This window comes from Phenylobacterium composti DSM 19425, assembly GCF_059568645.1.
In genome coordinates this window covers 552,541-661,356 of record NZ_JCANTT010000011.1, presented here as the reverse complement: position 1 = coordinate 661,356, position 108,816 = coordinate 552,541, and the positions used below count along the sequence as shown (strand labels likewise).

At 70.1% G+C, this 108,816-nt stretch carries 119 protein-coding genes and 1 riboswitch (2 of these 120 cut by a window edge); of the genes, 51 read left to right on the top strand and 68 right to left on the bottom strand.

Going from position 1 to position 108,816, the window contains the following annotated elements; genetic code table 11:
• The 3 genes in view from BO64_RS06250 to hppD are tightly spaced (each overlapping or abutting the next) and all read right to left on the bottom strand, a layout consistent with a single transcriptional unit that may run on beyond the window.
• Positions 1-468, bottom strand: the beginning of a protein-coding gene (locus BO64_RS06250) for a homogentisate 1,2-dioxygenase (protein ID WP_496402415.1). The gene continues 669 nt to the left of window position 1, outside the view; the window shows 468 of its 1,137 coding nt (coding positions 1-468); its start codon is at positions 466-468; the stop codon falls past the left edge of the window.
• Positions 468-1,562, bottom strand: a complete 1,095-nt coding sequence (locus BO64_RS06245; RefSeq protein ID WP_496402414.1) for an isoaspartyl peptidase/L-asparaginase family protein — start codon at positions 1,560-1,562, stop codon at positions 468-470. The genes BO64_RS06250 and BO64_RS06245 overlap by 1 nt, the downstream gene beginning before the upstream one ends.
• Complete coding sequence (gene hppD / locus BO64_RS06240; RefSeq protein WP_496402413.1) at positions 1,562-2,671, bottom strand: 4-hydroxyphenylpyruvate dioxygenase; 1,110 nt, start codon at positions 2,669-2,671, stop codon at positions 1,562-1,564. The genes BO64_RS06245 and hppD overlap by 1 nt, the downstream gene beginning before the upstream one ends.
• Positions 2,672-2,824: 153 nt before the next feature.
• On the opposite strand from hppD, the gene BO64_RS06235 reads away from it, so the two are divergent.
• The 5 genes from BO64_RS06235 (at position 2,825) to BO64_RS06215 (ending at position 5,600) form a co-directional block, all read left to right on the top strand.
• The gene (locus BO64_RS06235; RefSeq protein ID WP_496402412.1) at positions 2,825-3,403 is read left to right on the top strand and encodes a YqaA family protein; all 579 of its coding nucleotides are present in this window, start codon (positions 2,825-2,827) and stop codon (positions 3,401-3,403) included.
• A 28-nt stretch (positions 3,404-3,431) separates the two neighbouring features.
• Positions 3,432-3,944, top strand: a complete 513-nt coding sequence (locus BO64_RS06230; protein WP_496402411.1) for a disulfide bond formation protein B — start codon at positions 3,432-3,434, stop codon at positions 3,942-3,944.
• On the top strand, positions 3,941-4,504 hold the full coding sequence (locus BO64_RS06225; protein WP_496402410.1) for a demethoxyubiquinone hydroxylase family protein: 564 nt from the start codon (positions 3,941-3,943) through the stop codon (positions 4,502-4,504). Before BO64_RS06230 ends, BO64_RS06225 begins: the two co-directional genes overlap by 4 nt.
• Positions 4,505-4,664: 160 nt before the next feature.
• Complete coding sequence (locus BO64_RS06220) at positions 4,665-4,952, top strand: hypothetical protein (protein ID WP_496402409.1); 288 nt, start codon at positions 4,665-4,667, stop codon at positions 4,950-4,952.
• Positions 4,953-4,955: 3 nt separating this feature from the next.
• Entirely contained in the window at positions 4,956-5,600 is a 645-nt protein-coding gene (locus tag BO64_RS06215; protein WP_496402408.1) for an HAD hydrolase-like protein, read from the top strand.
• On the opposite strand, the gene BO64_RS06210 is transcribed toward BO64_RS06215, so the two are convergent.
• Positions 5,587-7,197, bottom strand: coding sequence for an ATP-binding protein (locus BO64_RS06210; protein WP_496402407.1), 1,611 nt, complete (start codon positions 7,195-7,197; stop codon positions 5,587-5,589). The two genes, BO64_RS06215 and BO64_RS06210, sit on opposite strands and share 14 nt — an antisense overlap.
• 196 nt (positions 7,198-7,393) lie before the next feature.
• Positions 7,394-7,954, bottom strand: coding sequence for an HNH endonuclease (locus tag BO64_RS06205; RefSeq protein WP_496402406.1), 561 nt, complete (start codon positions 7,952-7,954; stop codon positions 7,394-7,396).
• A 784-nt stretch (positions 7,955-8,738) separates the two neighbouring features.
• Here BO64_RS06205 and BO64_RS06200 point away from each other — a divergent pair.
• Together BO64_RS06200 and gluQRS are read left to right on the top strand one after the other, a co-directional pair.
• Positions 8,739-9,380 carry a TetR/AcrR family transcriptional regulator gene (locus BO64_RS06200; protein WP_496402405.1) on the top strand — a complete coding sequence of 214 codons (642 nt, stop codon included), beginning with the start codon at positions 8,739-8,741 and terminating at the stop codon, positions 9,378-9,380.
• 13 nt (positions 9,381-9,393) lie between these two features.
• Positions 9,394-10,230 (top strand): tRNA glutamyl-Q(34) synthetase GluQRS, encoded by an 837-nt coding sequence (gene gluQRS / locus BO64_RS06195; protein WP_496402404.1) that lies wholly within the window; start codon positions 9,394-9,396, stop codon positions 10,228-10,230.
• A 12-nt stretch (positions 10,231-10,242) separates the two neighbouring features.
• On the opposite strand, the gene BO64_RS06190 is transcribed toward gluQRS, so the two are convergent.
• The 3 genes from BO64_RS06190 to BO64_RS06180 all read right to left on the bottom strand — a co-directional run bounded on the left by BO64_RS06190 (position 10,243) and on the right by BO64_RS06180 (position 13,729).
• On the bottom strand, positions 10,243-11,649 hold the full coding sequence (locus tag BO64_RS06190; protein WP_496402403.1) for a protein adenylyltransferase SelO: 1,407 nt from the start codon (positions 11,647-11,649) through the stop codon (positions 10,243-10,245).
• A gap of 205 nt (positions 11,650-11,854) precedes the next feature.
• Positions 11,855-13,087, bottom strand: coding sequence for a Na+/H+ antiporter NhaA (gene nhaA / locus BO64_RS06185; protein WP_496402402.1), 1,233 nt, complete (start codon positions 13,085-13,087; stop codon positions 11,855-11,857).
• A gap of 72 nt (positions 13,088-13,159) precedes the next feature.
• Positions 13,160-13,729 carry a carboxymuconolactone decarboxylase family protein gene (locus tag BO64_RS06180; protein WP_496402401.1) on the bottom strand — a complete coding sequence of 190 codons (570 nt, stop codon included), beginning with the start codon at positions 13,727-13,729 and terminating at the stop codon, positions 13,160-13,162.
• 98 nt (positions 13,730-13,827) lie between these two features.
• On the opposite strand from BO64_RS06180, the gene nhaA (BO64_RS06175) reads away from it, so the two are divergent.
• Complete coding sequence (nhaA, locus tag BO64_RS06175) at positions 13,828-15,006, top strand: Na+/H+ antiporter NhaA (protein WP_496402400.1); 1,179 nt, start codon at positions 13,828-13,830, stop codon at positions 15,004-15,006.
• Positions 15,007-15,058: 52 nt separating this feature from the next.
• On the opposite strand, the gene BO64_RS06170 is transcribed toward nhaA (BO64_RS06175), so the two are convergent.
• Together BO64_RS06170 and BO64_RS06165 are read right to left on the bottom strand one after the other, a co-directional pair.
• Positions 15,059-16,492 carry an aldehyde dehydrogenase family protein gene (locus tag BO64_RS06170; RefSeq protein ID WP_496402399.1) on the bottom strand — a complete coding sequence of 478 codons (1,434 nt, stop codon included), beginning with the start codon at positions 16,490-16,492 and terminating at the stop codon, positions 15,059-15,061.
• 102 nt (positions 16,493-16,594) lie between these two features.
• The gene (locus tag BO64_RS06165; protein ID WP_496402398.1) at positions 16,595-17,530 is read right to left on the bottom strand and encodes an SMP-30/gluconolactonase/LRE family protein; all 936 of its coding nucleotides are present in this window, start codon (positions 17,528-17,530) and stop codon (positions 16,595-16,597) included.
• A 29-nt stretch (positions 17,531-17,559) separates the two neighbouring features.
• Between BO64_RS06165 and BO64_RS06160 the strand changes: the two genes are divergently transcribed.
• The 7 genes from BO64_RS06160 to BO64_RS06130 all read left to right on the top strand — a co-directional run bounded on the left by BO64_RS06160 (position 17,560) and on the right by BO64_RS06130 (position 21,991).
• The gene (locus BO64_RS06160; protein ID WP_496402397.1) at positions 17,560-17,733 is read left to right on the top strand and encodes a hypothetical protein; all 174 of its coding nucleotides are present in this window, start codon (positions 17,560-17,562) and stop codon (positions 17,731-17,733) included.
• 21 nt (positions 17,734-17,754) lie between these two features.
• On the top strand, positions 17,755-18,483 hold the full coding sequence (locus BO64_RS06155) for an SDR family oxidoreductase (protein WP_496402396.1): 729 nt from the start codon (positions 17,755-17,757) through the stop codon (positions 18,481-18,483).
• Positions 18,480-18,848 (top strand): dihydroneopterin aldolase, encoded by a 369-nt coding sequence (gene folB / locus BO64_RS06150; RefSeq protein WP_496402395.1) that lies wholly within the window; start codon positions 18,480-18,482, stop codon positions 18,846-18,848. Before BO64_RS06155 ends, folB begins: the two co-directional genes overlap by 4 nt.
• 76 nt (positions 18,849-18,924) lie before the next feature.
• Positions 18,925-19,320: a DUF4870 family protein gene (locus BO64_RS06145; RefSeq protein WP_496402394.1), complete on the top strand. Its 396-nt coding sequence runs from the start codon at positions 18,925-18,927 to the stop codon at positions 19,318-19,320.
• 55 nt (positions 19,321-19,375) lie between these two features.
• Entirely contained in the window at positions 19,376-19,867 is a 492-nt protein-coding gene (locus tag BO64_RS06140; RefSeq protein ID WP_496402393.1) for a MarR family winged helix-turn-helix transcriptional regulator, read from the top strand.
• Positions 19,864-20,571, top strand: a complete 708-nt coding sequence (locus BO64_RS06135; protein ID WP_496402392.1) for a response regulator — start codon at positions 19,864-19,866, stop codon at positions 20,569-20,571. The genes BO64_RS06140 and BO64_RS06135 overlap by 4 nt, the downstream gene beginning before the upstream one ends.
• Positions 20,572-20,620: 49 nt before the next feature.
• Entirely contained in the window at positions 20,621-21,991 is a 1,371-nt protein-coding gene (locus BO64_RS06130; protein WP_496402391.1) for an ATP-binding protein, read from the top strand.
• Between the two features lie 8 nt (positions 21,992-21,999).
• Here BO64_RS06130 and proC read toward each other — a convergent pair whose 3' ends face one another.
• The 3 genes from proC to BO64_RS06115 form a co-directional block, all read right to left on the bottom strand.
• Complete coding sequence (gene proC, locus BO64_RS06125; protein WP_496402390.1) at positions 22,000-22,800, bottom strand: pyrroline-5-carboxylate reductase; 801 nt, start codon at positions 22,798-22,800, stop codon at positions 22,000-22,002.
• A gap of 125 nt (positions 22,801-22,925) precedes the next feature.
• Positions 22,926-23,429 (bottom strand): type III secretion system chaperone family protein, encoded by a 504-nt coding sequence (locus BO64_RS06120; RefSeq protein WP_496402389.1) that lies wholly within the window; start codon positions 23,427-23,429, stop codon positions 22,926-22,928.
• Positions 23,430-23,573: 144 nt separating this feature from the next.
• Complete coding sequence (locus BO64_RS06115) at positions 23,574-23,840, bottom strand: accessory factor UbiK family protein (protein WP_496402388.1); 267 nt, start codon at positions 23,838-23,840, stop codon at positions 23,574-23,576.
• A gap of 120 nt (positions 23,841-23,960) precedes the next feature.
• Between BO64_RS06115 and lgt the strand changes: the two genes are divergently transcribed.
• The 10 genes from lgt (at position 23,961) to BO64_RS06065 (ending at position 32,885) form a co-directional block, all read left to right on the top strand.
• Entirely contained in the window at positions 23,961-24,827 is an 867-nt protein-coding gene (lgt, locus tag BO64_RS06110) for a prolipoprotein diacylglyceryl transferase (protein ID WP_496402387.1), read from the top strand.
• Positions 24,824-25,882 carry a class I SAM-dependent methyltransferase gene (locus BO64_RS06105; protein WP_496402386.1) on the top strand — a complete coding sequence of 353 codons (1,059 nt, stop codon included), beginning with the start codon at positions 24,824-24,826 and terminating at the stop codon, positions 25,880-25,882. Before lgt ends, BO64_RS06105 begins: the two co-directional genes overlap by 4 nt.
• Positions 25,883-25,886: 4 nt before the next feature.
• On the top strand, positions 25,887-26,651 hold the full coding sequence (gene pgeF / locus BO64_RS06100; protein WP_496402385.1) for a peptidoglycan editing factor PgeF: 765 nt from the start codon (positions 25,887-25,889) through the stop codon (positions 26,649-26,651).
• Between the two features lie 98 nt (positions 26,652-26,749).
• A complete protein-coding gene (locus BO64_RS06095; protein ID WP_496402384.1) occupies positions 26,750-27,685 on the top strand; it encodes a ribose-phosphate pyrophosphokinase in 936 nt (311 codons plus the stop codon).
• 111 nt (positions 27,686-27,796) lie between these two features.
• Entirely contained in the window at positions 27,797-28,837 is a 1,041-nt protein-coding gene (locus BO64_RS06090) for a hypothetical protein (RefSeq protein WP_496402383.1), read from the top strand.
• 148 nt (positions 28,838-28,985) lie between these two features.
• Entirely contained in the window at positions 28,986-29,600 is a 615-nt protein-coding gene (locus tag BO64_RS06085; protein ID WP_496402382.1) for a 50S ribosomal protein L25/general stress protein Ctc, read from the top strand.
• Between the two features lie 17 nt (positions 29,601-29,617).
• The gene (gene pth, locus BO64_RS06080; protein WP_496402381.1) at positions 29,618-30,235 is read left to right on the top strand and encodes an aminoacyl-tRNA hydrolase; all 618 of its coding nucleotides are present in this window, start codon (positions 29,618-29,620) and stop codon (positions 30,233-30,235) included.
• Between the two features lie 85 nt (positions 30,236-30,320).
• Entirely contained in the window at positions 30,321-31,418 is a 1,098-nt protein-coding gene (gene ychF, locus BO64_RS06075) for a redox-regulated ATPase YchF (protein ID WP_496402380.1), read from the top strand.
• Between the two features lie 94 nt (positions 31,419-31,512).
• Entirely contained in the window at positions 31,513-32,184 is a 672-nt protein-coding gene (locus BO64_RS06070) for a dienelactone hydrolase family protein (RefSeq protein ID WP_496402379.1), read from the top strand.
• A 14-nt stretch (positions 32,185-32,198) separates the two neighbouring features.
• Entirely contained in the window at positions 32,199-32,885 is a 687-nt protein-coding gene (locus BO64_RS06065; protein ID WP_496402378.1) for a dienelactone hydrolase family protein, read from the top strand.
• 6 nt (positions 32,886-32,891) lie between these two features.
• Here the strand turns inward: BO64_RS06065 and BO64_RS06060 are convergent, their stop codons facing one another.
• Complete coding sequence (locus BO64_RS06060; RefSeq protein WP_496402377.1) at positions 32,892-33,386, bottom strand: hypothetical protein; 495 nt, start codon at positions 33,384-33,386, stop codon at positions 32,892-32,894.
• 70 nt (positions 33,387-33,456) lie between these two features.
• On the opposite strand from BO64_RS06060, the gene BO64_RS06055 reads away from it, so the two are divergent.
• Positions 33,457-34,260 carry a pepsin/retropepsin-like aspartic protease family protein gene (locus BO64_RS06055; RefSeq protein ID WP_496402376.1) on the top strand — a complete coding sequence of 268 codons (804 nt, stop codon included), beginning with the start codon at positions 33,457-33,459 and terminating at the stop codon, positions 34,258-34,260.
• Between the two features lie 74 nt (positions 34,261-34,334).
• Here BO64_RS06055 and BO64_RS06050 read toward each other — a convergent pair whose 3' ends face one another.
• The 3 genes from BO64_RS06050 to petA are packed head-to-tail and all read right to left on the bottom strand — an operon-like array spanning position 34,335 to position 37,032.
• Positions 34,335-35,180, bottom strand: coding sequence for a cytochrome c1 (locus BO64_RS06050; RefSeq protein ID WP_496402375.1), 846 nt, complete (start codon positions 35,178-35,180; stop codon positions 34,335-34,337).
• A gap of 8 nt (positions 35,181-35,188) precedes the next feature.
• Positions 35,189-36,472 (bottom strand): cytochrome b, encoded by a 1,284-nt coding sequence (locus BO64_RS06045; protein WP_496402374.1) that lies wholly within the window; start codon positions 36,470-36,472, stop codon positions 35,189-35,191.
• A gap of 5 nt (positions 36,473-36,477) precedes the next feature.
• Positions 36,478-37,032: a ubiquinol-cytochrome c reductase iron-sulfur subunit gene (gene petA / locus BO64_RS06040; protein ID WP_496402373.1), complete on the bottom strand. Its 555-nt coding sequence runs from the start codon at positions 37,030-37,032 to the stop codon at positions 36,478-36,480.
• A gap of 194 nt (positions 37,033-37,226) precedes the next feature.
• Between petA and BO64_RS06035 the strand changes: the two genes are divergently transcribed.
• Both BO64_RS06035 and hemF read left to right on the top strand, forming a co-directional pair.
• The gene (locus tag BO64_RS06035; protein ID WP_496402372.1) at positions 37,227-37,691 is read left to right on the top strand and encodes a tRNA (cytidine(34)-2'-O)-methyltransferase; all 465 of its coding nucleotides are present in this window, start codon (positions 37,227-37,229) and stop codon (positions 37,689-37,691) included.
• Positions 37,692-37,696: 5 nt separating this feature from the next.
• On the top strand, positions 37,697-38,572 hold the full coding sequence (hemF, locus tag BO64_RS06030; RefSeq protein WP_496402371.1) for an oxygen-dependent coproporphyrinogen oxidase: 876 nt from the start codon (positions 37,697-37,699) through the stop codon (positions 38,570-38,572).
• Position 38,573: 1 nt separating this feature from the next.
• Here the strand turns inward: hemF and BO64_RS06025 are convergent, their stop codons facing one another.
• From BO64_RS06025 to BO64_RS06000, 6 genes are read right to left on the bottom strand one after another with little or no spacing between them, the layout of a single operon-like run.
• Positions 38,574-39,272 carry a glutamine amidotransferase-related protein gene (locus BO64_RS06025; RefSeq protein WP_496402370.1) on the bottom strand — a complete coding sequence of 233 codons (699 nt, stop codon included), beginning with the start codon at positions 39,270-39,272 and terminating at the stop codon, positions 38,574-38,576.
• Positions 39,269-40,528: a CCA tRNA nucleotidyltransferase gene (locus BO64_RS06020; protein ID WP_496402369.1), complete on the bottom strand. Its 1,260-nt coding sequence runs from the start codon at positions 40,526-40,528 to the stop codon at positions 39,269-39,271. Before BO64_RS06020 ends, BO64_RS06025 begins: the two co-directional genes overlap by 4 nt.
• Positions 40,525-40,788, bottom strand: a complete 264-nt coding sequence (locus tag BO64_RS06015) for a hypothetical protein (RefSeq protein ID WP_496402368.1) — start codon at positions 40,786-40,788, stop codon at positions 40,525-40,527. Before BO64_RS06015 ends, BO64_RS06020 begins: the two co-directional genes overlap by 4 nt.
• Positions 40,781-41,440 carry a CoA pyrophosphatase gene (locus BO64_RS06010; protein ID WP_496402367.1) on the bottom strand — a complete coding sequence of 220 codons (660 nt, stop codon included), beginning with the start codon at positions 41,438-41,440 and terminating at the stop codon, positions 40,781-40,783. Before BO64_RS06010 ends, BO64_RS06015 begins: the two co-directional genes overlap by 8 nt.
• Positions 41,437-42,018 carry a DUF1285 domain-containing protein gene (locus BO64_RS06005; protein ID WP_496402366.1) on the bottom strand — a complete coding sequence of 194 codons (582 nt, stop codon included), beginning with the start codon at positions 42,016-42,018 and terminating at the stop codon, positions 41,437-41,439. Before BO64_RS06005 ends, BO64_RS06010 begins: the two co-directional genes overlap by 4 nt.
• Positions 42,019-42,040: 22 nt before the next feature.
• Positions 42,041-42,541 (bottom strand): GNAT family N-acetyltransferase, encoded by a 501-nt coding sequence (locus tag BO64_RS06000; RefSeq protein WP_496402365.1) that lies wholly within the window; start codon positions 42,539-42,541, stop codon positions 42,041-42,043.
• A 216-nt stretch (positions 42,542-42,757) separates the two neighbouring features.
• Between BO64_RS06000 and BO64_RS05995 the strand changes: the two genes are divergently transcribed.
• Complete coding sequence (locus tag BO64_RS05995) at positions 42,758-44,017, top strand: MFS transporter (protein WP_496402364.1); 1,260 nt, start codon at positions 42,758-42,760, stop codon at positions 44,015-44,017.
• A gap of 193 nt (positions 44,018-44,210) precedes the next feature.
• Here BO64_RS05995 and BO64_RS05990 read toward each other — a convergent pair whose 3' ends face one another.
• The 4 genes from BO64_RS05990 to BO64_RS05975 form a co-directional block, all read right to left on the bottom strand.
• Positions 44,211-44,693, bottom strand: a complete 483-nt coding sequence (locus BO64_RS05990) for a GNAT family N-acetyltransferase (protein WP_496402363.1) — start codon at positions 44,691-44,693, stop codon at positions 44,211-44,213.
• The gene (locus BO64_RS05985) at positions 44,690-45,487 is read right to left on the bottom strand and encodes an enoyl-CoA hydratase-related protein (protein ID WP_496402362.1); all 798 of its coding nucleotides are present in this window, start codon (positions 45,485-45,487) and stop codon (positions 44,690-44,692) included. The genes BO64_RS05990 and BO64_RS05985 overlap by 4 nt, the downstream gene beginning before the upstream one ends.
• A 31-nt stretch (positions 45,488-45,518) precedes the next feature.
• Positions 45,519-46,586 (bottom strand): MBL fold metallo-hydrolase, encoded by a 1,068-nt coding sequence (locus tag BO64_RS05980; RefSeq protein WP_496402361.1) that lies wholly within the window; start codon positions 46,584-46,586, stop codon positions 45,519-45,521.
• Positions 46,587-46,665: 79 nt separating this feature from the next.
• Positions 46,666-47,112: a MarR family winged helix-turn-helix transcriptional regulator gene (locus BO64_RS05975; protein ID WP_496402360.1), complete on the bottom strand. Its 447-nt coding sequence runs from the start codon at positions 47,110-47,112 to the stop codon at positions 46,666-46,668.
• A 169-nt stretch (positions 47,113-47,281) separates the two neighbouring features.
• On the opposite strand from BO64_RS05975, the gene BO64_RS05970 reads away from it, so the two are divergent.
• Genes BO64_RS05970 through BO64_RS05955 form a run of 4 tightly spaced genes read left to right on the top strand, consistent with a single transcriptional unit; the run spans position 47,282 to position 51,138 of the window.
• On the top strand, positions 47,282-48,454 hold the full coding sequence (locus BO64_RS05970) for a glycosyltransferase (protein WP_496402359.1): 1,173 nt from the start codon (positions 47,282-47,284) through the stop codon (positions 48,452-48,454).
• A gap of 47 nt (positions 48,455-48,501) precedes the next feature.
• Entirely contained in the window at positions 48,502-49,053 is a 552-nt protein-coding gene (locus BO64_RS05965; RefSeq protein ID WP_496402358.1) for a PepSY domain-containing protein, read from the top strand.
• A 19-nt stretch (positions 49,054-49,072) separates the two neighbouring features.
• Positions 49,073-49,744, top strand: coding sequence for a winged helix-turn-helix domain-containing protein (locus BO64_RS05960; RefSeq protein WP_496402357.1), 672 nt, complete (start codon positions 49,073-49,075; stop codon positions 49,742-49,744).
• On the top strand, positions 49,741-51,138 hold the full coding sequence (locus tag BO64_RS05955; protein WP_496402356.1) for a sensor histidine kinase: 1,398 nt from the start codon (positions 49,741-49,743) through the stop codon (positions 51,136-51,138). The genes BO64_RS05960 and BO64_RS05955 overlap by 4 nt, the downstream gene beginning before the upstream one ends.
• Before the next feature lie 71 nt (positions 51,139-51,209).
• Here the strand turns inward: BO64_RS05955 and BO64_RS05950 are convergent, their stop codons facing one another.
• The 5 genes from BO64_RS05950 to BO64_RS05930 all read right to left on the bottom strand — a co-directional run bounded on the left by BO64_RS05950 (position 51,210) and on the right by BO64_RS05930 (position 55,700).
• The gene (locus tag BO64_RS05950) at positions 51,210-53,027 is read right to left on the bottom strand and encodes a DUF885 domain-containing protein (protein WP_496402355.1); all 1,818 of its coding nucleotides are present in this window, start codon (positions 53,025-53,027) and stop codon (positions 51,210-51,212) included.
• A gap of 18 nt (positions 53,028-53,045) precedes the next feature.
• The gene (rnhA, locus tag BO64_RS05945; protein WP_496402354.1) at positions 53,046-53,501 is read right to left on the bottom strand and encodes a ribonuclease HI; all 456 of its coding nucleotides are present in this window, start codon (positions 53,499-53,501) and stop codon (positions 53,046-53,048) included.
• On the bottom strand, positions 53,498-54,463 hold the full coding sequence (gene thrB / locus BO64_RS05940; protein ID WP_496402353.1) for a homoserine kinase: 966 nt from the start codon (positions 54,461-54,463) through the stop codon (positions 53,498-53,500). Before thrB ends, rnhA begins: the two co-directional genes overlap by 4 nt.
• Before the next feature lie 76 nt (positions 54,464-54,539).
• The gene (gene ispH, locus BO64_RS05935; protein ID WP_496402352.1) at positions 54,540-55,487 is read right to left on the bottom strand and encodes a 4-hydroxy-3-methylbut-2-enyl diphosphate reductase; all 948 of its coding nucleotides are present in this window, start codon (positions 55,485-55,487) and stop codon (positions 54,540-54,542) included.
• A 51-nt stretch (positions 55,488-55,538) separates the two neighbouring features.
• On the bottom strand, positions 55,539-55,700 hold the full coding sequence (locus BO64_RS05930) for a hypothetical protein (RefSeq protein ID WP_496402351.1): 162 nt from the start codon (positions 55,698-55,700) through the stop codon (positions 55,539-55,541).
• Positions 55,701-55,883: 183 nt separating this feature from the next.
• Here BO64_RS05930 and BO64_RS05925 point away from each other — a divergent pair, with 183 nt between their 5' ends.
• Both BO64_RS05925 and argS read left to right on the top strand, forming a co-directional pair.
• Positions 55,884-56,573: a Tat pathway signal sequence domain protein gene (locus BO64_RS05925; protein ID WP_496402350.1), complete on the top strand. Its 690-nt coding sequence runs from the start codon at positions 55,884-55,886 to the stop codon at positions 56,571-56,573.
• Complete coding sequence (argS, locus tag BO64_RS05920) at positions 56,570-58,345, top strand: arginine--tRNA ligase (RefSeq protein WP_496402349.1); 1,776 nt, start codon at positions 56,570-56,572, stop codon at positions 58,343-58,345. The genes BO64_RS05925 and argS overlap by 4 nt, the downstream gene beginning before the upstream one ends.
• Before the next feature lie 18 nt (positions 58,346-58,363).
• Here argS and BO64_RS05915 read toward each other — a convergent pair whose 3' ends face one another.
• Both BO64_RS05915 and BO64_RS05910 read right to left on the bottom strand, forming a co-directional pair.
• The gene (locus BO64_RS05915; protein WP_496402348.1) at positions 58,364-58,507 is read right to left on the bottom strand and encodes a hypothetical protein; all 144 of its coding nucleotides are present in this window, start codon (positions 58,505-58,507) and stop codon (positions 58,364-58,366) included.
• A gap of 84 nt (positions 58,508-58,591) precedes the next feature.
• Positions 58,592-59,080, bottom strand: a complete 489-nt coding sequence (locus BO64_RS05910; protein ID WP_496402347.1) for a GNAT family N-acetyltransferase — start codon at positions 59,078-59,080, stop codon at positions 58,592-58,594.
• Between the two features lie 176 nt (positions 59,081-59,256).
• A riboswitch (glycine riboswitch) is annotated at positions 59,257-59,345 on the top strand.
• A gap of 167 nt (positions 59,346-59,512) precedes the next feature.
• Here BO64_RS05910 and gcvT point away from each other — a divergent pair.
• The 5 genes from gcvT to BO64_RS05885 all read left to right on the top strand — a co-directional run bounded on the left by gcvT (position 59,513) and on the right by BO64_RS05885 (position 64,585).
• Positions 59,513-60,640 carry a glycine cleavage system aminomethyltransferase GcvT gene (gene gcvT / locus BO64_RS05905; RefSeq protein WP_496402346.1) on the top strand — a complete coding sequence of 376 codons (1,128 nt, stop codon included), beginning with the start codon at positions 59,513-59,515 and terminating at the stop codon, positions 60,638-60,640.
• A 77-nt stretch (positions 60,641-60,717) separates the two neighbouring features.
• Complete coding sequence (gene gcvH, locus BO64_RS05900; protein WP_496402345.1) at positions 60,718-61,083, top strand: glycine cleavage system protein GcvH; 366 nt, start codon at positions 60,718-60,720, stop codon at positions 61,081-61,083.
• A gap of 92 nt (positions 61,084-61,175) precedes the next feature.
• The gene (gcvPA, locus tag BO64_RS05895; RefSeq protein WP_496402344.1) at positions 61,176-62,507 is read left to right on the top strand and encodes an aminomethyl-transferring glycine dehydrogenase subunit GcvPA; all 1,332 of its coding nucleotides are present in this window, start codon (positions 61,176-61,178) and stop codon (positions 62,505-62,507) included.
• Complete coding sequence (gcvPB, locus tag BO64_RS05890; RefSeq protein ID WP_496402343.1) at positions 62,504-64,057, top strand: aminomethyl-transferring glycine dehydrogenase subunit GcvPB; 1,554 nt, start codon at positions 62,504-62,506, stop codon at positions 64,055-64,057. The genes gcvPA and gcvPB overlap by 4 nt, the downstream gene beginning before the upstream one ends.
• A 129-nt stretch (positions 64,058-64,186) precedes the next feature.
• Positions 64,187-64,585: a PGPGW domain-containing protein gene (locus BO64_RS05885; RefSeq protein ID WP_496402342.1), complete on the top strand. Its 399-nt coding sequence runs from the start codon at positions 64,187-64,189 to the stop codon at positions 64,583-64,585.
• 6 nt (positions 64,586-64,591) lie between these two features.
• Here BO64_RS05885 and BO64_RS05880 read toward each other — a convergent pair whose 3' ends face one another.
• The 9 genes from BO64_RS05880 to BO64_RS05840 all read right to left on the bottom strand — a co-directional run bounded on the left by BO64_RS05880 (position 64,592) and on the right by BO64_RS05840 (position 72,757).
• Positions 64,592-65,095: a F0F1 ATP synthase subunit B gene (locus BO64_RS05880; RefSeq protein ID WP_496402341.1), complete on the bottom strand. Its 504-nt coding sequence runs from the start codon at positions 65,093-65,095 to the stop codon at positions 64,592-64,594.
• A 12-nt stretch (positions 65,096-65,107) separates the two neighbouring features.
• Positions 65,108-65,728 carry a F0F1 ATP synthase subunit B family protein gene (locus BO64_RS05875; RefSeq protein WP_496402340.1) on the bottom strand — a complete coding sequence of 207 codons (621 nt, stop codon included), beginning with the start codon at positions 65,726-65,728 and terminating at the stop codon, positions 65,108-65,110.
• A 71-nt stretch (positions 65,729-65,799) separates the two neighbouring features.
• Positions 65,800-66,024, bottom strand: coding sequence for a F0F1 ATP synthase subunit C (locus tag BO64_RS05870; RefSeq protein WP_496402339.1), 225 nt, complete (start codon positions 66,022-66,024; stop codon positions 65,800-65,802).
• A 51-nt stretch (positions 66,025-66,075) separates the two neighbouring features.
• The gene (locus BO64_RS05865) at positions 66,076-66,861 is read right to left on the bottom strand and encodes a F0F1 ATP synthase subunit A (RefSeq protein ID WP_496402338.1); all 786 of its coding nucleotides are present in this window, start codon (positions 66,859-66,861) and stop codon (positions 66,076-66,078) included.
• Positions 66,862-66,876: 15 nt separating this feature from the next.
• Complete coding sequence (locus BO64_RS05860; RefSeq protein ID WP_496402337.1) at positions 66,877-67,248, bottom strand: AtpZ/AtpI family protein; 372 nt, start codon at positions 67,246-67,248, stop codon at positions 66,877-66,879.
• A 161-nt stretch (positions 67,249-67,409) separates the two neighbouring features.
• On the bottom strand, positions 67,410-70,853 hold the full coding sequence (locus BO64_RS05855) for an AAA family ATPase (protein ID WP_496402336.1): 3,444 nt from the start codon (positions 70,851-70,853) through the stop codon (positions 67,410-67,412).
• A gap of 6 nt (positions 70,854-70,859) precedes the next feature.
• The gene (locus BO64_RS05850; protein WP_496402335.1) at positions 70,860-71,480 is read right to left on the bottom strand and encodes a DsbA family protein; all 621 of its coding nucleotides are present in this window, start codon (positions 71,478-71,480) and stop codon (positions 70,860-70,862) included.
• Between the two features lies 1 nt (position 71,481).
• Positions 71,482-72,102 carry a DsbA family protein gene (locus BO64_RS05845; protein WP_496402334.1) on the bottom strand — a complete coding sequence of 207 codons (621 nt, stop codon included), beginning with the start codon at positions 72,100-72,102 and terminating at the stop codon, positions 71,482-71,484.
• 115 nt (positions 72,103-72,217) lie between these two features.
• Positions 72,218-72,757 (bottom strand): DUF721 domain-containing protein, encoded by a 540-nt coding sequence (locus BO64_RS05840; RefSeq protein WP_496402333.1) that lies wholly within the window; start codon positions 72,755-72,757, stop codon positions 72,218-72,220.
• Between the two features lie 94 nt (positions 72,758-72,851).
• Here BO64_RS05840 and mutY point away from each other — a divergent pair, with 94 nt between their 5' ends.
• Positions 72,852-73,889, top strand: a complete 1,038-nt coding sequence (mutY, locus tag BO64_RS05835; protein WP_496402332.1) for an A/G-specific adenine glycosylase — start codon at positions 72,852-72,854, stop codon at positions 73,887-73,889.
• On the opposite strand, the gene BO64_RS05830 is transcribed toward mutY, so the two are convergent.
• From BO64_RS05830 to ygfZ, 4 genes are all read right to left on the bottom strand, one after another.
• The gene (locus BO64_RS05830) at positions 73,886-74,965 is read right to left on the bottom strand and encodes a site-specific DNA-methyltransferase (RefSeq protein WP_496402331.1); all 1,080 of its coding nucleotides are present in this window, start codon (positions 74,963-74,965) and stop codon (positions 73,886-73,888) included. The two genes, mutY and BO64_RS05830, sit on opposite strands and share 4 nt — an antisense overlap.
• A gap of 92 nt (positions 74,966-75,057) precedes the next feature.
• Complete coding sequence (rnhB, locus tag BO64_RS05825) at positions 75,058-75,762, bottom strand: ribonuclease HII (RefSeq protein ID WP_496402330.1); 705 nt, start codon at positions 75,760-75,762, stop codon at positions 75,058-75,060.
• Complete coding sequence (locus tag BO64_RS05820) at positions 75,762-76,346, bottom strand: DNA-3-methyladenine glycosylase I (protein ID WP_496402329.1); 585 nt, start codon at positions 76,344-76,346, stop codon at positions 75,762-75,764. The genes rnhB and BO64_RS05820 overlap by 1 nt, the downstream gene beginning before the upstream one ends.
• A 62-nt stretch (positions 76,347-76,408) precedes the next feature.
• Entirely contained in the window at positions 76,409-77,218 is an 810-nt protein-coding gene (gene ygfZ / locus BO64_RS05815) for a CAF17-like 4Fe-4S cluster assembly/insertion protein YgfZ (RefSeq protein ID WP_496402328.1), read from the bottom strand.
• Between the two features lie 63 nt (positions 77,219-77,281).
• Here ygfZ and BO64_RS05810 point away from each other — a divergent pair, with 63 nt between their 5' ends.
• Positions 77,282-78,244, top strand: coding sequence for a glycosyltransferase family 9 protein (locus BO64_RS05810; protein ID WP_496402327.1), 963 nt, complete (start codon positions 77,282-77,284; stop codon positions 78,242-78,244).
• A 4-nt stretch (positions 78,245-78,248) separates the two neighbouring features.
• Positions 78,249-79,583, top strand: a complete 1,335-nt coding sequence (locus BO64_RS05805; protein ID WP_496402326.1) for a dihydroorotase — start codon at positions 78,249-78,251, stop codon at positions 79,581-79,583.
• Between the two features lie 21 nt (positions 79,584-79,604).
• On the opposite strand, the gene BO64_RS05800 is transcribed toward BO64_RS05805, so the two are convergent.
• Positions 79,605-80,990: a serine hydrolase domain-containing protein gene (locus BO64_RS05800; protein WP_496402325.1), complete on the bottom strand. Its 1,386-nt coding sequence runs from the start codon at positions 80,988-80,990 to the stop codon at positions 79,605-79,607.
• A gap of 143 nt (positions 80,991-81,133) precedes the next feature.
• Between BO64_RS05800 and BO64_RS05795 the strand changes: the two genes are divergently transcribed.
• The 3 genes from BO64_RS05795 (at position 81,134) to BO64_RS05785 (ending at position 84,899) form a co-directional block, all read left to right on the top strand.
• Positions 81,134-81,487, top strand: a complete 354-nt coding sequence (locus BO64_RS05795) for a YciI family protein (protein WP_496402324.1) — start codon at positions 81,134-81,136, stop codon at positions 81,485-81,487.
• Between the two features lie 94 nt (positions 81,488-81,581).
• Positions 81,582-83,354, top strand: a complete 1,773-nt coding sequence (locus tag BO64_RS05790) for a feruloyl-CoA synthase (protein WP_496402323.1) — start codon at positions 81,582-81,584, stop codon at positions 83,352-83,354.
• 3 nt (positions 83,355-83,357) lie between these two features.
• The gene (locus BO64_RS05785; protein ID WP_496402322.1) at positions 83,358-84,899 is read left to right on the top strand and encodes an acetolactate synthase large subunit; all 1,542 of its coding nucleotides are present in this window, start codon (positions 83,358-83,360) and stop codon (positions 84,897-84,899) included.
• 111 nt (positions 84,900-85,010) lie between these two features.
• Here the strand turns inward: BO64_RS05785 and BO64_RS05780 are convergent, their stop codons facing one another.
• The 3 genes from BO64_RS05780 to BO64_RS05770 form a co-directional block, all read right to left on the bottom strand.
• Positions 85,011-86,324 (bottom strand): hypothetical protein, encoded by a 1,314-nt coding sequence (locus BO64_RS05780; RefSeq protein WP_496402321.1) that lies wholly within the window; start codon positions 86,322-86,324, stop codon positions 85,011-85,013.
• A 178-nt stretch (positions 86,325-86,502) separates the two neighbouring features.
• A complete protein-coding gene (locus BO64_RS05775; RefSeq protein ID WP_496402320.1) occupies positions 86,503-86,961 on the bottom strand; it encodes an NfeD family protein in 459 nt (152 codons plus the stop codon).
• Positions 86,962-86,964: 3 nt separating this feature from the next.
• Complete coding sequence (locus tag BO64_RS05770) at positions 86,965-87,933, bottom strand: SPFH domain-containing protein (protein ID WP_496402319.1); 969 nt, start codon at positions 87,931-87,933, stop codon at positions 86,965-86,967.
• A gap of 112 nt (positions 87,934-88,045) precedes the next feature.
• Between BO64_RS05770 and BO64_RS05765 the strand changes: the two genes are divergently transcribed.
• The gene (locus BO64_RS05765; protein ID WP_496402318.1) at positions 88,046-88,618 is read left to right on the top strand and encodes a type III secretion system chaperone family protein; all 573 of its coding nucleotides are present in this window, start codon (positions 88,046-88,048) and stop codon (positions 88,616-88,618) included.
• A 5-nt stretch (positions 88,619-88,623) separates the two neighbouring features.
• On the opposite strand, the gene BO64_RS05760 is transcribed toward BO64_RS05765, so the two are convergent.
• From BO64_RS05760 to BO64_RS05740, 5 genes are all read right to left on the bottom strand, one after another.
• Positions 88,624-89,607, bottom strand: a complete 984-nt coding sequence (locus tag BO64_RS05760) for an NAD(P)H-dependent flavin oxidoreductase (RefSeq protein WP_496402317.1) — start codon at positions 89,605-89,607, stop codon at positions 88,624-88,626.
• 187 nt (positions 89,608-89,794) lie between these two features.
• Entirely contained in the window at positions 89,795-90,592 is a 798-nt protein-coding gene (locus BO64_RS05755) for a 3-hydroxybutyrate dehydrogenase (RefSeq protein ID WP_496402316.1), read from the bottom strand.
• Position 90,593: 1 nt separating this feature from the next.
• Positions 90,594-91,394: a peroxide stress protein YaaA gene (gene yaaA / locus BO64_RS05750; RefSeq protein WP_496402315.1), complete on the bottom strand. Its 801-nt coding sequence runs from the start codon at positions 91,392-91,394 to the stop codon at positions 90,594-90,596.
• A gap of 44 nt (positions 91,395-91,438) precedes the next feature.
• Positions 91,439-92,848, bottom strand: coding sequence for an FAD-binding oxidoreductase (locus BO64_RS05745; protein ID WP_496402314.1), 1,410 nt, complete (start codon positions 92,846-92,848; stop codon positions 91,439-91,441).
• A 13-nt stretch (positions 92,849-92,861) separates the two neighbouring features.
• The gene (locus BO64_RS05740) at positions 92,862-93,782 is read right to left on the bottom strand and encodes an L-threonylcarbamoyladenylate synthase (protein WP_496402313.1); all 921 of its coding nucleotides are present in this window, start codon (positions 93,780-93,782) and stop codon (positions 92,862-92,864) included.
• A gap of 73 nt (positions 93,783-93,855) precedes the next feature.
• Here BO64_RS05740 and BO64_RS05735 point away from each other — a divergent pair, with 73 nt between their 5' ends.
• The 3 genes from BO64_RS05735 (at position 93,856) to BO64_RS05725 (ending at position 98,192) form a co-directional block, all read left to right on the top strand.
• Entirely contained in the window at positions 93,856-95,604 is a 1,749-nt protein-coding gene (locus BO64_RS05735) for an acyl-CoA dehydrogenase family protein (protein ID WP_496402312.1), read from the top strand.
• Between the two features lie 92 nt (positions 95,605-95,696).
• A complete protein-coding gene (locus BO64_RS05730) occupies positions 95,697-97,568 on the top strand; it encodes an ATP-binding protein (RefSeq protein WP_496402311.1) in 1,872 nt (623 codons plus the stop codon).
• A 54-nt stretch (positions 97,569-97,622) separates the two neighbouring features.
• On the top strand, positions 97,623-98,192 hold the full coding sequence (locus BO64_RS05725; protein WP_496402310.1) for a DNA-3-methyladenine glycosylase: 570 nt from the start codon (positions 97,623-97,625) through the stop codon (positions 98,190-98,192).
• Between the two features lie 10 nt (positions 98,193-98,202).
• On the opposite strand, the gene BO64_RS05720 is transcribed toward BO64_RS05725, so the two are convergent.
• A complete protein-coding gene (locus BO64_RS05720; protein WP_496402309.1) occupies positions 98,203-98,685 on the bottom strand; it encodes a peroxiredoxin in 483 nt (160 codons plus the stop codon).
• A gap of 82 nt (positions 98,686-98,767) precedes the next feature.
• On the opposite strand from BO64_RS05720, the gene BO64_RS05715 reads away from it, so the two are divergent.
• Complete coding sequence (locus tag BO64_RS05715) at positions 98,768-99,331, top strand: YqgE/AlgH family protein (protein WP_496402308.1); 564 nt, start codon at positions 98,768-98,770, stop codon at positions 99,329-99,331.
• A 21-nt stretch (positions 99,332-99,352) separates the two neighbouring features.
• On the opposite strand, the gene BO64_RS05710 is transcribed toward BO64_RS05715, so the two are convergent.
• From BO64_RS05710 to ctaD, 11 genes are all read right to left on the bottom strand, one after another.
• On the bottom strand, positions 99,353-101,011 hold the full coding sequence (locus BO64_RS05710) for a putative bifunctional diguanylate cyclase/phosphodiesterase (RefSeq protein WP_496402307.1): 1,659 nt from the start codon (positions 101,009-101,011) through the stop codon (positions 99,353-99,355).
• A gap of 33 nt (positions 101,012-101,044) precedes the next feature.
• Entirely contained in the window at positions 101,045-101,656 is a 612-nt protein-coding gene (locus BO64_RS05705; protein ID WP_496402306.1) for a GNAT family N-acetyltransferase, read from the bottom strand.
• A 67-nt stretch (positions 101,657-101,723) separates the two neighbouring features.
• The gene (locus BO64_RS05700; RefSeq protein WP_496402305.1) at positions 101,724-103,010 is read right to left on the bottom strand and encodes a M16 family metallopeptidase; all 1,287 of its coding nucleotides are present in this window, start codon (positions 103,008-103,010) and stop codon (positions 101,724-101,726) included.
• Positions 102,985-104,373 carry a threonine synthase gene (gene thrC, locus BO64_RS05695; RefSeq protein WP_496402304.1) on the bottom strand — a complete coding sequence of 463 codons (1,389 nt, stop codon included), beginning with the start codon at positions 104,371-104,373 and terminating at the stop codon, positions 102,985-102,987. Before thrC ends, BO64_RS05700 begins: the two co-directional genes overlap by 26 nt.
• The gene (locus tag BO64_RS05690) at positions 104,373-105,101 is read right to left on the bottom strand and encodes an SURF1 family protein (protein ID WP_496402303.1); all 729 of its coding nucleotides are present in this window, start codon (positions 105,099-105,101) and stop codon (positions 104,373-104,375) included. The genes thrC and BO64_RS05690 overlap by 1 nt, the downstream gene beginning before the upstream one ends.
• Complete coding sequence (locus BO64_RS05685; RefSeq protein ID WP_496402302.1) at positions 105,094-105,450, bottom strand: DUF983 domain-containing protein; 357 nt, start codon at positions 105,448-105,450, stop codon at positions 105,094-105,096. The genes BO64_RS05690 and BO64_RS05685 overlap by 8 nt, the downstream gene beginning before the upstream one ends.
• A gap of 7 nt (positions 105,451-105,457) precedes the next feature.
• Positions 105,458-106,327, bottom strand: a complete 870-nt coding sequence (locus BO64_RS05680) for a cytochrome c oxidase subunit 3 (RefSeq protein ID WP_496402301.1) — start codon at positions 106,325-106,327, stop codon at positions 105,458-105,460.
• A 202-nt stretch (positions 106,328-106,529) separates the two neighbouring features.
• Positions 106,530-107,135, bottom strand: coding sequence for a cytochrome c oxidase assembly protein (locus BO64_RS05675; RefSeq protein ID WP_496402300.1), 606 nt, complete (start codon positions 107,133-107,135; stop codon positions 106,530-106,532).
• Entirely contained in the window at positions 107,113-107,265 is a 153-nt protein-coding gene (locus tag BO64_RS05670) for a cytochrome c oxidase system small membrane protein (RefSeq protein ID WP_496402299.1), read from the bottom strand. Before BO64_RS05670 ends, BO64_RS05675 begins: the two co-directional genes overlap by 23 nt.
• Positions 107,266-108,234, bottom strand: coding sequence for a heme o synthase (gene cyoE, locus BO64_RS05665; RefSeq protein ID WP_496402298.1), 969 nt, complete (start codon positions 108,232-108,234; stop codon positions 107,266-107,268). It lies immediately after the preceding gene.
• Between the two features lie 79 nt (positions 108,235-108,313).
• Positions 108,314-108,816: the 3' portion of a cytochrome c oxidase subunit I gene (gene ctaD, locus BO64_RS05660; RefSeq protein ID WP_496402297.1), read on the bottom strand. It continues 1,150 nt past the right edge of the window; only the last 503 of its 1,653 coding nucleotides appear in the window; the start codon falls outside the window, past its right edge; the stop codon is at positions 108,314-108,316.

Genomic DNA, 108,816 nt, shown 5'->3' with positions numbered 1-108,816 from the left:
GGCCGCCGGCCCGGCCGCGGGCCTGAGCCGCCACATGGTGCCCCGCGGCAGATAGAGGTAATCCCCCGACCGGAAGCGCAGGCGGCCGTAGTCGCAGAAGAGCTCGCCCTCTCCATCATGGACGAAGAGCAGCTGGTCGCCGTCGGCGTTCCGGGCGAGGGCCGGCATGGGGCCGTCCAGCTTCCAGAAGCGGACCTCGACGGCGGCGTTGTGCAGCACCACCCGGGCGTCCCAAGGCGAGGCCTCGGCGGCGTTCAGGCGGTTGAGATCGAAGGCCCGCGGGCGGAGCGGGCCCTCGAAACTGGTCCAGCCGGTGGGCGGACGGCGATGGTGCAGGAAGGCGGCCGGACCGAAGAAGCCTTCCTTCGAGATCTCCCGCTCGTAGGTGCCCTCCGGAAGGTCGGCGTGGGCCTGGCGGGAGTGAATTCCCTGCGCGGCCCGGACCGGGATCCAGTCGCCCTTCGCCATTACGGATCGTCCTTGTAGATGCCCACCGTCAGCGGCGCCCCGTCGGCGACGCGCGCCCGGTACATGCCCGAGGTGTTGAAGCTCCAGGCCATCTGGCCGTCCGGGGCCACGGCGATGACGCCGCCGTCCCCGCCCATGGCGGTGAGCTGCTTCTGGATCACCTCGTCGGCGGCGGCCTGCAGGCCGAGGCCCTTGTACTGCACGAGGGCGCAGATCTCCCGCGCCACGGTCAGGCGGATGAAGTACTCGCCCGTGCCGGTGGCCGAGACCGCGCACGAGGCGTTCGAGGCGTAGGTGCCGGCCCCGATGATCGGGGAATCGCCCACCCGGCCCCAGCGCTTGGCGGTGGTACCGCCGGTGGAGGTGCCGGCCGCCAGATTGCCGGCGCTGTCCAGGGCCACCACGCCGACGGTGCCGTACTTCTTGTCCAGCTGGGCCAGGCGGTCGCGGCCCTCGTCATGTTGCAGCTCGGCCCGTTGCTCCAGGGCCGCTGACGGCGCCTGCGGGGCGCCCTTGGGGCGGGCGGGAACCGGCAGGTTCAGCGTCTTCAGTTCTCGCTCCAGGGCCTGCCAGCGGCGCTCGGTGAAGAAGTAGCTGTTGTCCACCTCTTCAAGGCCCTGGGCGCGGGCGAAGCGCTCGGCGCCCTCGCCGATCAGCATGACGTGGGGCGACTTCTCCATCACCGCGCGGGCTAGGCTGATGGGATGGCGCGTACGGGTGACGCCCGCCACCGATCCGGCGGCCAGGGTCTTGCCGTCCATCATCGAACTGTCCAGTTCGTTGCGGCCCTCGGCGGTGAAGACCGCGCCCCGGCCGGCGTTGAACAGCGGGTCGTCCTCGAGGATCCTGATGGCGGTCTCGATGGCGTCCAGCGCCGAGCCGCCGGCCTTCAGCACCTCAGCGCCGACGGTGGCGACCCGGCCCATGGCCTCGCGATAGGCCTTGTCCTGCTCGGGCGTCAGGTCCTTGCGGTCGATCACCCCGGCGCCGCCATGCACCACGATCGCCCACCTGGGCCTTGAGGCTTCCTGGGCCTGCGCGCCCCCCGCCATCGTCATCACCAGAACCGCCGCAAGAGCCGTAATCGAACGCATCAGTCTTCCTTTGCCGGGAGCACCCCTCGCCTGATCTGATCGAGTTCGATGCTCTCGAACAAGGCCTTGAAGTTGCCTTCGCCGAACCCCTCGTTGCCCTTGCGCTGGATCAGCTCGAAGAAGATCGGACCGATCATGTTCTCGGTGAAGATCTGCAGCAGCAGGCCCTGGCCCTCGGTGGGCGCGCCGTCGATGAGAATCTTGTTGCGGCGCAGGCGCGCCACGTCCTCGCCGTGGCCCGGCACCCGGGCGTCGATGCCCTCGAAATAGGTGTCGATGGTGTCCTGGAACTGCACGCCGCGGGCGCGCATGGTCTCGACGGCGTAGTAGATGTCGTCGGTCCCCAGGGCGACGTGCTGGATGCCCTCGCCCTTGTAGTCCTTCAGGAATTCCTCGATCTGCGAGTGGTCGTCTTGGCTCTCGTTCAGCGGGATGCGGATCTTGCCGCACGGGCTGGTCATGGCCTTGGACAGCAGGGCGGTCTGCTTGCCCTCGATGTCGAAGTAGCGGATCTCGCGGAAATTGAAGATCCGCTCATAGAAGTCCGCCCAGGTCTTCATGTTGCCCCGGTGGACGTTGTGGGTCAGGTGGTCGAGGTAGGTGAGGCCTACGGCATTGCGGGACAGGGCCTCTTCGGCGCCCGGGATGGGCGTGAAGTCGACGTCGTAGATCTCCTGCGCCCCGTAGCGGTCCACGAGGTAGAGGTTCGAGCCGCCGATCCCCTCGATCGCCGGGATGTTCAGCTCCATCGGCCCGACCGGGCCATGGACCGGCTTGGCGCCGCGCGCGATGGCCAGTTCGAAGGCCTTGGCGGCGTCGCGCACGCGGAAGGCCATGGCGTTGGCCGACGGCCCGTGGGCGGCGCGAAACTCGGCGGCCTGGCCCGTGGGCTCCATGTTCAGGATGAAGTTGATGTCGCCCTGGCGGAAGCGCAGCACATTCTTCGAACGATGCTTCGAGACCGCCGTGAAGCCCATCAGTTCGAACAGGGTCTTCAGCTTCTCGGGTTCGGGCGAGGTGAATTCGACGAACTCGAACCCGTCGGTGCCGAGGGGGTTGTCGAAGAGGTCGCCGGTCTCGGCGCGTTTGGCGAGCGTCTGGGTGTTCATGGCCTGGGCCTCCCTATGGCCCACAGATAGTATCATATGAAACCAATTTACAAGCACGACGGCGTTCGCCCAAAGGCAGGCCGCGACAAGCCGGCGAACCCCTGCTAGCCAGAACGCTCGAACCTCCGCCCCGGCGCCTCATCGGACCCCTGAATGTTCCGCAAGCTCTACGACTGGGTCATGGGCCTGGCCCGCTCCCGCCACGCGCCCCGGTCGCTGGCCATCGTCTCCTTCGCCGAGAGCTCGTTCTTCCCGATCCCGCCGGACGTGATGCTGGCGCCCATGGTGCTGGCCAATCGCGACAAGGCGTTCGTCTATGCGGCGATCTGCACCGTCGCCTCGGTGCTGGGCGGCCTCCTGGGCTACGCCATCGGGGTCTTCCTGGAGCCGGTGGGGATGTTCATCCTCAAGCTGTTCGGCCACCCCGAGGGGCGGCAGGAGTTCCAGCGCTGGTTCGACCAGTGGGGCCTGGGCGTGATCCTCATCAAGGGACTGACGCCGATCCCCTACAAGCTGGTGACCATCACCGCCGGCTTCGCCCGCTTCGACCTCTTCACCTTTGTATGGGCTTCGATCCTGACGCGGGGGGCTCGCTTCTTCATCGTGGCGGCCATACTCAAGTACCTGGGCCCGGCCATGCTCCACGAGTTCGAGCGGCGGCTGAACCTCTATTCCGTGCTGCTGCTGGCCCTGTTGATCGGCGGGTTCGTGGCGGTGAAGGTCTTCCTGTGAGGCCGACCTTGGGGTCTTATCCGCGCCGATGACCTGGCTTCGCCCCTTCCTCGACCGCTGGCGGCTGTGCGCCTTGCTCGCCGCCGCCGCCATGCTGGCCATCGCCCACGCCTTCCAGACCTTCGGCGGCTACGCCCCCTGCACGCTGTGCCTGCGCCAGCGGGAGGTCTACTGGGCGGCCCTGGCCATCGCCTTCGCCTTCATGATCGTGGTCCGCCTGCCCGGCGGGCCCCGCTGGCGGGAGCTGACCTGCTGGGTGCTCGGCCTGGTGTTCGCCGTGGGCGCGGGGATCGCCATCTATCACGCGGGGGCCGAGTGGAAATTCTGGGCCGGTCCGTCGGCCTGCGCCTCGGCCGGGACCGGCGTCAACGCCGCCGCCCTTGAGGACTTCCTGGCCGGCGCCGCCGTCAGGCCGCCCGCCTGCGACGAGGCCCCTTGGGTGTTCGCGGGCCTGTCCATGGCCGGCTGGAACGCCCTGATCTCGCTCGGCCTTGTGGGGTTGAGCGCGATGGCCGCGCTGCGCGAGAAGGCCAAACGATGAGCGAGAAGCCGATTCCTCCCCGCCCGGGCCGCGGCGCCATGGCCGCCCGCCTCGCCGAGATCCTCCGCGTGGACCACGCGGGCGAACTGGGCGCCGTCCATATCTACCGCGGCCAGCGGGCCGTGCTGGCCCAGGCGCCCGGCCGCGACCGCATCGCCGGCCAGCTCGCCGAGATGGAAGGCCATGAGGCCGAACACCTCGCGCGCTTCGACCGCCTGCTCACCGAACACAATGTGCGACCGACGGCCATGGCCCCGATCTGGCGGCTGGCGGCCTTCACCCTGGGCGCCGGCACCGCCTTGCTGGGCGAAAAGGCCGCCCACGCCTGCACCGAGGCCGTGGAGTCGGTGATCGAGCAGCACTATGCGGGCCAGATCGCCGAACTGGCGGACACCGATCCTGAACTCGCCGCCGAACTCACCAAGTTCCGCGACGAAGAGCTCGCCCACCGGGACCTGGCCGTCGAGGAAGGCGCCCGCGAGGCGCCGGGCTACGGCCTGCTGGCGGCGGTGATCCGCACCGGCTGCCGCGCCGCCATCAAGATCAGCGAAAAGGTGTGAGCAGCCGTGGCCCGGCCGTTGAGCCGAGGCCGGAATCGCCCGCCTGATCGGCCTCTCGCGCATGCCACGCGCGGTTGAGAGGGCCACGATCACAGCCATGGCGGAGTCGACGGAAGTCAGAAGTTCTGCTTTTGTTCGCATCCATTCCGAGGAGGCGGACATGGCTGACGGGATGTTCCACCAGGCGCCCGACCGGGCCTTCGGCGCCGAGGCGCGTCTGTCCCGGGCCGTCGCACCGCGGTCCAGCCTCTGGGCGCGCTGCGGCTGCGGCCGCGAGGCGGCGCTCGATCCGCGCCCTTGGCTGGCCCAGGGCCTCGGCCGCCAGCATGTGGACGAGCTGGAAGGCCGGCTTCGCTGCCTCTGCGGCGCCCGCCAGGCGCGCCTGGAGATCCGGGGCCTGGCTGAGGCGCCCTCTGGCGTCACCGGCGGAATCTGGATTTTCCGCTAGGCCGTGACCGTTTCGCCTGATCGCCGCTTCGACCTCGTCATCCTCGATTTCGACGGGGTGCTCGCCGACAGCGGCCCCTGGATGCTGCGCAACCTGACCGGCTTTCTCCAGGCGCGCGGCCTGCCCGCGCCAGGGCCGGACGAGCTGGACGCCATGCGCGGCCTCTCCAATCGCGAGATCGTCAGGCGGATGCGCATTCCGGCCTGGCGCCTGCCCGGGATCGCCCGGGACATGCGCGCCCTGATGCAGGCCCACGCCCACGAGATCGGCCTGTTTCCCGGGGCGGCGGACTTCCTCGGCCGGCTTCAGGCCGCCGGCGTGCGGACGGCCATCGTCAGCTCCAACAGCGAGACAGTCGTGCGCCAGGTGCTGGGCGGCTCGGCGGCGCAGGTGGGCCGCTATGCCTGCGGGGCGGCCCTGTTCGGCAAGGCGCCGGTGTTCCGCAAGGTGATCCGCGCCGAGGGCGTCCGCCCCGGGCGCGTCCTGGCGGTGGGTGACGAGACCCGGGACATCGAAGCGGCCCGGCGGGCGCGGGTCGCCTGCGCCGCCGTCGCCTGGGGCTACGCCACGCCCGAGGCCTTGGCGCGCTTCGCCCCCGACCATCTGGCCGACGATTTCGCCGGCCTCCTGGCCGTCATCGGCGCCTAGGCCCCGCGCGCCTCAGGCCGGAACGGCCAGGGCCCGCCGGCTGGCGCGCGCGGCTGGCCAGCACCTCATTGATCCCGCCGACCAGCGTATCCAGCGTCAGGGGCTTGGCGATGAAGCCGTCGGCGCCGTGCTCGTCGGCGGCCTTGCGATGCGCCCCCGAGGTGTTGGCCGTGAGCATGGCGATGGGAACCCGGGGCAGGCCCAGCCGCTGTTCCCGCTCGCGGATGGCCGCCACCGCCGCCAGGCCATCCATCACCGGCATCTGCATGTCCATCAGGATCACGTCGTAGGCGTCCCGCTCGGCCCGATCGACGGCCTGGGCGCCATTGGCCGCCACCTCCACCGTCGCCCCCAGGGGCTCCAGCAGGGCCCGCACAACCAGCTGGTTGGTGGGATGGTCCTCGGCCAGCAGCACCCGGGGCGGGACATCGTCCACCCACAGCGCCCAGCCCGCGGCCTCCGCCGGCGGCGCAGGCCGGGCGACAGTCTCCACCGGGAGCACGAGCCGGAACACGCTGCCCAGCCCGGGCTCCGACCTGGCCTCGAGCGTGCCGCCCATGAGCTCGGCGAGGGTCCGGGAGATGGCCAGGCCAAGGCCCGCCCCGCCGTGGCGCCGGGCGCTGGACCCGTCGGCCTGGACGAAGCGGTCGAACAGCTTCTCGGCCTGGGCCTCGTCGAAGCCGATGCCGGTGTCGATCACGTCGATCGTCAGGCGCCAGCCCTCGCCCGCCTCGCGCACGGCCACCTGCACCCGCACCTCGCCCACGTCGGTGAACTTGATGGCGTTGGAGATCAGGTTGGAAAGGATCTGCCGCAGGCGCGCGGGGTCGGCCATGACCCAGCCGTCGGCGCCCTCCCCGAAGGCCACCTCGAACCGCAGCCCCTTCTCCTCGGCCCGGATGCGCATCAGTTCGGCGGCGGCCTGGAGTTCCTCGCGCAGGTCGATGGCGCGCCGCTCGATGGCCAGGGCGCCGGCGTCGGCCTTGGCGATGTCAAGGACGTCGTCGAGGATCCGCCGCAGGGACTCGCCCGAGCGCAGGATCAGCTCGATCATCTCCCGCTGCTTGGGGTCGAGGTCGCTCGCGCCCAGGGCCGCCGCCAGGCCGATGATCCCGTTCAGCGGCGTGCGCACCTCGTGGCTCATGTTGGCCAGGAACTGATCCTTGGCGCTGGCCGCCCGCATCGCCTCCTCGGTGGCGGCTTCCAGGGCCGTGACAGCCGCCACGTGGCTGGTCACCTCGAAGCGCAGGGAGATGTAGGCGTTGATCTGCCCCTCCGCGTCGCGGTTCGGATAGATGGTGGTGTCCACCCAGTAGAGCTCGCCCGTCTTGCGGCGGTTGCAGATGGTGCCCTTCCAGACCCGCCCCTGGGAGATCTCGGCGTACATCTGGCGGAAAAAGTCGCGGTCGTGGTGGCCGGAATTGACGATCCGGTGGGTCCGCCCGATCAGCTCCTCCCGGCTGTAGCCGCTGATCAGGCAGAAGCGCTCATTGCACTCGATGATGCGCCCGGCCCGGTCGGTGACGGCGACGATAGCGGCCTCGTCGAGGGCGGCGCGGAAGGTTTCCGCGGACGGGATGGCGAGCGTAGGCGACACGGGCGACTTTCTTCTGAGCACAGAGACCGGGACGGCGTGGCCAGATGCGCCCGCCGACGCGAGCGACGCGGTTCGCTCGCGAAGACGGAGCTTGAGCAGGCGCGGCGGCGGGATCGGACCACGCCGGCAAACTCCCCAGCCGCGGCCGGGCGTCCATGACAATGATCAAGCTGGGCTGTACGCCGCAGCGGGCCGCTCAGGCCTCCAGCTCGATGTCCCAGTAGAGGTAGTCGAGCCAGCTCTCGTGCAGGTGGTGCGGCGGGAAGCGGCGCCCCCGTTCCTGCAGCTCGAAAGCGGTGGGCCGGCGCGGCTTCTGGCGCGGGTGCATGTGCGCCTCGGCCGGGGTGCGCCCCCCCTTGGACAGATTGCAGGGAGCGCAGGCGGTGACGATGTTTTCCCAGGTGGTCCGCCCGCCGCGGGAGCGCGGGACCACATGGTCGAACGTCAGCTCCTCGGTGGAGGCGCAGTACTGGCAGGTGAAGCTGTCGCGGAGGAAGAGATTGAAGCGGGTGAAGGCCGGGGGCCGGTCCTGGGCCACGTAGTGCTTCAGCGACACCACGCTCGGCAGCTTCATTTCGAAGGAGGGGGAGTGGATGACCTGGTCGTAGGTGGAGACCACATCCACCCGGTCGAGGAAGACCGCCTTGACGACTTCCTGCCAGGGCCAGAGCGACAGGGGGTAGTAGCTGAGCGGCCGGTAGTCGGCGTTCAGCACCAGACACGGCCAGCCGGACGGCGGATGCCTAAGCACCTGCATGGCCGGCTCTCCCGGGGCCGCGTACGGCGGCTATGGCAGGCGACTTGGGGCTGAAGACACGGCCCTCGTCTTAAGTGGCTGCACGGCGAAAACTATAGGCTCGATTCGAACACATCTCCACGACATCGAACAGCGGTCGCCGGGCGTCGATATCGAAGTTGGTATTCGAGGGGCTCCGGGCCCCGCCCGCTACGCAGCGGACGAGGCCGGCCCCTGGCGCATGGCTTAGACGCCGAGGGCGGCGGTGGCGCCCGCGAGCGTGAAGGCCAGGCTCACGATCGCAAACGAGACCGCCACGTCGAGCATCCGGTTCATTCGGAACGACATCGCTTTTCTCCCTGAGGGTTCATTGGCGAGGACCGCGCCCTGGAGCGCCGCCTCATCTGGACAACGTTTAGATAGCACCATCCAAACATTGCTCAGATAGCTATTTGCGCTGCACTGTTATGCGATTTTGCACACCCCGTTCATGCTGGGGCGCGCGCAGAGAAAGAAGGGCCCCCGCAACGGGGGCCCTTCGCTTTTCGTCGGCTAGGGCGGGGAGGCCCTCAGACGCCGATCGCCGCCGTGGCGCCGGCCGCGGTGAGACCGAGGAACAGCAGGTAGACGGGGGCGAGACGGTCGAAATGCCGTTCGAACCTGGCGAGGAACATGAGACACACACCTTTCAGTCTTTCCGCCGAACCCAGGGGCCGGCGGGGCGTTTTCTTGATTTGAACGCCGCTAAGATAACGCCGATCTGAGCGCCGTCAAGATGATCTTTACGGCGTCCAGATGCAGGCCTATGGTGCAGGTGATGAAAGAGGCTCAGAGCGCGGAATCCCGGCCCTACCACCACGGCGACCTTCGCCGCGCCCTGGTCGATGCGGCCCGGCGGCTGCTGGAGGCGGAGGGGCCCAGCGCGCTCTCGCTGCGGGCGGTGGCCCGCGAGGCCGGGGTCAGCCCCGCCGCGCCCTATCATCACTTCAAGGACAAGGCCGAACTGCTGGACGCGGTGGCCCATGAGGGCTGGGAGATCCTCAACGCTAGGATGCGCGAGGCCAAAGCCACCGAACAGGGCCGCCAGCAACTCACCGCCCTGGGCCTCGCCTATGTCTGCTTCGCCCGCGAGCATCCCGCGCTCTACCGGGTGATGTATGACGCGGCCCGGGACAAGGAAGCCCTGCCCATGGACACCCGGGGCTCGGAGGACGACAGCGCCTACTGCATGGTCCGCGCGACCATGGTGGAGCACGGCGCCGACCCGAGCGCCGAGACCGATCTGGAGCTGGCCACCATCGCCTCCTGGTGCGCGGCCCACGGCCTGGCCGAGATGGTCGGCTTCAAGCAGTTCGAACACATGCGCGAGGCTCTCGGCGGGGAGCGGCCGTTCATCGCCGCCGTGCTGCAGCACATGGGCTTGTTCCCGCACGTCCGGCAGGACTGATAAAGGGCCTGGGGTGTTCGCCACCCGTTTCGCCCCCTCGCCCACCGGCTATCTGCACCGCGGCCACGCCTTTTCGGCCCTGACCGCCTACGCCGCCGCCCGCGCGGCGGACGGCCGGTTCGTGCTGCGCATCGAGGACATCGACGTCACCCGCTGTCGCCCCGAGTACGAGGCGGCGATCTACGAGGACCTGGCGTGGCTGGGACTATCCTGGGAGACGCCCGTGCGCCGGCAGTCGGAACATCTGGCCGACTATCAGGCCGCCCTCGGCAGGCTGGAGGCGGACGGCCTGCTCTACCGCTGCTTCCGCACCCGCAAGGAGGTGGCCGAGGAGATCGCCCGGGCCCCGCACGGCGCCATGGAGGCCTTCCGGGGCGCGCCCCTGCCGCCCGAGGAGGAGGCTCGGCGGCTGGCCGCCGGCGAGCCCTTCGCCTGGCGCCTGTCTCTGGCGGCGGCGGAAGCGCGGCTGGGCGGCTTTTCAGGCCTGACCTTCGTGGAGGAGGGTTCGGGCGAGGCCCGCCTCGTCCAGGCGCGGCCTGAACTGGGCGGCGACGTGGTCCTGGCCCGCAAGGACGTGGGCGTGGCCTATCATCTGGCCGTGGTGCTGGACGACGCCCTGCAGGGGATCACCCACGTCGTTCGCGGCGAGGATCTGGCCGAGGCCACCCATGTGCAGCGGCTTCTGCAGGCCCTGCTCGGCCTGTCGACGCCCACCTATCACCACCACCGCCTGCTGACCGGGCCGGACGGGCGCCGGTTCGCCAAGCGCGACCGGTCCGAGACCCTGCGCGAACTGCGAGCCCGGGGCGTTAGCCCTGAAACCCTGCGCCGCCAACTCGGGTTCGACTAGGACCCCGCCCGGCTAAGCAAGGCCCCAGGCGACGCGCGCGGCCTCGATCCGGGCGAGCTTGTCGTGGAAGCGGCTCCAGTCGCCGGCCTCGGCGATGGGGGCCCAGATGGCCTCGATCTCGTCGTAGAGCAGCTCCTCCGGCGCTTCGCCCTGGAAATACGGATGCGCCAGGCGCTCGGGGCGCTCGGGCTCATAAGGGGCGATCCGCGCGCGGAAGTCGGCGAACTCGTCGGCGGCGTAGAGGTCCGCCCGCGGCCCGGCGGGATCGCGGCCGCAGAACCAGTCAAAGAAGAACGGCTCCCAGCGCAAGCGCTCCCCGCCGAAGGCGAGCCCCTTGAACGCCGCCTGCACCAGGAGTTCGTCGGCCTCCGGTCCCCGCGGCTTGAGCCCCAGGCGCCGGACCATCGCCGACGCCAGTTCGCGCCGGTACGCCTGGCCAAAGGTGTTTAGCGCCGCCACCAGCGGATCGCTGCCGGTGACGAACGTGAGGCATCCGGCCAGCTGTTGCAGGTTCCAGAATACAGCCTCGGGCTGGCGGCCGAAGGCGTAGAGCCCGGAATGGTCGAAATAGGCCGCCGTGAAGTTGGGATCCGACCTCGGCAGGAAGCGGTACGGGCCATAGTCGAAGCTCTCGCCCGTGATGTTCATGTTGTCGGTGTTGAGGACCCCGTGGACGAAGCCCGCGGCCATCCAGCGCGCCGTCAGGGTCGCGCAGCGCTCGCCCACGGCGGCCAGCAGGGCGGCGGGACGATCCTCCACCTCGGCGAGGTCGGGATAGTAGTTGGCGATCACATGGTCCACGAGCAGGCCGATGCGGTCGGCCTTTTCGAAGAAGGCATGGCGCTGGAAGGTGCCGAAGCGGATGTGGCTGTGGGACAGCCGGACCAGCACGGACGAGCGCGTGGGACTGGGCTCGTCCCCGCGCACCAGCTGCTCACCCGTCTCGATCAGCGAGAACGAGCGGGAGGTGGGCACGCCCAGCGCCTCCAGCATGGCGGTGGCCAGCACCTCGCGCACCCCGCCCTTCAGGGTCAGGCGCCCGTCGCCCGAGCGTGACCAGGGCGTGGGGCCCGATCCCTTGGTCCCAAGGTCCAGCAGGCGGTCCGTCCCGGCTTCACGCAGCTGGGCGAACAGGAAGCCGCGGCCGTCGCCGAGCTCGGGGTTGTAAACCCGGAACTGATGGCCGTGGTACCGCTGGGCCAGGGGCGGGTCGATGTTGTCCGGCAGGGGCTCGAACCGACCGAAGTGGGCGATCCACTCGGCGTCGGTCAGGCCATCAAGCCCCACCGAGGCGGCAGCCCGGTCGTTGCGATAGCGCAGCAGGGTCTTGGGGAAGCGCGCCGCCGCCACGGGATCGGCGAACTCGGCCCCCAGCGCCGGGAACCTCGGATCGGGGCGATAGGCGGACGTGACCGGCATCCCTGGCAGGTAGCCCCTTTTTTCAGCCGGAGGGCAGCACCCGTGCTGCCTGCCGGTCAGCGAATGCCGAGGAAACCCAGGATGATCAGGACAACCACGACCAGGCCGACGAGATAGATAATGCTGTTCAAGGTGCGAACTCCTCAGGTGGCCCCGACCGGGCGCAAACGCGGCGCACGGCCAAGCCGTTCCGCACCCGAGGAGATCAGGCCTCCCGGCGAGCCGCCGGCACGTCGGGACGGAAAGTCTTGAGGAGGGTCAGGCCCACCAGCGCCGAGATCAGCGAACCGGCGAAGACGCCGGCCTTGGTCTCGGTGAGCAGATCGGGCGTCGTGAACGCCAGGTTGCCCACGAACAGGCTCATGGTGAAGCCGATGCCGCAGACCACCGCCACGCCGTAGAGTTGCCCCACGCTGGCGTGCTTGGGCATGTCGGCCCAGCCCAGGCGGATCACCAGCAGGGCGGTGAGGAACACGCCCAGCTGCTTGCCGAGGAAGAGGCCGAGGGCGATCCCCAGCATGACCGTGTCGGTGAGCATGGCGGGGGTGATCCCAGCCAGGGAAAGGCCGGCGTTGGCGAAGCCGAAGACCGGCACGATCAAAAAGGCCACCGGTTTGTGCAGCCAGTGCTCCAGCCGGTGCAGCGGCGAGGTCCTGTGGCTGTGGGCGTCGGGCTGGGCCGGGGTGCGGTCAAGCGGGATGGTCATGGCCAGCGCGACGCCGGCCAGGGTGGCGTGGACGCCGGACTCGAAGACGAACCACCACAGGACGAGGCCCGCCAGCAGATAGGGCCACAGCTGCCGCACCCGCAGGCGGTTCATCAAAACGAGAAGGGCCAGGACCACCGCCGCCCCGCCCAGGGCCGCCAGCTGCAGGTCGGCGGTGTAGAAGATGGCGATGATCAGAATCGCCGCCAGGTCATCCAGCACGGCCAGGGCGGTCAGGAAGATCTTCAACGACGCCGGGATGCGGTCGCCCGCTAGGCTGAGCACCCCGAGGGCGAAGGCGATGTCCGTGGCGGCGGGGATCGCCCACCCGCGCGAGACTTCGGGATTGGCCCAGTTGAAACCCGCATAGATCAGCGCCGGGACCGCCACGCCGCCCAGGGCCGCAAGCCCGGGCAGCACCACGCGGGACGGCCGGGAGAGCTGGCCGTCCAGCACCTCCCGTTTGATCTCGAGCCCCACCAGCAGGAAGAACAGGGCCATCAGCCCGTCGTTGATCCAGTGCAGGATGCTTTCGTTCAGGTGGACGGGCCCGAGGGCGAAGCCGAGCTTGGTCTCCAGCAGGCCGAAGTACGGGCCCGCCAGCGGTGAATTGGCCACCACCAGGGCCACGGCCGCGGCGGCCATGAGCACATAGCCCCCCGACGCTTCCTGGTCGAAGAACTTCCGAAAGGCCGAGGCTCGGCGCTGGGCGCGTCGGGTCGCAGGCGTCATCAGGCCTACATACGGGCGCCGGCCGTCCCATCCAACCGCAATCGGACTCGAGGCGCCAGAAGCCGCAGGGCGTCAGAAGCCGCGCAGGTCCGGGTCAAGCGTCTCGCCCTCCTCGAGCTGCACTCCGAAGGTGTTCAGGATCATCGAGACCTGGGTGTACTGGGCCGCGGTGAACACTAGGTCCATGCGCTGCTTGTCGCTGAAGTGGCGGCCAAGCTCGGCCCAGGTGGGCTCTGTGATGAACTGGTCGGCATGGAGTTCGTCACAGGCCCGGATCAGCGCCGCATCGGCGGGGCTCCAGTCGGCGTCGGCGCCGCGCTTGATGCGAGCGATCTCGTCCGGCGTCAGGCCGCAGTCGAGGCCGATGCGGGTGTGTTGGGTGAACTCGTAGCCCGAGCGGCAGAGGTAGCCGATCCGCAGAACGACGATCTCCCGCTCGCGGGCCGGCAGGTCGTTGCGGCGGGAGAGCACATAGCCGCCCCAATCGTTGAAGCGGGCGAGGGCCTTGGGCGCATGGGCCAGGGTGCGGAAGATGTTGAGCACGCCGAGGCGGCCTTCCCTCACCGGCTGCAGGGCCGCCGCCTGCTCGGGCGTCAGTTCATCGTCGGCCAGCGGGCGGATGCGAGGGGCGGCCAGTCTCATGGTTTCCTCCGGGTCGTGGCTTTTCGCCCACCCTAGCCCGGCGAGGCGGCGCGGCTCCACGCTCGATTCCGTCGCCGCCCCCTGTTACGCAAAAGGCGATGGGCAGGCGCTCGACGCTCGAATTCCTGCGGACGGAGACCGGCTCGGGGCTGTTGCTGGCCCTGGCGGCGGCGCTTGCGATCCTGTGGGCCAACTCGCCGTGGGCGACGGGCTATGCGGCCGTCGTCGGCCATCCGGTCCCGGTGCGGATCGGCCCCTTCGCCGAAACCCTGACCATCGCCGGCTGGGTGAAGGCCGCCCTGATGCCGGTCTTCTTTCTGGTCCTGGGCCTGAAGATCAAACAGGAGATCGTCCGGGGCGAACTGTCCAACCCGCGCCGGCTGGCCCTGCCGCTGCTGGCGGCGGCGGGGGGCGTGATCGTCCCGGCGCTGATCTTCCTGGCGGTGAACGCCGGCGAGGACGGGGTGGCCCAGGCCTGGCCCGCGGTCGCCCCCACCGACGCCGCCCTGGCCCTGGCCCTCGTGGCCGTGGCCGCGCCCAGGCTGCCGCCGCCGCTGCGGGTCTTCCTGCTGACGGTGGCCATCATCCAGGACCTTGTCAGCGTCGTACTGATCGCCCTGGCCTTCACCGAGGCCCTGCGACCGGCGATGCTGGGCGGCGCCTTGGCCACCTTCCTGGTGCTGGGGGCGATGTCCCGCTGGGCGGCGGCGCCCTACGCCTTCTGGACGGCGGGCTTCCTGCTGCTGTGGGGCTTTGTCGTGAAGTCCGGCCTCGATCCCTCCCTGGCCGGACTGCTGGCCGCCTCGGTGACGCCGCTGCGCCCCAAGCGGCCGGGCGCGCCGGGCGTGCTGGACCAGGTGGTCGCCGCCCTGCACCCCTATGTGGCCTTCCTGATCCTGCCGCTGTTCCTGTTCACGGCCGCGGGCTTTCCCCTGCGCCATCTGCCGCCCGACACGCCCACGGCGCCGGTGGCCCTGGGCCTTGGCCTCGCCCTGGTGCTGGGCAAGCAGCTTGGCGTGTTCGGCGCCGTGGCCCTGGCCATCGGCCTGAAGTGGGCGCGTCGGCCCATGGGGGCCAGGTGGCTCGACCTCTACGGCGTCTCGGTCCTGTGCGGGGTGGGCTTCACCCTCAGCCTCTACATCGGGGGCCTGGCCTTCCCGGCCGATGCGGCCATCCAGGCCAAGGTGCGGATCGGCGTCGTCGCCGGCTCGCTGGTCTCGGCGCTCCTCGGCATGGCCGTGCTGGCCTGGTCGGACACCCGCCGCACCGCCCCATGAAAAAGCCCTCCCCGCGAACGGGGAGGGCCAATCCGACGACCTGCGCCGGAGCTTATTCGGCGGCCTTGGGCGCGTAGCCCATGATCGCCTTGGTCTCGAGGAATTCGTGGAAGGCATAGTCGCCCCACTCGCGGCCGTTGCCCGACTGCTTGTAGCCGCCGAACGGAGCGGTCATGTCCGAGGCGCCGTTGATCGACACCTGGCCCGCCCGCAGCTTCGAGGCCACTTCCCGAGCCTTGGCCAGGTCCGCGCCGTTCACGTAGCCGGCCAGGCCGTACACCGTGTCGTTGCCGATGCGGACGGCTTCCTCGACGCTCTCGTAGCCCAGGATCGACAGCACCGGCCCGAAGATCTCTTCCCGGGCGATGGTCATGTCGTTGGTGACGTTGGCGAACACGGTGGGCTTCACATAGTGGCCCTTCTCCAGGCCCTCCGGACGGCCGAGGCCGCCGGTGACCAGGGTCGCGCCCTCGTCGATGCCCTTCTGGATCAGGCCCTGGATCTTCTCCCACTGGGCCTTGGAGACCACCGGCCCCATGTTGAAGTTGCCATTCGGGTCGCCGACGGTGACCTGCTCGGCCGTGGCCTTGGCCACCGCCATGGCCTCTTCCATACGCTTGGAAGGGACGAGCATCCGGGTCGGGGCGTTGCAGCTCTGACCCGAGTTGTTCATCACATGCATCACGCCGCGGGCGACGCTCTTCGAGAAGGCGTCGTCGTCCAGGACGATGTTCGGGCTCTTGCCGCCCAGCTCCTGGTGCACCCGCTTGACGGTCGGGGCGGCGTTCTTGGCCACCTCGATGCCGGCCCGGGTCGAGCCGGTGAACGAGACCATGTCCACCTCGGGATGGGTCGAGAGCGGCACGCCCACGCCCAGGCCGTCGCCGTGGACCAGGTTGAACACGCCCTTCGGCACGCCGGCGGCATGCATGATCTCGGCGAAGATCTGGCCCGAGAACGGCGCCACTTCCGACGGCTTCAGCACCATGGTGCAGCCCGTGGCGATGGCCGGCGCCACCTTGCAGGCGATCTGGTTCAGCGGCCAGTTCCAGGGGGTGATGAACGAGCAGACGCCGATCGGCTCCTTGACGATCAGGGTCTCGCCGCGGTCCTCGGAGAACTTGAAGTCCTTCAGGATGTTCGCCGCCGTCGCCAGGTGGCCCATGCCGGCCGGGACCTGGGCCCGCTGGGCGAGGCTCGCCGGGGCCCCCATCTCTTCGGTCACCGCCGCGGCCAGGTCGCCGAAGCGCTTCTGATACTCGGCGAGGATGCGCTGCAGCACCTCCAGGCGCTCCTCACGGCTGGTCTGCGACCAGCTCTCGAAGGCGCGGCGGGCGGCCTTCACCGCCTTGTCCACGTCGGCCGCGGACCCGAGCGCGATCTTGCCGACCACCTCCTCCGTGGCCGGGTTCTCCACATCGAGGGTCTTCAGCTCGACCGGGTCGACCCATTCGCCGTCGATGTAGAATTTCAGGTACTCGCGCATGCGGTCCTCCTGGACTTTCTTTTTCCTCGGGACGGGCCGCCCCGATCGTTCAAACAAGCATTTTAATGATCAGCATTCAGTGCGGAAGCCCCTCACGTCACGTCACAGCTGGTGAATCTGCGGCTGGCCCGCAACGGGTGAGCGGGCCTTGAGCACATAGTCGGCCCGGATCGAGCCGATGTAGAGGTCCTTCAGGTCGGGTCCGCCCCAGGCGACGTTGGTCGGGTGGTTGACGATCTTGCCGCTGGGATCGTGGATCACCGTCTCCACCGCCTCGTCCGGCGTGATGGCCACCACCTTGTTGGCCGCCGGCAGGCAGACCCAGAGGTTGCCCTCGGCGTCGAAGCCGATGCCGTCGGTGTAGCCGAGGTCGCCCCCGTGATTGTCCGCGCTCTCGCCGGGCCGCATCAGCCGGCCGAGCACCGGGCCGTAGCGTTCGCCGGTCCCGAGCCGGGTGCCGCCAAGGATCGGGAAGCGCAGCACGTCGGCGCCGCTGGTCTGGGCGCAGAACAGGAAAGCCTCGTCCGCCGAGAGCGCCAGGCCGTTGGGGAACTTCAGCCCGTCCGCCACGACGTCGGCCGTGCCGTCGGGCCGCAGGACGAAGATGAAGCCGTCCTCCCGCCCGTCCAGCGCCTGGGGCCAGGTCTCGGCGTGTGTAGAGTTGGCGCACCAGATGTTCCCGGCCCGGTCGATCACCGGATAGTTGGCCGAGGTCAGAAGTCGCCCTTCCACCTCGGCGAGCAGGGTCTCGTGCTCGCCGCTCACCGGATCGAACCGCTGCAGCGGCCCGGCCTCCCGGTCGTAGATGCCGAAATTGGCGATCACGATGCGGCCCTGGGCGTCCATATTGATGCCGTTCGGCGCCCCGCCCTTGGGTCCCAGCCGCCGGAACGCGCCCCCCGGCAGCAGCTCGGCCACGGCGCACCGGTGGTCCGACGCATAGACGCGCCCGTCGCGCCCCACGACGATATCTTCGGGCCGGTCGATGCCGAGGGCGATCTTCTCGAACGCCTCGGTGGGGATCGGCGACAACGGCATCAGGACCTCCTCTCGATGTTCGATGAACCTTGACCGCCCCGATGTCCGTTCGACAAGTCGGCTTGCGGGCGGCGACGCCGCTCGCTAAAGCGCGCACACCCTTTCCAGCCGGAGCCAGCGACGTGATCGGCATCTACAGCATCGCCATCTTCCTCATCGTGATCGCCGCGCTGAACTTCTACGAGTTCGGCCGCCTCGACTAAGCCCCAGGGGACACGCTTCCAGTGGCCAGCCGCGGCGTCGCGCTGGTGACGGGCGCCGCCCGGCGCATCGGCCGGGTGCTGACTCAGGTCGCCGCCGACGCCGGCTATGATGTGGCGCTGCACGTCCGCACCGTGGACGACGCCGCCGAGGCCGCCGCCGCCGATGTGCGCGCCCGCGGGCGCAAGGCCGCCCTGTTCGCCTGCGACCTGCGGAGGGAAGCCGCCACCGTGGCCCTGGTGGGCGAGGCCGAGGCCGAGCTCGGTCCGGTGACCCTGCTGGTCAATTCGGCCAGCGTCTTCGAGCAGGACTCCTTCGCCGACTTCAACCGCGCCTCCTGGGACCTGCACCTGGAGACCAACCTGCGCGCGCCCCTGGTCCTGGCCCAGGCCTTCGCCCGTCGCCTGCCGGCCGAGTGCGAGGGCCTGATCGTCAACATCCTCGACCAGCGGGTGCTGGGGACCACCCCCGAGTTCTTCTCCTATTCGCTGAGCAAGGCCGCCCTGTGGGCCGCGACCCGCATGCTGGCGGTGGACCTCGCCCCGCGCATCCGGGTCAACGGCATCGGCCCCGGCCCGACCCTGCCGTCGATCCACCAGGACCAGGCCGCCTTCGAGGCCGAGGCCGCCTCCACCCTGCTGCAACGGCCGGTGCCCCCGGCGGAGATCGGCCTGGCCCTGCGCTACCTGATCGACGCCGGCTCGGTGACCGGCCAGATGATCGCCGCCGACTCCGGACAGCACCTGTCATGACCACCCTCCGGCTGGCCACGAGCCGCGTTTTCGTCACTGGCCTGAAGGTGCAGGCGGAGATCGGCGTCTATCGCCACGAGATCGGCCGGGTTCAGCCCCTGATCGTCGACGTGGAGCTGGACGTGCCCACCGACGACAGCGACCGGCTGGCCGACACCGTCAACTACGAGTCCATCCTGACGGCGGCCCAGGACATCGCCGCCGGCGGCCATATCGACCTGGTGGAGACCTTCGCCCACCGGCTGGCCCGTCGCTGCCTCGAGGACGCCCGGGTCGCCCGCGCCCGGGTGCGGATCGAAAAGCCCCTGGCCCTCGCCCCCGACGCCGTGGGCGCCGGGGTGGAGATCGTGCTGGAGCGCTCCTGACCGGCGCCGCACGCAGCCTCTTTCCACACGCCACGGTTCAGGCATCATCACCGAAACGGGAAGAGAGGCTCAGCACATGACGGACCGCCTGGACGACGGGGTCGCCGAAGACCGCACCATGCCGGCGGTGACCTACGCGCTCTACTTCCTGACCTACGCCACGGGCATCACGGTCATCATCGGCCTGATCCTGGCCTATGTGCAGCGCGACCGGGCTGGCGCCCGCATGCGCACCCACTACACCTTCCTGATCCGCACCTTCTGGATCGGCATCGCCTGGGGCCTGCTGGCGGCGCTGCTTTTCGCCGTGGGAATCCCCCTGTCGGTGGTGCTCATCGGCCTGCCCCTGGTGTTCGTGGCCTGGGCCATCTGGTCGCTGATCGCCGTCTGGTTCGCCGTGCGTCTGGTTGTCGGGGTGATCTACCTGGCTCGCGACGAGGCCTATCCGCGACCCGACACCTGGCTGGCCTGAGCCCGCACCCCCGCCCCGCTAGCGCGCCGGGGGCGGCGCGGCTTATGGTGACGGCGTGAACGCGCCTGCCGATCCGCGCCTGATCCTCCGCGAAGACGAACTCGACGCCGGGCTCGAGTTGCTCATGCTGTCCGAAGCCGCCCTGTGGTCCGCCGTGGACCAGGGCCTGGCCGACCAGAACCTGGGCCTGGGCCGCTCCCACTGGCGCGCCGCCTTCCTGCTGCGCCGCCGGCCGGGCATCGGCGTCCAGGAGCTGGCCCACCTCACCAGCCTGTCGAAACAGGCGGCCAGCCGCATCCTCGTGGACCTGGCCGCCAAGGGTCTTGTGGAAAAGGCGGCGGGCGACCTCGACGGACGCCGACGCACCGCCGTCCTCACCGAAGCCGGCCGGGCCTTCGAGGGCGCCGTGTCCGAACGGCTGCGGACCCAGATCTCCCGGGCCTACCGGGTGGGCGGACTCGACGGCGTGGCCGGCGCCCGTCGCATCCTCGCCGCCCTGGCGGGCGGACGGGCGCGCAATCCCCATGCCGGCGGAGGGCGCGGATGACCCCGGGCTCGCCCGACGCCCGCGGCCGCCACCTGCTGGTGGTGGATGACGACGACCGGATCCGCGACCTGCTCAAGGCCTATCTCACCCGGGCCGGCTTCCGGGTGACCGCCGCCTCAGGCGGGGCTGCGGCCCGGCGGCTGCTCTCCACCCTCGATTTCGACCTCGCCGTCTTCGATGTGATGATGCCCGGCGAGGACGGCTTCTCCCTGACCCGCTGGCTGCGCGAGCAGCGGGGCCCCGGAGGCCGCACGCCGGTGCTGATGCTCACCGCCCGGGGAGAGCCCGGCGACCGCATCGAGGGCCTGCGCACCGGCGCCGACGACTATCTGGGCAAGCCCTTCGAGCCCGAGGAGTTGCTGCTGCGCATCGAGGCCATCCTGCGCCGGGCCCAGGACCGGCCAGCGCCGGGCGGCGTTCTTTCCCTCGGGCGCTGCCGCTTCGATCCCGAGCGCGGGGAACTCACCTCCAACGGCGAGGCGGTGCGCCTGACCGAGGCCGAGATCGCCCTGCTGCGCCAGCTCGCTCGCACCCCGCACGAACCGGTGGACCGGCTGGAGCTGGCCCGGGACAGCGTCGATCCGTCTGGCCGGGCGGTGGACGTGCAGGTCACCCGCCTGCGCCGCAAGATCGAGGAAGACCCCAAGGCGCCGCGCTACCTACAGACCGTCCGCGGGGTCGGCTACCGCCTCGTTCCCGACTGATGACGGCCGCGGCGCGACAGGCGCCGGCCCCGTTCACCGGGGACGGCCGATGAGCGGGTCGCTCCCGCGCAGGCTGGGGCGCTGGCTGCGGGGCCGCCTGCCCACGACCCTGTTCGGCCGCTCGCTGCTGATCATCGTCCTGCCGGTCGCGCTGATGCAGGTGGCCGTGACCTACGTCTTCTTCGACGCCCACTGGCAGACCGTCACCGCCCGCCTCTCCGAGGGCCTGGCCGGCGACATCGCCTGGGCCGTGGAGAGCTACAAGGACGATCCTCGCCCCGAGAGCTTCGCCCGCCTGTCCCGCCGGGCCGAGGAGTCCATGGGCCTGTCCATCGCCCTGCAGCCCGACCGGGCGCTGCCAGCGCGAAGGCGCAGCCCCCCGGTGCTCTGGGAGCCCTTCTTCGCTCCCATCGACCGCTCGCTGGAGCGGGCCCTGTCCGAGCGGTTGGACGATCCGTTCTGGTTCGACACCACCCGCTATCCGGCCTTTGTCGACATCCGCGTGAGCGTGCCCGGGGGCGTCATGCGGGTGCTGGCGCCGCGCGACCGCGCCTTCGCCACCCAGGGCCACATCTTCGTCCTGTGGATGACGGTGGCCACCGTCCTGCTGACCGCCGTCGCCATCCTCTTCATCCGCAACCAGGTCCGGGCCATCGAACGCCTCGCCAACGCCGCCGAGGCCTTCGGCCGCGGGGTCGACCAGCCCAGCTTCAAGCCCCAGGGCGCCAAGGAGGTCCGCCGGGCGGCCAGGGCCTTCCTCGACATGCGCGCCCGCATCCAGCGCCACATCGACCAGCGCACGGCCCTGCTGGCCTCGGTGAGTCACGACCTGCGCACCCCGCTCACCCGGCTCAAGCTGGCCCTGGCCCTGGAAGAGACCTCAGGCGCGGCAGCCATGAAGCGCGACCTCGCCGAGATGGAGCACATGATCGACGAGTACCTAGCGTTCGCCCGCGGCGAGGGCGGCGAGGCCCTGGAGCTCACGCCCCTGCGGCGGCTGCTGGACGAGGTGAGCGAAGGCGCCATCCGCGCCGGGGCCCAGGTGAGCGTCGCCGCGGACGCCGAACTGACGGCCATGGCGCGGCCGAACCTGCTGAAACGGGCCCTCTCCAACCTGATCATGAACGCCGCAGCCCACGGCCGGCGGGTGGAGGTGGCCGCGCGCCGCCGCGCCCAGGGCGGGGTGGAGATCACAGTGGACGACGACGGCCCCGGCATCCCGCCCGAGCGCTACGAGGACGCCTTCAAGGCCTTCTCGCGCCTGGATGAGTCCCGCAACCAGAACACCAAGGGCGTGGGCCTGGGCCTGGCCATCGCCCGGGACGTGGCCCGCGGCCACGGCGGCGACATCACCCTGGACCGTTCGCCCCTGGGCGGCCTGCGGGCCATCGTCCGCCTGCCGGGCAGCCTGCCCGGCTAAGGCCGCCCCTAGCCGCCCAGCTCCTTCGAGCGGCGCACCGCCGCGCCGACCGCCTCGCGCAGCAGGTCGGGCAGGCCGCCGCGGGCCTGCAGCAGGACATTGAGCGCCGCCTCGGTGGTGCCGCCCGGCGAGGTCACCTGGCGGCGCAGCTCGACCGGATCCTCGCCGGTTCGGGCCAGCAGCGCCGCGGCCCCGGTCAGGGTCGAGCGGGCCAGGCCTCGCGCGTCGGCGGGCGAGAGGCCGGCGGCGACCCCCGCGCCCTCCAGGGCCTCGATGAAGGCGTAGAGGTAGGCCGGCGCCGACCCCGACACCGCGGTCGCCGCGTGCATCAGGTTCTCGTCGACGAGTTCCACCACTGTCCCCAGGGGCTCGAACAGCGTCCGGGCCCGGGCGAGAGCCGCCCGATCCTCCGAGAAGACGCTGGCCGTCCCCTGGCCGATGGCGGCGGCGGTGGTCGGCATGACCCGGGCCACGGGCCGCCCGCCGAACGCCTGAGCGATGTCCTTGGACTTAACGCCGGCGGCTATGGAGACGATCATCGCATCCTCCGCCAGCAGCGGGGCGGCCTCGGCGGCGGCCGCGCGCCAGATCTGCGGCTTCACCGCCAGCACCACCGTCCGCGCCCGGGCGAGATCGCCCTCGGGCGGATTAAGCACCGCGCCCGCCTCGGCGGCGGCCGTGGCGGCGGGGCCCGGATTGGGGTCGCGGATCAGGACATCGGCGGCGGCGAAGGCGCCGGCGGCGCGCCAGCCGTCGAGCATGGCGCCGCCCATCCGGCCAGCGCCCAGCATCAGGATCGGTGTGGTCATCGGCGGATGACTAGCAGGTGCGCCCCGCCAGGGGGAGGCCGCATGACGCCAGACGAGGCCGTCCGCGCCCGGAGCCCCTGGGCGCCGGGCGAAGCGCCGCCTTCGCCCCCCTTGTTTCAGGAGGGTCAGGCCTCGCCGACGGTCTCGAACATACAGGCGGCGATGGCCTCCTGCGGGCTCTTGGCCCCGCGGAGCATGAAGTCGAAGGCCGGGTAGAAGCGGTCGCCCGCCTCCACGGCCACGTCGATCATAGCCGCGGCCTGGGCCAGGCTCGGCTGTTCGCCGGTCATCAGGGCCATGCCGTGGCGGAAGATGATCTCGCCGTCTTCCCAGAGCTCGAAGTGGCCGAGCCAGACCCGGGGATTGATCGCCGCGATCAGTTCCTGGGCCGCTTGGCGCTTTTCCTTCGGCGCCCGCTGATCCATGGAGAGGCAGAGTTGCAGCGTGTCGCCCTCGGGACGCCAGGCGAACCAGAGTTCATAGTCCTTCCAGTCGCCGGCCAGGCTGAAGGCCAGGTCGCCCTCTTCCGTGCGGTCGAAGGGCAGGTTCTCGGCGGTGAGCACATGCTCGACCACGTCGAGCGGGTCGTTGGAGAGCAGGACGCTGTCGTCCGTCAGGGAGGTGTCCATTCTAAGACCCCTTTCGCAGCGGGCGGGGAGCGGTGATCCGCCTCCGAATCGCCAGCGACACTGAAGGTAAGCTGCTTCGTGGCGGGGCCGTCACCTTCATATTGTGGCGTTCGGCCCCCACGGGCGTGTTGTGCACAGAAAGGGTCAGGCGGCTTCGCCCTTCGGGCCTTTGGTCGCTCGCTTCGGCGCGGTCTGGGCAGCGCGGAGAGCCTCCACCTCCAGGCGGAGAGCGGCCAGTTCGGCCTTGAGCGCGTCGAAATCCTCGCGGCGGACGAGGTCGAGCTCGGCGGCGATGCGATCGGCCTGGCTGCGGAAGGCGGCCTTGGCCTCTTCGCCGGCGGCCTGGGCCATGCCCATGGCGGCGGTCGTCAGCTTGGCGAGCTCGTCGAGGATCGGGTTCTGAGTCTGCATTTTCTTCGTTCTGGGCCGGCGGAGGCCGCCCCCTTCAACGCTCTATATGGGCCTTCGGGGGTCGAAAGCGAAGGGCTTCTCGTCTAACACCCGGAATAGCAACGCCGGAGCCGCAAGACCGTGCCGTTTCCCGAATTCGATCCCGTCCTCGTTCAGCTGGGCCCGATCGCCATCCGCTGGTACGCCCTGGCCTATGTGGCCGGCATCCTGCTGGGCTGGCGGTACGCGGTGGCGATCGTCCGGAACGAGCGCCTGTGGGCCCACCGGCCGCCGCCGGCCACGGCCGAACAGGTGGACGACTTCATCCTCTGGGTCACCCTGGCGATCATTATCGGCGGGCGGCTCGGCCACGTGCTGTTCTACACGCCGCAGCTGATCTGGACCGACCCGCTGGAGATTTTCCAGGTCTGGAACGGCGGGATGAGCTTCCACGGCGGCGCCATCGGCGTGCTCATCGCCGTCATCCTGTTCGCCCGGCGCAACGGCGTCGACCTGTGGCGGCTGGGCGACGTGGTGGCCGCGGTGGTGCCCATCGGCCTGTTCTTCGGGCGCATCGCCAACTTCATCAACGGCGAGCTGTGGGGCCGCCCCACCGACGCGCCCTGGGGCGTGGTGTTCTGCAATCAGCGCATCCTGGAGACCCTGGGCTGGTGCCCTGCGGGGAATGTGGCCCGCCACCCCAGCCAGCTCTACGAGGCGGCGCTCGAGGGGATCGTCCTCTTCCTGATCCTGCGCTGGGCCACCCACGGGGCAAAGCTGCTTAACCGCCGGGGCGTGGTCATGGGCCTGTTCGCCGCCTGCTACGCCCTGTTCCGCATCAGCCTGGAGAACGTGCGCCAGCCCGACGCGGGCCTTGAGAACCTGCCCCTCGGCCTGACCATGGGCATCTATCTGTCGATCCCGATGCTGGCCTTCGGCCTGTGGCTGATCTGGCGCGGGATGCGCGAGCCCCTCCCCGCCGCCCGCGAGGCCGGCGAAACGGCGTGAGCAGGCTGCGCGAGAAGCTGGCGGCGCAGATCGAGGCGGGCGGCCCCATGACGGTCGCCCAGTTCATGACCGCCTGCCTGCACGATCCGGAGTTCGGCTACTACGCCACCCGCCCGGCCCTCGGCGAAGGCGGCGACTTCATCACCGCCCCGCTGCTCAGCCAGATGTTCGGCGAGCTGATCGGAGTCTGGGCCGCCCTGTCCTGGACGTTGATGGGCGAGCCGCCCGAGGTGCGGCTCGTGGAGATGGGGCCGGGCGACGGAACCCTTATGAGCGACGTCCTCCGGGCCGCCCGCATCGCGCCCGGGTTCCTGGAGGCGGCCGACGTCTGGCTGGTGGAGACCTCGGGGCCGCTGCAGGACCTGCAGGCCGCCCGCCTGGGCCAGTCCGTCCGCTGGGCGCGGACCCTGGACGAGGTCCCCGGCGGCGTTCCCCTGATCCTGGTGGCCAACGAACTCCTGGACTGCCTGCCGGTCCGCCAGTTCGTCCGCACCGCCATCGGCTGGGCCGAGCAGCTGGTGGGCCTGGGCCCGGACGGACGGCTCGCCTTCGCCCTGAACCCGACGCCCGCCGCCGGCCTGCTGCCCGACGCCCGCGAGGGCGTGGTGTTCGAACAGTCCGCCGCCCAGGAGGCCCTCGGCGCCCAGCTCGGCGCCCGCCTGGTGCGGGACGGCGGCGTGGCCCTGCTGATCGACTACGGCCGCGACCAGCCGGGTTTCGGCGACACCCTCCAGGCCCTGCGCCGCCACGAAAAGGTCGATCCCCTGGACTGCCCGGGCGAGGCGGACCTGACGGTCCATGCCGACTTTCCGGCGGTCATGGCCGCCGCCCGGCGCGAAGGCGCCGGGGCCGCGATCCTGCCCCAGGGCGCGTTCCTGGCCAGGCTCGGGATCGGCGAGCGAGCCGAGGCCCTGGTCCGCGCACGCCCCGACAAGGCCGCCGTCATCGGCCGCCAGCTCAACCGCCTCGTGGCCGCCGGTCAGATGGGCGAGCTGTTCAAGGCCTGCTGCCTCCATTCCCCCGGCTGGACGCCGCCCGCGTTCGAGGAAGAGTGACCCCATGAGCGCCCTCCCCGCCCTGACCTCGCCCCTGCTGGACCTCCCGGGGATCCGCCACGCCTTCTTCACCCGGCAGGGGGGCGTCTCGGAGGGCATCTATGCAAGCCTCAATGTGGGCGCCGGCTCCAAGGACGATCCGGAGGCCGTGCGCGAGAACCGCCGCCGCTGCGCGGAACACCTGAATGGCGAACTGGTCACCGCCTACCAGGTCCACTCCGCCACCGCCCTGACGGCGGACGGCCCCTGGCCGGACGGCCCGCCCCAGGCCGACGCCGTGGTCAGCGCCACCCCCGGCGTGATCTGCGGGGCCCTGTCCGCGGACTGCGCCCCGATCCTGTTGGCCGATCCCGAGGCGAAGGTGGTGGGCGCCGCCCACGCCGGCTGGAAGGGCGCACTCTCGGGGGTGGCCGAGGCGGCCATCGCCCGCATGGAGGCCCTGGGCGCCCGGCGCGAGCAGATCGTCGCCGTCGTCGGCCCCTGTATCGCGCCCGAGTCCTACGAGGTGGGGCTGGAGTTCGCCGACCGCTTCCTGGCCGCCCATCCGGACAACGCCCGCTTCTTCCATCCCGGGGCCGGCGGCGAGAAGCGCCAGTTCGACCTGCCGGGCTTCGTGACAGCGCGACTCAAGGCCGCAGGCGTCGGGCGCTGCGAGTGGATTGGCCGCGACACCTGCACTGACGAAGCGCTGTTCTTCTCCAACCGCCGCGCGTTCAAGCGCGGAGAGCCCGACTACGGGCGGCTGCTCTCGGCGATCGTCCTCGTCTGACGCCCGGTCTGGCGGTTGCGGCGCCGAACAGGCATGCTGCGCCTAGACTCTCCCGCCGCCCCTGCTACAAGCGCGCGCATCAAGCACATGGGGGTCCGATGAAGCTGCTGGCCGGCAACTCCAACCGCACCTTGGCGCAGGCCGTCGCTTCGCATCTCGACCTGCCGCTCACGCGGGCGCAGGTGAAGCGTTTCCCTGACAACGAGGTCTGGGTGACCATCGACGAAAACGTCCGCGGCGAGGACGTCTTCGTGCTGCAGTCCACCAGCTTCCCCGCCAACGACAACCTCATGGAGCTGCTGATCTGCATCGACGCGCTGAAGCGCGCGTCGGCCCGGCGGATCACGGCCGTGATGCCCTACTTCGGTTACGCCCGTCAGGACCGGAAGACCGGCGGCCGCACGCCGATCTCGGCCAAGCTGGTGGCCAATCTGATCACTCGCGCCGGCGTCGACCGGGTGCTGACCATGGACCTGCATTCGGGCCAGATTCAGGGCTTCTTCGACATCCCCACCGACAACCTGATGTCCGCGCCGCTGATGGCCGCCGACATCAAGTCCAACTACGCCAATCCCAACGAACTGCTGATCGTCTCGCCGGACGTCGGCGGCGTGGTGCGGGCCCTGGCGGTGGCCAGCCGGCTGAACGCCGACCTCGCCATCGTCGACAAGCGCCGCTCGGGCCCGGCCAAGTCGGAAGTGGCCAACATCATCGGCGACGTCGCCGGCCGCCGTCTGATCCTGTTCGACGACATCGTCGATTCGGCCGGCACCCTCTGCTCGGCCGCCCAGTCGCTGATGGACGCCGGAGCCACCGAGGTCTCGGCCTATGTGACCCACGGGGTGCTGTCGGGCGCCGCCGCCGAGCGGGTGAAGAACTCGGTCCTCAAGGAACTGGTGATCACCGACTCCATCGAGAAATCGCCCGAGGTGGCGGCCGTGGACAAGATCCGCACGGTGACCTGCTCGGCCCTCCTGGGCGAAGCGATCCGCCGCATCGCCAACGAAGAGAGCGTCTCGAAACTCTTCGATTGAACGGATCGTGACGGGCGACGCTTGCTTAGCAAGCGTTTACCTCTTGAACGGCACCGTCGACGGGGGGCAAGTGATGCGATTCGACCACCCGTTTAGAGGGGGACTCCCCTGATGCCGACAGATCGTCCGTCCGCCGTTCGTACTCCGGCGATCCGCCGCGCGCTGACCGCCGCCGCCATCGCCGTGGCCGCCGTCCTGGCAAGCTGCGCCGAGCCGCCGCCGGTGGTGACCCCGCCGCCGCCGCCGCCCGTGGTCAGCCTGTCGCCGAAGGTGATCGAACAGGCCGCCGCCTACCGCCGCTACGTCGTCGCCGCCACCGCCATCTCGCCCACCTTCGCCGACGGCGAACAGGTGGCTCAGGGCCTGCGCGTCGGCGCCGGCTACGAGCCGGGCCAGCTGCTCCGGGGCGCCATCGCCTATGGCGCGGTGGTGGCCCTGCAGGACCCGGGCTTCGTGGCCGGGGTCCAGAGCTACGGCGTTGATCCCGAACAGCGCCGCACGGTCGCCTACGAGATCATGAAGGACCCGGCCTACGTCATCGGCATGCAGGGCTCGGCCGGCGCCGCCGGCCTGGTGATGGCCGCCCTCGGCGAGGACGGCCGCAAGCTGCTGGAGCAGGGCAAGGCCATCCGTCAGGCCGCCTATGACGTCCAGCGCGCCGCTTGGTCCAAGAAGGAGGTCGCCAGCCGCGCGGCTCGCCTGACCCTCGCCAAGGAGCTCTCGACCACCCCGCTGCTGGGCGACGAGGCCGAGACCGCCCGCCTGCACCAGGCGGTGACCCAGCGAGGTCTCCTGTCGATCACGGGCCAGACCGCCTCGCCGCCCTATACGCCCGTAGTGGTCCGCTCCATGGCCGTGGCGGCCCTGGCGGCCCTGGGGTACGCCACCGACGCCAGCCTGGAGCAGGTGATGCCGATCCTCGCCGACCCCGGCGCGGCGTCCTGCCTCAACATGTCCAAGCTCAACCTCTACCAGTGCCTGGCCGTCTCCAAGCCGCACTATGAGGACGTCTTCTGCCTGGGCGTGCACACCCTGATGGACACCGGCCGCTGCGTGATGCGCAGCGCCGGGGTGCCCGAACCGCCCGAGCCGGCCAAGCTCACCGCCGCGGTCGCGCCCGCGCCCGGCAAGGCCAAGACGGCCACCCGCTGACCATCGGCGTTTTTGGAAGCCCCGGCCGTTGCACAGGCCGGGGCTTTTGTGTATCTACGCGCACCTTTCGACCCTATGGGCGACCTGGGGGCATCCGGAATTCCGTCGCCGCGCGGTTCGCGCGGCGGCTTCGTTTTGAGGCAAGGCCATGGCCGACATCGTTTTGAACGTTGAAGTGCGTCAAGGGACCGGCACCGGTCAGGCGCGCGCTACCCGTCGCGCGGGTCTGGTGCCCGGCATCCTGTACGGCGGCGACAAGGATCCCGTGGCCATCGCCGTGAAGGCGAACGAGTTCCGCAAGGCGCTCTACACGGGCAAGCTGCTGGGCCACCTGGTGACCCTGAAGTACGGCGACGAGACCCAGCCGGTCATCGCCAAGGCCGTGGACATGCACCCGGTCACCGACGAGCCGCAGCACTTCGACCTTTACCGGGTCGACGAGCATCAGCAGATCAAGATCGAGGTGCCCGTGCACTTCACCAACCAGGACGACGCCCCGGGCCTGAAGCGCGGCGGCACCCTGAACGTGGCCCTGCACGCCGTGAGCGTGTCGTGCCCGGCTGATTCGATCCCGGAAGAGATCGTGTTCGACCTGACCGGCCTGGACATCGGCGCCACCATCCGCGTCGCCGATCTGAAGCTGCCGGCGAAGGTCACCTCGGCCATCGACGGCGAGACCGTGGTGGCCAGCATCGCCGGCTCCATGGCCGACGGCGAGGCCGCCGAGGGTGAAGGCGAAGCGGCTGAGGGCGGCGAGGGCTAATCACCCTCGCTTCGGCGATGCTGCTGATCGCAGGCTTGGGCAATCCCGGCCCGACCTACGCGAAGAACCGCCACAACATCGGCTTCATGGCCGTGGACGAGATCGCGCGCCGCTGGGGATTCTCAGCGGCGCGTTCGCGTTTCCAGAGCCTGGCCTCCGAGGGCTCCATCGACACCCCGGACGGCCCCGTCCGCACCCTGCTGCTGAAGCCCCAGACCTACTACAACGAGAGCGGCCGCGCCGTCGGCGAGGCCATGAAGTTCTTCAAGCTCAAGCCGGCCGACGTCGTGGTATTCTACGACGAGATCGACCTGGCCCCCGGCCGCTTCCGGATGAAGACTGGCGGCGGGGCCGCGGGCAACAACGGCATCCGCTCGGTGACCTCCCAGATCGGCCCCGACTTCCGCCGCGCCCGCCTGGGCACCGGCCATCCGGGGCAGAAGGAGCTGGTGCACGGCCACGTGCTCTCCGACTTCCACAAGGCCGAGATGAAGTGGGTGGAGCCGCTGCTGCAGGCCTGCGCCGACGCCCTGCCGCTGCTGGCCGCCGGGGAGGACGAGAAGTATCAGGCCGAGGTCATGCGCCTCGCCCCCGCCGAGAAACTCGATCCCCGCAAGCTGGCCCGCGGCGCATAGCCCGCCCCGCGCCCGGCGCGCCCGGGATGACGGTGCAGGGTTGGCGTGCTAGGTCCGCCGCCACTCTAGAAACTGCGAAAGTCCCATGGCCCTGAAAGTCGCCATCGTCGGCCTGCCGAACGTGGGCAAGTCGACGCTGTTCAACGCCCTCACCCAGACCGCCGCCGCCCAGGCCGCGAACTATCCGTTCTGCACCATCGAGCCCAATGTGGGCGACGTGGCCGTGCCCGAGCTGCGCCTGGAAAAGCTGGCGGAGATCGCCGGCTCGAAGGAGATCATCCCGGCCCGCATCAACTTCGTGGACGTGGCTGGCCTCGTGCGGGGCGCCTCCAAGGGCGAGGGCCTGGGCAACCAGTTCCTGGCCAACATCCGCGACTGTGACGCCATCGCCTTCGTCGCCCGCTGCTTCATCGACGACGACATCACCCACGTGGAGGGCCGGGTCGACCCGCTGGCCGACCTGGACACCATCGAGACCGAGCTGATGCTGGCCGACATGGAAAGCCTGGAAAAGCGGGTGGTGAACCTCGAGAAGCGGGCCAAGGTCGGCGACAAGGAAGCCGCCACCACCCTGCGCCTCGTGAAACTGGCCCTGGCCGAGCTGCACGAAGGCCGCCCTGCCCGGGTGGCCAAGATCTCCGCCGAGGACGAGAAGCCCTGGCGCATGCTGCAGCTCCTCACCTCCAAGCCCGCGCTCTATGTGGCCAATGTGGACGAGGGCTCGGCCGGCGAGGGCAATGAACTCTCCAGGGCCGTGCAGGAGCGGGCCGCCCGCGACGGCGCCGACAGCGTGGTCATCTCGGCCAAGATCGAGAGCGAGATCGCCCTCCTGGCCCCTGAGGAGCGCGCTGAGTTCCTGGAAACCCTGGGTCTGGAGGAGCCGGGCCTGAACCGCCTGATCCGCGAGGCCTACCACCTGCTCGGCCTGCAGACCTACTTCACCGTCGGCCCCAAGGAGGCCCGGGCCTGGACCATCCACAAGGGCGACACCGCCCCGGTGGCCGCGGGCGTCATCCACACCGACTTCGAGAAGGGCTTCATCCGCGCCGAAACCATCGCCTATGAGGACTATGTCCGCCTGGGCGGCGAGGCCGGGGCCCGCGAGGCCGGCAAGCTGCGCTCCGAAGGCAAGGAGTACGTCGTCCAGGACGGCGACGTGATGAACTTCCGCTTCAACGTCTAGGAGCCGGGCCGCCGCTCAGGCTACCATCGCTCGACCGGCGGCGCGCAACGACCGCCGGCGACGATGAAGGACCAGGGCGGGAGGCCTGCGCGACATGGCGGAGACGATCACCATCCCGGGGGCGGACGGGTTCGAGTTCGCCGCCTACCACGAGCCGGCCTTCACGCCCCGCAAGGGCGGGGTGATCGTCCTGCAGGAGATCTTCGGCATCGACCGCCATGTGCGGGCCGACGTCGGGCGCTGGGCCAAGATGGGCTACGAGGCCATAGCGCCCGCGCTCTTCGACCGGCGCCAGCGCAGTTTCACCGCCGATCATGACGAAGCCGGCATCCAGGCCGGCCTCGCCCACGCCATGGCCACGCCCCTGCCCCAGGCCCTGGCCGACATCGCCGCCTGCCGCGATTTCCTCCGGCAGCGGGGCCAGAAGGTCTGCGTGGTGGGCTACTGCTACGGCGGCTCCCTCGCCTGGCTCTCAGCGACGCGCCTGGAGGGCCTCTCGGCCGCCTCCAGCTACTACGGCAGCCTGGTGAAGCAGTTCGCCGCCGAGACGCCAAAATGCCCGGTGATCGTGCATCTCGGCCGGACGGATCCCGGCATCGACGCCGACGAGGTGGAGGCCGCCATCCACGGGCATCACCCGGACGTGCCGGTCCACATCTACGAAGGCGCCGGTCACGGCTTCAACAACGAGAGCCCCGAGCGCTACAACGCCGAGGCGGCGGACCTGGCCCGCCACCGCACCCTGGAACTGTTCGACGCGGCCTGAGGAGAACACGGCCCATGGGCGAGATGATCCGCCTGACCAGCCCCCTGGACGGCTTCGCGTTCGACGCCTACCGGGCGGTCCCCGACGACGCCCGGCGGGGCGGCCTCCTGCTGATCCAGGAGATCTTCGGGGTCACCGACCACATCCGCGAGCTGGCCGACGGCTTCGCCGCCGACGGCTATGAGGTGATCGCCCCTTCGTTCTACGACCGGCTCGAACGCGGCTTCCAGGCCGACTACAGCCAGCCGTCGATCCAGAAGGGCGTACAGTACTCCACGGCCACGCCCTGGGATCAGGTGGCCGCCGACGCCCAGGCGGCCCTGGACGCCCTCGAGGGACCGCGTTTCGTGGTCGGCTACTGCTGGGGCGGGGCGGCCACCTGGCTGGCCGCCTGCCGGTGCGAGGGCGTCACCGCGGCGGCCGCCTTCTATGGCCGGCGGATCAGCGAACTGGTGGACGAGACGCCGCGCTGCCCGACCATCCTGCACTTCGGCAAGACGGACGCCTCGATCCCCATGGAGAAGGTCGAGGAGATCCGGGCGAAGCATCCCGACCTGCCGATCTACCTCTATGAAGCCGGCCACGGCTTCGTCTCGGACCGGCGGGCCGACTACCACGAGGACTCCGCGCGGCTCGCCCGCCTGCGCACCCTGCAGCTCTTCGCTCGCAACGGCGGCGGCAGCGGCCGAGGAGAGGCTTAGGGCGGCCTAGGGGGCCTCCCGCTCTTCGATTTCCGGGCGCGCCTCCGGGTGCTTCTCCAGCACCCGCACGAGCAGCGCCTGGGCTGCGAGGATGCCGATGCCGGCCGCGTAGCCCGAGAACACCCCGGCCGGATAGCGCCCGCCGTTCGCGGCCGCCCCGATCTGCCAGTACATGAAGAGCGCGGCCCCCAGGAGCAGGGCCACGCCCGTGACCACTGACCCGGCGGTCTGGCCGAAGCCAGCCTTGAAGCTCATCCACACATAGCGCAGCAGCGGTCGCCGCACCGGCCCCAGCACCAGCGGCAGGCCCAGCGACAGCAGGAAGAAGAGCCCCGGCCAGACCAGGGTGCGCTGGGCGATCAGTTCGGCCCCGCCCGGCAGCCGGCCAAAGGCGTTCACCACGGCCCCTGCATAGATCAGCAGCGCGGCGCCGACGGTCATGTCCTGCATGCGCTTGAAGTTGCGCCACGCGGGTCTGTAGGCGGTCTTGGGGGAGGCCATCGGGGTGATCCTAGCCGCTCGTCGGCGGCGGGGGTAAGGCGCCATCGCCAGGGACGCGATATGGTGGTGCGTGGCCTTCGCAAGACTCACCCTGGCCCTCCTGGCCGCTACGGCTGCGCCCGCCCTGGCGCGGGCGGGCGAGAGCCCCTGCTGGTTCGAAGGCGGCGTGCTGGTGGCGCCGGCCGAGGCGGCCGGGATGGCCGGGGACTTCGTCCTCGACACCGGCCAGCCGATCACCCAGCTGCATGAGACCAGGGCCCAGGCCGAGGGCATCGCTACCGAAGACGTCGAAGCCCCGACTGCCTACGGCTCGATCCGGCTGGCGGGCCTGACCCTGCCGGCGCGCAGGATTCCGGTGGCCGACCTCGACGTCCGCGGCTGGAACCTCCCGACGCCGATCGTGGGCGTCATCGGCGCTGATGTGCTGAAGGACCTGGTGCTGGACGTCACCTTCGCGCCCTGCCGCGTCCGGCTGTCCCGGCCGGGCGAGGCTCCGCCCTTCCGCGGCGGGCGCACCCTGCCCCTGGCCTGGGACGCCGGCCGCCCGGTAGTGACGGCCGAGGTGCGGGATGGGGAGCGCGCGCTGCGCGGCCTGTTCACGCCCGCCACCGGCCAGCCCGCGGGCGTACGCCTGGCCGAGGACGTCGCGAGGGTGGCCGGGATCGGCCAGGTGCAGGAACTCGGGCCTGAAGGGATCTGGCTGGCGCGGCTGGCCGAGCTGCGCCTGGCCGGCCGGCGCCTCACGGACCTGGCGGCGGGGCTGGAGCCCGTCCAGGGCGGAGCCGCCGGCCAGATCGGCGCCCCGGCCCTTGCCCGCTGGCGCCTGCGCTTCGACTTCCCGGCCGGGCGCCTGCACCTCGCCCCCGCCCGCTGAGGCCCGGTCAGATACGGAAAGGGCCCGCCGGATCGCTCCGGCGGGCCCTCTGATCGTTCGGCGTCAGGCCGCCCTTAGTGGGCGACGTTGCGCCAGATGCGGCGGTAGCTGAACCACAGCAGCACCGAGAACAGCACCAGATAGATCATGGCGCCGAACCCGAAGGTCTTGCGCTCGATCATCTTCGGCTCGGAGGCCCAGGTCAGGAACGCGGTGACGTCCCGGGCCTGTTGTTCCGCCGTCGACGGGGTGCCGTCGTCGAAAGTCACCTTGCCGTCCGCCAGCTGCGGCGGCATGGCCAGGAAGCCGCCCGGAGGCACGTGCTTGGGGTCGCCGCTCCACGAGGCCGTCAGGTCGCCCGGGAAGTACTTGTTGTAGTAGCTCCCCGGCGTGACCGTGAGGCCGGCGGGCGGATTCACATAGCCGGTCAGCAGCGAGTAGATGTAGCGCGGGCCGCCCGAACGGGCCTTGGCGATCACCGACAGGTCCGGCGGCATGGCCCCACCGTTCGAGGCGCGCGCGGCGGCCTCATTGGGGAACGGGTTGGGGAACGCGTCGGCGGTGGTCGCCGGCCGCTGGATGGGATCGCCCGTCTCGGAGTCGATGTCCGGAACCTGCGCTTCGGCGGCCAGCGCCTTGGCGTAGGGGTTGTCGTTCGGATTGGGGTACTTCGGGTCGTAGAACGGCCCGCCCTTCTCCGCGAGCGTCCGGAAGTAGACCAGGTCCATCGAGTGGCAGGCCGAGCAGACCTCCCGGTAGACCTTGTAGCCCCGCTGGAGCTGGGCTTGGTCGAACTTGCCGAACGGCCCCTCGAAGCCCCAGGTGTGCTCCCGCAGGGGAGCCGAACCACCGGAGGCGAGGGCCGGGCCAGCGATGAAGGCCAGCCCCAGCGCCGCGAGCGCGATACGTTTGCGCAGCATCTTCAGGCTCAATCCTTCTTGGCGTTGTCCAGGACCGGGGCCGAGATCGATTCCGGCACCGGCAGCGGCTTCTCGACCAGGCCGAGGATCGGCAGGACGATGAGGAAGTAGGCGAAGTAGTAGGCGGTGGCGATCCGGCTCAGCCACACGAACGAGTTCAGGTCCGCGTCGAAGAGCTGGAAGGTCGAACCGATCGGGATCACGTGATCGTCGGGCAGCTTGGCGCCGCAGAGGCCGAGCACCAGGCAGGCCAGCACGAAGATCAGGAAGTAGAGCTTCGCGGTCGGCCGGTAGCGCATGGAGCGCACCTTCGAGGTGTCGAGCCAGGGCAGCACGAACAGCACGCCGATCGCGCCGAACATGGCCAGCACGCCGCCCAGCTTGTCCGGGATGGCCCGCAGGATCGCGTAGAACGGCAGGAAGTACCATTCGGGCACGATGTGGGCCGGGGTCACCAGCGGGTTGGCCGGGATGTAGTTGTCGGCGTGGCCCAGGATGTTCGGGTTGTAGAACACGAAGCTGGCGAACAGGATCAGGAACACGCTGATCGCGAAGCCGTCCTTCACCGTGTAGTACGGGTGGAACGGAACGGTGTCCTCAGCCGACTTCACGTTCACGCCGGTCGGGTTGTTGTTGCCCGGCACGTGCAGCGCCCAGATGTGCAGGCCGACGACGCCGGCGATCACGAAGGGCAGCAGGTAGTGCAGCGAGAAGAAGCGGTTGAGAGTCGGGTTGTCGACCGCGAAGCCGCCCCACAGCCAGGTGGTGATGCTCTCGCCGACGATCGGCAGGGCGCCCAGCAGGTTGGTGATCACGACCGCGCCGTGGAAGGACATCTGGCCCCAGGGCAGCACGTAGCCCATGAAGGCCGTGGCCATCATCAGCAGGTAGATCACGCAGCCCAGGATCCAGAGCACCTCGCGGGGCGCCTTGTACGACCCGTAGTAGAGGTTGCGCAGGATGTGGATGTACACCGCGATGAAGAACATCGAGGCGCCGTTGGCGTGCATGTAGCGGATCAGCCAACCGTAGTTGACGTCGCGCATGATGCGCTCGACCGACGCGAAGGCGTGGTCGACGTGGGGCACGTAGTGCATCACCAGCACGATGCCGGTGACGATCTGGATGCCCAGCATCAGCGCCAGGATGCCGCCGAAGGTCCACCAGTAGTTCAGGTTCTTCGGGGTCGGGAAAGCGACCACGCTGTCGTAGGCCAGCCGGATCACCGGCAGGCGCGTGTCCATCCAGCGCTCAAAGCCGGTCTTCGGCTCGTAAGTGGAGTGTCCGCTCATCGATATCAGCCGATCTTGACCTTGGTGTCGGAGACGAAGGCGTACTCCGGAACGACGAGGTTCTTCGGCGCGGGACCCTTACGGATCCGGCCCGAGGTGTCGTAGTGCGAGCCGTGGCACGGGCAGAACCAGCCGCCGTAGTCACCGCCGCCGAACGTCGGCACGCAGCCCAGGTGCGTGCAGGTGCCCACCAGGACGAGCCACTCCGGCTTGCCCGGCTTGTGCCGCGCCTCGTCGGGCTCCGGATCGGGCATGGGAGCATTGTCGTCCTTGATGGCCGCGGCGATCTGGGCCGCCGTGCGGTTACGCACGAACAGCGGCTTGCCGCGCCACTTCACCACCACCTGCTGGCCCTCGGCGACCTTGGTCAGGTCGAACTCGATCGAGGCCAGGGCGAGGGTGTCGCCCGAGGGGTTCATCTGGTCCACCAGCGGCCAAGCGACGGCAGCGGCCGCGCCGACCGCCGCGGCTCCGGCCGCGATGTGGATGAAGTCGCGACGGTTCGGGTCTGCGCCCGAAGCGTGCGGATCGGGATTTGCGCCCACGACGGTGTCGGCCACCTTAAAGCTACCCTTCAGTGACGGCCCGCCCTGCAGCGACGGACCAGAAGCATGCGAGGCCTGGTCAGGAGGCCCTCTCGAAACAGAGGTCAGGGAATGAGACTGGGTATCCTTGGGCTTCGTGTCCTGCGAACGTCCGCCCGTGATTCCCCTGTCCTCGCGCCCCGGCCTAGTCCCGTGGCGGGTGCCTTAGAATGCGTTTGGGCCTTTTTCAACCGGACATTCCGCAAAACCTGGGCGCGGCCATCCGGCTGGCGGCCTGCCTGGGCGTCCCGCTGGACGTGATCGAGCCCTGCGGCTTCCCCCTGGACGACCGGTCGCTGCGCCGGGCGGCCATGGATTACGCCGGCCGCGCCGAGGTGGTCCGACATGCCTCCTGGGGCCATTTTCTCTCGGCGAAGGCCGGACGGATCGTGCTGTTCACCACCCGCGGCGCCGCCCCGCTCCACGACTTCGCCTTCCGCCCCGACGATGTGCTGCTGTTCGGCCGGGAAAGCGCCGGCGCGCCGGAAGAGGTGCATCAGGCGGCCGACGCCCGGGTGATCATTCCTCTGGCGGCCGGAGCCCGCTCGCTGAACATCGTTACCGCCGCCGCTCTGGCGCTCGGCGAAGGCTTGAGGCAGATCAACGCCTTTCCCACCCTTCCGGCCCAGGATTGAGCCGCATGCCCGTTTCCGCCGAGATCGAAGAGCGCCGCCTGCGCACCAAGGAATGGTTCGAGAGCCTGCAAAGGCGGATCTGCGCCGAGCTTGAACGGCTCGAGGGCGAGGCGCCGGCCGACCTCTACCCGGCCGAGCCGGGTCGCTTCGACTTCCGCCCCTGGTCGCGGGAGACCGGCGTCGGCGGGGGAATCGGCGGCCACTTCCGCGGCCGGCTGTTCGAGAAGGCGGGCGTCCACACCTCGTCCGCGGTGGCGACCTTCTCCCCCGAGATGGCCGCCCAGATGCCTGGCGCCGACAAGGACCCGTCCTACGTCTCGGCCTCGATCAGCCTGATCATCCACCCGGTCAGCCCCCGCGTGCCCACCGTCCACATGAACACCCGCTTCCTGTCGACGGCGGAAAGCTGGTTCGGCGGCGGCGCCGACCTGACCCCCATGCTGGATGTGCAACGCACGCCGGAAGCCGAGGACGCCAAGCTCTTCCACGCGGCCATGAAGGACGCCTGCGACGCCTTCGACCCCGAGTACCATCCGCGCTTCAAGGCCTGGTGCGACGAGTACTTCTTCCTGCCCCACCGGAACGAGCCCCGGGGCATCGGCGGCATCTTCTACGACCGGCTGAACACCGGCGACTTCGAGAAGGACTTCGCCTTCACCCGCGCCGTGGGCGAGGCGTTCCTCGACGTCTATCCGAAGATCGTCCGTCGCCGCATGGCCGAGGCCTGGACCGAAGCGGAACGCGCTGAACAGCTGGTCCGCCGGGGCCGCTACGTGGAGTTCAACCTGCTCTACGACCGGGGGACCATGTTCGGCCTCAAGGCCGGCGGCAACGTCGAGACCATCCTGTCGTCCATGCCGCCGCTGGTGGCCTGGAGCTAGGTCAGCTTTCCAGGAACCGGCGAATCCAGCCGCCCACCAGCGCCCGGTCGTCCGGACGGCCGTAGGTGGCGATGGCGGCGTCGGCCATCTGGTCGGAATAGACCCCGCCCCGGCGGGCCTCGATCAGGGCCTTGGCGTAGTCGGGCTCGAACTCGGGGTGCAGCTGGAGCGAGATCGCGGGCTGGTCGCGCCAGACCAGGGCCCCGAATGGCGTGAAGTCCGAGGCCGCGAACACCTCAGCGCCGGGAGGCAAGCTCACCACCTGGTCCTGATGGGACGCCGGCAGGCGGATGGTCTCTGCCTGCGGGACCATCCAGGCCTCGCTGGTCAGCACCCGGTACTCGTGCTCCCCGACGCCCCAGCCCTTGTCGGACTTCACCACCTGGCCTCCGAAAGCCTGGGCCATGGCCTGGTGGCCAAAACAGACCCCGACGAGCTTCGTCCGCCCCTTGGCGCTACGCAGGAAGTCCATCAGCGCCGCGATCCAGGGCGTGGCGTCATAAACCCCGCAGGCCGAGCCGGTGACGATGTAGGCGTCGTTGTCCTCGGGCGCCGCCGGCCACTCGCCCTCGTCCACCGCATAGGTCCGCCAAGCGTAGGTCTCCTGGCCCAGCAGCGCCATGAACATCTCGGGATAGGTCCCGAACCGCGGGATGGCCGAGGCCGGCGGCTGGCCGGTCTTGAGGACGCCGATCCTCAATAGACCATCCCCTGCACCACCGCCTTCAGCTTCTCGATCGCGCTGAGCTTGTCTTCGATGAAGTCGTGGTCGATCCACCACGCCTCCACCTCGCGCAGAACCTGCCCCACCAGCGGCCCCTTGGGCGCGCCGGCCTTGATGACGTCCTCGCCGGTCAGCGGAAACGGCGGCGCAGTCCAGCCGTCGGCGAGGGCGATCATCCCCCGCCACTGCATGGCGCTGGCCGAGCTCTCGGCGGCCGCCCAGGCCAGCTTGGCCCGGTCGCGGAACGCCTGGTTGCCCTCGCGATAGACGGCGCGGCGGATTTCCCGGGGGCTCATCCAGCTCTTCAGCACGGGCGTCGGTGCGAGCGCCGCCACGATCCGGTCTCGGTCGGCGTTGGAGAGCCGGAGCCGCTCCGCCAGGCGCAGGGCGCCCGGCTGGTCGGCGGGCAGGAGCGCCGCCAGCCGAAGGACCGCGTCGGCCTCGAACAGCTGGCTGGTCTCGATCTCCACCAGGCCGTCAAGACGCCGAAGGTCGGCCGGCCGGCCGAGGATCACCTCCAGCACTCCGGTCTCGGCCATCAGCCGCAGGGCGTCGCGCGGATCGTCGGCCGCCAGCAGCTTCAGCAGTTCCTTGGAGATGCGCTCCGCCGCCAGGCTGCGGACATTGTCCTTGAGCGCCGCGCAGGCCGCGACCGCCGCAGCGTCGGGCGCGCCCTTGCCGTACCAGGCATGGAAGCGGAAGAACCTGAGGCTCCGCAGATGATCCTCCCGCAGGCGCTGCTCCGGCTCGCCCACGAAGATGATCCTCCCCGCCTTGGCGTCGGCGACGCCGTGGCCGGTGGGATCGAAGATCGAACCGTCCCGCCGGGCGTAGAGCGAATTCAGGGTGAAATCCCGGCGTCCTGCGTCCTCGGCCCAGTCGGTGGTGAAGGCTACGGTGGCTCGGCGCCCGTCCGTGGTGACGTCCCGTCGCAGGGTGGTGATCTCGTATGGCGTGTGGTCGGCCACCGCCGTCACCGTGCCATGCTCGACGCCGGTGGGCACGGCCCGGATGCCCGCCGCCTCCAGAGCCGCCGTCACCTTGTCGGGCGTCAGGACCGTGGCGATGTCCACGTCGTCCACCTTCGCTCCGATCAGGGCGTTGCGCACGCAGCCGCCGACGAAACGGGCGCAGTCCGGCCCGCCGGCCGCCTCCAGCGCATCCATCACGCGGACCGCCGAGGGGGCGGTCATCCAGGCGGGTTGTCCCAGGTTGGCTTGCGGCTCGCTCATCGGTCCTCGTAGCGTCCCGGGGTGACGCGGCCGTCGGGTCCCACCTCGCCCGGCACGTAGGTCTTTCCACGGGTGTCCGTATGGAACAACGCCGTGGCCATCAAGGACAGGCCGAGCAGCAGGCCCGCGATCGCGAACAGCCAGGGCCAGGGCGTCGGTCGCGGCTCCCGGCCATTGCGCGTGGCCCAGGCGCGCCAGACGAACCACAGCAGGAAGGGCGTCGCCATCAGCGCCGCCCGCAGGAGCAGCAGCCTAAGCAAGGGCCGCCCCGTACAGCCGGTCATAGAGCGCCCTCAGAATGCCGGCGGTCGCCCCCCAGATCAGCCGCTCCTGATGGGTCATGGCGTAGAACCGCCGCGTCTGGCCGTCAGGCAGAGTGCGCTCCTGCTCCTGGTAGTTGGACGGGTCCATGAAGAAGCCGAACGGGGTTTCGAAGATGTCGGCCACCTCGGCGGGGTTGGGCTGCAGGGTGAAGCCCGGCCGCACAAAGCCCACCACCGGGATCACGAGAAAGCCGGTGCCGGTGCGGTAGGGGGTCGACAGGCCCGCCAGGGAGACGAAGCGGTGCTCAAGGCCGATCTCCTCGTGGGCCTCGCGCAGGGCGGTCTCCCAGGCGGTTTCGCCGGGGTCCTGCCGGCCGCCCGGAAAGGCCACCTGTCCGGTGTGTCGTCGCAGGGTGTCGGACCGACGGGTGAGCAGGACGTTGTAGCCCGCCTCGCGCTCCACAAGCCCGATCAGCACGGCAGCCGGGGTCAGCACCTGATCGGCCGGCGGCCCCCAGCCCTGAGCTGCGGGCGTCAGGTCATAGTCCGACCGAGTGCGCGCTCCAGTCACCGCCCCGCCGTCGTGCAGCGGATCCAGGTGTTCGGCGATCCACGCCTTGAGGTCGCGGGGCTGGGCGAGTTCGCTCACGCGCCGCCCTCCGCCGGAGCCAGGGGGAACCAGACGCCATTGGAGACCAGGCCCAGTTGGCCGTCACGCTCCTCGGCCCAGTCCGCCAGCTCATAGAAGACCGGGCGGGCGATCAGCGCCTCTAGCCCGCCGCGGACGTGCACATAGGGCCTGGGCTCGCCGCCTTCGCCCTCCGCCACGCGGATGGGATGGTCAGGACCCGCCTCGACCTCGTCGCCCACATTGGTGGTGAAGCGCAGCCGATCGCCCACCCGGTCGACGCGGACGGCTACGAAGGGCGCATCCTCCACGGTGATCTTCAGCTTCTCCACCGGAGTCACCAGCCGGATCCCGTCGGCATCCTTGCGCAGGATGGTGGAGAACAGGCGAACCAGCGCCTCCCGCTGGATGACGCCGCCCTCGTGCACCCACGACCCGTCCTTGCGGATGACGATGTCGATCTCGCCCGAGCGCTCGGGATTCCAGAGATGCACGGGCGGAAGGCCGCGCCTGGGCTGGGCGGCTTCGGCCAGATCGTCGAGGGTGGGCTTGGCGGTCACGCCTGCAAGGTAGGGGCGGCGGGGAGTCGCCTCAACCATCCGGCGCTGATGGCTCCGCCGCCTAGCGCGGCCGGACGTCCCCGCTCAGCGTCACATCGCGGAACGGCAGCATCAGCACCCGGCGCTGGTCCACCGGCCCCGGCATGATCGCGGCGGGGGCGTTCACGAAGCCGAAACGCTGGAAATAGGGCGGGTCACCGACCAGCAGCACCGCCGCCTCGCCCGCCGCTTCGGCCGCGGCGCAGGCTTGCCCCACCAGCTTGCCCCCGACGCCAGTGCTCTGGAGGCCCGGCTCCACCGCCAGGGGCCCCAGGAACACCACCGGCGTCTCGCCGACGTTCACGCGCCACATCCGCACCACGCCGGCCAGCTTGCCGTCCATCCAGGCGCAGAAGGACATCTCCGGGGCGAAGTTGGCGAACTCTCGCACCCGCTCCGACGACTTGGCGAAGCGGCCCGGCCCGAAGGCGCGGTCCAGCAGCGCCTCGATCAGGGCGGCGTCCTCGGCGGTTTCATGGACGAGGGAGAGCGTCTCAGGGGACGCGCGGCATTCGACGGACATGGGCGACTTCAAGATGCGGACGAAAGGGACGTCGGACGACAGCCGGACCTCGAAACTGAAGCCTGCCATCGGGGTCGGGGCGCTCAGGCGCGCGGACGTCGTCGCATCTTGGGGCCCTCCTGGGCCGTCATCAGGAAGCGCGCACATAGGCCGGGCGCTCTGGCCCGTCAACGCCGTTGCACCCCTCCGCGACGCAGGGCACGTTGCCGCGTCCAGATGTCCGACGCTGAAGACGACGACCACGAAGTCCCCTCCGCGCGCGCGCTCCTGAAGGAGCGCGACTATCTGTCGTTCTGGGGCTCCCGCTGGACGGGCAGCTTCGCCAGCCAAATCCAGTCGGTGGCCATGGGCTGGCACATGTACATCCTGGCCCGGGAGACGCGCTCGGTAGAGGAGAGCGCCTTTCTCGTGGGGATGATTGGCCTCGCCGCCTTCATTCCAGTCTTCCTGCTCACCCTGCCCGCCGGCGAAGCCGCCGACCGCTACGACCGCAAGAAGGTCCTGCTGCTCTGCCTCACCGGCGAGATCACGAGCGTCCTCACCCTGGCCATCGCCACCGTGAACGGGTGGGCGAGCCCGGGCCTGCTGCTGGGGATCGCCTGCCTGTTCGGCGCCAGCCGCGCCTTCTTCGCCCCCGCCAACACCGCCCTCGGCCCCATGTTGGTGCCGCGCAAACTGCTGCCCCGGGCCATCGCCTGGAATTCCCTCGCCTGGCAGACCGCGGCCATCGCCGGTCCTGCGGTGGGCGGCCTGTTGCTGACGCGCTCGCCGCAGACGGCCTACTTCACCACCTTCGCCCTCTATGTTCTGGCTGGGATCTTCGTCTTCTCGATCCGCAAGAACGCCAAGCCCGAAGTGAATCCCGGTTCGCGCTGGCAGCTGATGAAGGAAGGGCTGGCCTACGTCTGGCGGCAGAAGATCGTCTTCGGCGCCATTAGCCTCGACCTGTTCGCCGTGCTGCTGGGCGGGGCCACCGCGCTCCTGCCGGTGTTCGCCCGGGACGTGCTGCACGTGGGTTCGGAGGGCTTCGGCATCCTGCGCGCCGGTCCGGCCATCGGCGCGACGCTGGTGGCCCTGTACCTCGCCGCCAACCCGATCCGCCGCAAGGCCGGCCTGTTCATGTTCGCCGGCGTCGCCGTCTTCGGCCTCTCGACCCTCGTCTTCGGCCTCTCCAAGTCGCTGTGGCTCTCCGTGGCCGCCCTGGCGGTCCTGGGCGGAGCCGACATGCTGAGCGTCTATGTCCGCCAGACCCTGGTGCAGCTCGTCACCCCCGACGCCATGCGCGGCCGGGTGGCGGCGGTCTCCTCCGTCTTCATTGGGGCGTCCAATGAACTGGGCGAGTTCGAGAGCGGCATCGTCGCCCGCCTGCTGGGCCCTGTGGGCGCGGCGGTGTTCGGCGGTACGGGCGCGCTCGTGGTCACTGGCCTGTGGGCCAAGCTATTCCCTGACCTGCGCCGCGCCGATCGGCTGGAATAACAGCATCCACATACCAAAGGATGCTGTGAGGCCGCCCTCACGAAGCCTACATCAGGCTTGTCGCCAAGGCCCCGGCTCCTGTGTTCCCCTGCCCCAGTGGAGCCGGCGGCATGAGGCCCGGCGCGTTCTCCCCCCGATGCTCGCCGGGTTGGCCGACCCGGGAAGCTCCCCGCTTCCCGGGTCCTGGCGCACCCTACGAAGCCGCCAGGGCGTGCAAGGCTTGGCCGTCCAGGCGGCGGACCGTCCATTCGGTCATCGCCGCCGCACCCAGGCTGTCATAGAAGGCGATGGACGGGGCGTTCCAGTTCAGCACCGACCACTCAAGCCGTCCCAGGTCCGCCTCGACGCAACGCTGGGCCAGCCGCCGCAGCAGCGCCTTGCCGGCGCCGAGCCCTCGAGCTTCCGGCAGGACGAAGAGATCCTCCACATAAATCCCCGCCCGGCCCCGGAAGGTCGAATAGTTGTAGAACCACAGGCAGAAGCCCACGGGCCGACCGTCCAGTTCGGCGATCTCGGCGAAGGCGCGCGGATTTTCCCCGAACAGGTCCCGCCGGATGTCGGCCTCGGTGGCCTCCACCTCGTGCGCCAGCCGCTCGTACTCGGCCAGTTCCCGGATGAAGTGCAGGATCAGCGGCGCGTCGGCGACGGTGGCGACGCGGATGATCAGCTGGCTCATGCCGGCGTCTTTCCGCGGGTCCTGGAGAAGTCCGGCGGCCGCTTCTCGGCAAAGGCGGCGAAGGCTTCAGCCGCGTCGGCGCTCTTGAGCTGGGCGGCGAACAGCCGGCCCTCTTCCTTGTAGCGGTCGCGCACGGGCTCGGCCGGGCGCCGCATCAGCGCCTTGGTCGCCTCCACTGAACTCGCCGCCCGGGCCGCCACGGCCTCGGCCGCCTGCCGGGCGCGGGCGCGGAGTTCGCCCGGCGCCACCACCGCATTGGCCAGGCCCCAGGACTCGGCCTTGCGCGCGTCCACCGCCTCGCCCAAGACGAACATCGCGAACGCCCGGGCGTGCCCGATCCGGGCCGGCAGCAGCATCGAGGACGCGGCCTCCGGCACCAGGGCGAGGTTCACGAACGGAGTGGTGAGCAGTGCGTCCTCGGCCAGATAGACCAGGTCGCAGTGCAGCAGCATGGTCACGCCCACGCCCACGGCGCGGCCGTTCACCGCCGCCACGATAGGGGTCTTGGCGCGCTCCAGGGTGTTCAGCAGCGGGTTGCCCTTCTCCCGGGCCGCGTCCGCCGCCGGGTCGCCGCGGTTCACCGCGGCGAAGTCGGCCAAGTCGTTGCCGGCGGTGAACATGTCGCCGTTGGCCTGGATCACGACACAGCGGATGTCCGGGTCGGCGTCGGCGGCGTCGATGCCGTCTGCCAGGGCCTGGTACATCGCCCGCGTGAGGGCGTTCTTCTTTTCCGGCCTGTTCAGGGTCAGCGTCAGGACGCCGCCCGAGATCTCGGACAGGACATGGGAGGTCATGCAGGCTCCGGTTTTCTGCGAGAGGGCAAGCTTAGGCGGTGGCGCGGTACCAGTCGATCCCGTCCGCGTCCGTCTCGCGCACGGCGAGGCCACGCTTCCGAAGGCAGTTCAGGTGCGCCAGGCTCTCGCCGGTGGCCAGGCCCAGCAGTTCCGGCCCGATGTGGCGGCGGAACAGCACATGGAAAACGTCCACCACCCGCCGGGGCTGGGCCAGTTCGCGGGCGAGCCGGCCCAGGCTCCGCTCATGACCGGCCACCAGATGATCCAGCCGGGCATGGAGCCCGTAGAAGGGCTCGTTGTGCGCCGGCAGCACCAGCACCTCGTCGGGAACCCGTGCGCGGATGCCCTCAAGGGAGGTCAGCCAGTCGGTGAGCGGATCGGCCTCGGGCTCGGTGGGGAAGACCGAAACATTGGACGAGATCTTGGGCAGCACCTGGTCGCCCGAAATCATCAGCTTCAGGTCCGGACACCACAGCGAGGCGTGTTCGGGGCTGTGGCCTGATCCCACCACCACCTCCCAGTCGTGGTCCCCGATACGGAGGCGCTCGCCATCGGACAGGCGCCGGAAGCTGTCGGGCAGCACATGCAGGCCCCGCCCGAAGCCCCCGAACCTGGCCTTGTACCGGTCGATGGCCTCCTCGTCCCAGCCGCAGGCCCGGTAGAAGCGCACAGCCACCTCCGGCGCCTCGCGCCCGGTATCCAGGGCCAGCGAACGGCAGGTCACGAACTCAAGCCGCGTGATCCAGAGCTGGCAGCCGAACTTGCGGGTCAGCCAGCCCGCCATGCCGATGTGGTCGGGGTGCATGTGCGTGACGAACACGCGCGTCACCGGCAGCCCCTCCAGTGGACCTTCGAACGCCGCGCGCCAGGCGTCGCGGGTGGGAAGGCCGGCGATGCCGGTGTCCACGATCGCCCAGCCCTGGCCCTCGCGGATCGCCCAGACATTGATCGCCCCCAGCGGCCCGGCCAGCGGCATGCGCAGCCACTTCACCCCCGGCGCCACGTCCACCGCCTCGCCAGACGCCGGCGACGCCTCAAACGGATAGGTCAGCTTCGGCCGGGCCAGCTCCGTTGCCGTCTGTTCGATCCCGTCGCGCACACCCGAACTCCTGCCTCGCCGCCAGCCTCCGGCGCCTTCCCCATGGGACGGCAACGTCCCTACCCCTCACGCCGCGCCCTTAAGCCTGCTCTGTCATCCAGATGCGGAGGGCGCGCAGGAACGGAAGGGCCTCGCGGAACTCCTTCTGGGTGAAGGCCTCGCGTAGCTTCGCCATCCGCGGTCGGATGGCGGCCATGGACCGGGCGTAGGCCTCCCGCCCTGCAGCGGTCAACCGCACATGCTTCTTGCGCCGGTCCGCCTCGCACGGCTCCACCGTCACCATACCGGTGGCTTCCAGGCGCTGGAGGGTGTTGGTGATCGCGCCCGGGGTCATCTGCAGGGCGGCGGCGATCTGCACGGGCGTGAGCTGTCCGCCCCGCCGCATGATCAGGTTCAGCACCTCGAACTGGGGGTAGCTCAGCCCTACCGGCAGGCAGCGGCCGATGACCCTCCGCACCCCGTGCTCGATCATGCTGATCTCGTCGAACACCTGGACTTCGGGATGTTCCTCGCTCGCCGCCGCCATGGCCTGCCTCCCCCTCAAGGACAGGAACGAACCTCTACCATTCGACGCCGAACAATGTGTTTCGAGATTGAAGCGCCGCGTTCGCTGAAACGGCGGCGGCGACGAAACATGGCGAAAAGCAAATGTTGATCACAATGGGCCGCCATGCGTTCGGGCCATCGATGGATGGATGTCCAACGTGCGCCCCGTCGTACTCTTCTGCGCCGCCCTGACCCGCGACGGCGTGGCCCGCAACACGGTCAACCTGGCCAACGCCCTGGCGGGCGGCGGCACGCCCGTGGAGGTGGTCTGCCTGACTGACGGCCCCCTGGCCGAACAGCTCGATGGGCCGGTCCTGATCCACCTGGGCCGCACGAAAGGGCCCCGAGCCCTCGCCCTGGCCCTGGCGGTCCCCCGCCTCGCCCGGCATCTCGCCCACACGCAGCCACGCGCGGTGGTCTCCATGGGCAATCACGCTCACCTCGCGGTCTGGGCGGCCCTGCGCGGCCTTCCTGAGCTGCCCCGGCTCTATCGGATCAGCAACGACCCGCATCATCCCGGCGAGATGGTCCTTCAGCGAGCGCTGCGGGATGCAGGGCTGCGCCTGATCGCCGCCGACGCCACCCGCCTGGTCTCGGTCTCCGCGGCCGCGGCGCAGCGGCCGGTGTTCGCCGCCGCCCGCGCCGCCGGCCGGATCGAAGTGATCTCCAACGGCGTCGACGCCGACGCCGTGCGCGCCCGCGCCGCCGCGCCCTGCGATCATCCCTGGATCGCGGACGGCCGGCCGTTCCTCGTGGCCGTGGGGCGGCTGCACCGGCAGAAGAACTGCGAAGCCCTGATCGAAGCCTTGGCGGTCCTGCGCGGCCATGACCGCCGCGACCTGCGGCTGCTGATCCTGGGGGCGGGCAGGCCGGCCATGCGCCGGCGGCTCGAGGCCCTGGCGCGCCGTCTCGGCCTCGCCCACGCCGTGCGGCTGGAGGGCGAAGTGGCCAACCCGTTTCCGCTGATGGCCGCCGCCAGCGCCTATGTCCTGCCCTCGCGCTGGGAAGGGTCGTCCAACAGCCTGCTGGAGGCCCTGGCCTGTGGCGCCCCCGTGGTGGCCGCGGTCACCGCGGGCAGCGCGCCCGAGGTCCTGGGACATGGTCGCTATGGCCGTCTTGCGCAGCCCGAACCGCGCGCCCTGGCCTGCGCCATCGCCGCCCAGCTCGACCCGGCCACGCGCATCACCCCCGGGGATCGGGTCGCGGCCTACGACCTGTCCGCCGCCCTCGAGCGCATGCGTCGGCTCGTGCTGACCACCCCGCCGGCGCATGACGAAATCCAAATCCAGACCGAACACGCCCGCCATCCCGCGCCGGTATGACCAAGCCTCATCAGCGGGGCGGGGCGCATCCCATACGGAGTCATCGAGTGAAAACCACCAGAACCCTGCTTCTTGCTGCGGCGACCGCCGCCATCGCGCTGCCCGGCTTCGCCCAAGCGCCTCAGGGCGGACCGCAGGGCGCTCCTCCGCGTCCTCCCGCCTCCTCCGCCGCCCGGCCGCATGTGAGCCTCGCCCAGGCCGTGGCCACCGCCGAACAGGCCGTGGGCGGCCGCGCCTTCGACGCCGAGCTCGACCGTGAGAAGGGCGTCCTCGTCTATGAGATCGATCTCGTGAAGGACGGTCGTGCGGTGGAGGTCCAGGTCGACGCGACCACCGGCAAGATCATCAGCCGGCGTCAACCGGCCGGCGTGCGCCTCCCGTTCACCAGTGAACACCTGAAGGTCGCCCAGTCCGCGCCCCGCACCCTGAGCCAGACGATCACCCTGGTGGAGAACGCCACCAAGGGCCGGGTCTCGGAGATCTCTCTGGAGCGCAAGGGCGGCCGGTACTACTACGAGGCTGAGCTCGCCGGGGCCCAGGACCGCGAGGTGCGCGTCGATGTGCGCACCGGCGCGATCACCCCGGTGATCGACGACTAGGGGCCGCGCGGAGTTCCGCATGCATGTGCTGGTCGTGGAGGACGACGCCCGCGTCGCCGACCACGTGGTCAAGGGCCTGAGGGCCGAAGGCTGGCTGGTCGACCACGTGGCGGACGGGCGGGAAGCCCTCTTTCGCGTGGCGGCCGAAACCTATGACGTCATCGTCCTCGACCGCATGCTGCCGAACGTCGACGGGCTGAAGATCCTTCAGACCATGCGCGCGTCGGGGGATTCCACGCCGGTGCTGATCCTGTCGGCCCTGGGCGACGTGGACAATCGCGTGAAGGGCCTGAGGGCGGGCGGCGACGACTATCTCACCAAGCCGTTCGCCTTCTCCGAGCTGCTGGCCCGGGTGGAGGCGCTCAGCCGCCGGAAGGCGCCGGTGCAGGAAACCACCTCCCTGTCCCTGGCCGATCTGGAGATGAACCTCATCACCCGGACGGTCACCCGGGCCGGCCGGCCCATCGATCTGACGGTCCGCGAGTTCGGCCTCCTGGAATATCTGCTGCGCAATGCGGGGCGGGTGGTCAGCCGCAGCATGCTGCTGGAGGCCGTCTGGGACTACAACTTCGATCCCCAGACCAACATCATCGACCAGCATGTCAGCCGCCTGCGCCAGAAGATCGACAAGGACTTCGAGGTCCCACTGATCCACACGGTCCGCGGCATGGGCTACAGCCTGCACACATGACGCGGCTCCGCCCCCGCGTCGCCCGGGTTTCCCTGCGCAGCTTCACCCTGCGCCTGACCCTGGTCTACATGGCCCTGTTCTATGGCTCGATCGGTCTGATGCTGGGCGTCAGCTATGTGGGCGGGGTGGCGCGGCCGCTGCAGGCCGTGGAACAGCAGATCCGGACCGACAGCGACCGTCTCGCCGGCATCTATCGCACGCAGGGGCGCGACGCCCTCATCCGCGCCCTCGATCAGCGCAGCCGCGTCTTCACCGGTCGGCTTCCCTACCATGTGCTCATCGCCCCGGACGGCGCCGTGGTGTCGGCCAATCTTCTGGACTGGCCGCGCGTAAAGGGGCCCGAGTGGGTGCGCTATGAATTCGGCACCTACGCCACGGGCGCCGAGGAGGAGCACGAGGCGGTCGTCCGCGACCTCGTCCTGCCGGACGGCTATCGCCTGCTGGTGGGGCTCGACACTGAGGACCTCGACGAGCGCGAGGACCTGATCATGGAAGCCCTCTCCTGGGGCGCCGGGATGACCCTGGCGCTCGGGGTGATAGGCGGCTTGGTCATGACCTTTGCGGTGGCCCAGCGGCTGGAAGCCATCAACCGCGCCGCCCGGGCGGTGATCGCCGGCGACCTGTCGGGGCGCGTGGCGCTGCGCGGATCGGGCGACGACTTCGACCAGCTGGCCGCCACCCTCAACGAGATGCTGGCCCGCATCGAACGGCTGGTGGCCTCCATCAGCCGCGTCTCCGACAGCATCGCCCACGAGCTGCGCACACCGCTTACGCGCCTGCGCGCCGAGCTGGAGGAGCTGGCCACAGGCGCGGGCGAGGAGCCCCCGGAACAGATCCAGGCCCGGGCCGCCGCCGCCCTGGACGAGGCCGCCCGGCTGCAGTCGATGTTCGAGGCCCTGTTGCGCATCGCCCGGCTGCAGAGCGGCCAACAGACCCGCCGGGCCCCGGTAGACCTCTCCACCCTTCTGGCGGACGCCGCCGAGCTGCACCGGCCCGCGGCCGAGGACCGCCACCAGATTCTGGAGGAGGAATCGCCGCCCGACCTGTCGGTCATGGGCGACCGCGACCTGATCTTCCAGATGGTCTCAAACCTGCTCGACAACGCCATCAAGTTCGCGCCGGAGGGCGGTCGCGTGGCGGTCGCCGGCCGCACAGCCCCAGGCGCTGTGGAGATCGTGGTGACGGACAATGGCCCCGGCGTGCCGCCCGAGGCGCGCGAGCGCGTCTTCGAACGCTTCTGGCGGGGCGACGCGCCCGACGACAGCCGCGCGGCCCCCCCCGGCTTCGGCCTCGGCCTCAGCCTCGTGGCTGCGGCCGCCGAGGCCCACGGCGCCGCCATCACCCTGGATGACGCCGCCCCCGGCCTCAAGGTCACGGTCCGGTTCCCGGTTTAGCAGCCAAGCCTGCCAGCATCCGCCCGTGCGCACTGGCAGCTCTCCGCGGCCTATCTGGCCGAGAGGCCGACCTAGGCGGCCTTGGCGCTGGCGATCCAGCGGCCCACCCGCGCCTCAAGCACGTTCAGCGGCAGGGAGCCGGCGCCGAGCACGGTCTCGTGGAAGGCCTTCAGATCAAACCGCGGGCCAAGCTCCCGCTTGGCCATCTCACGCAGCTCAAGAATCCTGACCATGCCGACCTTGTACGAGGTCGCCTGGCCCGGATTAACGAAGTAGCGGCGGATTTCGGAGCGGATCTTGCCCATCGGCTGGGGCGAGTTCGCGCTGTAGAACTCCAGCGCCTGCTCCTCGCTCCAGCCCTTGGCGTGAATGCCGGTGTCCACCACCAGCCGGATCGCTCGCCAGATCTCCCGGCCCAGGCGGCCGAAGTCGCTATACGGGTCGGTGTAGAACCCGGCTTCCTTGGCCAGCTGTTCCACATAGAGGCCCCAGCCCTCGATATAGGCGCCATAGCCGTACTGGCCGCGGAACTTCGGCGTCCCGGTCATCTCCTGAGCCAGCATGATCTGCATGTGATGGCCCGGCCAGCCCTCGTGGTAGCAGGTGCCCTCGATCTCGTAGATCGGCGTCGCCCGCACGTCGGCGAGGTGGACATAGAAGATCCCCGGACGCGAACCGTCCGGAGCGCCCGAGTAGTAGTGGGCCGCGCCGCCCGGCTCCTCGCGGAAGCTCTCCACCCGCTTGACCACCAGCGGCGTCTTCGGAATGCGCGCGAAGTAGCGCGGCAGGGCGGCATACATCCCGGCCAGATAGTCGTCGGCGATCTTCAGGTAGCGTGCGCGGCCGGCGTCGTCGTCCGAGACGTAGAACCGGTCGTCGGTCCGCATGAAGACGAAGAATTCTTCCAGCGCGCCCGTAAAGCCGATCCGGGCCTTCAGCGCCTCCATCTCGCCGCGGATGCGCTTCACCTCGGCCAGACCCAGCTCGTGGATCTGTTCGGCCGTCATGCTGGTGGTGGTCTGAAGGCGCAGCATGGCCTCGTAGAAGGCCGCGCCGTCGGGGAGCGCGCCCGCGCCCCGGGCGTCCGGGGTGGTGTTGGCGACGTCCGCGGCGAGCCAGGCCGCCAGCCGCTCGTAGGCGGGCTTCATCCCGCTCGTCATGGCCTCGGCGAGCGCCCGGGTCAGGCGCTCGCTCTCGGCCTGCGACAGCTTCAGGCCGGCGATCTTGGCCTTGCCGTCGGCGAACAGGGCCGAGTCCGGGCCGGCGTCGAACGGCGCGCCGGCCGTGAGACGCGTTACCTCCTGGGCGGACTGCTCGTACGAGAACCGCGGCATCCGCACGCCCGTCGCGGCCGCGGCCTTGGCGCGCTCCAACTGGACATCCAGGGCCGGGCCGATCTGCGAGACCCGGCGGATGTAGGCCTCCATGTCGGCCGGCGTGTCCACGCGGTGCTGGTTGATCATGAAGTTCGGCAGGCGCGTGTGATAGCCGCCACGGGCGAAGGTGTAGCCGTGACCGCGCCAGCGGTAGGCCTCCTCCGCCCGCTCCAGCTCCAGGGCCCACATGTCGAACGAGACCCGGGCGTCGTCCGACAGCCTGGCGGGATCGAACCGGCGCTTCATCTCGGCGACGCTGCGCCGGCGCCATTCCAGACGCTTCAGCTCGGCCGCCTCGCTGCCGTCGGTGAGCTGATCATACTGATCCTTGCGCCCCTGGGCGGTGAGCTCCATGGGGTCCATGGCCAGCTCGGCCTCGTACTGGGCGTCGAGGTAGGCGGTGAGTTCGCGGTCGAGACCGGTTTGGGCCGCCGCCGGAACCGGCCGCAGCATTGTGGAGCCCAGCAGCGCCCCGCCCACGGAAAGTCCGAAATCACGCCGGGAAAGCTGCATGCTCATCTCCTGTATCGCTCAGACTCTGTCGGCGCCCGCCAAGGTCTCCGCCAGGCCCTGCCGCGCCAGTTCATCAGCCCGCTCGTTCAGCTCGTGACCGGCGTGGCCCTTCACCCAGCGCCAGTCCACATGATGCCGGGACCGGGCCGCGTCCAACCGTTTCCAGAGGTCGTCGTTCTTCACGGGTTTCTTGTCGGCCGTCAGCCAGCCGCGCTTCTTCCAGCCATGAATCCATTCGTGGATGCCCTGCTGGACGTATTTGCTGTCCGTGTGCAGCTCGACCCGGCAGGGCTTCTTCAGCGCCTCCAGGGCCTGGATCGCCGCCATCAGCTCCATGCGGTTGTTGGTGGTGGCGAGTTCGCCGCCCCAGATCTCCTTGCGGTGATCCCCCGACAGAAGGATGGCGCCCCACCCGCCCGGGCCCGGGTTTCCTGAGCAGGCGCCGTCCGTGTAGATCACCACCTGAGGGGTCATGCCGCGCGGCCGAACAGCACCAGGTCGGGCGATGCGCGATGCACCGCCAGCTTGCGCTCGTACTCCAGGGGATCCTTCGGCTTCACCAGCGCCCCGGCCGGCGTCGCCCCCCAGTCGTGCAGCCGGGTCAGGAAGAAGCGCATGGCCGCCCCGTGGGCCAGGATCGGCAGGGCGTCACGCTCGGCGGCGCTTAAGGGACGCTTCTGCTCGTAACCGGCCACGAAGGCCCGAGCGGCGGTGATGTTGAAGCTGCCGTCCGGCTCGAAGCACCAGGCGTTCAGGGCGATGGCGATGTCGTAGGCGAGCGCCCCGTCGCAGGCGAAGTAGAAGTCGATGGCGCCGGCGAACTCCGAACCGCGGAAGAAGACGTTGTCGGGGAAATAGTCCGCGTGGATCACGCCCTCGGGCAGGTCCTCGGGCCAATGGTCGGCGAGGTGGGCGAGATCGGCCTCGATCATCGTCGCCAGCCCGGGCTTCAGCCCCTCGGCCGCGCCCTTCAGACCCTCGAACATGCCGGCCCAGGCAGCCTGGCCCAGGTCGTTCGCCCGGCTCATCGGAAAGCCCTGGGCGGCGAGGTGGAGTTCGGCCAGGCCCCGCCCAGCCTCACGGCAGTGCGCCACCGTCGGCCGCCGCACGGACAGGCCCGTCAGGAACGAGACAATGGCGCAGGGCTTGCCCCGCACCCGCTTGAGCAGCTGGCCGTCCCGGGCGGCGATCGGCGTGGCGCTGGGAAAGCCATGCTCGGCCAGCCAGCGCATCAGGCCCAGGAAGAATGGCAGTTCCTCCGGCCGCACCCGCTTCTCGTAGATGGTCAGGAAGTAGCGGCCGCTCTCTGTCTCGAGCAGGAAGTTGGAATTCTCCACCCCCTCGGCCACGCCCTTGAACGACAGCGCCTCCCCCAGATCGTACTGGGCGAGCAGCTCGGCGAGTTCAGCGTCGGTGATGTCGGTGTAGACCGCCATGGCGCCCGCATGAGGCACGTCGCGAGGCGGGTCAAGCGCGACTCGCGCCGCCCGCCGATGAAGGACCGGCTTGGCGCTAGCCGGCCGCCAGGGCGCGGGGGAGCTTGAAGGTGACGGTTTCCCGGGCGACCTCGGCCTCCTCGAGGGTCACCTCGAAGCGCTCGGACAGCCGGGCCAGCAATCCCTGCACCAGCACCTCGGGCGCCGAGGCGCCGGCGGTGACGCCCACGACCTTCGCCCCGTCGAGCCAGGCGAAGTCGAGGCCGCCGGCGTCGTCGATGAGATAGGCTGCCGCCCCCGCCCGGCGCCCGACCTCGGCCAGCCGGACCGAATTCGAGGAATTGGCGCTCCCCAGCACGAGCAGAACCTCGGCGCGGGTCGCGATGGCCTTCACCGCCTCCTGGCGGTTGGTGGTGGCGTAGCAGATGTCTTCCTTGTGGGGCGCGGCGATGGCCGGGAAGCGGGCCCGCAGGGCCTCCACGATCTCGGCGGTATCGTCCACCGACAGGGTGGTCTGGGTGACGAAAGCCACATTGGCCGGGTCCTTTGGCGTGAAGGCGGCCACGTCCTCGACGGTCTCGATCAGCTGCACCGCCCCTTCCGGCAGTTGGCCCATGGTGCCCACCACCTCAGGGTGTCCAGCGTGACCGATGAGTACGATCTCGCGACCGGCGTCATAGTGCCGCTGGGCCTCCACATGCACCTTGGAAACCAGCGGGCAGGTGGCGTCGAGGTATAGCATGTTCCGCGCCTTGGCCGCGGCCGGGACCGCCTTGGGCACCCCGTGCGCCGAGAACACCACCGGCCGATCCTCGGGGCACTGGTCCAGCTCCTCAACGAACACCGCGCCCAGCGCCTTGAGCCGGTCGACCACATGGCGATTGTGGACGATCTCGTGGCGCACATAGACCGGCGCGCCATAGGTCTCGATGGCCCGCTCGACAATTTGGATCGCCCGGTCGACGCCGGCGCAGAAGCCGCGGGGGCTGGCCAGAAGGACGGTAAGCGGGGGGCGCGTCGACATGGCCGGGAACTTAGGGCCAAGGATGCGTCGGCGCCACCCGACCTTGCGTCGCTAGAAAAGACCGGCTCGCTGGGCGATCACGACCGCGGCGATGATCAGGATCAGCGCCTGGATGATCATGCCGAACGGCGAGGGCAGCGGCAGCTTCTGCACCGCCCAGGCGATCAGGGCGGCGACAATCAGGACGATAAGCGCGAAGACGAGGATCGACATGCGGGGCTCTCCTTGGGGACCGGCGCGGCCGGCGCCGCTTGCACAGCGCATGGTGGAGCTTTGCGTTCCACGGCCGCCGGAGCGGGCTGCGCCCGAGCCGCGTTGCCGCCGCAATCGTGAGGCTGTAACTAGGCCCGGACTGCGCGGACGTCTCCGCGCCCCTCTGACTTCCGAGACGCTCCCATGCGCCGCAATCTGTTCGCCGTCGCCCTTCTCGCGGCCGCCATCGCCGTCCCGCAGGCCGCCGACGCCCAGTCGCGTCGTCAGGACCAGCAACAGCAGGAGGACGACGCGGCCAAGCGCCGGAAGCGCGAGGCCGAGTGGGGCAACCGTCAGGCGCCCCTGCCGGCGCTGCGCAACGCCGGGCCCTGCCCCTTCGTGAAGACGCTGTACGACGCCGCCCGCTACGTCGAGTTCAAGGACGGCCGCGAGGCTTCGGCCAATGTCGGCTTCACCGGCGAGATTCAGGGCATTTCCGCGGGCTGCCAGTACAAGGACGACGATCCCATCGAAGTGGCGATGGAAATCCTCTTCGAACTGGGCCGCGGGCCTCAGGCCGAGGGCCGTTCCAAGACCTACCGCTACTGGGTGGCGGTCACCGACCGCAACCGCTCGGTCCTCGAAAAGCAGACCTTCGACCTGCCGGTGACCTTCAAGGAAGGCGAAGACCGCACCTATGTGCGGCAGAACCTCAACCGCATCGTCATCCCTCGCGCCGAGATGACCACCTCGGGCTCCAACTTCGAAATCCTGGTGGGTTTCGAGGTGACGCCGCAGATGGCCGCCTTCAATCGTGAGGGCAAGCGCTTCCGCCTGAACGCCGGCGCCCAGACCGCCGCTTCCGACACCGCCGGTAACACCCAGCCTCAATGAGCGATCTCAAATCCGCCCTGGGCGAAGCGGTCGAGGCCGCCTTCGCCGCTGAAGGCGTTCCTGCTGAACTGGCCCGCGTCACCGCCTCCGACCGGCCCGACCTCGCCGACTTCCAGTCGAATGGGGCTCTGGTCGCCGCCAAGCGCGTGGGCCGCAATCCACGCGAGATCGCCACGGCGGTCGCCGAGCGCCTGAAGGGTGATCCGCGGCTGGCCTCGGTGGACATCGCTGGCCCCGGCTTCCTGAACCTCAAGGTCGCCGACGCGGCCCTCGCCGCCCGCGCGGACGAGATCGCCGCCGACGAACGCGCAGGCGCCGAGCGCCTCGCTAACCCGCGCCGGGTGATCGTGGACTACGGCGGCCCCAACGTGGCCAAGCCCATGCACGTGGGCCACCTGCGCGCCTCGATCATCGGCGAGAGCATCAAGCGCCTCTACCGCTTCCGCGGCGACGAGGTGATCGGCGACGCCCACTTCGGCGACTGGGGCTACCAGATGGGCCTGCTGATCGGCGCCGTCTGCGACGAGAACTCGGACATCGCCGCCCTGGTCGAGAGCCTTACCGACAAGGACGCGCCGATCCCCGAGGCCTTCCAGCGGATCACCCTGGCCGACCTCGACCGGCTCTATCCGCAGGCCGCGGCCCGCGGGAAGGAGGACCCGGCCTATCGCGACCGGGCCCGCAAGCTCACCGCCGACCTCCAGGCCATGAAGCCCGGCGCCTACGTCCTGTGGCGCCAGTTCCGGGCCGTGACCCAGGTGGCCCTGGAGCGCGACTTCCACGCCCTCGGCGTCGACTTCGACTGGTGGAAGGGCGAGAGCGACGCCGACCCGCTGATTCCCGAGATGGTCGCCGACCTGGAGGCCAAGGGCCTGCTGGTGGACGACCAGGGCGCCCGCATCGTCCGGGTCGCCCGCGAGGACGACAAGCGCGAGCTGCCGCCGCTGCTGGTGGTCTCGTCCGAAGGCTCGGCGATGTACGGCACTACCGACCTCGCTACCATCGTGGACCGTCGCCGCGAGTTCGATCCCGAGCTGATCATCTACTGCGTGGACCAGCGCCAGGCCGACCATTTCGAAATCGTCTTCCGGGCCGCCTATTTGGCCGGCTACGCCCAGCCGGGGCAGCTGGAGCACATCGGCTTCGGCACCATGAACGGCGCCGACGGCAAGCCCTTCAAAACCCGCGAGGGCGGCGTCCTGAAGCTGAACGACCTCATCGAGATGACCCGGACCAAGGCCCGGGAGCGCCTGCAGGAGGCCGGCCTCGGCGAGAACCTCCCGCCCGAGGAGTTCGAGGATATCGCCGGCAAGGTGGCGGTGGCGGCCCTCAAGTTCGCCGACCTGTCCAATTTCCGCGGCACCTCCTACGTCTTCGACCTCGACCGCTTCACCAGCTTCGAAGGCAAGACCGGCCCCTACCTGCTGTACCAGGCGGTGCGGGTGAAGAGCCTGCTGCGCAAGGCCGAGAGCGAAGGCGTGACCGCCGGCGGCAAGGTGATGGTCTCCGAGCCAGCCGAGCGTGACCTCGTGCTGACCCTCGACGCCTTCGAGACCGCCCTGCAGGAGGCCTACGACAAGAAGGCCCCCAACGCCGTGGCCGAGCACGCCTACCGGCTCAGCCAGGTCTTCTCGAAGTTCTACGCCGCCTGCCCGATCCTCGTGGCCGAGCCGCCGGTGAAGGCCTCGCGCCTCACCCTGGCCGCGGCCACGCTCAAGCAGCTTGAACTGGCGCTGATGGTGCTCGGGATCGAGACGCCCGACCGCATGTGATCCCTGCCGGGCGGCGGCTCAGCGCCCTTCGCGCCGGTCCTCCGCCCGCCGCTCCTGATCGGCCCGCCGCGTAAGCCGCAGCCACAGGAGGACGGCGAACACCGCCACCGCCCCTGCGACCACGGCCAGCAGCCACCAGAACGTGTCCAGCGAGGCGGTCATGGGTCACGTTCCTCCCGTTGCGAGGGCAGGAAACGCGGCAATCGCGACCAGAGTTCGGCGCCCGGGAAGCTTACGCTCCGACGGCTAGTCGCGCTCGCGGGTCATCTCCACCATGGTCGGACGGAAGCCCGCCGAGGCGAACATCCGCTGGGCGCCCTGGTTGGGATAGGCCGCCGACAGCACGAACTGGGGGGCGCCCATCTCGCCCAGCTCCGCCACCATCGCCTCAAGCAGGCGCCGGCCGACGCCCTGACTGCGGCGGCCGGGGTCCACCAGGATGTCGTAGATCACGCCGGCCGGCCCGCGCAGGGCCAGCCAGTCCATGCCGTCCAGGGCGCCATAGACATAGCCCAGCACCTGCCCGCCCTGATCGGCCACCAGCACCACCTTGTCCGGCTTGGCCAGTTCTCCCACCAGGAAGCGGCCGTATTCCGCCTCGATGTTCGCGGACGGCGGAATGAATCGCCGCGCATCGAACTCGTGATGCCGCACGACCAGAAGGCCGCCCAGCCGCCCCAGCGCCGCCTCGTCGTCCGGCCGCGCCGGACGGATGGTGATCTCAGGTTCGCTCATAGGCTCCGCCATAGGCCCGCATCTTTGAGCCCGCCACCTCTTATGCAGCCGGCGGCTATGCGACCCGCCGCCTCACTGACGGCGCCCGCGTCGCGCCAGCAGCCAAGTGAAGCGGCATTGACGCTCGCGGCGCATGTGCCCCGTTGACTCCCGTTCCGCCTTCCAACAGGTTCGCGCGGACTCTCGCGGGAGAGGCCGGATTCTCTCCGGCGCCGAAGGCGCAACCGCCCCGGAAACGCTCAGGCAAAAGGACCGCGCGGGCTGATGAACGCTGGAAAGTCCCCTCGTCCTGTTGGGTGAGCGGGCGCCGAAGGAGCAACGGGACGCCAACCACCGGCGCCCCCGAAATCTCTCAGGCCAAGGGACAGCGGGGGCGCGAGACGACGGGGCCAATCCCCGGCGCTCGCCGCATCGTCAGCCGGAGTCCGCGCCATGTCTGATCAGGCCGATACGTCCCTCAAGACCACCCCGCTCACCGCGACCCATGTCGCCCTGGGCGCGCGGATGGTCCCGTTCGCCGGCTATTCCATGCCGGTGCAGTACGCCGACGGAGTGCTGAAGGAGCATCTCTGGACGCGGGAGAACGCCGGCCTGTTCGACGTCTCCCATATGGGCCAGGCGCGCCTGCGCGGCGTCGCGCCCCTCGCCGCCTTCGAGGAACTGGTCCCCGGCGATTTCATCGGCCTGAAGCCCGGCAAGCAGAAGTATTCCATGCTGCTGAACCGCCAGGGCGGGGTCATCGACGACCTGATGGCCGGCCGGCCGGACGACGACGGGCTGTTCATCATCGTCAACGGCGCGTGCAAGGACAACGACTTCCGGGTCATCGACGACGAGCTCGCGCCCCAGGTGCAGATCGAGCGCCTGGAAGACCGGGCCCTGATCGCCCTGCAGGGGCCGAAGGCGGTGGAGGCCCTGGCCGCCCACGTCCCCGCCGTCGCCGACATGGCCTTCATGGACATCCGCACCATGCCTGCCTTCGGCGTCGACGCGATCATCTCGCGCTCAGGCTACACCGGCGAAGACGGCTTCGAGATCTCGATCCCCGCTGACGCGGCGGTCCGCGTCTGGACGCTGCTCCTGGAGGACGAGCGGGTGAAGCCCATCGGCCTCGGCGCCCGCGATTCCCTGCGCCTGGAAGCCGGCCTGCCGCTCTACGGGCACGACCTCGACGAGAGCGTCTCGCCGGTAGAGGCGGGTCTGACCTTCGCCATCAACAAGAACCGCCGTGAGCAGCGGGACTTCCCCGGCGCGGCCCGCATCACGCGCGAGCTCGCAGAAGGGCCAGCCCGGGTCCGCGTCGGCCTCAAGGTGCTGGAGGGCGCCCCGGCGCGGGAAGGCGCCGAGGTCGCCGACGAGGCCGGCCAGGTGGTCGGCGTGGTCACCTCGGGCGGTTATTCGCCCAGCCTGAAACAGGGCATCGCCCTGGCCTTCGTCCCGCCCGCCCTGGCGACGCCAGGCGAGAAGCTCAAGGTCATCGTCCGCGGCAAGCCGCAGGCCGCCGAGGTCGTGAAGACCCCGTTCGTGCCGCATCGCTACGTGCGCAAGGCGGCCCGATGATCGTTCAGTTCCCAGTCGTCATCGCCCCCGCCGGGACGACGCATCCCCTTCCGCATCGGCTCTAAGGACCCAAGCACATGCGCTTTACCAAGGATCACGAGTGGGTGTCGCTGGACGGCGACGTGGCCACCGTCGGCATCACCGCCCACGCCGCCGAGCAGCTGGGCGATGTGGTGTTCGTGGAAACCCCGGAAGTCGGCAAGGCCGTGAAGGCCGGCGACGCCTTCGCCGTCGTGGAGAGCGTCAAGGCCGCCTCCGACGTCTACGCCCCCGTCAGCGGCGAGGTGGTCGAGGCCAATGAGGCCCTGGCCGGCTCGCCCGAGACGGTCAACGCCGAGCCGGAGGCCGGCGGCTGGTTCGCCAAGATCCGCGTCTCGGACCCGGCCGAGCTCGACGCCCTCATGGACAAGGCCGCCTACGACGCCTTCGTGGCCAGCCTCTAACCCGGACGCGTCCCCGCCCAGGCGGGGACGCAGGCTCTACCGCCGCAGAATCGCCCGCCTCGCGCGGGACGCGCGGAACGGATGATGTGACGATGAGATACCTCCCGCTGACCCCCGCCGACCGCGCCGAAATGCTCGGCGTCATCGGCGCGCCTGATGTGGACGCCCTGTTCGCCGACGTGCCTGCGGCCGCCCGCAAGACGGACCTGTTCGACCTGCCGCTGCATGCGGGCGAGCTGGAGGTGGAGCGGGAACTCTCGGCCCTGGCGGCCCTGAACCGGCCGGCCGGCGCCGGCCCGTTCTTCTGCGGGGCGGGCGCCTATCGCCATCACGTCCCGGCCAGCGTCGACCACATCATTCAGCGGTCGGAGTTCCTGACCAGCTACACGCCCTACCAGCCTGAGATCGCGCAGGGCACGCTGCAGGTCCTGTTCGAGTTTCAGACCCAGGTGGCGGCGCTCACCGGCCTCGATGTGGCCAACGCCTCCATGTACGACGGCTCCACCGCCACCGCCGAGGCGGTGATGATGGCCCAGCGCGTCACCCGCCGGGAGAAGGCGATCCTCTCGGGCGGCGTGCATCCGCACTACGCCGCCGTCACCCAGACCATCGCCCATGCCGAGGGCATGGAGATCGTCCGCCTGCCAGCCGCCATCGACGCCGAGGCCGAGGTCATCGACGCCATCGACGATGAGACCGCCTGCGTGGTGGTCCAGACGCCCAACGTCTTCGGAGTGGTCACCGACGTCGCCCGCATCGCCGAGGCGGCCCATGCCAGGGGGGCCCTGCTGATCGTGGTGACGACCGAGGCGGTGTCGTTCGGCCTCCTGAAATCGCCAGGCGCCATGGGTGCGGACATCGCGGTCGCCGAGGGCCAGTCGATCGGCAGCGCCCTGAACTACGGCGGCCCCTACGTCGGGCTCTTCGCCTGCCGGGAGAAGTTCGTCCGCCAGATGCCGGGCCGGCTCTGCGGCGAGACGGTCGACGCCGAAGGCCGGCGCGGCTACGTGCTGACCCTGTCCACCCGCGAGCAGCACATCCGCCGCGAGAAGGCGACCTCCAACATCTGCACCAATTCGGGGCTCTGCGCCCTGGCCTTCACCATCCACCTGTCGCTGCTGGGCGGTCAGGGGCTGAAGCAGCTGGCGGCGGTGAACCATTCCCGGGCGCGGGAACTGAAGGCCGCCGTCGAGGCCGCCGGTCTTGAGGTGCTGACGCCGCGGTTCTTCAATGAGATCGCCGTTCGGACCAAAGGGGCCGCCGCCGAACTGGTGGAGCGCCTGCTGGGCGATGGAATCATCGCCGGCGTGCCGTTCTCGCGGCTCGATCCCAAGGCCGGCCTGGACGATGTCCTGCTCCTGGCCGCCACCGAAACCACCACGTCCGCCGACATCGCCGCGCTGAAGGACGCGCTTGCCCGATGACCATGATGAACGTGGGCCGCCCGACCCGGCCCGAAGACGCCATCGCCGGCGAAGGCTTCCGCTCTCTCTCCGGCGGCCGCGGCCTGCTGCAGGACGAGGCCCTGCTGTTCGAACTGGACGGCTGGGACAAATGTGGGGTCGACCTGCCCGCCGCCGAGCTGGACGCCTCGGACCTCGAGGGCCTGACCCGCGACGACCTGCGCCTGCCCGGCCTGTCCGAGCCCGAAGCCGTGCGCCACTACGTGCGCCTGTCACAGAAGAACCACGCCATCGACTTGGCGCTCTATCCGCTGGGCTCGTGCACCATGAAGCACAACCCGCGGCTCAACGAGAAGATGGCGCGCCTGCCCGGCTTCGCCGACCTGCACCCGCTGCAGCCCGTCTCGACGACCCAGGGCGCCCTGCAGCTGATGGATCGCCTGGCCCATTGGCTGAAGACCCTCACCGGCATGCCCGCCGTCGCCCTGTCGCCCAAGGCCGGCGCCCATGGCGAGCTCTGCGGCCTGCTCAGCATCAAGGCCGCCCATGAGGCCGCCGGCCAGGGCGACCGCCGCACCGTGCTGGTCCCGACCTCGGCCCATGGCACCAACCCGGCCACCGCCGCCTTTGTGGGCTATTCGGTCCGGGAGATCGCCCAGACCGCCGATGGTCGCGTGGATCTCGCCGATCTCGCCGCCAAGCTGGGGCCGGATGTGGCCGCGATCATGGTCACCAACCCCAACACCTGCGGCCTCTTCGAGCGCGACATCATCGAGATCAGCCGTCTCACCCACGAGGCGGGAGCCTACTTCTACTGCGACGGCGCCAACTTCAACGCCATCGTCGGCAAGGTTCGCCCCGGCGACCTCGGCGTCGACGCCATGCATATCAACCTGCACAAGACCTTTTCCACGCCGCACGGCGGGGGCGGCCCGGGCGCCGGCCCGGTGGTGCTGTCGGCGGCCCTTGCGCCCTTCGCGCCCGCGCCCTGGATCGTGGCCGGGCCGAACGGCTTGGAGCTGCGCGAGGGGGATGCGGGCTTCGGGCGCCTCACTGCCTTCCACGGGCAGATGGGGATGTTCGTCCGGGCCCTGGCCTACATGTTGAGCCATGGGGCCGACGGCCTGCGGCAGGTGGCCGAGGACACGGTTCTCAACGCCAACTACGTCAAGGCGCGGCTGTCCGATGTGATGTCGCCCGCCTTCCCGGACGGCCCCTGCATGCACGAGGCCCTGTTCGACGACGCCTGGCTCGAAGGGACCGGCGTGACCACCCTCGACTTCGCCAAGGCGATGATCGACGAGGGCTTCCACCCGATGACCATGTACTTTCCGCTGGTGGTGCATGGGGCGATGCTGATCGAGCCGACCGAAACCGAGTCCAAGCAGGAGCTGGATCGGTTTTGCGACGCCCTACGGGCCCTGGCCAGCGCGGCCAAGGCCGGCGAGGTCGAGCGCTTCAAGGGCGCGCCGCATCTGGCCCCCATGCGACGGCTGGACGAGACCCAGGCCGCCCGTAAACCCAAGCTGGTGTGGCGCGAAGACCCCGGGAGTGTGGCGCCGACGCCATGAGCGGAGGAATAGGTTCGCGTTAGGAAAATTTAACGCGACCGCCGCTTTACGACTCCGGTGCGGATTCACATATCTGGTTCCGTGACGGTGGGAACCTCCCGTCCCACCGCGCGCTCCCAGGTTGATCACGTGTCTTTCGCCATGCCCCCTTTGCGCGTCTATCGCGCCGCGGACGAACTTGCGCGCGAGTTCGTGAGCCGGTTCCTTCGGACCGGCCTCATGCTGCTGGGCGTCGCGATCATCATCCTGGGGATCATCATCGCCCCCCTGCCGGGTCCCGGCGGGATACCAGTCATCGTGGTGGGGCTGATGATCGTGCTTCGCAACTCATTCAAGGCGAAGCGGCAGTTCGTGAAATTCCAGCGGCGGCACCCGAGAACGGCCTATCCGATCCGCCGGCTGCTGCGGCGAGAACCCGAGGTCTTTCCGGTGTTCTGGCAGCAATATCTGCGGGTCGAGCGGGTGGTCCTGCCGAGCCGCTATCGTTTTGCAGTGAAAATGCGGCGGCGCTTCCGGCGCCGCCGCTGATTTCAGCTATTGCAGCTTGGCGGCGAGCTGGCCGATCGCCTTGTCGACGAGCGGGTCGCTCTTGGTCCCCGCCAGACGCTGCGCGAGGATCTGCTCGGCCATCTGCGCCGCGAGGTCCGCGGCGGCGGCCTTGACCTCGGCCGCGGCCTGAGCCTCGGCGGTCGCGATTTTCTGCTCGGTGAGCTTGCGACGCCGCTCCAGGTTCTCCTGAAGCTTGGCCTGGGCCTCGGCCTCGAACTGGCGAACCTGAGCCTCGGCCTGCGCCAGCATTTCCTTGGCCTGGCGTTCAGCGTCGGCGCGTTCGGCCTGCAGCTCCTTCAGCAGGCGCTGGGCTTCGTCACGAATCCGCGCCGCCTCGTCGAGGTTCGACTGGATCGTGGACGCCTTGGCGTCCAGGGCCGCCGCAGCGGCCTTGTGGGCCTTGGCCGCGAAGAAGACGATGGCGAGGAAGATGAGCAGGCCTACGCCGACCCAGAACTCAGCCTCGGCCGGATTGAGGAATGCGGGCATCGCTAGTCTCTTTTACGAACGCGCGGCGCGCAGGGCGCCCGCTTCAGCGGCATTGACGGCCGAGCCGGTCAGCTTCTGCACGATGGCTTCAGCGGTGTCGGCGGCGATCGCCTCCACATTGGCCATGGCGCTGTCGCGCGTGGCGCGGATGCGCTGTTCGGCCTTCTCCAGCTCGGCGCTCAGCCGTGCGTCTTCCGCGGCCTGGCTCTGGGCGATCTCGGCGGCGGCCTTGGCGTTGGCGTCGGCGACCATCCGGCGCGCGTTGGCCCGGGCCTGATCGATCTCGGCCTTGACCGCAGCCGCCTGGGCGTCCGCGTCGGCCTGCACACGGCGGGCCTCCTCAAGCGCGCCGTCGATCGTCGCCCGCCGGGCTTCCACGACCTTCCGGTACCGCGGCGTAAAAACGCGGGCGAACAGGAAGTACAGGATCGCGAAGAGGATCAGCAGCCAGATGATCTGGCCACCCCAGTATTCCATCCTGAACTGAGGCAGGCCACCGCCTTCGCCGCCGTGACCGGCGACTTCGGTGGTCCCGGCCGGAACCTCATGACCGTGGACAGCCTCGGCGCCTTCGGCGGCCGGATTGCCGTCGTATGCGCCGGGAGCCGGCGCGTTGGGGGACTCAATGGCCATCTGGCTCGAACGTCCTTATGCGCAAAGAGCCGGCATCGCTTTCGCGCCGCCGGCTCTGCGGATCGTTTTCTTTAGCCGAAGAGGATCAGCAGGCCGAGCACGAAGGCCAGAATGCCCAGGGCTTCGGTCAGAGCCGCGCCCAGGATGAGGTTCGTGAACTGACCGCCGGCGGCCGACGGGTTGCGGAGGGCGCCTTGGAGGAACCCGCTGAACAGATTGCCCACGCCGATGGCGGCGCCAACCATGCCGAGGGTCGCGAGACCGGCGCCGATGAACTTAGCGGCTTCCGCTTCCATGATGTCCTAGATCCTACCGAAAGTTGAGAGTGAGGGGTTTAAAGCCGGCAATCAGTGGTGATGGCCGAGATTGACCACGTCGTTCAAGTAGACGCAGGTCAGAACTGCGAAGACGAAGGCCTGAAGGAAGGCCACGAGGAACTCCAGAGCCGTCAGGGCCACAACGCCGCCCAGCGACAGCACCGCACCCGGGATGCCCAGGAGCCCCAGGCCGCCGCCGGCCGCCAGAGCGCCCAGCGAAACCACGAAGCCGGCGAACACCTTCAGGGCGACGTGGCCGCCCAGCATGTTGCCGAACAGACGAAGCGCGAGGGTCACCGGCCGCAGCAGGAACGAGATCAGCTCGATCGGCGTCACCAGGAGCAGCATGTACCAGGGCACGCCCGCCGGGACGAACAGCTTGTACATGTTGGCGCCGTTTCGAACGATGCCGACAATCAGCACGAGCAGGATCGTGATGACCGCAAGGGTCGCCGTCACGGCGAGCTGCGACGTCGCCGTGAAGAACAGGAACATGCCCAGGATGTTCATCGCCAGGATGAACAGGAACAGCGTGAAGATGAACGGGAAGAACCGCTTGCCTTCCGCGCCGATGATGCTGGTGGTCAGGTCGTCGATGTAGCCGAACGCCACCTCGCCCATGGTCTGGAGACGACCGGGCACGATTTCGCTGCGCGCCGTGGCGATACCGAAGAACGCAGCGATCGCCGCCGCCGCAACGGTCATGGCGAGCGTCGAGTTGGTGAACGCCATGTCGATGACGCCCACGCCGGGGATGGTCACATCCGGGAGGTCCACAATTTTCTGGACCTCAAACTGGTGCATCGGGTCGGCCATGCCGCCTCGAACTCCTCAATCTTCCTCGTCGTCGTCAAAGGGGAGATCCTTGGCCGGACCCCACTCCTTCTCGACGCCGGCCGACATCCGCCTTGCAGAGCGGACCGCCATCCAGACCGAAACCACGAAGCCCACAAGGACTCCGACGATCATTCCCCAGGGCGCGACGCCAGCCAAAGCGTCGACGCTCGCGCCGAAACCCAGACCAACAAACAGGCCGCCCAGCAGAATGCCGAGCAGCCGGTAGCCGTACCCCGCCGCCTTGGCCCCGTAGTCCACAGGCTCCTTCGGCGCGGATCGCGCCTGTAGGGCCTTGGCCCGTGCATCCAGGCGCTTCAGCGCCTCGGCGCGCGTTTCGTCCGCTTGCGGCATGGTCGGGAAGTTCAAGGTCCGCGACGTCGCCGCCACGGCGGGGGCTTAAAGTCGCGCGGAAACTATAGACGCGTGTGCAGTGCGTCAAGGCTGGCCCGGAAGTAACTAGCCAATTGATTTTACTTGAGAATCCGAAGGTGTGGCAGAACGTCCGCCACCTTCCGCTGGGGCGCCGGCTATTCCGCCGCCATCGCCTCGGCCTGGCGCAGGTCGACCGAGACCAGTTGCGAGACCCCTCGCTCGGCCATGGTGACCCCGAACAGGCGATCCGCCCGGGCCATGGTCACCGGGTTGTGGGTGATGACGATGAATCGCGTCGCCGTGCGCCGGCACATCTCGTCGATCATGTTGCAGAAGCGGTCGACGTTGGCGTCGTCGAGCGGGGCGTCCACCTCGTCGAGCACGCAGATCGGCGCCGGCTGGGCGAGGAACACGGCGAAGATCAGGGCCGCCGCGGTCAGCGCCTGCTCCCCCCCGCTCATCAGGCTCATCGAGGCCAAGCGCTTGCCTGGCGGGCAGGCATAGATTTCCAGGCCCGCCTCCAGCGGATCGTCCGATTCCACCAGCCGAAGCTCGGCCTGGCCGCCCTGGAAGAGGGTCTGGAAGAGCGTCTTGAAGTGCTCGTTGATGACGTCGAAGGCTGCGACCAGCCGCTCGCGCCCCTCGCCGTTCAGCTCGTCGATTCCCTGCCGCAGGCGGGCGATGGCCCCGGTCAGGTCCGCCCGTTCGGTCTGCATGGTCTCCAGCCGGGCGGCGTATTCGGCGGCTTCCTCCTCGGCCCTGAGGTTCACCGCGCCGATCGACTCGCGCTGGCGCTCCAGGTTGAAGAGGTGCGCCTCCATCCCCTCCGCGTCGCTGGGAATCGCCACGGCCTCGTCGGTCAGTTTCCGCCCCAGGGCCTCGGGCTCCATCTGGGCGGTGTCGCGGATCATCCCCGTGACCTCGGCCAGGCGCTGGGCCGCAGCCTCGGCGTGGGCGGAAAGGCTGGCCCGCACCTCCCGGGCTTCCCCCGCCTGGGCTTCGGCGGCGCGCAGGGCGCGGTCGGCCTCCGCGCGCTCGTGCTCCGCCGCGGCCAGGGCGTCCGAGGTCTTGGCTCGCCGGGCCTCGGCCATGGCCAGTTCGTCGAGCAGCTTCTCGCGCCGGGCCTCCAGGTTGGATGGCGCGGCCCTGGCGGCCTCCAGCGCTGCAGCCGCCTTGTCGCGAGCCTCGGCCAGCTGGTCCAGGCGCCTGGCTGCGGCGGTCGCGCGCCGGGTCCAGTCGTCACGGTCGCGGGTGAGGCTCTCAAGGCGGCGGGCGCGGCCGTCGCGCTCCCGAATCTCCAGCTCGTAGGCCGAACGCGCGGCGGCCGCGGCTTCCCGGGCGGCCGCCGAGGCCGCGCGGGAAGCCGCCAGACGCTCGGCCAGATCGCCGTCCTGGGCGTCGCCCTGCGCCTCCTGGGTGACGGCGGCCAGCTGCGCCTCCTGCTCGGCGAGTTCGGCCTCGAACCGGCGGATCAGGTCGTCGAGGGAAGCTGCCCGGGCCTCGTTGCGAGCGGCCTCCTGGTCGAATCGCTGCAGGGCGTTCCGGGCCTGGGCGGCCTTCTGCTCCAGCGCCGGCGGTTCGCGGCGAGCGGCCCGCAACGCCTCCTCCGCCTTGCGCAGGCGTTCCGCCGCCGCGGCCTGGGCGTCCCGCGCCGCCTTGGTCTGGGGCTCCAGCTTCTCGATCTCGGCCTCGACCTCGGCCAGCCGAGTCTTCTGCTCCAGCCGCACCGCGGCAGGTTTCGGCGCCTCGGCGCGGGCGGTGAAGCCGTCCCACCGCCAGAGGTCGCCCTCGCGAGAGACAAGCCGCCCGCCCGGGGGCAGCAGGCCCTGCAGCCGGTCGCCGTCCGCGCGATCCACCAGCGCCACATAAGCCAGGCGCGCCGCCAGCGCCGCCGGGGCTTTCACCAGCGGAGCGAGCGGCGTTGCGCCCTCAGGCCAGGTGGGCGCCGGAGCGTCCCGTCCGCCCCAGAAGGCCGGGGCGGCGGGATCCAGGGCCGCATCGAGGTCATCACCGAGGGCCGCCGCCAGGGCCGCCTCGTAGCCTCGGTCGGGCGCCACGGAATCGAGAGCCGGGGCGAAGCCGCCGCGCTTGGCCTGGGCCACCAGGCCGGCGAGAGCGCGGGCCTCGGCGGTGAGCCGGCCGAGCTGTTCGTCCTGCTTGCGCGCCGCCTCCCGCGCCGCGGCCTCGGCGGCCACAGCGGCGCTGCGCTCTTCCTCGGCTGCATCAAGGGCCGCCCGGGCCGCCGCCAAGGCGGCTTCGGCGGCCTCGAGATCGGCCTTGGCCTGGGCGGCCTGGGGATTGACGGTGGTGGCGACGGCCTGCCGCTCCTGGCGCGCCTGATCCAGCGCCCGGCGGGTGCGGGCGACTCGACCCTGCGCTTCCTCGACCCGGGCGCGGGCGGCGCGGGCCTGGGCCTCGCGGGCGGCGAGTTCACTGGCCAGGCGCTCCACCTCGGCGTCGGCGGCGGCGCGGGCGACCTCGGCGGCCTTGGCCGCGGCCTCAAGCTCCGGCGCCCGTTCGGGCGCGGCGGCGATAGCGGCTTCCACCGCGGCGAGGTCCTCAGCCAGGCGCTTCAGCGCCACCTCGGCGTCCTCGACGATGTGCCGCTCGCGGGCGGCGTCGGCGTCGATCCGCTCCACGTCGCCGGTCAGGCGGGCGAGTTCGGCCGCATGGGCCTCCTCCTCGCGCTCCAGCCGGTCCTTGTCGATGGCCAACTTATGCAGCACCGCCGCAGCGATGGTCTCGGCCTCGCGCAGGGGCTTCAGCGCCTCCTCGGCCTGGGCGGCGCGGGTGGTCGCGGCCGCGGCGGTCCGGGCGGTTTCCTCCACGGCCCGGGCGGCGGCGGCGGCCTCCCCGGCCAGGCGCTCGGCGGCCGCCTTGGCCTCGGTGTATTTGGCGTACAGCACCGCGCCCTGCAGCGCCCGGATCTCGGCCGAGAGGCGCTTGTATCGCTCGGCCTGCCGGGCTTCGCGCTTCAGGCGGCCCAGGGCGCTCTCCAGCTCTCGGGCCACATCGTCCAGGCGGGCGAGATTGGCCTCGGCGGCCCGCAGGCGCAGCTCGGCCTCGTGACGGCGTGAGTGCAGGCCGCTGACGCCCGCCGCTTCCTCAAGGATCATCCGCCGGTTCTGCGGCTTGGCGGCGATCAGTTCGGAGATCTGCCCCTGGCGCACGAGGGCCGGGGAGCTCGCCCCGGTGGACGCGTCGGCGAAGAGCAGCTGGACGTCCCGGGCCCGGACCTCACGGCCGTTGATCCGGTAGGTGGAGCCGGCCCCGCGGTCGATGCGACGGACGACCTCGATCACCGGATGGTCGTTGAAGGCCGCCGGCGCCCGGTGGTCGGAATTGTCGATGGTAAGCGCCACCTCGGCGTGGTTGCGGCCCGGCCGGTTGCCGCTCCCGGCGAAGATGACGTCGTCCATCCCGCCGGCCCGCATGGCCTTGGCGGACGTGGCGCCCATCACCCAGCGCAGGGCCTCCAGCAGGTTGGACTTGCCGCAGCCGTTCGGGCCGACGATGCCCGTGACCCCCGGCTCGATCCGAAACTCGGTCGGATCGACGAAGGACTTGAAGCCGGACAGTCGCAGCCGCTGGAAGTGCACCTTAGGTCAGCGCCTCCCGCCTTTCGCGGCCGCGATGTGCGCCTCCATCTCCGCCAGGGTAGGCACGCTGGAATTGTCCAACTGCTTGCCGTTGATGAAGAAGGTGGGCGTGCCACGCACGTGGTCGACCTCCACGGCGTAGCGGATGCGCGCCTCCAGGGCCTCCAGCGCCTTCTCGTCGCGCAGGCAGGCTTCGAACTGAGCCTCGGTGAGGCCGTTCTTCTGGGCGATCTCCACGAAGATCGGCTTGATGTTCCCGGACTGCCAGCGGCTCTGACTCCGCAGCACCTGATCGACGACGTCGAAATACTTTCCCGGTCCGGCGCAGCGGGCGAGCAGGAAGCCCGCCGCCGCCACCTGCTGCGGCGCCGTCAGCAGTTCGCGGAAAGTCCACCGCACCTGGCCGGTGTCGATGTACTTGGCCTTCAACGCCGGAAAGACCTCGGCGTTGAAGTGGGCGCAGTGCGAGCAGCTCACCGACAGGTATTCGATGACATGGACCGGCGCCTTGGCCGATCCCAGGGTCATCTCCGGCGACGGATAAGCGGTCTGGGCGAGCGCCGGCCGGCCCGCGAGGACAAGCCCCGCGCCGGCGAGCAGCACGTGGCGGCGGGCCGGCTGCGTCATCCTACTTCGAGGCCTCGGCGATGGCCGCGTCCAGCTCGGCCATGGTGATGTCGCCTTCCTTCACCTTCTTGCCGTTGATGATGAAGGTGGGCGTGGCGGTGATGCCGTCCTGGCGGATGGCTTTCTCGACGCGGGCGTTGAGGGCGGTGAGCGCCTTCTCGTCCTGGACGCAGGCGTTGAACTGCTCCTCGGTCATGCCGGCAGACTGGGCCACACGCAGCAGGCCGCCCCGCAGGTCGCCGCTCTGGAACATCTCCTGCTGGCTGCGGAACAGGGCGTCGATCACCGTGAAGTACTTGTCCTTGCCAGCGCAGCGGGCGACCAGGAAGCCGGCCGCGGCCACCTGCTCGGGCGGGGTCAGGAACTCCTTCAGGGTGTACTGCACCTTGCCGGTGTCGATGTACTTCGCCTTGAACTCCTCGAAGGTGTTCTGGTTGAACGTCGCGCAGTGGCTGCAGGTGACCGAGGCGTACTCCACCACCTTCACCTTGGCGTTCGGATCGCCGAGGCTCATGTCCTCGGCGGACACGGCGCCCGCGCTGCCGCCCTTGGTGCATCCGGCAAGCGCAAGGCTGGCTCCGGCGGCGGCGACGAGAAGAAGGCGGCGGCTGAGGATCGACATCGAATGACCTTCCGGCAGTTCTGAACGAAAGATTAAAGCGCGATTCCCGTTATGGGGCGCAAATGCCGCATCGGCGCTTCCCTAAGCGGCGGCGCGGCGGCGGTTTCAAGGCAAACTAGCGCTGCCGTCGCAGGACGCCACGGCCGAGCGCCAGCAGCGTCTCCTTCAGCGGCCCGTCAGGGGCGTCGGCAAGGCTTTGGGCCAGTTCCGCCTCGGCGGCGGCGTCCAGCGGGGGCGCATGGCGGCGGGCAGACGCCGGCGCAGGCTCAGGGCGCCGCAGCGGTCCCTGGACGATGCGCAGCTTCTGCACGGCCTCCGCCCCCAGGAAGAGGTTCACCCGCGCCAGGATTTCATGCGCCTGGTGCTGGACGATGGCCGCCGACGGTCCGGCCACCCGGATCTCCAGCGACGAGGGCCCGCCATTGCGGCCCTTCACCAGCTTCACCGGCTCGGTGCGACGGGCGATGTCCGGCCCGACCACTTCCCGCCAGCGTGCGGACAATGCGCTCGCCCCCTGGCCAAAGCGGGCGTCCAGTTCCTTCACGTAGTTCCTCAGCGCCCGGCCGGCCGGCGGCGGGGGGCGAGGCGCAGGGCGGGTGCGCTTCTGGGCAAGGATGTCCAGCGCCTCGGAGATGCTGGGCAGGCGGCGTCGCATGGCTCCATCCTAGCGGCCATCCGGCCCGCAGCGAAGGGCTGCCGGGATGCAGCGCCGCGGATGCGCCGGCGGGCCGGCCGCGCTAAGACGGGGCGTGCCCCTCAGAGCCCGCCTGCTGTCCTGGTACGACGCCAACGCCCGCGCCCTCGCCTGGCGGGTGGGGCCGGCCGAACGCGCGGCGGGTGTCCGCCCCGATCCCTATCGGGTCTGGCTGTCCGAGGTGATGCTGCAGCAGACCACCGTGCCGCACGCCACGCCCTACTTCCTGAAATTCACCGCCCGCTGGTCGACGGTGAACGACCTCGCCGCCGCTCCGGACGAGGAGGTCATGGCCGCCTGGGCGGGGCTCGGCTACTACGCCCGCGCCCGAAACCTGCTGGCCTGCGCCCGGGCGGTGGCGTCCGAACACGGCGGGGTGTTCCCTGACACCGAGGCCGGGCTGCGGGCCCTGCCCGGCCTTGGCCCCTACACGGCGGCGGCGGTGGCGGCGATCGCCTTCGACCGGCCGGCGAATGTGGTGGACGGCAATGTGGAGCGGGTCATGGCCCGGCTGTTCGCTGTGGAGCCGCCCCTGCCCGAGGCCAAGCCCGAGCTGAAACGCCTGGCCGAAGCCCTGGTTACCGACGAGCGGCCCGGCGACTGGGCCCAGGCGCTGATGGACCTCGGCGCCACCGTCTGCCGGCCAAAGGCGCCGCTCTGCGACCGTTGCCCTCTGTCGGCCGACTGCGCGGCCCTGGCGACAGGCGCGCCCGAGACGTATCCGCGCAAGAGCGCCAAGGCCAAGCGGCCCCGGCGGCATGGGGTGGCCTATGTGCTGACTCGTGGCGATGAGGTGGCCCTGGTCCGCCGCCCGCCCAGGGGCCTCCTGGGCGGGATGCTGGCCCTGCCCACCAGCGACTGGCGGGCCGAGCGTTGGAGCGACGCCGAGGCGGTGGCCGCCGCCCCTGCCGAGGCGGCCTGGCGCAGCGTGGGCGAGGTGGAGCACCTCTTCACCCACTTCGCCCTGACCCTGCGGCTGCTGCGGGCCGAAGGCGATGCGGACGGGGTGATCTGGAGCCGACGGCGCGACCTCGACGCCCTGCCCAGCGTGTTCCTGAAGGCCGCCCGGGCGGGGCTTTCCAACCTGCTCTAGGCCGAGAGCTGCGAGCGGACCTTGGCGCGAAGCACGTCGATGGGGGCGAGGCCCTTGTCCGACTTGAAGTGCCAGTAGGTCCAGCCGTTGCAGGCCGGCGCCGACTGCACCATGGCGCCCACCTTGTGGATAGAGCCCGAGAGCTCGCCCACCACCAGGCTGCCGTCCGCCCGCACCCGGGCGGCGTTGCGGCCCTTCGGGCAGTAGAGGATGTCGCCGGGCCGCAGCAGGCCGGCCTCGACGATGGTGCCGAACGGGATGCGCGGCTCGGCCCGCTTGGAGCCGGTGACCACCATCTCCTCGGCCGTGGCGGGGACCACCTTGGCGATCCGCTGCTTGGCGAGCTTGGCGTATTCCGCCTCGCGCTCGATGCCCACGAACTTGCGGCCCAGGCGCTTGGCCACGGCGCCGGTGGTGCCGGTGCCGAAGAACGGATCGAGGATCACGTCGCCCGGCTTGGTCGAGGCGAGGATCACCCGGTGCAGCAGCGATTCAGGCTTCTGGGTCGGGTGCGCCTTGGAGCCGGAGGCGTCCTTCAGCCGCTCGTCGCCGGTGCAGAGCGGCAGGGTCCAGTCGGACCGCATCTGCAGCTCGTCATTGGCCATCTTCATGGCGTCGTAATTGAAGGTGTAGCGCCGCCCGCCCCGCGACTTGGCCGCCCAGATCAGGGTCTCGTGGGCGTTGGTGAACCGCGTGCCCTTGAAGTTCGGCATGGGGTTCGACTTGCGCCAGATGATGTCGTTCAGGATCCAGAAGCCCAGGTCCTGCACGGCCACGCCCACCCGGAAGATGTTGTGGTAGCTGCCGATCACCCAGATGGCGCCGTCGTCCTTCAGGATGCGCCGGCACTCCTTCAGCCAGGCGCGAGTGAAGGCGTCATAGGCCTCGAAGCTCTCGAACTGGTCCCAGTGGTCGTCGACGGCGTCGACCTTGGAATTGTCCGGGCGCAGCAGGTCTCCGCCGAGCTGAAGATTGTAGGGCGGATCGGCGAAGACGAGGTCGACCGAGCGATCGGGAAGCTTCTTCAGCTCCTCGAGGCAGTCGCCCTGAATGATCGTGTCGATCGGCAAGCCCATGTCAGCACCCTAACAGAACAGGAATCTGCATGGTGCGGCTTTATGGTGAAGGCGAGGTTGACGCGGATGGTCAACGGGAGGTTAAGCCGGCCTCAGGCCTCTTCGCGGAATGGCAGTTCGTCCTGCAGGGCGTCGTCGAAAGCCTGCAGCGGATCCTTGCCCAGGAGGGCGAGCTTCACGGGCCCCCAACTGCGGCGATGAATCTCGCAGGGGCCCAGCGTCCGCAGGGCCTCGGCGTGGATGGGGGCCCGATAGCCCTTGTGACTGGCGAAGCCGTAACCCGGATAGAGCTGGTCCATCTCCACCATCAGCCGGTCCCGCGCCACCTTGGCGAGAATGGAGGCCGCGGCGATGGACTTCGACTTGCCGTCGCCGCCGACCACCGGGGTCACCTCGCAGGGCAGGTTGAAGCGGTAGTTGCCGTCCACCAGGGCGAACATCGGCTTCACCGCCAGGGCCTCCACCGCCCGGCGCATGGCGAGGCCCGTGGCATGTAGGATGTTGAGCTGGTGAATTTCCTCGACGCTGGCGAAGCCCACGCCCCAGGCTACGGCCTGGGCCTTGATCTCCACCTCCAGGGCCTCGCGGGCCTTGGCCGACAGCTTCTTGGAATCGTCCAGCCCCTTGGGGATGCGGCGCGGATTGGACAGGTCAAGGATCACCGCCGCCGCCGACACCGGCCCCGCCCAGGGGCCGCGGCCCGCCTCGTCGACCCCGCACACCGGCCCGCCGACAAAAGCCTTCTCCAGCATCAGGGTCGGCCCCTTGGCCGCACTTTTCGTGGTCCTGGGCGCCATCAGCGGACAAGCCCCTTCACCTCGGCGTGGCGGAAACAGCAGGTCAGGTGGTCATTGACCATGCCCACCGCCTGCATCCAGGCATAGACGATCACCGGCCCCACGAACTTGAAGCCCTTCGCCTTCAGCGCCTTGGAGACCTCGACGGCGAGCGGCGTCTGGGCCGGCACCTGGCCCGGCGCCCAGGCGTTCTGCACCGGCTTGCCGTCCACGAAGCCCCAGCAGAACTGGGCGAAGTCCTCGCCGCGGTCGCGCATGTCGAGATAGATGCGCGCGCCCGAGATGGCCGCGTCGATCTTGGCGTTGGAGCGGACGATCCCGGGGTTGGCCATCAGCCGGGCGCGGTCGGCCTCGCCATAGCGGGCCACCTTCTCGGGATCGAAACCGTCGAAGGCCTCACGGAACGCCTCGCGCTTGCGCAGGATGGTGATCCAGGCGAGGCCCGCCTGAAATCCGTCCAGCACCAGCTTCTCCCACAGCGCCCGGGAATCGTACTCGGGCACGCCCCACTCGGTGTCGTGGTAGCGCTCGTATAGGGGATTGCCGTTCATCCCCGGCCAGGTGCACCGCGTGGGCGTCGTCATCGGCCGCAACCGAACCCGACCGGACGACGAACCTCAAGCTCCGTTTCGCCGCATCCGGACGCTCAAGTCGCGTTATCCCCAGGTTGATCGGCCTCCGCCCGCGGGAACCAGGCGGGAACCTCGACCCGCGCAGGCCGGCCCTCCATGACGAGGTCGCTTCCCAGGGCGCGGTCCAGACGGACCAGGGCCATGGCGCGGCCTTCGACGCCGGACAGCACCTCCCCGGCGCGCAGCTCCCCTGCCAGCAGCTCCGTGCCCGACGCCGGCGGCGGGCCGTCGAAAACGACAGGCAGCATGCGGTTCTTCACCTGCCCCCGGCGCTTCATGCGCGAGGTCGTCTCCTGGCCGACGAAACAGCCCTTCTTGAAGTCGATGCCGCCGAGGAGATCGAAGTTCGCCTCGATGGGATAGGTCCGCTCCACGCCCCAGTCGGCCGGGCCCGGCACGCCGAGGGCCAGGCGGTGCGCCTCATAGGCCCCCTCGTCGGCATCGGCGTCGGCTGGACCATAGATGCGCCGCCCAAGCTCCGGATGGCGGGGGTCGACCACGCCGTCGGCGCCGGCCGGAAACGCGGCGAACACCGGCAGGTCGCTGGCGGCCAGTTCGACCTTGGCCCGGAGCCGATAGAGCGTCAGGCGCTGCAGCAGGGCCTCGCGATGCTCGGCGGCCACGTCGAGCAGGACGCCGTCCTCCGCCCCTACGACGAAGAGGTCGTAGAGCAGCCGGCCTTGCGGCGTCAGCAGGGCGCCGAACCGGGCCTCGCCGCGTTTCAGGCTCTCCACGTCCTGGGTCAGCAGCCCTTGAAGGAAGCTCCGCCAATCGGGTCCGGAGACGGAAATCACGGCGCGGCTGTTCAGCTTGGCGACAGTCATGAGCGGCAATTTGGGATGCGCCGCGGTGGAGCGCCAGCGGCCCGTTCGGCTATGGGAGAAGGCATGTCCTCCGGCGCGTTCCCGATTCTGTTCATCACCGCCACCCGGATTGGCGACGCCGTGCTGTCGTCAGGCCTGATCCGGCGGCTGCAGGACGAAATCCCCAACGCCCGCTTCACCATCGTCGCCGGCCCGGCGGCGGCCCCGCTGTTCGCCGAGGTCCCGAGCCTGGACAGCCTGATCGTGATGGAGAAATCCAAGGGCGGCGGCCACTGGTTCGAGTTGTGGCGGCAGGTGCGCCACCGCCGCTGGGGCCTCGTGGTCGACCTGCGCGGCTCAGGCATCACCCGGTTCCTGCGGACCCGGCGACGGGCCGTCCACCGGCGCAGCGCCGAGCCCGTGCATAAGGTGATCGAGGCGGCCCGGGTCCTGAGGATCGAGGACGAGCCCGCCGCGCCTTTCCTCTTCACCTCGCCAGAAATCGAAGCCTATGCGGCCGAACTTGTCGCCGGCGAAGGGCCGATCCTGGCCATCGCCCCGGCCGCCAACTGGGTGGGCAAGACCTGGCCGGTGGAGCGTTTCGCCCAGGTGGCCATGCGGCTGATCCGCGAGCCCGGCGCGCTGCGCGGCGGCCGGATCATGGTTGTGGGCGGCCCGGGCGATCAGAAGCTGGTCAAACCGCTGCGCGACGTGGCCCCCAGCCGCCTCATCGACCTCACCGGCAGGGACCTGCTCACGGCCTACGCCGCCCTGAGGCGCGCCCGCCTGTTTATCGGCAACGACAGCGGCGCCATGCATCTGTCCGCCGCCGCCGGGGCGCCGACCATCGGCCTGTTCGGACCCTCGGACGAGCGACTGTATGCGCCCTGGGGCGCGGCCACGCGGGTCGTGCGTGGGCCGCGCACCTTCGAGCAGATCCGCAACGGCGACCCGCGCCTCAATCAGGCCGTCTGCCACATGATGGACCTGTCGGTGGAGAAGGTGGTACGCGCCGCCCACGAGCTCCTGGCCGCCACGGAAGGCTGATCCCATGTCCGAGACCTTCGACCTGATCGTCCGTGGCGGCGAGGTGGTGAACCACGCGGGCCGCGGCTTGGCCGACGTGGGCGTGCGCGGCGGCAAGATCGCCGCCATCGGCGACCTCTCCCAGGCCAGCGCCGGCGAAACCTTAGACGCCGCGGGCCTGACGGTGATGCCCGGCGTCATCGACACCCAGGTCCACTTCCGCGAGCCTGGCCTGGAGTGGAAGGAAGACCTGGAGACCGGATCCCGGGCGGCCGTGTTGGGCGGCGTCGTGGCCGTGTTCGAGATGCCGAACACCGAGCCCACCACCACCGATCCGGCCACCCTAGAGGACAAGCTCTCCCGGGCCCGGGACCGTATGCATTGCGACCACGCCTTCTATGTGGGCGGGACGCATGAGAACGCGACCTTCCTGGGCGAACTCGAGCGGCTGCCCGGTTGCTGCGGGATCAAGGTGTTCATGGGCGCCTCCACCGGCACCTTGCTGGTCCAGGACGACGAGGGCGTGGAACAGGTGCTGCGCCACATCCAGCGTCGCGCCGCGTTCCACTCGGAGGACGAGTACCGCCTTGCCGAGCGCCGCCCCCTGGCGCGGACCGGCGACTGGACCAGCCACTATGAGGTGCGCGACGCCCAGTCGGCCATCCAGTCCACCGAGCGGCTGGTGCGGATCGCCAAGCGGCTTGGCAAGCGCATCCATGTGCTGCACGTGACCACCCGCGAGGAGATCACCTTCCTCGCTCACCACAAGGACGTGGCCAGCGTCGAGGTGACGCCGCAGCACCTCACCCTCGCCGGCCCCGAGGCCTATGAGCGGCTGAAGGGCTTCGCCCAGATGAACCCGCCGATCCGCGGGGCCGAGCACCGGGAAGGCCTGTGGGGCGGGATCGCCAACGGCATCGCCGACGTCCTGGGCTCGGACCACGCGCCCCACACCAAGGAGGAGAAGGCGCGCCCCTATCCGGCCTCACCGTCGGGCATGCCGGGGGTGCAGACCCTGCTGCCGGTGATGCTGACCCATGTGGCCGAAGGGCGCCTGACGCTGGAGCGGCTGGTGGACCTCACCAGCCACGGCGCCAACCGGGTGTTCGGCCTCGCCGACAAGGGGCGCCTGGCGGTGGGCTATGACGCCGACCTCACCATCGTCGACCTGAAGGCCGAGCGGGTCATCCGCCACGAGGACATGGCCACCCGTGTCGGCTGGACGCCTTTCGACGGCTTCACCGCCAAGGGCTGGCCGATGGCGACCATCATTCGCGGCCAGGTGGTGATGCGCGATGGCGAGATCACGGCCCCGCACCGCGGCCAGCCGGTGCGTTTCGCCGAGACCCTGGCCCACTAGCGCCCCTGCACAGGCGGCGCGTCAAAGCGCCGCCAGCACGTCCCGCGCGAAGGCGGCCTCGTCAAAGCGGCGGCCCGCCGGATCGAAGCCGCGCCGGACGATGACCACCCGCTTCGACGGCACGATGAAGACGTACTGTCCCCGGTTGCCGTTCATGGCGTAGGTCCCGGCCGGCAGGCCTTGCGCCTCGCCGTAGAGCCAGAAGAACGCCCCATAGCCCACGTTATCGTTCGGCGGCTGGGCCGGGGCGGGCGTGGCGACGAACTTCGCCCAGCCCTCGGGCAGCAGGCGCTCGCCGTTCCAGACCCCGTCGTTCAGGTGCAGCAGCCCCAGGCGCGCCAGATCGCGAGCGGTGGTCCAGACCTGACTGGAGAGGATGTAGTTGCCCTGCCAGTCGGTCTCCGGGGTCGTGCGGCTCATGCCGATCTTCCAGAGAAGCTCCGCGAACGGGAAGTCCAGAGCCGCCTGCCCATCGCCCAGGGCCGCCCGCACCGCCCGGGCCGCCAGCAGGGTGTCGTTGTTGGCATAGCGGAAGCGCATGCTCGGCGCGGCCTCCAGCGGCATGGCGGTCGTCGTCTGGGTGACCAGCGCTCCGCCCAGATAGACCTCGTCCGTGCGGTTGCCGGGACCGTCGGTCCACAGGCCCGAGCCCATGTGCATCAGCTGGACCAGGGTGATCGCCCGCCGGGGATCGCCCTCTGGCCATTCCGGAATCCCCGCCGGCCCGTCCACCCGCAGGTGGCCAAGCTGGACCGCGCGCCCGATGATCGCGGCGGTGAGGCTCTTGGCCACCGACCAGGTGCGTTGCGGCGTGTGTGGCGTGAAATCGGCCCGGTACTGCTCGGCGACGATCCTGCCGTCCTTCACCACCACCACGGCCGTGGTCTTGGTTTCGGCGCCGTAGCTGACGCCGTCGAACGCCTTGGCGAGCGTCGCCTTCAGGGTGGCGGAGGGCCGGGGCCTGATGCCGGCTTCGCCGTCCGGCCACTGGCGGTCATCGGTGAGGGCGGCGGGGCGGGTGACGCTAAGCCGCGGGAGCCGGTCGGCGAGCTCCGCCGTCGCGCCCGCCGGCAGCTGCGTGCAGCCGAGCTCGGGACGCCAGGCGGCGATCCGCGGCGGCAGGGTCTCGTCAAAGCGCACGCTCACCCGCCGGGCCTCCCGGTCGATCTCCGCCGGCAGTTCGCGGACCAGCTGCTGGTACTCCGGGTAGATGCCTTCAAGGTCGTCCTTCGCTACCTGTTCGGGCGTCAGGCCGGCGTTGAACAGGTTGCTGCACAGGAAGGCCGCCTTGTAGCCGGCGGCCAGGGCCCGGACATGGGCGTCCGGCGCGGCGGTCTGAGCGTGGACGGCCACGGGCGCGATGAACGATGCGGCCGCGACGGCCGCGGCGATGAGCAGGCGGCGCATAAGGTCTTCCCCCGAGTGTCGATGCGAACCTAGCCGGGTCACGCCGTCCCGGCGACGGTGGAAAAAAGACACCCTTGTCCAAAAAACGATGTCGGTGTGCGCGCGAGTCCACCGTCTACCTTAGAGGCAACGGAGACGACGCCATGCGCTACATGCTGCTGATCTACGACCCGGCCGGCGGCTACGACGGCCCCGACGGCGAACGTCTTCTCGCTCAGGTCACCGCCGAGCATGAGGCCCTCGCCGAGGGGCTGGCGGCGTCCGGCGTCCTGGTGGACGGCGCCGGCCTGCAGCCGCCAGAGACGGCCACGACGGTGATCCGCGGCGCCAACGGCAAGCTGGCCGTGCTCGACGGCCCTTATACCGAGACCAAGGAATATCTGGGCGGCTACTATGTGGTGGAGGCCGCCGATCTGGAGGCCGCCCTGGCCATTGCACGGCGCGTTCCCGGCGCGCCTGGAACCAAGGTCGAGGTGCGTCCGGTGATGGAAACCTGACCGGCTCTCGGGCGCCCGAGCTTGACCTTGCGCAATGACCCGCGCGGATCGCTGAAGGTGGACTTACGTAACGTCGAACCGTAACGCAGGACACATGGACGCCGAGCTCCGCACCTCGACCGCGCCGTACCGAGACCCGCGATATGCCCCGCGGCGACTGCACGTGGAGGAACGCCCGGGCGGCGAGTTCGTGCTGACGAACCCCACGCCCTACGCCACCCGCCACCAGACCATGACCTCAGCCCTCGACCAGTGGGCCGGGGAAGCGCCGGACCGGGTGTGGCTGGCCGAACGGTCCGGCGAAGGGTGGCGGACGGTCACCTTCGCCGAGGCGCGCCAGCGGATCGCCGCCCTGGCCGGGGGGCTGCGGGAGCTGGGGATTATCGGCGGCGGGCCGCTGCTGATCCTCGCCCGCAACGGTATCGACCACGCCCTGATATCCTATGCGGCCATGAGCCAGGGGCTGCCCATCGCGCCAGTCTCGCCCCAGTACGGCCTGCCGGGGGCGAATCTCGCCCGCCTGGAGCACGCCTGCGCGGTGCTCAAGCCCGCCGCCGTCTATACCGAGGACGCTGAACTGTTCGCGGACGGGCTGTCGGCCCAGGCCCTGGCGGGCCTGCCGGTGATCGCCGGCCGCAACGCCGCCCCAGGTCATGTTCCCCTGGAGCGCCTCTACCGGGAAGCACCCGCCGCCTTCACGGCGCGGCCCGAGGACCACGCCAAATATCTGCTGACCTCGGGCTCCACCGGCCTGCCCAAGGCGGTGATCTGCGCCCATCGGGAGATCAGCCTGAACTCAGCCCAGATCACGGCCTGTTTCGACGATCCCGACCCGCCGGTGATGCTGCACTCCGCCCCATGGAGCCACAGCCTGGGCGCTAACGCCATCCTGCACATGAGCCTGCACCGGGGCGGCACGCTCTACATCGACGCCGGCCAGCCCACCGCCGCCAAGTTCGGCGAGACGGTGCGCAACCTGCGGGAGCTCCAGCCCACCTACATGAACATGGTCCCTGCCGGCTGGATGCTGCTGGTGGACGAGCTGGAACGCGACGAGGCCCTGGCGCGCAACTTCTTCGCCCGGGTGCGGCTCCTGCAGTACGGCGGAGCCTCCCTCAGCCAGCCCACCGCCGACCGCATCCAGGCGGTGGCCGTCCGCACGGTCGGCGAACGGATCAGCTTCGGCTCCGGCTACGGCGCCACCGAGACCGGCCCCACGGTCTGCAACGTCCACTGGATCAACGGGCGCATGGGCATGATCGGCGCGCCCGTGCCCGGCGCCTCGGTGCGCCTTGTGCCCGTGGCCGGCAAGCTCGAGTTCCGCGTGAAGGGGCCCCAGGTCACCAAGGGCTACCTGGGCCAGCCCGAGCTCTCGGCCGCCGCCTTCGACGAGGAAGGATTCTACCGGCTGGGCGACGCCGCCCGGTTCGTAGACCCGGCCAATCCCTATGAGGGGCTCGTCTTCGACGGCCGCCTGTCCGAGAACTTCAAGCTGGCCTCCGGCACCTTCGTCACTGTGGGCGACCTGCGCATCAAGGTGGTGGGCGCCGTGGGCGGGGCCGTGACCGACGCCGTGGTCTGCGGAGAAGGCGAGGAGACAGTAGGCCTGCTCTTCTATCCCAATCCCACCCTGCCCAAGGCCGAGGTCGAGGCGACGGTGCGCGCGGCGCTGGAGCGCTACAACGCCGACGCCCCCGGCGGCGCCCGCATCGGCCGGGCCCTGGTGCTGGACGGGCCACCAGACCCCAACAGCGGCGAGATCACCGACAAGGGCTACATCGCCCAAAGCCTGGCGCGCGCGAAGCATGCCGACGCCGCCGCCAAGCTCTATGCCGATCCCCCTCCAGCAGATGTAATGGTGTTCTAGAGCATGAATGGCGCCGACGCCCTGATCTCCAACCTGGTGGCCAACGACGTCACCGCTTGCTTCGCCAATCCTGGCACCAGCGAGATGCAGTTCGTGGCCGCCCTGGACGGGGTGCCGGCGATGCGGCCGGTGCTCTGCCTGTTTGAGGGCGTGGCCACGGGCGCGGCGGACGGCTACGGCCGGATCGCGGGTAAGCCGGCCTGCACCCTGCTCCACCTTGGGCCTGGCTATGGCAACGGCGTCGCCAACCTGCACAACGCCCGCCGGGCCTTCACCCCCATCGTCAACGTCGTCGGCGACCACGCCACCTATCACCGGCAGTACGACGCCCCCCTGAACTCCGACATCGCCACCCTGGTGAAGCCCAACTCGCTCTGGGTGCGCTCGGCCGAGAGCGCCGGCGAGGTTTCAGCCCTTACCGCCGAGGCGGTGGCGGCCAGCTATGGCCCGCCCGGCGGCCCGGTCAGCCTGATCCTGCCCGCCGACTCCGCCTGGCTGGAGACCAGCGGCGAGCCCGTGATCTCCCAGAAGCCCGTGCGGCGTGCGCCTTCGCCGGAGGCGGTGGAGGCCAGCGCCAAGGCGATCAAGGCCGCCAGGAAGCCCGTCGTCCTCCTGGGCGGCCAGGCCTGTTCCGAGGCCGCACTGAAGCAGGCGGCCCGCCTCGAGGCGGCCGGCGTCACCGTCTATTCTGACACCTTCGTGCCGAAGCAGCGCCGCGGCGCCGGCGTCTATCTGCCGAAGAAGATGCAGTACTTCGGCGAGATGGCCCTGCAGGAGCTCGAGGGCGTCGACCTCATGGTGTTCGTCGGCACGACGACGCCGGTGGCATTCTTCGCCTATCCCGACCGGCCCAGCGTGCTCGTCCCCGAGGGCTGTGAAAGCCTGACCCTCGCCGAGCGCAGCGAGGACCCAGCGGCCGGCCTCGCCGCCCTGGCCGACGCCCTAGGCGCGCCCCAGGACGGGCCGGTGCAGCCGCTGAAGATCCCTGACGCCGCGCCGACCGGCGGGCTCAACGCCTATCTGGCCGGGGCCTCCATCGCCCGTCACCTGCCCGAGAACGCCATCCTTTGCGACGACGCCGTGACCTCGGGGACCGGAGTGGCCGTGGGCACCGCCACCGCCCGGCCGCACGATGTCCTGGCGCTCACCGGCGGGGCCATCGGCATCGGCCTGCCCATGGCCATCGGCGCCGCCGTGGCCGCCCCCGACCGCAAGGTGGTGTCCCTGAACGGCGACGGGGCGGCCATGTACACGGTCCAGTCGCTGTGGACTCTGGCCCGGGAGAAGCTGGACGTCACGGTGGTGGTCTTCGCCAACCACACCTACCGGATTCTCAATGTGGAGATGACGCGCACCGGCGCCGGCAAGGCCGGCCCCAAGGCCTCGCAATTGCTGGACCTGGGCGATCCCAGGATCGACTGGGTGTCGGTGGCCAAGGGCTTGGGCGTGTCAGCGGTTCGCTGCGAGACCGCCGAGGCCTTCGACGCGGCCTTCGCCGCCGCCATGGCCCAGAAGGGCCCGACCTTCATCGAAGCGGCGATCTGACGACTGGCCCAAGGCGCCACGCCGCCGCCTCCTGCAGCAAGGCGCAGCAACGCAAAGAAAAAGGCCCGCGGAGCGATCCGCGGGCCTTCGTCTTTCAGACTGCCGGAAGCCTTAGGTGTTGCCCTTCAGCTTGCAGGTGCCGGCGAAGGCGCAACCCAGGGCGCCCACGGCGGTGACCTTCGGGGTCGACTGGTACTCGATCACATAGCCCTTCAGGCCGTCGGCGCAGGCGACTTCCACATAGGTGGTGCCCTTGTCGCTACGACCCACGACGCGCGATTCCGACACGTCGCAGGAGTTGAAGTTGAACTTCTTCAGGTCGGCCGTGAGGTTGGCGTAGCCGTTGTCATTCGACAGGCTGCACTTGTAGCCGGCCACCGGCGCGCGACCGCAGTCCAGCACCTGGCTGCCCGCGCCCGAAGCCTTGAACAGGCCGATGGCGCCCGTGCCGTCCTTGCAGACCAGCTCGACGTTCTCTTCACCCGGCTTCGGCGGGAACAGCGCGTAGCGCTCGACTTCGCAGTTCGAGCCCGCGGCCTTGGCCAGCTTGGTGTAGAGGGCCGCCTGCTCGGTCTGGGCCTGGCGGGCGTCGGTCAGGGTGCAGCCGCCCAGCAGGTGGGAGGCCTTGGCGCAGTCGACGGTCTCGGAGAGCTGGCCGTTGGCCACCTTGTAGATGTAGCCCTTACCGTCCTCGCAGGCGGCTTCGTAGTACTGCGAGTTGTCCTTGGCGGCGCCCAGGAAGCGGCGGTCCTTCACCGTGCAGCCATTGTTGGCGGCGGCGGCGTAGCGGTCCACGACGGCCAGGCGGGAGGCCTTGTCGGTCAGGGTGCATTTGATGTTGGTGTCGGCGTCGTCATAGAGCAGGCAGCTCTGGGCCTGGGCCGGCTTGGACGCATCGAACGGCGCGCTGGCCATCAGGATGTAGCCCTCGCCGCCTTGGCAAGCGACTTCCAGGTAGGTGTTGGTCTTGGTCTGGCCGATGCCGCGGGCCTGTTCAGGCAGGCACTGCACGCCGGCGGCCTGGAACACCGGGGCGAGCGCCGCCTTCGGATCGGCGTTGCCCGGCAGCAGGCACGGAGCCGACGGTTGCTGGCCCGGAGCCGGCGGCGTGTTGGCCTCGACGCAGCTGAAGACGGTCGGCGTCCCTTCGGCCGGGGCCTGCAGGACATAGCCCATCTGGCCGGCGGCGCAGGCGACCTCGTAGTACGAAGTCTTGCTCTTCTTATCCTCGCCGATCTTGCGGGCGTCGGACACCTGGCAGGGCAGGCCCGCCGCCGTCACCACCGCGGGGGCTTCCGCCATGCCGCTCTTGCGCGCGGCGGCCGGGATGTCGGCCGCTTTCTTGCCTTGCGACACGGCCGCGGCGGGCACGAGAACCAGCGCCGCCAGCGCCGCCGCGAGCCCGATAGCCTTGGGCGTCTTCACCTGAGCTTCTCCTGGGATTCCTTAAGGGGTGGTCTTGTTTGGGCCGCACATAAGCGCTGCATAACCCGCGGGGTCAAGCTGCCCCCTCTACAGGGCGCAAGTATGGCGCCGCGCGCCGACAGCGCCTCGACCAGCGGCGACGATCGCCCGCGAGAACAGCAACCCGCGTTACCTGAACTCAGCCTGGACGGACGGTCAGCCGCACGCCGGAAATGCCGGTCACCTCAACCCGCGCCCCGGCTTCGAGCACGGCGTCCACCTCCAGTTCCGCGGGCCATTCCTTGCCGTCGATCAGCACCCGGCCGGACCGCCCCTCGAAGGGGCGCACCGCCGAAGCCGAGCGCCCCACGAGCCGCTCCACATTGTCGTTGATGTCCCCGCCGCCGGCGAGCACCGAACGGGGCAGGTAGCGCCGAGCGAGCAGGGTCGATGCGATGGTCAGGACCGCGAACACGACCAGCGCCGTGGGGAAGGAAATGTCCCCCAGGAGCGTGGCCAGGGCCACCGCTCCGGCGGAAGCGGAGGCCCAGAGCAACCAGCCCGAGCCGGTCATGATCTCGATGGCGATCAGGGCCGCGCCCAGAGCCCCCCACAGCCAGAAGGGCTGGGCGGCATAGAGGTCGGCGAGCGTCTGCATGGCTCAGGCTCCGGTGGTCGGCACGGCCCCGCGGCCGCGCGACGCCGGACGCGGGGGGCTCGGATCGTCAGCGCTGATAGCCTTCACCAGTTCGCCGATGCCGCCCACCGAGCCCACGAGGGCGCTCATCTCGGCCGGGACAATGACCGTCTTCTGCTGCGGGCTGCTGGCCAGCTGGGCGAAAGCCTCCACGTACTTTTGGGCGACGAAGTAGTTGATGGCGTTCACGTCGCCACGGGCGATGGCGCTGGAGACCAGCTCGGTGGCCTTGGCCTCGGCCTCGGCCTCGCGCTCCCGGGCCTCGGCGTCGCGGAAGGCGGCCTCACGGCGGCCCTCGGCTTCCAGGATCGCCGCCTGCTTGGCGCCCTCAGCCCGGGCGATGGCGGCGGATTTTTCGCCGTCCGCCTCGGTGATCACGGCCCGCCGTTCGCGCTCGGCCTTCATCTGGCGGGCCATGGCGGCGGTGATGTCCGGCGGCGGCTGCAGGTCCTTGATCTCGATCCGCGCCACCTTCACGCCCCAGGGCCCGGTGGCCTCGTCGATGACGTTGAGCAGGCGGGTGTTGATGGCGTCGCGCTGAGAGAGGACCTCGTCCAACTCCATGGAGCCCACCACCGTCCGCAGGTTGGTCATGGCCAGCTGCTGGATAGCGTAGTTCAGGTTGTCGACCCGATAGGCCGCCGCCGCGGCGTCCATCACCTGGATGAAGACGATGCCGTCCACCTGCACCACGGCGTTGTCGCGGGTGATCACCTCCTGGCGCGGCACGTCCAGGACCTGCTCCATCATGTTCACCCGCCGGCCGATGCCTTCGACGAAGGGGGTGAGGAAGCTGATGCCTGGCTTCAGCGTGCGGGTGTACCGGCCGAACCGCTCCACCGTGTATTCGCGCCCCTGGGGCACGATCTTGATGGTGTTGAAGGCCACGACGACGGCCAGGAACAGAAAGACGGCTGCGACTGCCAGATCCATGCGGACCTCCCCTATCGAGAGACGAGCTTATCGGCGCCGCCCAACCTGCGCCACGGAAACCGCCGAAGACCCGGCCTCGCGCGGAGGCGGCGCGTCTGCTAGCGCATGGATCATGACCCGCAGCTTCCTTCAGCCGACCGCCGTGACTGTCTCACTGGCCACAGCGCTGGCCCTGGCGCTCGTCGCCCCCGCGGGCGCCCAGACCCCCAAGGCTTCGCCTGCGCCCAAGGCGGCTCCGTCGAAGCCTGCCGGAACTGGCGGCTACGACGCCACCAACCCGCAAGCCCTCTCCGGCCTGCTCACCAGCGCCGGGGCCACCGTCGCGGCCACGCGCCGCGAAGGGGACAGCGTGTTCCTGTCGATCACCTCGCCGGCCGCGAACTTTTCGGTGCAGTTCGCCGGCTGTAACGCGAATGGCCGCGCCTGCCAGGCGGTGCTGTTCGACAGCCTCGTGAACCTCGGCAAGCCGACGCTCGCCCAGATCAACGACTTCAACCAGACCTCGGTGGCCTGCCGGATGCATCAGGACCGGCAGGGAAGGCCGCACGTCACCTACGCCGCCCTGCTGCTGGGCTCGGACACCGAGGCCAGCGGCCAGACCCATCTGGCGGCCTGGCAGGGATGCCTGGCGGACGCCGCCATCTTCTCCCGCGATCCGACGGGCTATCTCGCCATTGCGCCCTGAAGGGCTCAGGCCGGCGCCAAGGCCCGGCCACGGATGGCGGCCACGCGGTCGATGGCCGCCTCGGCCTCGGCCATGATCGCCTCGACAATCTCGCCCGCCGGGCGAACGTCGCGCACGCCGCCCGCCGACTGGCCCATGGCGAAGCAGGAGCGGTCGGCGTCGAGGCCCTCGATCTGGCCGCCGATGCCGCCCATGACGCCGTTCTGGTACGAGATCATGGCCTGGGCCGGGAACGGCTGGATGTCGGCCGGGCGGCTTTCCCAGTCCTCGACGTAAGCGTTCTTCTTCACCCGCATCGGCTTGCCCGAGTAGCAGCGGGTGCGGATGGTGTCCTCGTCCGAGGCGGCGACGATGGTCTGCCGGTACATGTCGCCGGCGTGAGCCTCCTTCGAGGCGATGAAGCGCGTGCCCATCCAGACGCCCACCGCCCCAAGGCTCAGGGCCGCGGCCAGGCCCCGGCCGTCATAAAGCCCGCCGGCGGCGACCACCGGGATCTTAACCGCCTCCACCGCCTGGGCGACCAGGGGCATGGTGCCCACGAGGCCGGTGTGGCCGCCGCCCTCGCCGCCCTGGCAGATCACCGCGTCACAGCCGGCCTGCTCGGCCTTCACCGCGTGCTTCACGGCCCCGCAGACCACCATGACCTTGAGGCCGGCCTTCTTCAGCTTCTCAAGGATCGGCATGGGCACGCCGAGGCCGGCGACGAAGGACGAGGCGCCCTCCTCGATGATCACGTCCACCGAGGCGGTGAGGCTCTCGGGGCTGGCGGCCAGCAGGTCGACGCCGAAGGGGCCGTCGGTGAGCTTGCGCACCTGGCGCATCTGGTTGCGGATGAAATCGGGATCCTTGCCGGCCATGCCCAGCACCCCGTAGCCGCCGGCGTTGGTGACCGCCGCCGCCAGTTCCGCGTAGGAGACGCCGCCCATCCCGGCCAGCATGACCGGATGGCGAACGCCCAGCAGGTCACAGAGCGGCGTATGCAGGGTCATGACGTCCTCCCGTTCTCGATCTTGGAGGGAAAGGATGGCGCCGCGGAATCGGCTTGGAAACCGTGACGCGAGGTCAGTTGCGGGCGGAAACCAGGGACGCCCGGACAACGGCCGGATGATGGGAAGCTCGGTCAGTTCGGCGGCGGCAAAGTCCAGGAAGGCGCGCACACGCGGCCACAGGCCTGCGTCAGGCGGCGGTCCAGCCGCCGTCGGCGGTGAAGGCCGCGCCGGTGGTGGAGGCTCCGAGGTCCGAGACCAGATAGAGCAGCATCCCGGCCAGGTGCTCGTACTCGACGAAGGCCTTGTTGGGCTGGGCCGCAAGAATGACATCCTCGACCACCCGTTCCCGGGCGATGCCCCGGGCCTTGGCCTGGTCGTCGATCTGGGCCTCCACCAGCGGCGTCTTCACATAGCCGGGGCAGATGGCGTTCACGGTGACGCCGCTGCGGGCCAGTTCCAGGGCGCAGGACTTGGTGAAGCCCACGATGCCGTGCTTGGCGGCCACATAGGCGGCCTTGAACGGCGAGGCGACGAGGCCGTGGGCCGAGGCCACATTGACGATCCGCCCGCGCCCAGCAGCCTTCATCAGCGGGATCGCCGCCTTGGTGGCGTGGAAGGCCGAGGTCAGGTTGATGGCGATGATCTGGTCCCACTTCGCCTCGGGGAACTCGTCCACCGGGGCGACGTGCTGGACGCCGGCGTTGTTCACCAGGATGTCGAGCCGTCCGAACTGCCCCTTGGCGAAGGCGATAAGGTCGCGGATCTCCCCGGGCTTGGTCATGTCGGCGCCGTGGTAGAGCACCGTCGCCCCCGTGGCCTCGGCGATGCGGGCCCGGTCCGCTTCGATCTGGTCGACGTCCCCGAAGCCGTTGAGCACCACATTGACGCCCTGCGCGGCGAGCGCCCCGGCCAGGGCCTGGCCGATGCCGCTGGTGGAGCCGGTGACCACGGCCGCCTGGCCTTCGAGGTGGTAGTCCACCGCCATGTCAGTCCTCCTTGGCGCGGGTCTTGGACGGCGGCGGAGGCTGCGGCCGAACGAAGGTGAACTCCTCGTCCGTGGAAAGCTCGGGCGCAAGGCGGTAGCCAGCCACGTCGAAGCCCCTCAAGTCTGTGGCGCGTTCGATCCGGTTGTCGATGGCGTAGCGCGCCATCAGCCCCCGGGCCTTCTTGGCGTAGAAGGAAATGATCCGGCGCTCGCCGTCCTTCTCCTCAAGGAAACGGCACGACACCACCGGCAGCTTGAGCGCCGCCCGGTCGACGGCGCCGAAATATTCCCCGCTGGCGCAGTTCACCAGGGTCGGGTCCTTGTGGCCCACCGCTGCGGCATTGAGGGCCTGGCTGAGCCGGTCGCCCCAGAAGTCGTAAAGGCTGGCGCCGCGCGGGGTCTTCAGCCGCGTGCCCATCTCCAGGCGATAGGGCTGGATGGCATCGAGCGGACGCAGCACGCCGTAAAGGCCGGACAGGATGCGGATGTGATCCTGCGCCCAGGCCAGGGCCTTCCTGTCCAGCTCCCTGGCCTTCAGCCCGACATAGACGTCGCCGTTGAAAGCGAAGGCCGCCTGCAGTCCCTCTTCGGAGGCCGGATCGAAGGCCTGGAAGCGCTCGCGGTTCAGCTTGGCGAGATTGTCGGACAGCGACATCAGCCGCTTGAGGTCGGCGGCGGTCAGCTTGCGCGTGACCTCCGCGAGCTCCGCCATGTCCTCGGTGAGCTGCGGGGCGGTGAGCGGGGCGGAAACCGGCGGCTGGGTGAAATCGAGCGCCTTGGCCGGGGAAAGGACGATCAGCATTTGCCGGCCGTCTTAAGCAGCGCCGTTCACAGCGCCAACCCCGCCTAGAACAGCACCCGCGGATTGAGGATGCGGTGCGGATCGAGCGCACGGCGAATGGCCTGCATCGCCTGAACTTCGGTCGCCGACTTGTAGCGGGCGCCCTCGGCGGTCTTCATCACCCCCAGGCCGTGCTCGGCGCTGATTGAACCGCCGAGCCGCGCGGCGATGTCATGGACCATCCGCGAGCCGTCATCCCGCCGCGCGATGTGCTCGGCGTCCGGCCCGTCCGCAGGACGCAGCACGTCGTAGTGGATATTGCCGTCGCCCACATGGCCGAAGGCGACCACCCGGCTGCCGGGCGCGAAGGCGCGGACGGCGGCGTCGGCCTGTTCGATGAAGGCGGGCACCTGGCTCACCGGCACGGCGATGTCGTGCTTCCACACGGCCCCCTCGGGCTTCTGGGCGGCCGACTGGTTCTCACGGACCGCCCAGAACGCCTTCGCCTGGCCTTCCGTCTGCGCGACCACGGCGTCACGCACGAGGCCCGCCTCAAGGCCGCCTTCCAGGAAGCGCTCCATGGCCCGCTCGGCCGCCCCCTCCTCGGCCGTGGCGAACTCGGCGAGGACGTACCAGGGGTGCGGATCAGCCAGCGGGTCGCGCGTGCCCGGAATGTTGCGGATGGCGAGCTCGACGTTCAGTCGCCGCATCAGTTCGAAGGCCTCGACGGCGCCGCCGGAAACCTCCTTGGCCCGGGCCAGAAGTTCGATGGCGGCCGTGGGCGAGCCCAGGCCCAGGATGGCGACGGCTCGGCTCGCCAGCACGGGATGCAGCTTGAGCCCCGCCGCCGTGACGACGCCCAGGGTGCCCTCGGCCCCGATCAGCAGCTGCTTGAGATCGTAGCCGGTGTTGTCCTTGCGCAGGTGCTTGAGCCCGTTCCAGACCTCGCCATTCGGCAGCACCGCCTCCAGGCCGAGCACCAGGCTGCGGGTCATGCCGTAGCGCAGCACCTGGACGCCGCCGGCGTTGGTGGAGACAAAGCCGCCGACCGTGGCCGACCCCTCCGACGCCAGGCCCAGGGGAAAACGGCGCCGGGCCTCGGCGGCGGCGGCGTGGACCTCGGCCAGGGTGACGCCCGCCTCGGCGGTGATCACGTCGTCCAGCACCGAGACCTCGCGGATGGTCCGCATCCGCTCGGTGGACAGCAGCACCTCGCCCTGCGGGATCTGGCCGCCCACGAGGCCGGTGTTGCCCCCCTGGATGGTGATCGGCTGGCGCGCCTCGGCGCAGATCCCCACGACAGCGGCGACCTCGGCGGTGGTCCTGGGCAGGGCCAGGAACGGCGTCGTCCCCGACCAGCGGTCGCGCCATTCCACCAGCTTGGGGGCGATGCGCGCCGGATCCTCGCTCCAGCCGCCCTCGCCCAGCACGGCCTTGAGGCGGGAGATGACGTCGGCGGAGACAGCGTCGCTCATGGGCTTCAGCCTATCATCCCACAAAGCCGGCGGCGCGCTTGAGCCGGTCGTTGATGGCCTCGCCCAGCCCATCGTGCGGGATCGGCGCCACCGCGATGCCGGAAGCTCCCGAACGGTCGGCGGCGCGCAGGTGGGCGAAGAGGTTGGCCGCCGCCTCGGCGAGGTCGCGCCCCTCGCTGAGCTGGAACAGGCGCTCATGGGCGGCGGGACCAAAAGCCAGGAAGGCCTCGTCGGGACGGGGCGCTTCCACATCCAGGCGCACCGGGAGGTCTGGCGCATAGTGCCGGGCCAGGCGGCCGGGTGAGCGCCTTGCGTCGGCCTCCGCCTCGGCGAGCGGGCCGATCACCGCCTCGATCTCGGCCCGGGTCACGGCCCCCGGTCGCAGCAGTCGGGCTTCGTCCAGCAGCGCGACCACGGTGGACTCCAGCCCCACCGCGCAGGGCCCGCCGTCGAGGGCCGCCGCCGCCGCTGAACCGGTTTCCTCCACCGCCGCGGCGAAAGTCGTGGGGCTGGGACGCCCGGACCGGTTGGCGGACGGCGCGACCACCGGCCCGCCAAAGGCCGCGAGCAGCGCCTGCGCCGTCGGATGGCCCGGAACGCGCACGGCCACGGTGTCGAGGCCCGCCCGGGCGAGATCGCAAACGGCCTCGGCGTCGGCCACGGGCAGCACCAGGGTCAGCGGGCCCGGCCAGAAGCGGGCCGCCAGGGCCGTGGCCCGGTCGTCGAACCGGGCGATCCGCCGGGCCGCCGCCACGTCGGGCACATGGGCGATCAGCGGGTTGAAACTGGGCCGTCCCTTGGCGGCATAGACGGCGGCCACCGCGCGCGCGTTTCCGGCGTCGGCGGCTAGGCCATAGACCGTCTCGGTCGGCATCAGTACGAGCCCGCCCGCCTTCAGCGCCCGGGCCGCGGAAATGGGGTCGGCGGCATCCACGCAAGGGCGGTTACACGAGGGCTGACCCGCGCGGCAACTTTCGCGGGGGCCAGGACGGGCGTAGAAGCCGCCCATGACCTTCCGCGCCCCCGTCCGCGACCTCGCCTTCGCCCTCAAGACCGTCGGCCATTCCGATCTGGTCAAGCGCGCGTTTCCCGATCTCGACGCAGACACCGTCCAGGCCGTGCTGGAGGCCGCCGGGGCCTTCGCCGACAACGAACTCGCGCCCTTGAACCGCGTGGGCGACCAGCAGGGCGCCAAGTACGCCAACGGTTCGGTCACCGCCGCCCCCGGTTTCGCCGCCGCCTACAAGGCCTTCGCCGAACAGGGCTGGAATTCGCTGTCGGCCGAGACCGTGTTCGGCGGCCAGGGCCTGCCCAAGGCCATGGAACTGGCCGTCTTCGAGATGGTCCATGCGGCCAACATGGCCTTCGGCCTCTGCCCCATGCTGACCCAGGCGGCCATCGAAGCCCTGACCCTGCACGGCACGGAGAAGCAGAAGACCCTGGTGCTGCCCAAGCTGGTGTCCGGCGAATGGACCGGCGCCATGGTGCTCACCGAGCCGCAGGCTGGCACGGACCTCGGCGCCCTCACGGCACGCGCCGAGCCCGACGGCCAGGGCGGCTATCGCCTCTACGGCCAGAAGATCTTCATCACCTGGGGCGACCACGACGCCACCGACAACATCATTCATCTGGTCCTGGCCCGCACGCCCGACGCCCCGCCCGGTGTGAAGGGGATCAGCCTGTTCCTGACGTCGAAGTACGAACTGAAGGACGACGGCAGCCTCGGGGCGCGCAACGACTTCCGGCCGGCCTCCATCGAGCACAAGCTAGGCATCCACGGCTCGCCCACCTGCGTCATGCTGTACGAGGGCGCCAAGGCCGAGTCGGTGGGCGAGTTGGGCCAGGGCCTCGCCCACATGTTCGTCATGATGAACGCCGCCCGCCTGCAGGTGGGCGTCCAGGGCGTGGCCATTGCCGAGCGGGCGTTCCAGCAGGCCCTGGCGTTCAGCCTCGAACGCAAGCAGGGCCGCGCGGTATGGTCGGGCGAATATCCAGCGCCGATCTACGGCCACCCGGACGTGCGCCGCACCCTCACCCTCGTCAAGGCCAAGATCGACGCCGCCCGGGGCATCTGCCTGACCACCGGCGTGCTGGCGGACCTGGCGCGGCTGGCCGACAGCGAGGACGAGCGCGCCGCCGCCAAGGCCCGGCAGGAACTGCTCACCCCCATCGCCAAGGCCTGGTCCACCGACCTTGGCGTCGAGGCCGCGTCCGCCGGCGTGCAGGTGCATGGCGGCATGGGCTTCATTGAGGAGACCGGCGCGGCCCAGCACTATCGCGACGCCCGCATCGCCCCGATCTACGAGGGCACCAACGGCGTCCAGGCCGCCGACCTCGTGGGCCGGAAGGTCCGCGCCAACGGCGGCGAGACGATGCGCGGGCTGTGCGCCGAAATGGTCCTTACCGCCCAGGCCCTGGCCGATGCGCCCGGCCTGGCGTCGGTGGGAGAGCGCCTGGCGCAGGGCGTCGCCGCGCTTGAGCGCGCCACCGACTGGCTGATCTCAGCCGACAACGCCGCGGCCCTCGCCGCCTCCGTTCCCTATCTCAAACTGTCAGGCGACGTCATCGGCGGCTGGATTCTGGGACGCCAGGCGATGGCCGCCGCCGGTTCGGACGAGCCATGGCTGAAGGCCAAGGCCGCCCTCGCCCGCCTCTACGCCGCCCAGGTGCTCAGCACCGCACCCGGGCTGGCCGACGGCCTCTCCGAGGGCTGGGACGGACTGGAACACATCCCGGCGGAGGCTCTCGCCGGTTAGCCGATGCGGCCTTATGTCGGGGACCCGACTTTGTTTTTCTAAGCTTTACCATTTGCCCCGCATGTCGCCTTGGGGACTACGGGGCGGGTTAGATGGCCATTACCAAGGAGCGGCTCGACCAGCTGGGCCTGGGCGAAGAGACGTTCAGCGCATATCAACTCACGCTCCTTGGGCTGACCTTCCCGCTCTGGGCGCATCTGGTCTTCAACGCCCTCGGCGCCACGGCCGCCTACCTCCTGGGGCATCCGAAGATCGCCGTGACTATGTTCGTGACCTGCACGGTCATGGACGTCGCCATGCAGATCATCGTTCGGCGCTGGCTAGCCACGAGCGCGGACGGCGATGACGAGCGTGGCTTCCGCAAGCTGGCGGTGCTGTGCGCGATCCGGGCGACGGTCTACCTCGCCCCGACCGCGGCCATGGTGGTCAACGGCGCCGAAGCCGAGATCGCCTACTTCGCCACCCAGGCCTGTCTGTTCGTGGCCGTGGCCATGGGCGCCGGCTCCCTGCGGCCGCTGATCTTCTGGGCCCTGTCGGCGCCGCTGCTGCTGCTGGCGGTGGGCATGGCCGCCACCCAGTTGAAGCCCAGCAACGGTGGCGCCGTGCTGATCGGCTGCTTCGGCCTGATTACCACCATGGTGCTGATCTCGCGCGGGACCTTCCGGGCGATCATGACCTGGCACGCCGCCTTCAACGCCAACCTCGCCCTGATGCGCGACCTTGAGGCGGCCCGCGATCAGGCGATCGCCGAACGCGCCGCCGCCGACCGCGCCCGCGAGGAAGCCCGCCGCGCCAACCGCGCCAAGTCCGCCTTCCTGGCCACCATGAGCCATGAGATCCGCGCGCCCATGAACGGCGTCCTGGGCATGGCCCAGCTTCTCAAGCGCGACGAGACCGACCCGATCCAGATGGAGCGGCTCAGCACCCTCATCGACAGCGGCGAGTATCTGCTTTCGATCCTCAACGACATTCTCGACGTCTCGAAGATCGACGCCGGCCGGCTGGAGATCGTGCCCCGGCCCGAGGACCTGCGGCGGCTGCTGGACCGGTTGATCGACTTCTGGGGCGGCCGGGCCGACGAAAAGGGCGTGGCCCTCCGGCTGACCGTGGCCGACGACGTCCCGGATTTCGTGCTGGCCGACGCCCTGCGCCTGCGCCAGGTGCTGTTCAACCTCGTCGGCAACGCCCTGAAGTTCACCGAGGCCGGCGCCGTGGACGTCATCGTCGGCGCCCGCCCCCGGGAGGACGGCCGGGTGCTCGTCCGTTTCTCGGTGCAGGACACCGGTCCCGGCATCGCTCCCCAGCACCTGCCCATGCTGTTCGACCGCTTCTCCCAGGGCGAGGAGGCCGAGGCGCGCAAGTTCGGTGGGACCGGGCTGGGCCTCGCCATCGTCAAGCAACTCACCGAGCTGATGGACGGCCAGGTGTCGGTGGAGAGCGAACTCGGCAAGGGCTCGACCTTCCACGTGGATATCCCCCTGGCCCTGGCCAGCAGCGCTGCCGCATCCAGACCGGAGAGCGCGCCCGAAGCCGAGCCGGCGGTCCTGCCAGGGCTCGAGGACCTGCGGGTCCTGGCGGTGGACGACAACGCCGTGAACCTCCTGGTGCTCGACCAGATGCTCAGCGCCTTCGGGGCGATGGTGGTCAAGGCGGCCAGCGGCGCCGAAGCCCTCGAACTGCTGGCGGGCCAGTCCTTCGACCTCGTGCTGATGGACATCCAGATGCCCGGCATGAGCGGGCTTGAGGCCTTGCAGCGCCTGCGCGAGACGCCTGTCCCCAACCGCGAGGCGCCGGTGGTGGCCCTGACCGCCGACGTGACCTCGGGCGGCCGCGAGCGCTACCTGGGCCTCGGCTTCACCGAACACGCCGCCAAGCCGATCCAGGCGCCCGACCTGCTCGCGGCGATCACCCGCGCCCTGGACGCCTCAGCCGCCGCTCCCGAGGACCGGCCGGAAGTAGCGTGAGCCTTACCCACCTGCCCTCTGGCCCCGCTCGGCCCCACCCGGCATGTTCGCCCCGTGACCGCTCTTTTCGACCCGACCTTCTGGCTGCGCGACCCGGTGGCCGTGGCCCGCGACCTCATCGGCTGGGAGTTGCTGGTGAACGGCGTCGGCGGCCGGATCGTCGAGACTGAGGCCTACCACCAGGAGGATCCGGCCTCGCACAGCTTCTCGGGCCCCACCCCGCGCAACCGAGTGATGTTCGGCCCGCCGGCCCACGTCTATGTCTACCGCAGCTACGGCGTCCACTGGTGCATGAACCTGGTGTGCGGTCCCGAGGGCGACGGAGCGGCCGTGCTGATCCGCGCCCTGCAGCCGACCCACGGCCTCGAGATCATGGCCGAGCGCCGCGGACTGGCCGATCCGCGGGGCCTTTGCTCAGGGCCCGGCAAGCTTTGCCAGGCCCTGGCCGTCACCCGCGAGCACGACGGCCTCAGCGCCGCCGACGCCCCGTTCGAGCTGCGTCCGGGCCATGCGACGGGGATCATCTCTGGCCCCCGCATCGGGATCACCAAGGCCGCGGAAAAGCCCTGGCGGTTCGGCGAGGCGGGCTCGCCCTATGTGAGCCGCCCCTTTCCGAAGGCCTAGCGCCGACGTCCTAGAGCTGGGCCAGCAGGTAGTCGGCCGAGGAGACCTTGAACTCGCCGGGCTGCTCCACATTGAGCTGCTTCACCACGCCGTCCTCGACGATCATGGAGTAGCGCTGGGAGCGCGAGCCCATGCCGAACTTCGAGCCGTCGAAGTCGAGGCCCAGGGCCTTGGCGAAGGCGCCGTTGCCGTCAGCCAGCATGACGATGTCGTCGCCCACCGCCTGATCTTCGGCCCAGGCGCGCATGACGAAGGCGTCGTTCACCGAGGTGCAGGCGATCAGGTCGACGCCCTTGGCCTTCAGGTTCGCGGCTTCCTGCTTGAAACCCGGCAGGTGCTTGGCCGAGCAGGTGGGCGTGAAGGCGCCCGGCACCGCGAACAGCGCCACCTTACGGCCTTTGAAGAACTCGTCCGTGGAGACCGGCTTGGGCCCCTCGGCCGTCGCCTGGGTCAGGGTCAGGCTGGGCAGCTTGTCGCCAACTTGAATGGTCATGAGCGTCTCCTGATGTCCGTTGCCTTCCGCTCTAACCGAACCTCCTTGAAAGCGCCACGAAGACGCTCGACATTGTCACCTGATGGAAAGCGGCTTCTTGTCCGGCCAGCTCCTGATCGCCATGCCCGGGATCTCGGACCCACGGTTCGAGCGCACGGTCATCCTCGTCTGCGCCCACGATTCACAGCATGCGATGGGCTTGGCCCTGAACCACCCCGTCCAGGGACTCACCGTTCCCGACCTGCTTGAGCGCCTGGAAATCCGCTCGACGATCAAGCTGCCGCCCGACCTCGTTCGGGTGGGCGGGCCCCTGGAGCGCGAGCGCGGCTTCGTCCTGCACACCGACGACTACAAGGGCGAGTTCAGCCTGGAGGTCGGCGCCGGCGTCGGCCTCACGGCCACCCGGGAGGTGCTGGAGGCCATGGCCTCGGCCGAAGGCCAGCCCCGCCGCGCCCTCCTGGCGCTGGGCTACGCCGGCTGGGGCGCCGGCCAGCTCGAGCACGAGATCCGCGAGAACGTCTGGCTGACCTGCGAGGCCGACGAGGCCCTGATCTTTGACGACGACTACGCTACCAAGTGGTCCCGGGCCCTGGCCAAGCTGGGCATCGACCCCAAGTTCCTTGGCGCCGAGGCGGGCCGGGCGTAGGCGGACCGGCCTTTTTCGGGCCTAGCCCCGCGCCTTCAGCGGCGCGGCGCCGTCCACATAGCTCTCGTTGAGATAGACCTCGGCCTCCTGGGCCGAGAGGGCCGGCGCATAGCCGAAGCCCTGGCCGTAGTCGCAGCCCAGGGCCAGGAGGTTGCGCGCCATGCCAGCGTTCTCGACGCCCTCGGCCACCACCTCCATGGACAGGTCCTGGCCCAGCTTGACCACGGACGAGACGATCTTCGTCGAGCCCTCGTTGGTGGCCATGGTGCGCACGAAGTAGCGGTCGATCTTCAGGGTGTCGAACGGCAGGCGCGTCAGATAGCTGAGCGAGGAGAAGCCGGTCCCGAAGTCGTCCAGCGCCAGGGCCGCCCCGGCGGCGCGCAGGCTGTGCAGGGTGACCGCAGCGCGTTCGGGATCGCGCATGACGTCGCTTTCCGTAACCTCCAGCTTGAGCGCGCCCTCCGGCAGGCCGGTCTCGCGGCGGATGGAGATGACGTCGGCCACGAGGCCAGGGCGGTCGATTTCGCCGGTGGAAAGGTTCACCGCCACCGACAGCTCGCCGGCGGCGCGGTGCCGCTGGCGCCAGATGGCCAGCTGGCGGGCCGCCTCGCGCATCATCATGGCGCCGATCTCGCTCATGATGCCCATCTCGTCGCAGAGCGGCAGAAACTGTTCAGGCATCAGCAGCCCGCGGCGCGGGTGCCGCCAGCGGACCAGGGCCTCGAACCCCGACAGCGCCCCGGTCGAGAGCCGCACGATCGGCTGGTAGAACGGCATCAGTTCGCCGCGGCTCAGAGCGCCCTTCAGATCGCCTTCCAGGGCGAGGCGCGACAGGCCGTCGGTCTCGAGCGAGCGGCCATAGGCGGCCGCCCCGCCGCGGCCGTGGCTGCGAGCCGATTCCACCGCCAGTTCGGCCCGGCGCAGCAGCTCAGTCGCCTCGGGGGCGTCCTCGCCGCCGTTCGCTTCCACGGCGCCGATGGAGAGGGTCGGGTGGATGTCGAAGCCGGCCACCCGCAGGGGCAGCTCCAGGGCCCGGCGCAGGGCCTCAGGCCCCGGCGACTCCGCCTTCGGGCAGAGGGCGGCGAACTCGTCCTCGCCGATGCGGCCCAGCAGGGCGCCGGGCGGAAAGGCCGCGGCTAGGCGCGAGCCCAGGGCGGCCAGCACCAGGTCTGCGCGCTCATGGCCCAGGGCTTCGTTCAGGCGCCGCAGACGGTCGAGATCGGCGACGATCAGCTCATGGCCGCCCGGCGTCTGCAGGCGCTCGCGGGCGCGGGCGATGAAGCTGCGCCGGTCGAGCAGGCCGGTGAGCGTATCCTGGTCCGAGGCGGCGAACTTGATCTCTGGGGCGATGACGCCGGCGGCGCGCAGGCCTTCCTCGAGCCACACCCCGCGCCAGCTGCAGACCCCGCCGCCGCGCATCCGCAGGCGCACCGCCACCTCGCCGCCCGGCGGCTGGACGCGCAGGATCTCCTCGGCCTGGGCCCGGTCCTGCGGGAGGGCGAGCGCCCTGAGCGCGGCGGAGGAACAGTCGGGCGCCAGGGGCCCGAGGCCCAGGGCGCGCGTGCCGCCGGTCAGGCGCAGGCGGTCCTTCTCAGGCTCCCAGACCCAGAGCGCGACGTCGGCCGCGCCCAACGCTTCGAGCGTGGCCGTGGCGTCCCACATCCAGCGGTCGTTCGACATCTACTCTTGGCCGCGCCCAACCCGGCGTCGGCTTCAGACCGACACCCCCTCGTCCGTGCCGTCGTCCCCGGCATAGGGACTGGTGCGGCCGAACAGGACATGATCGCGCCAGGCGCCGTTAATTTTGAGATAAGCCCTGGCGAAGCCCTCCTCGACGAACCCGGCCTTGCCGAGCAGGTCGCGGGAGGGGCGGTTCTCGGGAATGCAGGCCGCCTCCAGGCGGTGCAGCCGCAGAGTGCGGAAGGCGAATTCGCTGAGCGCTTTCACCGCGGCGAGGGTGAGGCCCTGACGGGTGTAGGGCCGGCCGCACCAGTAGCCCACCGAGCCCATCTGGGCGACGCCGCGGCGGACGTTTGACAGGGTGATCCCGCCCGTGAGGGCGTCGTCCGAGGCCCGGAAGATGAAGAACGGATAGGCCGCCCCCGCCTCGCGGTCGCGGGCATAGGCGAGCAGCCGACGGCGGAAGGCCGCGCGGGACAGGTCGTCCGCCGGCCAGGTCGGCTCCCACGGCTGCAGGAAGGCGCGGCTGACGGCCCGCAGCTCACGCCACTCGGCATAGTCCGAGGCCCGCGGCGGACGGAGCCACACGCGCTCGCCCTCCAGGCGGAGGCCGCTTTCCGGGGCGATCCAGTCCAGCAACGCCATGACGGGAGACTCGCCTATTTCCCCGGGGCCGGGCAAGCCCCGCGGCAGGCTCCGGAACGTCGCAGCGTCAGCCCTGCACGAGGCGCTGGAAGACCTCCGCCGACTTCAGGGCCGCCTTGGGACCGAGGACCGCCACCGCTGCCTTCTTCTCCCCCAGGATGCGGCTGGTCAGGGCGGCCAGGCGCTCGGGCGTCACCGCATCGACATCGGCGGCCACCGCATCGGGATCAAGGGTGCGGCCGAACAGCAGCACCTGCCCGGCGGCCTGTTCGGCCCGCGCCAGGGCCGACTCCCGCCCCATGAACATGGAGCCCTTGAGCTGCGCCTTGGCCCGGGCCAGCTCGGCTTCGGGCACGGGTTTGGCGAGGGCGGCGATCTCGCCGACGGTCACCTGCGCGAGCTCGGCTGCATCCTCGGCCGCGCAGCCAGCGAAGACGCCCAGCACGCCGGTGTCGGCATAGGTCTCGGAATAGGCGTCGATGGCGTAGGCGAGCCCCCGCTTCTCCCGGGCCTCCTGGAACAGGCGCGAGGCCATCCCCCCGCCCAGGATCTCCGCCAGCAGGCGCAGGGCGAAATAGTCGGGATCGTGGACGCCCACCGCCGGCAGCAGCAGCACCACATTGGCCTGTTCCAGGCGCTTGGCCACGGTCCGCACACCGCCGGTGAAGATCGCCGGCGGAGGCGCGGCCAGGCCTTCGCCGCCCGCCCCGCCGAAGTCGCGCTCAGCCAGGGCCAGCAGTTGGTCCTCGTCCACCGCCCCGGCGGCGCTGACCACCAGCGTGGGGGCGGCGTAGAGCGCCGCGCGCCAGGCGCCCAGGCTCTCGGGCGTGGCGGCGCCGATGGAGGCCGGGGTGCCGAGGATGGGCCGCCCCAGGGGCTGATCGGCGAAAGCCGCCTCCTGGGCGAGTTCGAACACCAGATCGTCAGGCGTATCGGCGACCTCGGCGATCTCCTGGCCCACCACCTGCTTTTCCCGGGCGAGGTCCGCAGCGTCCATGGTCGGGCGCAGGACGAGGTCGGCGACCACGGCCGACCCCAGGTCCAGGCCGTCTTTCAAAGCCCGCACCTGGAAACTGGTGCGCTCATAGCCGGTGGCGGCGTTGATGTGCCCGCCCTCGGCCTCGATCACCTCGACGATGTCGCGGGCCGAGCGGCCGCCAGCCCCCTTGAAGACCATGTGCTCCAGGAGGTGTGACCAGCCCGAGCGGGCTTCGTCCTCGAAGCGGGCGCCGCGGCCGGCGACGACCGACAGGGCCACCGTCTGCCAGCCGGGCAGCGGATCGCAGACGACCCGGACGCCGTTGGGAAGGTGATGGACGCGCGGGGCGTCAGGCTTCGGCGAAGGCGCGGACATAGGCCTTGATGGCGTCGGCCTCGGCGGGCAACCGCTCGAACCGTTCCGGCCGGTCGGCCAGGTTGGTCACGCCGCGCGGCAGGGCGGGGGTCACGCCGCAGGCCTTGGTCACATCCTCGGGGAACTTGGCCGCGTGGGCGGTGGAGAGCACCACGACCGGGCCCGGAATTTCCACATGACGCAGGGCCGCAACGCCGACGGCGGTGTGCGGGTCGATCAGTTCGCCCGTCCCATCGAGGGTGGAGACGATGGTGCTGACGGTCTCGTCCTCGCCGATGGCGACGCCGCGGAACAGCTCGCGCATGGCGGCGAAGGCCGCGGGCGGGATGTCCAGGGCCCCGGTCTCGCTGAAGGCCTGGAAGGCGCGCGCCGTCTCGACCGGCTGCCGGTCCACCGTCTCGAAATAGAGACGCTCGAAGTTCGAGGCCGACTGGATGTCCATGGCCGGCGATATGGTGGCCTGGACCGCGCCGCGCACGTAGCGGCCTGTCTCGAAGGCCCGGGCCAGGATGTCGTTGGAATTGGTGGCGGCCACGATCCGCGACACCGGCAGGCCCATCTTGAGGGCCACATAGCCGGCGAAGGCGTCGCCAAAGTTGCCCGACGGGACGCAGAAACTCACCGGCCGGTGCGGCGCCCCCAGCGCCACGGCGGTGGTGAAGTAATAGACCGCCTGGGCGGCGATGCGGGCGAAGTTGATGGAGTTGACGCCCGACAGGTCCACGGCCTGGCGCAGGGCCTGATCCTGGAACGCCTGCTTCACGATCGCCTGGCAATCATCGAAGGTGCCCGAGACGGCGACGCAGGCGACATTGTCCTCGGTGGCCGTGGTCATGAACCGGCGCTGCACCTCGGAGATGCGGCCTTCCGGGAAGAGCGCGACGATCTTCACGTTCTTGCGGCCGCGGAACGCCTCCACCGCCGCCCCGCCGGTGTCCCCCGAGGTGGCGCAGAGGATGGTCTGGGTGCGGTTCTGGGCGCCCAGCAGATAGTCGTACAGCCGGGCCAGGATCTGCATGGCCACGTCCTTGAAGGCCAGGGACGGACCGTGGAACAGCTCAGCCAGATGCGTCTCCGGCCCCAGCTGGACCAGGGGCACGACGGCCGCGTGGTGGAAGGTGGCGTAGGCCTCCTCGCACATCCGCCGCATGTCCTCGGCCGGGATTTCGTCCCCGGCGAAGGCGCCGATCACCGCGGCCGCCACCTCGGCATAGGGACGGCCGGCGAAGCCCGCGATCGTCTCGCGCGAGAACGTCGGCCACGCTTCGGGAATGTAGAGACCGCCGTCGGGCGCGAGGCCGGACAGCACGGCGTCGGTGAAACCGACCGCAGGGGACTGCCCGCGGGTCGAGACGTAGCGCATCAACTCTTCCGCCTTTTCAGGAGCATGGCGGCATAGACGCCCGCCAGGGCGGCGGCAAGGCCGTACCAGGTCACGGCGTACTCGAGATGCCGGTTTGAGATGTCGGCCGGGACCGGTGCGGGCGTGAGCGCCGGCCACTCTGGATTGGTGGCGGTCTCGGCCATGAGGAAGATCGGGGCGGGAGCCTCGGCGCCGAGGGCGCCGGCCATGCCGGCCGGATCGCGGGCGAACCAGCGGCCATCGCGGTTGGGCGGGGAGAAGGCGCTGGGCGCATCGGGGCTGCGCAGGACGCCGGTCAGGATCAGGGGCGCGTCGGAGGGGCCGGACGGGGGCCGGTCGGCGACGGTGTCGGGAATGAAGCCGCGGTCCACCAGGATCGCCCTGTAGGGCCCCGCGTCCACCGGGCAGGCCGAGATCAGGCGCACGCCCGCCTGACCCTCGCGGAGGCCGTACAGCTCCACATAGGGCGCCGCGGCCAGGCCCGCGCAGCTGAGCGTGACGCGGGTGAAGTCGACGTCGTCGCCGGCGGCGAGTCGCTCGAGCACCGGCCCGAGGGGCTCGGCCGGCGCGGCCTGCAGGGCCTCCAGGCGGTCAAGCAGATCGCGTTTCCAGGCCAGGCGCTGGACCTGCCAGGTCCCGAGGGCCAGCAGGACGACCATGGCGATCGCCGTGGCGACCGTCAGCCCAATGGGGAAGCCCTTCGCCGCGGCGGCGGGGCGATTAGTCATGGCGCGCTTCGCTGGCCTTGTTCACGAACTGGGCCGCCAGCATCACGCCCTTCATGGGGCGCAGCAAGCCGAGACACACGACGGCCGCGAGCGGCAGGAAAACCACCAGGTGCACCCAAACCGGCGGGCTGTAGGCGACCTCGGTGAACAGGGCCGCGAAGGCCACGAGGAAGCCGGCGATCAGGATGACGAAAACGGCCGGCCCGTCTCCGGAGTCGGCCGCTTTCAGGTCCTGGCCGCAGGCCGCGCACTGGGGCGCGACCCGCAGGAAGCCTTGGAAGAGCGGACCCCTGCCGCAGTTGGGGCAGCGACCCGCCGCCCCGGCCAGCAGGGACCGAACCTTGCTCAACGGATCCTCAGTGCGCGGGGCCGCCGAAGATCACGTAGATGAAGGCGAAGAGGAACAGCCAGACCACGTCCACGAAGTGCCAGTACCAGGCGGCCGCTTCGAAGCCGAAGTGCTGCTTCGGCGTCATCTCGCCCTTCATGATCCGGATCAGGCAAACCAGGAGGAAGATGGTGCCGACCAGAACGTGGAAGCCGTGGAAGCCGGTGGCCATGAAGAAGGCCGAACCGTACAGGCCCGAGTTCGCCGCTTCTTCCGAGAAGAAGTACTGGTGCGACAGGATGTGGTGGTACTCGTAGGCCTGCACCGCGGTGAAGATCGCGCCGAGGATCACGGTCAGGATCAGGCCGTACTTGGCGCCCTTGCGGTCGCCCTGCTGCAGCGCGTGGTGAGCCCAGGTGACCGTGGTGCCCGAGAGCAGCAGGATCAGGGTGTTGACCAGCGGCAGTTCCCAGGCGGTCACGGTCTCGACGCCTTGCGGCGGCCAGGTGGCCCAGGCGGCGCGGACTTCCTCGATGGACGACGCGGTCCGGACCTCGTGGAAGAGGGCCATCTCGAAGAACATCCAGAACCAGGCCACGAAGAACATCACCTCGGAGGCGATGAACAGCATCATGCCGTAGCGCAGGCCGAGGGAGACGACGGGCGTGTGGTCGCCGGCGTTGCCTTCCTTGATGACATCGCGCCACCAGCCAAACATCGTGTAGAGCACGCCGGCCAGGCCCACGGCGAACAGCCACCAGGTGCCCTCGGGAAGGCCGAACAGGCCCTTCATCCACACGACGCCGCCGAGCGCCATGACCATGGCGGACAGCGAGCCGGTCATGGGCCAGGGGCTCGGATTGACCAGGTGATAGTCGTGTTTGACGCCTTCGGCCATGTCGGTCCTACACCCCTCGACAAGTCTCTGCAGCCGCCGGCGCACGCCCCCATAGGAGTCGCACGGCGGAAAGTCGCGGACGCTATAGCCTTGCGCCTGCCCTTCCGCCAAGGGGGAAAGGCGAGGGAAAGCCTTCTGCGCGCACGCGGTCGCGCCCGGGCCCGCGTGCGCGGCGGCGAGCCGCCGCCTCAAGCCTCTCGGATTACCCCTGTCCGGCCGCCTTGGCCGCCTTAGAATGGACGTTCGCCTGCTCAGGCTCGGGCGCCGAGGTCGAGCGGAAGAAGGTGTACGACAAGGTCACCTCCTGCTTGCCCCGGGTCTCGAAGTCGGACGCGAACTTGGGATCGATGAAATAGAGCACTGGCATGTCCACCGTCTCGCCGGGGCCCACCGTCTGATCCTCGAAGCAGAAGCAGTCGAGCTTCTGGAAATAGGCCCCCGCCTGCTGCGGCACGACGTTGAACACCGCCCGGCCGGTGATCGGCTGGTCCGAGGTGTTGGTCACCTGGAAGAAGGCGACCTTGGTCTCGCCGATCTTCACCTCCTGGGCCGTCTGCTTGGCGCGGAAGGTCCAGGGCAGGTCGCGCACATTGGCGTCGAAGCGGACGGTGAGCGTGCGGTCCAGCACCACGTCCGAAGCGATCTCGGCCTTGCGCGCCGTGCCGTCGAAGCCGGTCAGCTCGCAGAAGGCGCGATAGAGCGGCACCGAGGCGAAGGCCAGGCCCACCATCCCCGCGAACACCGCCGCGCAGATCAGGCCGATCCGCCGATTGCGGCGCGCCGTGTCAGAAGGGGCGTTCGAGGACATTGCCGCCGAGCCGGACGATCGTGACCACGAAGACCAGGATGACGAACAGGATCAGGCCGAGGGCCAGGGCGATGTTGCGGCCGCGCCGCGCCTTGGCCTCGACCTCGCTCTCACGGGAGGGATCGCTCATCTACAGGAGCTCCAGGGGTTTGAGGCCCGCCAGGTGTTCCCCCAGCAGGGTCGCGAACAGGAGGGCCAGGTAGAGGATGGAGAAGGCGAAGAGATTGCGCGCATCGAGGGCGCCTGCCCGCACGTCGTACAGGCCGTCGTCATTGCGCGGGTCCGCCGCCTCGCCTGCCTTGGACCGGTAGAGCCGCCAGGCCAGCAGCAGGAAGACGAGACCGCCCAGGAACGACACGGCCAGATAGGCCAGGCCGCCCAGGCCAGTAAACGCGGGCGCCACGCAGATCGGCACGAGCAGCAGGCTGTAGATCCAGATCTGGCGGCGGGTGGAGGCGGGGCCGCGCACCACCGGCATCATTGGCACTCCGGCCTTGGCGTAATCCTCGGAGGTGTAGAGCGACAGCGCCCAGAAGTGCGGCGGCGTCCACATGAAGATGATCAGGCAGAGCAGCCAGGCGTTCAGGGGTGCGGCGCCGTCCGCCGCGGCCCAGCCGATCACCGGGGGCAGCGCCCCGGCCAGCCCGCCGATGACGATGTTCTGGGCCGTCCAGCGCTTGAGCCACATGGTGTAGATGACGGCGTAGAAGATGATGGTGAAGGCGAGCAGGCCGGCCGCCAGCCAGTTCAGCGCCATGCCCATAAGCATCACCGAGAACATCGACAGCACCACGCCGAGGGCCGCTGCGTCCGAAGGCTGAATCTTGCCGGCCGGCACCGGGCGGCCGCGTGTGCGCCGCATCTTGGCGTCAATGTCGGCGTCCCACCACATGTTGAGCGCCCCCGAGGCGCCCGCGCCGACCGCGATGCAGAGCACGGCCACCGCGCCCAGCACGGGATGGATCGGCGTCGGGGCGCACACCAGCCCGGTCAGGGCGGTGAACACCACCAGCGACATCACGCGGGGCTTCAGGAGCTGGAGGAAGTCCTGCCAGCGGGCGGGAGCCTTCGACGGGGTCAGGGCCTCAAGCATGGCCATGCGTATACTCTTAAATGCGGGAAGGGCGCGCCCTTTCGGACGCGCCCCCCATCAAGATTTGTCCCGGAGGACCCGACGCCTAGTGCTGGCTGTCGGGCTTCACCACCGGCAGCTCGTTGAACTGGTGGAACGGCGGCGGCGAGGACAGGGTCCACTCCAGCGTCGTCGCACCTTCGCCCCACGGATTGGCCTCGGCCTTGCGGCGGAAGATCATCGCGTCGAGCAACACCACCAGGAAGATGCCGACGCCGACCAGGGTCACCACGTAGCCGAACGACGAGACCTGGTTCCAGAGCGTGAAGGCTTCCGGATAGTCGACGTAGCGGCGCGGCATGCCCTGGAGGCCCAGGAAGTGCTGCGGGAAGAAGATGAGGTTCACGCCGACGAACATGACCCAGAAGTGCAGGGCGCCGAGCCACTCGCGGTACTTCACGCCGAACATCTTCTCGAACCAGTAGTAGAAGCCGGCGAAGATCGAGAACACGGCGCCGAGGCTCAGCACGTAGTGGAAGTGGGCCACCACGTAGTAGGTGTCGTGCAGGGCGTAGTCGATGCCGGCGTTGGCCAGCACGACGCCCGTCA

Bases quoted from the DNA above. Each gene is read 5' to 3' on its own strand.
- BO64_RS06085 (WP_496402382.1), top strand. From the start codon at position 28,986: ATGGCCGACATCGTTTTGAACGTTGAAGTGCGTCAAGGGACCGGCACC.
- ispH (WP_496402352.1), bottom strand. From the start codon at position 55,487: ATGTCGACGCGCCCCCCGCTTACCGTCCTTCTGGCCAGCCCCCGCGGC.
- cyoE (WP_496402298.1), bottom strand. From the start codon at position 108,234: ATGGCCATGCTTGAGGCCCTGACCCCGTCGAAGGCTCCCGCCCGCTGG.
- BO64_RS06090 (WP_496402383.1), top strand. From the start codon at position 27,797: ATGCCGACAGATCGTCCGTCCGCCGTTCGTACTCCGGCGATCCGCCGC.
- BO64_RS05970 (WP_496402359.1), top strand. From the start codon at position 47,282: ATGTCCAACGTGCGCCCCGTCGTACTCTTCTGCGCCGCCCTGACCCGC.
- BO64_RS06035 (WP_496402372.1), top strand. From the start codon at position 37,227: ATGCGTTTGGGCCTTTTTCAACCGGACATTCCGCAAAACCTGGGCGCG.
- BO64_RS05995 (WP_496402364.1), top strand. From the start codon at position 42,758: ATGTCCGACGCTGAAGACGACGACCACGAAGTCCCCTCCGCGCGCGCG.
- BO64_RS05785 (WP_496402322.1), top strand. From the start codon at position 83,358: ATGAATGGCGCCGACGCCCTGATCTCCAACCTGGTGGCCAACGACGTC.
- BO64_RS06145 (WP_496402394.1), top strand. From the start codon at position 18,925: ATGACGGACCGCCTGGACGACGGGGTCGCCGAAGACCGCACCATGCCG.
- BO64_RS06000 (WP_496402365.1), bottom strand. From the start codon at position 42,541: ATGTCCGTCGAATGCCGCGCGTCCCCTGAGACGCTCTCCCTCGTCCAT.
- BO64_RS05865 (WP_496402338.1), bottom strand. From the start codon at position 66,861: ATGGCCGACCCGATGCACCAGTTTGAGGTCCAGAAAATTGTGGACCTC.
- BO64_RS06165 (WP_496402398.1), bottom strand. From the start codon at position 17,530: ATGCCGTTGTCGCCGATCCCCACCGAGGCGTTCGAGAAGATCGCCCTC.
- BO64_RS05745 (WP_496402314.1), bottom strand. From the start codon at position 92,848: ATGAGCGACGCTGTCTCCGCCGACGTCATCTCCCGCCTCAAGGCCGTG.
- BO64_RS06135 (WP_496402392.1), top strand. From the start codon at position 19,864: ATGACCCCGGGCTCGCCCGACGCCCGCGGCCGCCACCTGCTGGTGGTG.
- yaaA (WP_496402315.1), bottom strand. From the start codon at position 91,394: ATGCTGATCGTCCTTTCCCCGGCCAAGGCGCTCGATTTCACCCAGCCG.
- BO64_RS05960 (WP_496402357.1), top strand. From the start codon at position 49,073: ATGCATGTGCTGGTCGTGGAGGACGACGCCCGCGTCGCCGACCACGTG.
- BO64_RS05975 (WP_496402360.1), bottom strand. From the start codon at position 47,112: ATGGCGGCGGCGAGCGAGGAACATCCCGAAGTCCAGGTGTTCGACGAG.
- BO64_RS06245 (WP_496402414.1), bottom strand. From the start codon at position 1,562: ATGCGTTCGATTACGGCTCTTGCGGCGGTTCTGGTGATGACGATGGCG.
- BO64_RS06020 (WP_496402369.1), bottom strand. From the start codon at position 40,528: ATGAGCGAGCCGCAAGCCAACCTGGGACAACCCGCCTGGATGACCGCC.
- ychF (WP_496402380.1), top strand. From the start codon at position 30,321: ATGGCCCTGAAAGTCGCCATCGTCGGCCTGCCGAACGTGGGCAAGTCG.
- BO64_RS05915 (WP_496402348.1), bottom strand. From the start codon at position 58,507: ATGACCGCCTCGCTGGACACGTTCTGGTGGCTGCTGGCCGTGGTCGCA.
- BO64_RS06005 (WP_496402366.1), bottom strand. From the start codon at position 42,018: ATGGTTGAGGCGACTCCCCGCCGCCCCTACCTTGCAGGCGTGACCGCC.
- BO64_RS05800 (WP_496402325.1), bottom strand. From the start codon at position 80,990: ATGCGCCGCCTGCTCATCGCCGCGGCCGTCGCGGCCGCATCGTTCATC.
- rnhA (WP_496402354.1), bottom strand. From the start codon at position 53,501: ATGACCCCTCAGGTGGTGATCTACACGGACGGCGCCTGCTCAGGAAAC.
- BO64_RS06230 (WP_496402411.1), top strand. From the start codon at position 3,432: ATGACCTGGCTTCGCCCCTTCCTCGACCGCTGGCGGCTGTGCGCCTTG.
- BO64_RS06220 (WP_496402409.1), top strand. From the start codon at position 4,665: ATGGCTGACGGGATGTTCCACCAGGCGCCCGACCGGGCCTTCGGCGCC.
- BO64_RS05830 (WP_496402331.1), bottom strand. From the start codon at position 74,965: ATGGGCTTGCCGATCGACACGATCATTCAGGGCGACTGCCTCGAGGAG.
- argS (WP_496402349.1), top strand. From the start codon at position 56,570: ATGAGCGATCTCAAATCCGCCCTGGGCGAAGCGGTCGAGGCCGCCTTC.
- BO64_RS06050 (WP_496402375.1), bottom strand. From the start codon at position 35,180: ATGCTGCGCAAACGTATCGCGCTCGCGGCGCTGGGGCTGGCCTTCATC.
- BO64_RS05795 (WP_496402324.1), top strand. From the start codon at position 81,134: ATGCGCTACATGCTGCTGATCTACGACCCGGCCGGCGGCTACGACGGC.
- BO64_RS05880 (WP_496402341.1), bottom strand. From the start codon at position 65,095: ATGCCCGCATTCCTCAATCCGGCCGAGGCTGAGTTCTGGGTCGGCGTA.
- proC (WP_496402390.1), bottom strand. From the start codon at position 22,800: ATGACCACACCGATCCTGATGCTGGGCGCTGGCCGGATGGGCGGCGCC.
- BO64_RS06060 (WP_496402377.1), bottom strand. From the start codon at position 33,386: ATGGCCTCCCCCAAGACCGCCTACAGACCCGCGTGGCGCAACTTCAAG.
- BO64_RS05925 (WP_496402350.1), top strand. From the start codon at position 55,884: ATGCGCCGCAATCTGTTCGCCGTCGCCCTTCTCGCGGCCGCCATCGCC.
- BO64_RS05770 (WP_496402319.1), bottom strand. From the start codon at position 87,933: ATGGATCTGGCAGTCGCAGCCGTCTTTCTGTTCCTGGCCGTCGTCGTG.
- gcvPB (WP_496402343.1), top strand. From the start codon at position 62,504: ATGACCATGATGAACGTGGGCCGCCCGACCCGGCCCGAAGACGCCATC.
- BO64_RS05670 (WP_496402299.1), bottom strand. From the start codon at position 107,265: ATGAGCGATCCCTCCCGTGAGAGCGAGGTCGAGGCCAAGGCGCGGCGC.
- rnhB (WP_496402330.1), bottom strand. From the start codon at position 75,762: ATGGCGCCCAGGACCACGAAAAGTGCGGCCAAGGGGCCGACCCTGATG.
- BO64_RS05790 (WP_496402323.1), top strand. From the start codon at position 81,582: ATGGACGCCGAGCTCCGCACCTCGACCGCGCCGTACCGAGACCCGCGA.
- BO64_RS05930 (WP_496402351.1), bottom strand. From the start codon at position 55,700: ATGTCGATCCTCGTCTTCGCGCTTATCGTCCTGATTGTCGCCGCCCTG.
- thrB (WP_496402353.1), bottom strand. From the start codon at position 54,463: ATGGCGGTCTACACCGACATCACCGACGCTGAACTCGCCGAGCTGCTC.
- BO64_RS05680 (WP_496402301.1), bottom strand. From the start codon at position 106,327: ATGGCCGAAGGCGTCAAACACGACTATCACCTGGTCAATCCGAGCCCC.
- BO64_RS05765 (WP_496402318.1), top strand. From the start codon at position 88,046: ATGACCCGCAGCTTCCTTCAGCCGACCGCCGTGACTGTCTCACTGGCC.
- BO64_RS05710 (WP_496402307.1), bottom strand. From the start codon at position 101,011: ATGTCGAACGACCGCTGGATGTGGGACGCCACGGCCACGCTCGAAGCG.
- BO64_RS06180 (WP_496402401.1), bottom strand. From the start codon at position 13,729: ATGAGACTGGCCGCCCCTCGCATCCGCCCGCTGGCCGACGATGAACTG.
- BO64_RS05910 (WP_496402347.1), bottom strand. From the start codon at position 59,080: ATGAGCGAACCTGAGATCACCATCCGTCCGGCGCGGCCGGACGACGAG.
- nhaA (WP_496402402.1), bottom strand. From the start codon at position 13,087: ATGACGCCTGCGACCCGACGCGCCCAGCGCCGAGCCTCGGCCTTTCGG.
- BO64_RS06070 (WP_496402379.1), top strand. From the start codon at position 31,513: ATGGCGGAGACGATCACCATCCCGGGGGCGGACGGGTTCGAGTTCGCC.
- hppD (WP_496402413.1), bottom strand. From the start codon at position 2,671: ATGAACACCCAGACGCTCGCCAAACGCGCCGAGACCGGCGACCTCTTC.
- BO64_RS05870 (WP_496402339.1), bottom strand. From the start codon at position 66,024: ATGGAAGCGGAAGCCGCTAAGTTCATCGGCGCCGGTCTCGCGACCCTC.
- BO64_RS05735 (WP_496402312.1), top strand. From the start codon at position 93,856: ATGACCTTCCGCGCCCCCGTCCGCGACCTCGCCTTCGCCCTCAAGACC.
- BO64_RS05775 (WP_496402320.1), bottom strand. From the start codon at position 86,961: ATGCAGACGCTCGCCGACCTCTATGCCGCCCAGCCCTTCTGGCTGTGG.
- BO64_RS05760 (WP_496402317.1), bottom strand. From the start codon at position 89,607: ATGACCCTGCATACGCCGCTCTGTGACCTGCTGGGCGTTCGCCATCCG.
- folB (WP_496402395.1), top strand. From the start codon at position 18,480: ATGACCACCCTCCGGCTGGCCACGAGCCGCGTTTTCGTCACTGGCCTG.
- BO64_RS05850 (WP_496402335.1), bottom strand. From the start codon at position 71,480: ATGACGCAGCCGGCCCGCCGCCACGTGCTGCTCGCCGGCGCGGGGCTT.
- BO64_RS05840 (WP_496402333.1), bottom strand. From the start codon at position 72,757: ATGCGACGCCGCCTGCCCAGCATCTCCGAGGCGCTGGACATCCTTGCC.
- BO64_RS05730 (WP_496402311.1), top strand. From the start codon at position 95,697: ATGGCCATTACCAAGGAGCGGCTCGACCAGCTGGGCCTGGGCGAAGAG.
- BO64_RS05705 (WP_496402306.1), bottom strand. From the start codon at position 101,656: ATGGCGTTGCTGGACTGGATCGCCCCGGAAAGCGGCCTCCGCCTGGAG.
- BO64_RS06205 (WP_496402406.1), bottom strand. From the start codon at position 7,954: ATGCAGGTGCTTAGGCATCCGCCGTCCGGCTGGCCGTGTCTGGTGCTG.
- BO64_RS06130 (WP_496402391.1), top strand. From the start codon at position 20,621: ATGAGCGGGTCGCTCCCGCGCAGGCTGGGGCGCTGGCTGCGGGGCCGC.
- BO64_RS05810 (WP_496402327.1), top strand. From the start codon at position 77,282: ATGTCCTCCGGCGCGTTCCCGATTCTGTTCATCACCGCCACCCGGATT.
- BO64_RS05820 (WP_496402329.1), bottom strand. From the start codon at position 76,346: ATGACGACGCCCACGCGGTGCACCTGGCCGGGGATGAACGGCAATCCC.
- BO64_RS06170 (WP_496402399.1), bottom strand. From the start codon at position 16,492: ATGCGCGAGTACCTGAAATTCTACATCGACGGCGAATGGGTCGACCCG.
- BO64_RS06120 (WP_496402389.1), bottom strand. From the start codon at position 23,429: ATGGACACCTCCCTGACGGACGACAGCGTCCTGCTCTCCAACGACCCG.
- gcvH (WP_496402345.1), top strand. From the start codon at position 60,718: ATGCGCTTTACCAAGGATCACGAGTGGGTGTCGCTGGACGGCGACGTG.
- BO64_RS06235 (WP_496402412.1), top strand. From the start codon at position 2,825: ATGTTCCGCAAGCTCTACGACTGGGTCATGGGCCTGGCCCGCTCCCGC.
- BO64_RS05950 (WP_496402355.1), bottom strand. From the start codon at position 53,027: ATGCAGCTTTCCCGGCGTGATTTCGGACTTTCCGTGGGCGGGGCGCTG.
- BO64_RS06045 (WP_496402374.1), bottom strand. From the start codon at position 36,472: ATGAGCGGACACTCCACTTACGAGCCGAAGACCGGCTTTGAGCGCTGG.
- thrC (WP_496402304.1), bottom strand. From the start codon at position 104,373: ATGCGCTACGTCTCGACCCGCGGGCAGTCCCCTGCGGTCGGTTTCACC.
- BO64_RS05690 (WP_496402303.1), bottom strand. From the start codon at position 105,101: ATGACTAATCGCCCCGCCGCCGCGGCGAAGGGCTTCCCCATTGGGCTG.
- gcvT (WP_496402346.1), top strand. From the start codon at position 59,513: ATGTCTGATCAGGCCGATACGTCCCTCAAGACCACCCCGCTCACCGCG.
- pth (WP_496402381.1), top strand. From the start codon at position 29,618: ATGCTGCTGATCGCAGGCTTGGGCAATCCCGGCCCGACCTACGCGAAG.
- BO64_RS05700 (WP_496402305.1), bottom strand. From the start codon at position 103,010: ATGTCCGCGCCTTCGCCGAAGCCTGACGCCCCGCGCGTCCATCACCTT.
- BO64_RS05985 (WP_496402362.1), bottom strand. From the start codon at position 45,487: ATGACCTCCCATGTCCTGTCCGAGATCTCGGGCGGCGTCCTGACGCTG.
- BO64_RS05805 (WP_496402326.1), top strand. From the start codon at position 78,249: ATGTCCGAGACCTTCGACCTGATCGTCCGTGGCGGCGAGGTGGTGAAC.
- ygfZ (WP_496402328.1), bottom strand. From the start codon at position 77,218: ATGACTGTCGCCAAGCTGAACAGCCGCGCCGTGATTTCCGTCTCCGGA.
- BO64_RS06225 (WP_496402410.1), top strand. From the start codon at position 3,941: ATGAGCGAGAAGCCGATTCCTCCCCGCCCGGGCCGCGGCGCCATGGCC.
- BO64_RS05845 (WP_496402334.1), bottom strand. From the start codon at position 72,102: ATGTCGATCCTCAGCCGCCGCCTTCTTCTCGTCGCCGCCGCCGGAGCC.
- BO64_RS06190 (WP_496402403.1), bottom strand. From the start codon at position 11,649: ATGCCGGTCACGTCCGCCTATCGCCCCGATCCGAGGTTCCCGGCGCTG.
- pgeF (WP_496402385.1), top strand. From the start codon at position 25,887: ATGAGCGCCCTCCCCGCCCTGACCTCGCCCCTGCTGGACCTCCCGGGG.
- BO64_RS05755 (WP_496402316.1), bottom strand. From the start codon at position 90,592: ATGGCGGTGGACTACCACCTCGAAGGCCAGGCGGCCGTGGTCACCGGC.
- hemF (WP_496402371.1), top strand. From the start codon at position 37,697: ATGCCCGTTTCCGCCGAGATCGAAGAGCGCCGCCTGCGCACCAAGGAA.
- BO64_RS05715 (WP_496402308.1), top strand. From the start codon at position 98,768: ATGGAAAGCGGCTTCTTGTCCGGCCAGCTCCTGATCGCCATGCCCGGG.
- BO64_RS05675 (WP_496402300.1), bottom strand. From the start codon at position 107,135: ATGTCCTCGAACGCCCCTTCTGACACGGCGCGCCGCAATCGGCGGATC.
- BO64_RS05720 (WP_496402309.1), bottom strand. From the start codon at position 98,685: ATGACCATTCAAGTTGGCGACAAGCTGCCCAGCCTGACCCTGACCCAG.
- nhaA (WP_496402400.1), top strand. From the start codon at position 13,828: ATGGGCAGGCGCTCGACGCTCGAATTCCTGCGGACGGAGACCGGCTCG.
- BO64_RS06095 (WP_496402384.1), top strand. From the start codon at position 26,750: ATGAAGCTGCTGGCCGGCAACTCCAACCGCACCTTGGCGCAGGCCGTC.
- gcvPA (WP_496402344.1), top strand. From the start codon at position 61,176: ATGAGATACCTCCCGCTGACCCCCGCCGACCGCGCCGAAATGCTCGGC.
- BO64_RS05955 (WP_496402356.1), top strand. From the start codon at position 49,741: ATGACGCGGCTCCGCCCCCGCGTCGCCCGGGTTTCCCTGCGCAGCTTC.
- BO64_RS06200 (WP_496402405.1), top strand. From the start codon at position 8,739: ATGGTGCAGGTGATGAAAGAGGCTCAGAGCGCGGAATCCCGGCCCTAC.
- BO64_RS06065 (WP_496402378.1), top strand. From the start codon at position 32,199: ATGGGCGAGATGATCCGCCTGACCAGCCCCCTGGACGGCTTCGCGTTC.
- BO64_RS05990 (WP_496402363.1), bottom strand. From the start codon at position 44,693: ATGAGCCAGCTGATCATCCGCGTCGCCACCGTCGCCGACGCGCCGCTG.
- BO64_RS05875 (WP_496402340.1), bottom strand. From the start codon at position 65,728: ATGGCCATTGAGTCCCCCAACGCGCCGGCTCCCGGCGCATACGACGGC.
- BO64_RS06115 (WP_496402388.1), bottom strand. From the start codon at position 23,840: ATGCAGACTCAGAACCCGATCCTCGACGAGCTCGCCAAGCTGACGACC.